Genomic DNA, 113492 nt, shown 5'->3' with positions numbered 1-113492 from the left:
GGCACGTTGTCGCGCAGCACGACGTTGAGGGCCGTCAGGTTGCTGACCTGGTTGCCATTGCCGAGCAATGTCGCGTTCTGCATCAACCCGCCCTGGGCGATGCGTTGCAGGGCACTGCCCTGGTTGTTGTTGGCCACCACGTCGAGCTGCACGCCGGTGCCGCTGGCCGATACGCTCAGCGAGCCGGCGCCGTTGCTGCCAACCAGTGTGGAGCCTGCTGCCAGTACCTGGCCCTGCTGTGGCGTATCGGGTGCCTGGTTGGCCTTGGTGACGTTGATATCGACGTTGTTGTAAGCGGTATTGTTGTCGCCGGCGGCGCGCACTACCTGGGTAACACCGTCGGTCGTGTTCAGGCCCGCGCCGCCCGTGACGCTGCCGGCGCCTTGCGCGTTGGCAGCGCCGGAGCCTTTCTTGTCGATCATCGACACGTAGAATTGCGGTTTGATGGTCGATTGCTGGACCTGCATCGAGGTCTTGGCGCCGATGACATCGCCACTGGCGTTTTGCCAGGTGCTGGTCATGACCACGCCGAAACTGATGATCCGCCCCGGCATTACATAGCGCCCGCGCAGGTTCGCCAGCTCCTGGTCTTTCAGTTCAATGGGCTTGAACGTTTCTGCCTGGAGGGGCAGGGCGGCTGCCAGACAGATCAGGGTGAGCCATGCTGGAGTCTTCATGGGATGCTCCCGGAGCGTCGTGCTTGATTGTCATTAGAAGAAGTCGCTGCGGATGAAGCCGAAGTCCATCAGGTCAGCGTCCTTGACCGGGGTAAAGTTGTTGATCCGGCCCTTGGCGCTCAGCGGCAGAGGAGGGTCGAGCAAGGCATTGGTCTTGTCGTAACCCTGGCCGATCACGGCGAAGATGATGCCGTTCCAGCCCTTGAGGAAGTCCTCGACCTTGTAGCGCTTGTGGCCCAGGACCGGATCGCCGATATAGACCCAGCCCTTGTCGACCCGTTGCATGACCACGAAGTGCTTGTAGCCACGGATGTCCATCAGCACCACCACGGGTATACGCACGCTGTTCAGGGTTTCGGCAGCGACCCGGTAGCCGCGCGCACGCATGCCCAGGCTTTCCACGTAGCGTTTCATGTCGAGCATGGAGAAGCCCTGCACCCGTACCAGGTCCTGGTCGGCGTGAGCCAGCATGCCTTCGATGATGTGTTGTTCGTCCACGTCCAGCCAGTAGGCCTGGCGCAGGATGGTTGCCAGCGCCGCGGCGCCGCAACTGAAATCGGTCTTCTGTTGCACCAGGTCGGCGAACTTGCGCTCACGGATGCTCTGGATGGGCTTGTAGATCACCGCGCCCCCCGGCAAAACCGAAAGCGGCATCTGCGCCGCTTCGCTGTAGCTTGCCATGCACAGCAAAAACGCCAAGGCGATCATCCGCATGGTCTTGCCCCCTGGTCCTGTTGAAGAAAGGCCCCCCGAAGGGGGCCTTACGGTTACAGCGCTCAGAACGAGGTGTTGGAGATGGCCAGCGAGTTGCTCTGCTGGTTGCCCACACCGGCTGCGACGTTGACGCCGAGGTTGCCGCTGCCACCGTTCACCGAGCCACTGAGGGTTGCGGTGTTGGTCACAGGGTTAGCCCAACCGGTAGGGGTCAGCACCTGGAACGACACGGTGTTGCTCAGGTCGTACGAGCTGGACTCGCTGAAGCTCTTCGAGCCGGACTTGGCAAATTCGGAAGCTTTGCTGCCCGATTTTTCGTACGAAGAGTCGTAGGCCTTTTCGAACGAAGAGTCGTAAGCCTTCTCGAACGAGGAGCTGGAGGACTTCTCGTGCGATTTGTCATACGAAGCGTCGATCGAAGCGTTCAGCGATGCATCGAACGAGTCGGTGCGGCTGCGCTCGTGGCGGCCGAAGTCCTGTGTCTGGGTCACACTGCCGCTTGCCGAGGCATCCAGCGAAGCGTTCAGAGAGCCGCTAGCCGAAGCACTCGATTCGTGGCTGCGCGAACCGCTGGCGTCGGAGCTCTTCGAGCCACTGGCGTTCCAGCTGTTGGCTCCGGCCGCCTCCCAGCTCGAAGACGAGCTGCCTTCCTTGCTGTAGCTGGAGTCCTTGTCGTACGAGGCACTACCACTTTTCGTGGTGGTGAAGGTCAGCGTATCGACCCGGTAGGTGCGGTCGGCGCTGTTGTTCACTACCAGGCCTGGGCCATTCTGGTCGGCAGAGGCGGTGGCGGTGGCATTACCCAGTGGCGCATTGGAGTTGGCAATGGCCATGGTGTTTTTCTGCTGGTTCAGGTCGCCACCGGCAATGTTGATGCCCATGTTGCCGCTGCCGTTGTTGCCCGAGCCGCTCATGATGCCGGAGTTGGTGGTGCCGTAATTGTTGACCTTGTTGTTGTTGCTGTACTGGCGTACGTCGGCGGTGGCCGAGGCGGAGCCGAACACGAAGCTGTTGTCCAGGCTCGAGTCGGCGCCGGCGTTGGCGATGGCGGCGGCGTTGTCCTGCTGGTTGCCGGCGCCGGCCGCGACGTTGACACCCACGTTGCCGCTGGTGCCGGAGGCCGAGCTGCTCATTTCGGCTTCGTTCACCGTGCCTTCATTGTTGATGCGGTTGTTGGTGCTGCTTTGCTTGTCCCAGGCATTGGCGGTTGCATATACCGGGATCTTGGTAGGAGGAGGGGTGTGATGACCGTTGTTGTGGCCATTGTTATGGCCATTGTTGTGGCCGCCACGTGGATCATTCTGCCCAGCTTGTACAGCCACAGCCATGATCGCAGCAATTGCGAAAACCAGAGGCTTGAGTGCCATCGAGGGTTTCATGGTGGTTCTCCGTACTTTGTTTTAGGTTAAGTGTTGTTGTTACCTGTTTGGGTCAATCTGCGACCCGGATGCTCAGGGTGTTGGCCGTTCGGTTTCCCACCCCTGCACTCTGATTCAACTGCACCACGCCACGGCTACCGGTGAATGCCTGGTCGCTGGTGCTGACCTGGCGATGGCCGGGTGTCTGGGCAGTTGAGTCCGAGCTGTTGATCAGCGCCACGTTCTGTTGCAGAAGGACGCTGTCGTCGATGCTTTGCGGTTGGGCACTGACGCTGATGCGCAGTGCGTTGGCTTGCTGGTTGCTGGCGCCGGCGCTCTGGTTCACGCCCAGTACGCCGTTGCCGTGGCTGAAGGCGTCGCCCTGGATGCTGGACCGAGCATCTATCGAGGGGTCGACAGGCGTGCGCAAGCGTTGGCGGATCTGGGTGCTGGCGTTGGCGTCATGGCCGATGGCGATAGCCCGGGCGTTGACCTGCTGTTGTTGGTCCCCGGCCGCCTGGTTGACGCCCAGGTTGCCTTGGTACTGTGCGCCTGAACTGTCGATGGTGGCGTTGTTGATCACGGGGGATTGGGCAAAGGCCGGTGCACTGCATAACGTGGCCAGGATCAGCAGCGTATGCTTCATGTCACTGACCCCCGCTGAGGATCTTCAGGGCGCCCAGACCTTGCTGGACGTTCGAATTGACCATGTTGGCAATGCCATTGCCAGAGCCTGAGGCTCGCCCACCGGCAATGTTCGGCAGTTGCGTCTGGGTGCCGATGTTGGCCCCGATGTTGTTGGTCTGTTGGGTGATCAGCGTATTGATGCCTGCGCCGCTGCTGATACTGGCGAAGTCGCCGTCGCTCAGTTCGTTGGTCTGCTTGAGTATGTGCGCGGACGGGTTGGTATTGACGGTGACAGGGTTGGGGTCGGGCACAAGCGGGGCACGGGTGGCGATGCGCGGTTGCACATCACGGGTAATGATGACGAGCCCGTTATCGGCCTGGGCTGGCAGACTGAAGCTGGAACCCAGTGCGCATCCGATCAGCAGGAGACGACAGACGTTGCCTTTATCAAGTTTCCCCACGATGGCAATTCCTTCTTCGGCGTGTTGGGCCTGGGCCGCGTTGCCAGAAGGAGAGCAGAAGCTGTGCCGGTTTTTGTTATTGCTTTCGAATCAGTCAGTTGTGGGGCTGGAGCTGGTGCGTCAATGGATTGGTGTATCAGTGCTGAGACAGAGAGTCGCCCCATGAGCCGTCGGGCCCATTGAAGTCGGGCGCTGACGGGTTTTCGTCGAGGGTGTTTCACGGGCGTGACACTACCCCCGGATCTGGCGCAATGCGCGCAAATCCGGGGGGCATGGCCCCACAGGGTGTATCAGCGGCTTAACATTCGGTGGGGCAGGTGGGGGACTTGCCGTCCAGCAGGCGCTGTACAACGCTCAACACCGTGGCGCTGCGTTGCGACCAGTCGCCGTCAATCACCTGCACGTTCTGCCGGTGGCGTTGCAACCAGGCCAGGCTGTCGTCGAAGAACACCTGGCGCTCTTCCAGCCGTGGCTGACAGCGCAGCCCGTCCCCGACCCATTCGACGCCCTCGGGGCGCAGCAGCAGGTGCAGGTCGTAATGGCGCGCCTGAATGGCCTGTTCCAGCCACTCAGGGCAATCACCGAACAGTGCCCGGCTCCACAGGATATTGCTCAGCAGGTGGGTGTCGAGGATCAGCAATTCCGGTGCCTGCGCCCGGCCCTGGTCTTCCCAGGCGAGTTGGCCACGGGCGATGGTGGGGATATCGGCGTAGCAGGTATCGCGCTGCTCGCGCTCCATGAAATGGCGGACATACTCTCCGACCAGCACGCCACCGAAATGCGCCTGGATCTCGCCGCTCAGCCAGCTCTTGCCACTGGACTCCGGGCCGCACAGCACCAGGACCTTCATGCGCTGGCCAGCGCCGGGTCGCGGCGCCACTCCAGCCAGCCGCGCACGGCGATCAAGGTGAACAGGGCATACAGCGCGGCGGTGAGGTAGAGGCCCTTGTAGAGGAACAGGCCGACGAAGACCACATCCACCACCACCCATAGCGCCCAGCACTGCAGGCGCTTCTGTGCCATCCACAGCTGGGCCACCAGGCTGAAACCGGTGAGTGCTGCGTCCAGCCAGGGCTGGGCAGCGTCCGTCCAGTGGGCCATGGCGGCGCCCAGCAGCAGGCTGGCCAGCAGGCCGATCGCCAGGCCCTTGAACATCGTCATCGGTGCCAGGCTGGTTACCTGGCGGGCGTCCTCGACCCGGTCCGGCCGGGTCCATTGCCACCAGCCGTACAGTTGCAGCACAGCGTAGACCAGTTGCAGGAGCATGTCCGAGTACAGCTTGACCTCGTAGAAGATCCAGCTGTACAGCACCACCATCACCAGCCCGATCGGCCAGCACCAGGGGTTCTGCTTGACGGTGAGCCAGACGGCGATGACGCCGAGCGCGGCGGCGAAGAGTTCGAGGCCGGACATCGGCGATCCTTGGGCGGAGAGAGGCCGCGATGCTAACCGCTTCGTGCGCCACCCTTCAAGCGGTGGGCAGCATCCGGGCTGCCCGTTGCCAGGCCCTGCTAGACCTTGAACTGGCGCAGCAACTGCTCCAGCTCCTCGCTCAAGCGGCCAAGCGCCGCGCCAGCGTCGCTGGACTGGCGGGCGGCCTCGGCGGTCTGTTGCGACAAGTCGGCGGTTTCGGTGACGTTGCGGTTGATTTCCTCGACCACATGCGACTGCTGCAGGGTGGCGCTGGCGATCGAGGCATTCAGCGCCCCCAGGTTGCCCAGCGCATGGTTGATGGCGTCCAGGCTGCTGCCAGCCTCGCGGGCCTGCTCGACGGTCTGGCGCGAGGCTTCGCTGCTGGTATCGATGGCCCGCACCGCGGCTTCGGACTGCCCCTGCAGGTGCTCGATCATGGTCTGGATCTCGGCGGTCGACTGGGCGGAGCGCTGGGCCAGCAGGCGCACCTCGTCGGCGACCACGGCGAAGCCGCGCCCCTGCTCACCGGCGCGGGCGGCCTCGATGGCGGCGTTGAGGGCAAGCAGGTTGGTCTGCTCGGCGATCGAGCGGATGACCTCGAGCACGCCGCCGATCTTCGTGCTGTGGCTGGCCAGTTCGCGGATCACCTGTACCGCCTGGTCGATGGTCGCCGAAAGCCGGTCGATCTGCTGCAGGCTACCGTGGATCGCCTGCTGGCCGTGGCCGACCTGGGCCTGGGCATTGCGCATTTCGCTGGAGGCCTGCTCGGCGTGCTTGGCCACGTCGTGCACCGCGTAGGTGACTTCGTTGACGGCGGTGGCGACCTGGTCCATCTGCAATGATTGCTGGGCGCTACGGGCCTGGGCGGAGCCTGCGTTGTCACCCACATGGCCGGCCGACTCGGCCAGGGCATGGGCCGCCCCCTGCAATTGACCGATCACGCCCTGCAACTTGCCATTGAAGCGGTTAAAGTGCTCACCCAGCTGGGTGATCTCGTCGTGGCCATGGGTGTCCAGGCGCCGGGTCAGGTCGCTTTCGCCGCTGGCGATGTTGCCCATGGCCTGCACGGCCTCCTGCAGTGGCCGGGCGATGCTGCGGGCGATCAGCATCACCAGCAGGGCCATCAGCAGGGCGATGCCCAGGCCCAGCAGCGAGGCGTCGCGCAACTGCCTGGCGAACTCGGCCTGCACGTCGTCGATGTAGACCCCCGAACCGATGATCCAGCCCCAGGGCTTGAACAGCTGTATATACGAGGTTTTCGCCACCGGCTCACTGGCGCCGGGCTTGGGCCAGCGATAGTCGACTGGCCCCGCGCCCTGGCTGCGGGCCAGGGCGACCATCTCGTTGAAGACGGCGAAACCGTCGGGGTCACGGATGGCGGAGAGGTCCTGGCCATCGAGCTTTGGGTTGGCCGGGTGCATGACCATCTTCGGTTGCAGGTCGTTGATCCAGAAATAGTCGTTCTGGTCATAGCGCAGCCCGCGCACCACTTGCAGGGCCTGCTGCTGTGCGGCCTCGCGGGTCAGTGTGCCGGCAGCCTCCAGGCCTTGGTAATGGGCCAGCACGCCGGCGGCGGTCTGTACCACGTGGCGGGTCTTCTCGGCCTTTGCCTGGTACAGGTCGCCATGGAGCTGGCGCAGCATCAGCAGGCCCAGCACCAGCAGCATGGCCACGGCCACCAGCAGGATCAGCCACAGGCGGCGGCTGATCGACATCGACCTCAGGGTCTTCATGATGCGTTACTCCAGTCTTTTTCTTTTTATCCAGGGCATCCAAGCATGCTTTGTCGCGGGCCCCCACTCGACCAACGGCTAATGCGTCGTTCTTGACATCCTCAGTTGCAGGTAACGCAAGCCTTGAAACATAGGCTCTGCTAGGATTTCGGCCGCGCCAGATGAAACCTTTAGGCGGCTGGGCATTTCAGCTGGCTTTGATAGCGCTTGCGCTGTAAAAAGCACGCGCCGCGTGCGGTCTCAATTGTGTCAATCAAAACAAGCGGCCTGCCACGCGCAGCGTCGCATTTGGGGGAAAGATGGATTTGTGGAGTGCCTTGCAGGCGATCATCCTGGGCGTGGTAGAGGGGCTGACGGAGTTCCTGCCCATTTCGAGCACCGGGCACCAGATCATCGTCGCCGACCTGATCAACTTCGGTGGCGAACGCGCCATGGCGTTCAACATCATCATCCAGTTGGGTGCCATCCTGGCGGTGGTGTGGGAGTTCCGGCGCAAGATCTTCGACGTGGTACTGGGCTTGCCCACGCAGGTGCCGGCGCGACGCTTCACCGCCAACCTGCTGATCGCTTTCATTCCCGCAGTGATCCTGGGCGTGTTGTTCGCCGACCTGATCCATGAGTACCTGTTCAACCCTATTACCGTTGCCGCCGCGCTGGTGGTGGGTGGGGTGATCATGCTGTGGGCCGAGCGTCGCCAGCACCGGGTGGAGGTCGACCATGTCGACGACATGCGCTGGACTCACGCGCTGAAGATCGGCCTGGTGCAGTGCCTGGCGATGATTCCGGGCACCTCGCGCTCGGGATCGACCATTATCGGTGGCTTGCTGTTCGGCCTCTCGCGCAAGGCGGCGACCGAGTTTTCGTTCTTCCTGGCCATGCCCACCATGGTCGGCGCGGCGGTGTATTCGGGGTACAAGTACCGTGATTTGTTCCAGCCGGGCGATTTTCCGGTGTTCGCCATCGGTTTCGTGGTGTCGTTCATCTTTGCCATGATCGCCGTGCGCGGGCTGCTCAAGTTCATCGCCAACCACAGCTATGCGGTGTTTGCCTGGTATCGCATCGCCTTTGGCCTGCTGATCCTGGCGACCTGGGAGTTTGGCTGGGTCGATTGGTCGACGGCGCATGGTTGAGAGGGCTCGTACGCAGCGTGCGCCCCGACGCGAGGAAGGCGTGCGCAATGCGCGCCTGAAGGGGCTGGTACTTGCGGTGCTGTGCCTGTTGCCGGTGCTCGGCGGCCTGCGGATGGGGTTGAGTGGCGGGAGTTGGTTGCCGTTGGCGATGTATCCGGTGGTGAGTCTGGTCAGCCTGTTGTTGTACTGGCAGGACAAGCAGCAGGCGCGGACTCAGGCCTGGCGTACGCCGGAAAAGGTGCTGCATGCCAGCGAGCTGCTGGGGGGCTGGCCGGGGGCTTTGCTGGCGCAGCAGGTGTTTCGGCACAAGACTCGGAAGGTTTCCTATCAGGTTGTGTGCTGGGGGATTGTTCTGGTGCATCAGGTGTTCTGGGTTGATTATTTGTTTTTGGCGGGGCGGTGGGGGGCTTTGATCTGAGGGCTGTAGTTGTAGTTGTAGTTGTAGTTGTAGTTGTAGTTGTAGTTGTAGTTGTGGTTGTAGTTATGGTTTTGAAAGTTGTATACGCATTCATTTGCGATGTCGACGCTTACTCACCTTTCCGCCCTTACGGCGGGTCCCTTTTTGAAGGATCAAAAAGGAACCAAAAAATCCTCGCGGTATGACTCACCCACATGGGTTACAAATCAGTTCACGCACATAGGTAACAGTCTTTAACTGGCAGGGTCGGTTTTCGAGGATCTGACCATGCCTTGGCGAGAGCTGAAACCTATGGACCTTAAAATGCTTTTCATCGCGGATTACCTGCAGGGGCCGCCCAGCTTCAGTGCCCTGTGCCAGGCCTACGAGATCAGCCGAAAGACCGGCTACAAATGGGTCGAGCGATATGAGAAAGAGGGGCCTTCGGGGCTGGAAGAACGCAGCCGCCGCCGGTTGAACCAAGATTGGGTCGTACCCGCCGCAGTTCGCGAAGCCATCATCGAATTGCGCAGTCGAGGCGAAACGGAACCGGGGCCGAAAAAGATCCAGGCTGCGCTGCAGGAGCGTTTCCCTGATCAGGCGCCGCCCTCGAAGACAGCGATCTACAACATCCTCAAGAAAGCCGAATTGGTCAAACCACGCCGCTTACGTCAGCGTGTAGCGGTCTATCCCAAGCCACTGGAGAAGGCCGAGTCGCCTAACCAGCTGTTCAGTGCGGACTACAAAGGTCAATTTCTGACAGGTGCAGGCGTCTGGTGCTATCCGCTGACGATCATGGATCACGCCAGTCGTTTCCTCCTCGCCTGTCACAGCATGCCCAATACCAACCTGCTGGAAACCCAGGCCGTTTTCACCCAAGTGTTCCGAGAGAATGGCTTGCCTGAGCGGATTCGTACCGATAACGGTGTGCCGTTTGCCAGTAAGGGGCGTGCGGGACTTTCTCAGCTGTCGATCTGGTGGCTGCGTCTAGGCATCATTCCCGAGCGCATTGCGCCTGGTCGGCCTGAACAGAATGGCCGCCACGAGCGCATGCATCGAACGCTCAAAAGCACGCTCCCATCGCCGCCGGCAGTGGCCTGGGAGGCTCAACAACGGCACTTTGATCGCTTTCGGCAGCACTACAATCACGAGCGCTTGCATGAAGCGCTGAAGCAGAAAACACCGGCGTCTTGCTACCAGCCATCTCCACGCCCATTCCCTGAAAAGCTCCCCGAAATGACCTATCCCAGTCATATCGAGAGCTTGCCGGCTGATAGCTCCGGCATCATCAATCGCCGGGGCTTGAGGATCTACGTAGGTTATGTGCTCAAGCACCAGACCATTGGACTGGAGCAGGTTGGGGATGGCGTCTGGGATGTTATTTTCGGTCCCATCATCCTTGGCAGAATCGATGTGCGGGATGCCACTGATGGTTATGTAACACTCAAGGTGTTGTCACCTATGTGAGTGAACTTTTGTGTAACCCATGTGGGTGATCCGTACATCGCTCCATTTATCCGGCCCTCCGCTTCGCTCCGGGTTCCCTCACTCCGGCCTTGCTCCCGGGAGGACCGCGCTGAACGCCCCATCCTGGGGCGCAGCGCTTGACGGGCATCCATGCCCGTCACCTCCCTCCGCAAGACCTGCGTTCGGCCTCCTGAAGTCGCGAAGTTACGGGCGGCGCCTGCACTAACGCAGCTAGTCGCTAGTTGCCATCGTGGGAACTCTAGATCAACATCTCGGGGCAAGCCCGCTCCCACGATAGTTTGACTACGTTATTCAACGTGGGAGCGGGATTGCCCCGCGATGGCGTAATGAAAAACAACATAACATCCACTGAAAAACCAAAAGCTCTGTTCTTGATCTGTTCTTGATCTGTTCTTGATCTGTTCTTGATCTGTTCTTGATCTGTTCTTGATCTGTTCTTGATCTGTTCTTGATCTGTTCTTGATCTGTTCTTGATCTGTTCTTGATCTGTTCTTGATCTGCTCTTGATCTTGCTTCTAAGCGCGCGGTAGTTCAGGCGCCACCAATTGCGACTTCAGGAGGCCGAGTGGAGTTCTTGCGTAGTGGGGCGACGGCCATGGATGGCCGTCGAGCGCTGCGCCCCAGGATGGGGCGTACAGCGCGGTACCCACGGGAGCAAGAACGGAGCGAGGGAACCCCGGAGCGAAGCGTAGGGGCCGTATGAACGGAGCCGAACGGTTTTGCCTACTTTTGTCAAGACAAAAGTAGGTCGCCGTAAAGGCGAAAGGGTGACTAAATGTCGGCATCTTCTACGAATGCGCCCACAAAAAACAAAACAATCGCCCCGAACCCGAACCCGAACCCAACCCAAGGAAAAAAAGGAACCGCAGCGCCAGGGGAGAACCAACGCCACGGTCCAAGGGGAAACCCCGTCACTGCTGGGTAACAGTCGCCATATTGGCATTCCCGAACTGCGTAACAGTGGCCGTCTGACTAGCCCCACTCTGGTCGACAAACGCCTGGTTCCCATTACCCCCCTGGGTCACGTAGGCGAGGTTGACCCCATCGGTCTGCTTGATGGTCGCCTCGTTGCCACTGCCATACAGCTGATAGGTGTAGCTCTGGTTGCCACTACCCGACTGCTCGAGGGTGATACTGCCGCCATTGCCCGCAGCCAGGCCCTCGGCGTAGTTGGCGGTGCCGCGCTGGTCGGCGATGAGCAGGTTGTCGCTGCCGTTCTGCTCGAAGTACAGCTCGTTGTTGCTGTCGGCCTGGCGGGTCTCCATCTGGTTGCGGTTGCCATCCTGATTCAGCCGGGCGATCTGGCTGTTGCCTTCCTGGGTGAGGTTGACCCCGTTGCCATTGCCCGCCTGGTTGATCTGCGCCTGCTGGCCGACACCGAATTGCCCGCCAGACTTCTCGCCCTTCCAGTTGCTGGCCATGATCTTGTTGGCGTTGCCCACCGTGCTGATGGTCAGGCTGTGGTTGTCGCCGGTCTGGTAGGTGAAGTGCAGGTTGTTGTTGCCCGTCTGGGAAATGCTGGTCACCGCCTGGTTGGTCTCGAACTGGTCCGACCAGCTGGCGTTGCCACGGCCGGTCTGGCTGAGACCTGCGCTGTTGGCCTGGCCGAAACTCTGGTCGATGTAGCCTTCGTTGCTCTGGCCGTTCTGGTAGACATTGGCTTGGCTGGCGGCCTGGTTGTCCTGCCACACCTCCACCGAGTTGCCGGTGCCGTACTGGTTGATGCCGATGGTGCCGCCCAGGCCGTCGCGCTGGTCACCGTAGGCCCAGTTCTGCCGGCCTTCCTGGTAGATGGCGATATCGCCGTCCTGGTGGGTCATGTGCTCGGCGGCGGCCTGGTTGTCGCTGCCACCCTGCATGATAACGCTCTTGTTGTTGCTGCCGCCGAACAGCTGCTCCACCGTGGCGTCGTTGCCATGGCCGGACTGCAAGGTGGTGGCCTGGCTGCCGTACTGGGTGTCCTGCCAGATGACCGAACGGTTGCCGCTGCCTTGCTGGACCTGCAGGGCTTCGTTGTTCTCGCCCACCGACTGGCTGGCGAAGGCGTCGTTGAGGCTGCCGCCGGACTGCTGGGTGATCTGGCTGCCGTTCTCGAACAACTGCTCGGCGTAGCCGGCGTTGAACGAGCCGGTGGCGCTCTGCTGGATATGGCTGGTGCTGCTGTCCTGCAGCGCCATGTGATTGTGGTCGTGGCCAGCCTGGTTCTGCGTGGCCGAGGCGAACGGTGCCTGGGTCTGCTTGACCTCGGCGATGTTCTGGTTGCCCTGTTGGGACTGGGTCGAAGTGCTGTCGTCGGCCATGGCCTGGCCGGCAAGGGCCAGGACGATGGCAGCGCTCAGAGGGGCGAGCTTGTGCATGGTATTGCCTCCAGATCTGTCGATGAGGGCCTAGCGGTACTGGGTGATGTGGACCTGCTGGCCGTTGCCGGCCTGGGTCACGGCGCTGTTGAGCCCCGTGCCGCGCTGGTCGATGGTGGCGCTGTTGTGGTTGCCGATCTGCTCGATGGCGGCGCTGTTGCCGCTGCCACTCTGGCGGATCGTGGCGTCGTTACCCTGGCCCTGCTGGCTGATCGCGGCCGTCAGGTCGCTGCCTTCCTGCAGGATGTAAGCCTCCTGCGCGCCCCCGGCCTGGACGATCCGGCCGAGCAGGGCCTGGCCGTTCTGGTCGAGGGCAGCGCGGTTGCCGGTGCCCAGTTGCTCGATCACCGCGACCTGGCCGGCGCCGCTTGGCAGCAGGCGCAGCACCAGTGGCTCGCCCAGGTCGCTGCCGGCGGCGAGGTCGGCGTTGTCCATCAGGTCGTCGGCTAGAGCCTGGCCGGTAAGGGCCAGGCACAGCAGCAGCGGGTACAGGGCGTTCATGGCATCCTCCCGGGGGTTACTGCACCACCACGTTGACCGTGCGCGTGCTGCCCTGGCTGCTGGTCACCGTGGCAGTCGGTGCGGCGGTGGGCACCAGCGTCGTGCTGTTGCTCACCGACAGGCGCCAGCGGCCGGTGACCGGTACGGTGGTGGTGCCCAGGGTCTGCACGCCGCTGGTGGTGGTCACCCGCACCGTGATGGTGTTACCGGTGGTCACCGAGGACGTTCCGCTGATGTCCCAGTTGAAGCGGTTGTTGGAGCGCGCCGTGACTGTCGCCGCGGTGACCGCGAAGGTCTCCTGGGCCGGTCGTGGCGATACCTGCACCGTGACTGTGCCGGGCGTCGAGGTGGCGCCGATCGCGTCACGGGCGACGTAGGTGAAGCTGGTGGTGAACGCCGCAGTGACCGTGGCCGGTGGCGTGTAGGTGATCACGTTGCCGTCGGTGCTCACCGTGCCGCGCCCGGTCGGGGTCGGCTGGGTGACGCTGGCGATGGTCAGTGGCAGGTTGCCTTCCGGGTCGGTGTCGTTGGCCAGGGCGTTGATGGTCAGTGGCACGCCGAGGGTGGCGGCGCTATCGGCCACTGCGGTTGGTGGACGGTTCGGCGCGACGTTGACGGTCACGATGGTGACCGGCGACTTCAGGCCCTTGGCGTCTTGCGCGCGGTAGCTGAAGGTCGCCACCAGCGGCGAGGTGGCCCCGGCCGGTGGGGTGTAGGTGACCGCCGTGGTGCCGTTCATCAGCACGCCGCCCAGGCCGGTGCCCGGCTGGGTGAGGTCGGTGATGCTCAGCGGCACGTTGCCGTCCGGGTCGCTGTCGTTGGCCAGCAGGTTGAGGGTGATCGGTATGCCGACACTGGTGCTACCGCTGTCGGCCTGGGCCACGGGGGCTTGGTTCTCGGCCTGCACCGGGGCGCTGCCGACCACCACCACCGGTTCCACGTCGACACCGCCATGTGCCGACTTGACCGTGATGCTGGCAGGCGGCTGGGCCAGGTCGTTGACCGTGAGGCTTTGCTGGACACCGGACTTGGACATCCGTCCGAAGCCCTGGACCAGCAAATCCGGCACCACGACTTCGTCGCTGGACCGGGCCTCGACCAGCAACCGCTTGGCGCTCCAGTCATAGCGTGCCGTACCCACCTTGACCACATCGCTGAGCTTGCTCGACAGCGATGTCGGGCGCGTGGTGCCGGCCGGGCTGCTGGCGGTGACCACCACCACCGACGGTGGCACTGCCTGGCTCAGTTGCTGGTTGAAGAACAACCCGTTGTTGTCGGCGAGCATGCTGAACTGGCAGGGCGAAGGCGGCGAGCCGACCAGCGCCAGGCCGTTGCGCAGGCACAGGCTGGCGCTGTTCGGCGCCTTGGCGAAGACTTCGACGCGGGTGCCCGCGGCGTTGCGCTGGTAGGTGGCGCGTTCCAGCGTCGCCGGGGTTTGCTGGCGTTGGTCGAGGACCTTGCCGGAAACGGTGAAGACGTTGGTCTGGATGGTGCCCGCCGGGCCCTGGATGCGCACGAAGTTGGTGTTGTTCGGGCTGCCGGTCACCGCCTCGGTGATGTTCGGGTCGCCGACGAAGGTCTCGGTGGCGCCGGTGTCCGGGTTGACCTCGGTGTAGGGGCCGCCGACACCGCGCAGGAACGGGCCGAGGTTGCCGTTCAGCGCACCGCTGAAGTTGCCGGGGGCACCGATGCCGATGTCGCGGGTGATGTTGATCGCCCGCCGGCCCGCCGTGGTCACGTTGACCGTCTCGACCCCATAGGGGTGGGTGATGGTGTAGGTGCCGGTGCTCGGCACCGAGGCGCGGATGCGGATGCGAGCGAAGCTCTGCTGGTCGCCATTGACCGGATTCTCGGCGGCGAAGGCTGCCTCAAGGCCGGCAACGTAGACCTCCAGCTCGTAGCCACTGTTGCCTACCTGGGGTATCTCGGTCTCGGCCAGGAACCAGAACATCTCCGGTGGCCAGTTGTCCGGGAACACCAGCGGCAGGGCATCGTCATAGATCCCGGGCTCGGGCAGCAGGGTGCACATGTAGGCCGGAGCGCCCGGGCCGCCCGGTGACCGGGTGCTGGTGGCGCGCGACTGGCACAGCTCCAGGGCGAGGTTGTTGGCGTCCTTGTACCACATGGGGTAACCCCCGGTGGCGAAGGTGTAGGGGCCGGGATCGACCTCCGACAGCGCGGCCCAGGCCGCGCTGCTGAGGGTGAGGGTGAAACCGGCGGCGCAGAGTGCGCGACGCGACCAAGTATTCATGCTGCCTCCTTGAAGGCGTGTCCTGTTCATGGCACCAGCACCACGTCTTCGCTGTCGCTGCCGCCATGGGCGCTGGTGACCTGCACCGTCGCTGGCGGGATCGGCGAGAGCCCGGTGGTCAGGGTCTTGACCGCGCCGTTGCCGCTCAGGCTGCCGATCAACGCACCGTTGCCGGTGCGGGCGGTGAGGGCCGGCGGGCTGGTCTCGTCGCTGCTGCTGGCCACCAGGGTCAGCTGGCCACTGCCCAGGCTGTATTCGGCGCGGCTGATGGTCACCAGGTCGGTCAGCGGCATCGGTGCGCTGGTCGGGGTGCTGGTGGCGATGGCCAGGCTGTTGTCGGCGGTCACCTGCAAGGTCAGCGGCAGGGTCGGGTTGAGTGGCGACTGGGCGTACCAGGCACCGGTGCCGTTGGCCTCGCCGAGGGCCAGGGTGGGGGTCTGGCTGGTCAGGGTGACCGTGGCGGGCGCCGGCGGCGCCATCACGAACACATCCTGCTGGGCGCGCAGGTCGCCATTCACGGTGTGCCGCGAATAGGTGCTGCGCAGCGGGATCAGCGGCGTTGGGCGGTTGACCGTGGACAGCTTGCCGGAGATGGCGAACAGCTCGGTACGCAGGTCGATACCGTTGGGCCCTTCGATGCGCACGTAGTTGGTGTTGAACGGGCTGCCGGTGACCGGCTCCTCCAGGTTCGGGTCGCCGATGAAGCGTTCGCTGGCACCGGTGCCTGGGTTGGTTTCGGTATAGGGGCCGTTGACGCTGCGCAGGAACGGCCCGATGTCGCCCCTGAGCGCGCCGCTGTAGTCGCCTGGCGAGCCGATGCCGATGTCGCGGGTCATGTTGATCGCCCGGCGCCCGCCGGCCGCCACCTCGAACACATCGACACCGTAAGGGTGAGTGATGGTGTAGGTACCGGCCACCGGCACATCGACGCGGATGCGCACCCGGGCGAAGCTGACCTGGTCGCCATCCACCGGCTCCTCGGCGCTGAAGGCGGCCTCGATCGCCGATACATAGGTCAGATCGATGCCGCGGGCGGCATCGACGATGGCGGCGTCGGCGGTGAACCAGAACGCTTCGTCGGGGAAGTTGCTGGGGAAGACGATCGGCTGGGTGTCGTCGAACACGCCGGGTGTGGGCAGCAGCGTGCACATGTACGAGGGCGCGCCGGGAGCACCGGCGACCCTGGAGCTCACTGCCTTGGTCAGGCACAGGTCGAGCACCCGGCCATGGCTGTCCTGGTACCAGGCGGGGAACTTACCGGTGGGCAGGGTATAGGGGCCGGTATCGACCGCATACAGCGCAGCCTGGGCCGGAAGCTGGAGCAGGCCGGCGAAGATCGCCACGGCCAGCGGGTGGGGTGTCGGTCGGTGCATGAGTTGCTTCCTCCTGCAAACGGGCCCATGGGTTGGGGCGTCTGGGGAGGGATCGGCAACTGTTGTGCCAGGTTTTGCAGAGGGGCGTCCAGGGCCTTTGCGACGAGGGTTTCAGCGTCCAGGCAAAGGTCTGGCGAGGTATCCATGGTGGGCGGGTGGCCCCAGCATTGGGGAATGGGGTGAGGCTCGGTCTCTGTTGTAGCTGATGACTGCCAACCAATTCTGACGCACACTGCCGAAAAATCCGATGCCCGTTGCCCCGCCTGAGCGGGGCACACCAGGAGCACGCAATGGCGCGACAACTTCCAACAACAACCGCCAACGACCCCTTGCAGCAGTCTCGCCTGGTCCGCCTGAAGCTTGCCAGCGAAGGCGAACTGCCCTGCGGCATGCTGCGCGACGAGATCGACGCCTCCTGGCGGCGCAGCCTCGGCCATGGCCTGGACTGTCTGCAGGGCGAGCAGGTCGGCCTTGGTATTCGCCACGGCCTGGACCTGGACACGCTGCTGGAACACAACCGCCTGCTGATCGACGCGGCCACCCCTGAGCTGGACTACCTGATCAAACGCCAGGGCAAGAGCGGCATCGTCATCCTCGGTGACTCCCAGGCCAACGTGCTGACGATTGACGGCCAGAAGCATGTGCTCGAGCGCGAGGGCCTGCGCGACCTGCACCCTGGTAGTTGCTGGAGCGAGGCCCTGCGCGGCACCAATGCCATCGGCACGGCGGTGGTCGAGGGCCAGCCGACCCTGATCAACTGCGGCGAGCATTACCTGGATCGGCTCAGCCCGTTCTCCTGCACCTCGGTGCCCCTGCGTGATCCGCGTGGCGACGTGATAGGCGTGCTCGACGTGACCCGTGAAGGCGTCATGGCCCAGCCCCAGGATAGCCTTTCCACGTTGCTGCTCGCCGCCGGCAATATCGAGAGCCGGCTGTTCGGGCTCTACCATCCCGAGCATCTGGTTCTGGCCTTCCATAGCCGCCCGCAATACCTGGCCAGCGCCTGGCAGGGCCTGCTGGCGCTGAGCCTGGAAGGCGAGGTGATGGCGGCCAACGACAATGCCTGCCAGTTGTTGCAGATGCCACGCCAGGCGCTGCTCGGGCGACGCTGCGGTGACCTGCTCGGCGAGCGTTCGCCGGCGTTTATCGCGCGCCTGTGGCAGAGCGGCGTCAGCAGCGTGCAGACGGCAGCGGGCGAGTTCTTTTTCCGGGCGCTGCAACTGCCGCGGCATGGTCGCGTCAGTGGCCCGTCCGCGATCGCCAAACCAGCACCGCCGAAGACCCAGGCACTGGAAGCGCTGGCCGGTGGCGATGCGCGTCTGGCGCGTGCCTTGCGCATGGCCCGCCAGGGCTTGGCAAACGGGTTGCCGGTCCTGCTGCTGGGTGAAACCGGCACTGGCAAGGAGGTGGTTGCCCGTGCCCTGCACCAGGCCGGTCCGCGTGCCGACAAGCCATTCGTGGCGGTCAACTGCGCGGCGATTCCCGAGGGGCTGATCGAGTCCGAGCTGTTCGGCTACCGCGACGGCGCCTTCACCGGCTCGCGCCGGGGCGGCATGGTCGGGCGGCTGATGCAGGCCCATGGCGGCACGCTGTTCCTCGACGAGATCGGTGACATGCCGCTGGCCCTGCAGGCGCGCCTGCTGCGTGTGCTGCAGGAGCGCCGCGTGGCGCCCCTTGGCGCCGGCGACGAGCAGGACATCGACGTGGCGCTGATCTGCGCCACCCATCGCGACCTCAAGCGCCGGGTTGCCGACCAGCACTTCCGCGAAGACCTCTACTACCGGGTCAACGGCGTGTCCCTGCGTCTGCCGGCACTGCGCGAGCGCGACGACCTGGCAACGATCATCCAAGGTTTGCTGGACAAGTCCGGAGCCGGCAGTGTGAGCCTCGACCCAGCGCTGGTGGCGCTGCTGGAGAACTTCGACTGGCCGGGCAACATCCGCCAGCTGGAAATGGTGGTGCGCACCGCCCTGGCAATGCGCGAGGAGGGCGAGCAGGTGCTGACCCTCGACCACCTCACCGACTGCCTGCTCGATGAACTGGCCAGCGGCGCGGCGCCGTCCGGCAGCCTGCGCGACAACGAACTGGAACTGATCCGCGCTGCCCTGGCCCGGCACCAGGGCAATGTCTCGGCCGCGGCCGAGGCCCTGGGTATCAGCCGGGCGACGCTGTATCGCAAGCTCAAGCAGTTGCGTGGTTGAGCCATGGGCGGACTGTTTTTCCGATTGATCGAATCCAGCGACCCGCAGTTGATGCGCCAGGCCCTGGCCTGGCTCTACGGCTTCGTGCGTCCACAGCGTGGCGCCATCGGCGTGCTCCTGGGGCTGTCCCTGGGCGCCTCGCTGCTGGCCCTGGCGCAACCCTGGCTGGTCAAGACCTTGATCGACGAAGGCCTGCTGGCCAAGGATTACCAGACCCTCTGGCACATGGCGGCGATCATGATCGTCGCCGGCCTGCTCGGCACGCTGCTGGCTGGGGTCAACCGCTACCTGCACACGCGCCTGTCCGGGCGCATCCTGTTCGCCCTGCGCGACGACTTGTACCGACACCTGCAACAACTTTCGCCGACCTTCTACGGGCGCCGGCGCACCGGTGACATCCTGTCGCGGCTCGATGGCGATGTCGCCGAGATCCAGCGTTTTGCCGTGGACTCGTTGTTCTCGGCGGTATCGGCACTGATCGGCCTGGTCGGTGCGGTGGCCTTGATGCTGATGCTGTCCTGGCAGCTGTCGCTGCTGCTGGTGTTGCTGATCCCGCTCGAAGTGCTGTGGCTGCGCTGGATGCGACGCAAGGTCGAGCGCGAAGTGCGCAGCCTGCGCGAACGCTCGGCGGACGTGTCGTCGTTCCTGGTCGAGACACTGCCGGCGATGAAGTTCATCCAGGCCGCCGGCCAGCAGCGGCGTGAGGCCGAGCGCCTCGATCAGTTGGGGCAGGGCTACATGGGGCAGCTGCTCAGGGTGCAGGTCACCGAGTTCTTTACCCAGGCGGTGCCCGGCACGCTGACGTCCTGGTGCCGGGCCTGCGCATTCCTGGTCGGCGGCTGGTGGGTGATCCAGGGCACCTGGCAACTGGGTGCGCTGATCGCCTTTTCCACCTACATGGGCATGGCCGTCGGTCCGGTGCAGAGCCTGCTGGGCCTGTACGTGGCGGTGCAGCGGATGGCCGTGAGCCTGGGGCGGGTGATGGAGCTCAAGCGGGAGGCGCTCGCGGTGCGCGAGGCGGACGATCCCCGGCCCATGCCACAAGGGGCCGGGGAGCTGCGACTGGACGGGGTATCTTTCGCCCACGACGGGCGCCAGGGTGGGGTGCTGGACCAGGTGCAGGCCAGTCTGCCCGGCGGCGCCAAGATCGCCATCAGCGGCGCTTCCGGCGTCGGCAAGTCGACCCTGATCGACCTGCTGCAGCGCTTCTACGACCCGGATGACGGGCGCATCCTGCTCGACGGCGTCGACCTGCGCGAGCTCGACCTGCAGGCCCTGCGGCGGCGCATCGCCGTGGTCAGCCAGGACATTGTGCTGTTTCGCGGCACCCTGGCGCAAAACCTGGCCTACAGCACGCCCCAGGCCAGCCGTGAGGAGCTCGAGCAGGTGGTGCGGCTGACCCGCCTGGACAGCCTGGTGCAGAGCCTGCCGCTGGGGCTCGATGGTCTGCTGGGCGAACGCGGCCAGCAGTTGTCCGGTGGCCAGAAACAACGTATCGCCATCGCCCGGGCGCTGCTCCAGCAACCGGCGATCCTGGTGCTCGATGAGGCCACCTCGGCGGTGGACGAAGCCACCGAGCGTGAAGTGATTGCCGCCATCGACCAGCTGTTCGCCGGGCGTACGCGGATCCTGATCAGCCATCGTGCCTCGACCCTCGCCGATGCCGACCTGCACCTGGAACTGCGTGACGGGCAATTGCGCAGCAAGGAGCCCGCCGACCATGGCCGCTGACCTGTGCATTGGCGTGATCGACAGTGGCTGCTCGGCGCAGCAGGCGGATAGCCTGCTCGGCGCGCGGCGCTTCTGGCTTGAGGACGGCGTACTGTGCGAGGGCGAGCCGCTGCCGGATGCCCTGGGCCACGGCAGCGCGGTGCTGGCGCGGCTGCGGGCCGAGTCCGGCGGCCAGCCGGTGCTGCTGGCCCAGGTATTCGCCGGGCAGGGCAGCACCAGCGCCTTGCAGGTGGCCGCTGGCTTGTTGTGGCTGGTGGAGGCGGGCGCGACCGTGGTCAACCTGAGCCTGGGCCTGCGCCAGGATCGCCCGGTGCTGCGCCTGGCCTGCGCCGAGGCCGTGGCCGCCGGTGTGCTGCTGTGCGCCTCCAGTCCGGCGCGGGGCGAGCCGGTGTATCCGGCCAGTTATCCCGGGGTCATTCGCGTCACTGGCGATGCCCGCTGCGCCGCTGGACAATGGTCGTGGCTGGGCACTCCCCAGGCCGACTTCGGCGCGGCGGTTGGCGCCGCTGGGGTGGCCGGGGCCAGTCTGGCCTGTGCCGCGTTCACTGGGCGGGTGGCGGCCCTGCTGCGCGAGGAGCCCGGCATGACCCGGCAGGCACTGTTGCACTGGCTGGAGCGGCACGCGGCGTTCGTCGGCCCTGAGCGCAAGGAGTCGACCGATGCCTGAACCGAGCATCCTGGTACTCGGTGCCGGACCTGCGGGGGCGACTACTGCCCTGGGGCTGCGGCGGATGGGCTACCCCGTCACCGTGGTGTCCGACTGGCGCCGTTTCGCCGCGGTGGAAGGTGTTTCGCAACGTGTGCTGGAGGGCTTGCGCCATGCGGGCCTGGGCGCTGCCCTGGCCGAGGCGACCACGCCGGCCACGCGGCAGGTGCACTGGAACGGTGAGCGGCTGCAACCGAATCAGGAGTGGCTGCTGGATCGCCAGCGCTTCGACCAGGCACTGCGTGATGACTTGAATCGTGCCGGTGTCGAGCTCGTCGAAGGGCGTGTGCACGAGGTGGTGCAAGGGGTGGGGCATCGGGTGTCTCTGGACGACGGGCGTACCTTGCACGGCGATTTCCTGGTCGAGGCCCGTGGTCGTCAGGCCCCGTTGAGCGAAGGTCGCCTGCGCGGGCCGGAGACGGTCAGCCTGCTCAACCTCTGGCAGGCCGAGCCCGGCACGCCGGCCTCGGCAGTAGAGAGCCTGGACGACGGCTGGGCCTGGATGGCGCGGCTGGCCGATGGCCGCTGCTACTGGCAGGTGACGCTGGACGTGACGGCGGCGCGGCTGCCGGGCAAGACGGCGTTGCCCGAATACTGTGCCGGGCGCCGCCGTGGTTCGACGCTGGTGGCGCAACTGTTCGGCGAGCAGGCCTTCGCACCTGCCCAGGTGCATGCACGCAGCAGCACAGCGATTCTTGTCGGCAACTGCGCGGGCCGTGATTGGCTCCGGGTTGGCGATGCGGCGATGGCGGTTGATCCGCTGTCGGGCAATGGCATCTTCCAGTCCTTGTCCTCGGCGCTGCAGGCGCCCGTGGTGATCAATACCCTGCTGCAACGGCCCGGGCAGGCGGACCTGGCACAGCGTTTCCATCAAACTCGGATCGAACAGTTGTTCCTGCGTTTCGCCCGGATCGGGCGCGACTTCTACGCCCAGGAAGCGCAACGTGGCACGCAGCCGTTCTGGGCTCGCCGCCGAGGCTGGCCGGATGCGCAACCGCTGCACGCGGCGGCGGACTGGCAGGCGGTGCGGGTGGAGCGCCGCCCGGTGCTGCGCGAGGGTTGGGTGGAGGAGGCCGAAGTGGTGGTGACGGCTGATCAGCCGCTGGGGGTGTGGCACCTGCAAGGTATCGAGCTGGCGCCGGTGGTACGCGGGGTGCAGGCTGGCATCGGCCTGGAGCGCCTGGTGACACAGACGCACCAGCCGATGATTGCGCGTTGGTTGCGCGAACAGGGTTTTTGCTGAGGACTCATCGCGGGGCAAGCCCGCTCCCACCGCTGCTGCATCAGCCAGCAAACCCTGCGTGGGAGCGGGCTTGCCCCGCGATAGGGCCGCTGGCTTAGAAGAATGTCCCCACCACCAGTTGCAGGTAGGCCCCGCTATCCCGGCCACCCAACTGCACGCCGCCATCCTGCGCGCTGCGCTGCGGGGTGTAGAACCCCACCAGCGGGCTGATCAGCCAATGCTCGTTGACCATCCACTCCACATACAGGTCCACCTCGCGCCCACCCAGGTTGCCCTGGTCGGTGCTGAGCGGGTCGAAGTCGAAGTACAGCGCGCCCACGGTCAGCCCCTCCCGTGGCGTGGCCTTGAGCGCCACATGGTGCACTTGGGTATTGCTGTTGAATGGCCCGGCGTAGTTGGCCGCCACCTCGCCCTGGAACCAGGTGCCATAGCCCCGGCTCAGGCCATAGAACAGCGGGTCGAAGTGCTCCGAGAAACGGCTGTAGCGGTAGGTGGCGGTGGGCGACCAGGGCAGTCCGGAGAAGGTCCAGTTGCCCTCCAGGTACCAGGCGTTCTCGCGCCCGTCGGTGCGGTCCTGGGTGACATACTCGGCGGCCAGTTCGAGGTCTTTCACTCCCAGGTTGCCACGCCCGCGCAGGCTCACCGTGTCCATGCCGTCGCGGTGTTCCAGGCCAAGGATCTCGGCGTAGCGGCGGTCGACATCCAGGCCACGGATCCAGCTCAGGCCCACGGTGCCCGCGTTGGCGACATGCTCGAGGTTGGCCACCGCCATGGAGGTGTCGGCCTGGAACGGGTTGTCGGACTTGAGCCACATCAGGTCGCCACGCCAGCCCTGCTTGCCGCCCAGACGTAACACGGCGGTGCGGTCGAACGCCTTGCGCGCCGCCAGGTAGTAGGCGCCGCCTCGGTCGAAATCGGCGCCCAGGTCGACGTTGCCGGCATTGACCGGGTCGCCCTGGATCAGGAAACCGTCGCCGAGGGTGATGACCTGGCGCCCGCCGGAGAGATCGATGCCGTCTTCGCCAAGCGCCGGAAACAGGGTGCCCGAGCGCCATCCAAGGTAAGCGTCCTCGACGCTGGTGCGACGTTCGTCACCGAGCGTGAAACCCGCGGCGTCGCCATCGCCCCAGGTGGCCGAACTGAGCAGGCTGAAGGCGCCGTAAAGCGTGCCGTTGCTGGCCAGCGCCTGGCTGGCGCTCAGGCCGTACTTGACGTAGCCCTCGCGCCAGTTGCTGCTGCCGGCCTGGCGGTTGCCGAATTGGTCGAAGCTTTCGTCGCTGTGGAATACGCCGAACAGCGCTTCGAGGTTGGCGTCCAGGGTGGTGCCGGCGTGGTTGTAGAGTTCGTGGGCCTGGGTGAGGGGAGAGGCCAGCAGCAGGGCCAACGTGCAGGCGAGCTTGTGCGTCATGGTGTGCTCCATGTTTTTGTTGTTTTCTGGTTTTTTCATTGCCTGGCCGGGCCACATCGCCGGCCAGGCGATGAGGCCAGCACAGGTTAAATCAGAGCTTGATCAGCACCGACTTCAGTTCGGTGTAGTGCTCGATCGCCGCCGCCCCCATCTCGCGGCCGACGCCGGAGAGCTTGTAGCCGCCGAACGGCAGCGCCGGGTCCAGCGCGCTGTGACAGTTCACCCACACCGACCCGGACTTGATCCGCGGGATCATCCGGTGCACCGCGGCCAGGTCGTTGGACCAGATGCTCGCGCCCAGCCCGTAGGGGTTGTCGTTGGCCAGGCCTACCACTTCGTCGAGGTCGTCGAATGGCATGGCCACCAGCACCGGGCCGAAGATTTCCTCCTGTACCAGGCGGTGGCGCTGGTCGACATCGACGATCACCGTCGGCTTGACGAAGTAGCCAGGCCCAAAGCCTTCGCCGCCGCAGGCGATGGTCGCGCCCAGCTCGCGGCCCAGGTCGATGTAGCCGGTGACCCGCTCCTGCTGCCTGGCCGAGATCAACGGGCCCATCTGTACGCTAGGGTCCAGGCCGTTGCCCAGTTTCATGGCATTGGCGATGCCGGCGATATCGGCCACCACGTTGTCGAAGTGCTTGCGGTGCACATACAGCCGGGAGCCGGCGCAGCACACCTGGCCCTGGTTGAAGAAGATCGCCGTGGCGGCGCCGGCGGCGGCCTCCTGCAGGTTGGCGTCGGGCAGGACGATGGTCGGCGACTTGCCGCCCAGTTCGAGGGTGACGCGGGTCATGTTGTCCATGGCCGCCTTGCCGATCAGCTTGCCGACTTCGGTGGAGCCGGTGAAGGTCAGCTTGTCCACGCCCGGGTGGCGGCTCAGTGCGGCACCGGCGTTCAGCCCGGTGCCGGTGATCACGTTGAACACGCCGTCCGGGTAGCCGGCCTCGCTTACCAGTTCGGCGAGCTTGAGCGCGGTCAGCGGGGTTTCATCGGCAGGCTTGAGCACCACCGTGCAGCCGGTGGCCAGGGCCGGGCCGAGCTTCCAGCAGGCCAGCAGCAGCGGGAAATTCCAGGCGACAATGGCGCCGACCACGCCCACCGCCTCGCGGCGCACGAACGCGTGGAAGTCGTCATTGGGCATCAGCGGCAGCGACGGCTCGACTGTGCTGCCTTCGAGCTTGGTCGCCCAACCGGCCATGTAACGCAGGAAGTCGATGGCCAGTTGCACGTCCATCACTTGGGCTACGGCGGCACTCTTGCCGTTGTTCAGGCATTCCAGCTCGGCCAGCTCCTGGGCATCGCGCTGCATCAGGTCGGCCAGGCGCCACAGCAGGTTCTGCCGCTCGCGCGGACGCATCCGGCTCCAGGCCGAGTGTTCGAACGCCTGGCGGGCGGCCTGCACGGCGCGGTCCACATCCTGTGCCTCGGCCGCGGGCACCTCGGCGAGGGCCTCGCCACTGGCCGGGTTGCGCAAGGTCATGGTGCGGCCGCTGGCAGCGTCCTGCCAGTCCGCGCCAATGCGCATCTTCAACTGGCGTGCGAGGAAGGCACGGGTGGCGGGCAGGATCGGCAGTTCGGAATGCATGGGGCGGTGCCTCTTGTCATGGTTGTGACCAGGGCAGGGCAATGGGCGTGCCAAGCCGGCCAGCGCGTTCACAGCCCTTGATACATGTGGTTTTCGCGTTACATGGCATGCAGTCAGGGAGGCTTGAGCTGTTGCACATTGAGACTGAGTGAGACGGAGATGAAACGGACCGCTGTGTGGGCCAATCGCCGGCCTGCGCAGCAGGCCCCGTGTCTCAAGGTGAAACACCCCGTCGCGAAATGGCACGTTCGGTCACAGCCTGCGCTGCTGGGGTTCGCCCCTGCTCTGCGCTCAAATCGTTGATGCGAAACATATTTGCCGCAATTGGCACACTTCCTGTATCGCTACTGTCAGATGCACACCGCAGCGTGCGAATAACGATAAGAACGATACCGTGGAGGTCTGACCTTGAAGACGACTCGACTCCGGCGGCAGGCGGGCACACTGGCGCTGGTCGCCACCGCACTGCTGTCCGCCCAGGCCATGGCGGCCGAGCAGGGCCCGAGCCTGTTGCAGAACAAGTGCATGGGGTGCCATATCCCCGAAGGCAACGACAGCTACAGCCGCATCAGCCACCAGCGCAAGACCCCCGAGGGCTGGCTGATGAGCATCGCCCGCATGCAGGTGATGCATGGCTTGCAGATCAGCGACGACGACCGCCGCACCCTGGTCAAGTACCTGGCCGACAAGCAGGGCCTGGCGCCCAGCGAGACCGACGGTGTGCGCTACGCCATGGAACGCCGGCTCAATACTGTCGAACACTTCGACGACCCGCTCAGCCAGATGTGCGGCCGCTGCCACTCCGGCGCCCGGGTCGCCCTGCAACGGCGCCCGGCCAAGGAGTGGGAGCACCTGGTCAACTTCCACCTCGGCCAATGGCCGTCCCTCGAATACCAGGCCCAGGCCCGCGACCGCGACTGGCTGGACATCGCCCTCAAGCAGATGGTGCCCGACCTGGCCAAGCGCTTCCCCCTCGACAACCCGGCCTGGGCTGCGTGGCTCAAGGCACGGCCCGAGTCCAAGGTCCTGGCCGGACAGTGGGCGTTCAGTGGCCATATGCTGGCCAAGGGTGACGTGCGTGGGGTGATGACGGTCAGCGCCGAGCAGGGCGATACCTTCAAGGTCGAGGTCAAGGGCGCCTACGCCGACGGCACGCCGTTCAACGGCAGCGGTTCGGCGATCCTCTACAACGGCTATGAATGGCGCGGCAACGTCAAGGTGGGCGAGGCCAACCTGCGCCAGGTGTTCGCCGCCATCGACGGGCAGATGAAGGGCCGCATGTTCGAGGCCGAGCACGACGAGCGCGGCCTGGACTTCAGTGCGGCGAAGGCCGGGCAGGGGCGCCTGCTGGCGGTCCAGCCGGCGTTCATCAAGGTTGGCAGCGACAGCGAGATCACCCTGGTGGGCAGCGACCTGTCCGGCAAGCCCGACCTGGGCGCGGGCGTGCAGGTGACCGAAGTGCTGGAGGCGACGCCGACGCTGATCCGGGTCAAGGCCCGCGCCGCCAAGGATGCCGCCGCCGGCCAGCGCGAGGTGGCGGTGGGCGCGCTCAAGGGCGTGCAACTGGCGGTGTACGACAAGGTCGATGAGGTCAAGGTGGTGCCGGCGTTCTCCATTGCCCGCATCGGCGAGAACGGCGCCTCGGTGCCGAAGGTGCAAGGGCGCTTCGAGGCTGAAGCCTGGGGCAAGGACGCCAGTGGTCAGCCGCTGCGCATCGGCTACCTGCCAGCCACCTGGAAAGTCGAGCCGTTCAACGAACGGGCGGTCGAGGACGAGGACGTCAGGTTCGCCGGGCAGATGCAGGCCGACGGCGTGTTCGTGCCGGGCGGGGCAGGGCCCAACCCCGAGCGCAAGATGATGACCAACAACGCCGGCAACCTGAAGGTGATCGCCACCCTCGCCGACGGTGGCCAGCAGGGCGAGGGCCACATGATCGTCACCGTGCAGCGCTGGAACAATCCGCCGCTGCCATAGGCATCAACCTGACCAATTGCTTATCGGGAGGTCGCCATGGGCGCACTACTGAACCTGGTCGAACGCAACCTGCACGAAGTGCAGGTCGATGCCGACCGCATGCTGTTCCATATCCCCAGCAGTTCGCTGTTCGCCACCGACGCGGTGACCGGCGGCATCATCGACACCCTGCGCCGCCAGGGCTGTTCCGCCGAGGAACTGCTGCTGCAGCTCGGCCAACAGTTCGACGGGCAGGACATCGAGGAAACCCTGCGCGAGCTGATCGCCCTGGAAGTGGTCAGCGACGGCTCGCCGCTGACCCCGGAAATCGCCCTGAAACAGGTCGAGCGCACCGCGCTGAACACCGTGGTGCTCAACGTCAACACCGGCTGCAACCTCAGCTGCACCTACTGCTACAAAGAGGACCTCGACAAGCCCTCCGCGGGCAAGAAGATGAACAGCACCACCGCAGAAGCCTCGGTGGAGATGCTGCTCAAGGAGTCGCCGAACGAGGAGCGCTACAGCGTGGTGTTCTTCGGTGGCGAGCCGCTGTCCAACCGGGCGTTGATCGAGCACATGGTGGCGTACTGCGAGCGACGCTTCGCCGAGGCGGGCAAGCAGGTCGAGTTCATCATGACCACCAATGCCACGCTGCTCACCGAAGAGATTGTCGACTGGCTCGATGCGCATCGTTTCGGCCTGTCGATCAGCATCGACGGGCCCAAGACCGTGCACGACCGCAACCGCATCACTGTGGGCGGGCAGGGCACGTACGACGTGGTGCGGCGCAAGGCCGACATGCTGCTGTCGCGTTACCGCAGCCGGCCGGTGGGGGCGCGGGTGACGCTGACCCGTGGCATCACCGATGTCGAGACCATCTGGAACCACCTGTTCAACGAGATGGGCTTCGCCGAGGTGGGGTTCGCCCCGGTGACCTCCGGTGACATGGCCGACTTCAACCTCACCGGCGACGAGCTGGTGCAGGTGTTCGCCAACATGAAGGCCCTGGGCCGGCGTTACCTGGAGGCGGCGCTGGCGCACCGCAACATCGGCTTCTCCAACCTGCACCAGCTGATCACCGACATTCACGAAGGCCACAAGAAGGCCCTGCCATGCGGTGCCGGGCTGAAGATGCTGGCGGTGGACCACGAGGGCGAGCTGAACCTGTGCCACCGCTTCACCGGCTCCAGCCTGCCGACCTTCGGCAATGTGCACCAGGGCGTGAAGCAGGCGCAGCTCAACGATTTTCTCTCGCAGCGCCTGGACCGCAGCGGCACCGGCTGCGACAGCTGCCGCATCCGCAACCTGTGTTCCGGCGGTTGCTACCACGAAAGCTACGCCCGCTACGGCGACCCGCAGCATCCGACCTACCACTATTGCGAGCTGATGCGCGACTGGGTCGACTTCGGCATCGAGGTCTACAGCCGCATCATGGCCGCCAACCCGGCTTTCATCGATCGCTACATCACACCCCGGAAGGCGCACTGACATGAAGCACCTCAAACCGCTGAACAACAAGGCGCGCATCCTCGAGCAGGCGGCCGCCGAAGACCGCGTCGAGGACGTGCTGGCGATGAGCGCCGTGGCCGGCTGCACCGCCACCACCGACCCGGGCTGGGAAGTGGACGCCTTCGGTGGCGTCAGCTCGCTGTGCCAGCCGATGGAGGCCGACCTGTACGGTTGCTCCGACCCTTGCTGGTGGCCAGCCCAGGTGCCGGACATGATGAGCACCTACCAGGACTGGAACGCCCAGGCGACCAACTCCGCCGAAGACTGGCGCAACCTCGGCACCGTATTCCCGAAAGACAAATAGAACGACAAGGGGAAACCGCATGAAACCTGGATTCTGCGCGCAACTCGCGCTCACCGTCGCCGCCATGGCCTGCGCCTGGGCGGCCCAGGCCGACGACGCAAGCAAGGCCCTGAAGGCCGGCCATGAATACCTGATCGCCACCAACTACCCGAACAACCTGCACGTGGTCGAGGTGGCCAGCGACACGCTGTACAAGACCTGCCGCATGCCCGATTCGTTCGGCCCCGGCACGGCGATGATGGCGCCGGACAACCGCACCGCCTACGTGCTCAACAATCATTTCGCCGATATCTATGGCATCGACCTGGACAGCTGCAAGACCACCTTCCACGCCAACCTGTCCAGCGTGCCGGGCGAGGTCGGCAAGGCCATGTACTCCTTCGCCATCAGCCCCGACGGCAAGGAGGTGTACGCCACGGTCAACCCCAGCCAGCGCCTGAACGACCACTATGTGGTCAAGCCGCCGCGCCTGGAGGTGTTCCGCACCGGCGACGGCCTGGATGCCAAGCCCGTGCGCACCTTCCCGATGCCGCGCCAGGTGTACCTGATGCGCACCGCCGACGACGGCAGTCTCTATGTGGCTGGGCCAGACATCTACAAGCTGGACGTCAACACCGGCAAATACACCGTCGCACTGCCGCTGCGCAGCTGGAACCGCCCGGGCTACAGCGCGCCGGACGTGCTGTATTTCTGGCCGCACCAGAGCTCGTTGCACGAGTTCTCGATGCTCTACACCATCGCCAGGTTCAAGGACGCCAAGCAGGACCCGGCCAGCGCCGAGCCGCTTTACGGCTACCTGAGCATCGACCTGAAGACCGGCAAGGCCCATACCCAGGAGTTCGCCGAGCTGACCGAGCTGTACTTCACCGGCCTGCGCTCGCCGAAGGACCCGAACCAGATGTACGGCGTGCTCAATCGCCTGGCCCGCTACGACATCGCGCAGAAGAAGCTGGTCAAGGCCGCCAACCTGGACCATACCTACTACTGCGTGACCTTCGACAAGGCCGGCGACAAGCTTTACCTGGGCGGGACGTTCAACGACCTGGCGGTGTTCGACCCCAATACGCTGGAGAAGGTGGGGAACATCAAACTGCCCGGTGGCGACATGTCGACCACCACGCCGCAGGTGTTCGTTCGCTAACGCCATCGCGGGGCAAGCCCGCCCCACGCCGACCACACTGGACCGGTGGGAGCGGGCTTGCCCCGCGATAGGGCCACGTCAGGCAAAACAAAGACAAGAGACAGCCCATGCCACAGCCCAGCCACACCCAAGGCTCTAATGTCACTCCATTGCTCACCCAGTGCATCGGTGACGCCTTCGACGCCACCGTCGCCCGCTTCCCCGACCGCGAGGCCCTGATCGTCCGCCACCAGCAGTTGCGCTACACCTGGCGGCAACTGGCCGATGCGGTCAACCAGCACGCCCGCGCGCTGATGGCCCTGGGCGTGCAGGTCGGCGACCGCTTAGGGATCTGGGCACCCAACTGCGCCGAATGGTGCATCACCCAGTTCGCCAGCGCCAAGATCGGCGCGATCCTGGTCAACATCAACCCGGCCTACCGCACCAGCGAACTGGAATACGCCCTGGGCCAGTCGGCCTGCCAGTGGGGGATCTGCGCCGACGCCTTCAAGACCTCCGACTATCACGCCATGCTGCTGGACCTGGTGCCCGAACTTCGCGCCTGCCGAGCGGGCGAGCTGCAAAGCGCGCGCCTGCCCGCGTTGCGCGGGGTCATCAGCCTGGCGGCCACGCCACCTGGTGGCTTCCTGGCCTGGTCGGCGTTGCAGGCCCGTGCCGGTGAAACCGCCCTCGGGCAACTGGCCACACGCCAGGCCAGCCTGCACCGGCACGCGCCGATCAACATCCAGTACACCTCCGGCACTACCGGGTTTCCCAAGGGCGCGACCCTCAGCCACCACAACATCCTCAACAACGGCTACATGGTCGGCGAAAGCCTCGGATTGACCGAGCACGACCGGCTGGTGGTGCCGGTGCCGCTGTACCACTGCTTTGGCATGGTCATGGCCAACCTCGGCTGCATGACCCACGGCAGCACCCTGATCTACCCCAATGACGCCTTCGATCCGCTGCTCACCCTGCAGGCCGTGGCCGAAGAACGCGCCACCGCCCTGTACGGCGTGCCGACCATGTTCATCGCCGAGCTCGATCACCCGCGTCGCCATGAGTTCGACCTGTCCAGCCTGCGCACCGGGATCATGGCTGGCGCCACCTGCCCGATCGAGGTGATGCGCCGGGTAATCGACGAGATGCACATGGGCGAGGTGCAGATCGCCTACGGCATGACCGAGACCAGCCCGGTGTCGTTGCAGACCGGCGCCGCCGACGACCTGGAGCGCCGGGTGACCAGCGTCGGCCGCACCCAGCCGTGGCTGCAGAGCAAGGTGATCGATAGCGCAGGCACTACCCTGGCACGCGGCGAGATCGGCGAGCTGTGCACCCGCGGCTACAGCGTGATGCTCGGCTACTGGGACAACCCCAAGGCCACCGCCGAGAGCATCGACGCCGAGGGCTGGATGCACACCGGCGACCTGGCGGTGATGGACGAACAGGGCTACGTGCGCATCGTCGGGCGCAGCAAGGACATGATCATCCGCGGTGGCGAGAACATCTATCCGCGGGAGTTGGAGGAGTTCTTCTTCACCCACCCGGCGGTGGCCGACGTGCAGGTGATCGGCATCCCCTGCAGCCGCTATGGCGAGGAGATCGTCGCCTGGATTCGCCTGCATCCGGGGCAGACCCTGGGCGAGGAAGAACTGCGTGAATGGGCGCGGGCGCGCATCGCGCATTTCAAGGTGCCGCGCCATTTCCGCTTCGTCGATGAATTCCCGATGACGGTGACCGGCAAGGTGCAGAAGTTCAGGATGCGCGAGATCAGCATCGAGGCGCTGGCGGGCGGGCAAGGGCGGTAGCCGCCCTCAGCTTCAGGCCTGGGCCCGCGCGCCGTTGAGAAACAACTGTTCCACGGTCTGCGCGGTGTTGGCGCTGGCCGCGCGGCCACGGCGTTCGGCATCGACCATGCCGTAGATCATGGTCATGAACATTTCGGTGAACACCGCCGCGCTGATGTCGATGCGCAGCACGCCCAGTTGCTGGGCGCGCAGGAAGAACGCGTCCATGGCCTGGGTGTAGGCCTGCCAGCGCAGATCCTCGGCGTTGTTGAGCAAGGTGTCGGGGCGGTACTGGAACATCAGGAACACCAGCATTTCGCGGTGCTTGAGGTGCTCGGCGATCAGGTGGCGAATGCCGACCAAGGGTTCGGTGCGTTCCAGGTCGGCTTCCTGGATGACCTGGTTGAGCACGTGCTCGCCGTGGTCCTCGAGCAGGTTCACCAGATTTTCGCGGGTACCGCAGAAGCGGTGCAGGGTGGCCTTGCTGACCCCGGCGGTTTCCGCCAGCTCTTTCAGGGTGGCGCGGGGATGGACGACAATGGCATGGGCCAGCGCCTTGAGCAGGCGTTCTTCTTGGAGGGATCTGCGCATAAGGACCTCAGTCGGGGTTCGGCTGTCGGGCAGGCGAAAAGAGACGAAAGATCCATTACTGTATCATATGAGACGAATAAATCTCATTGGTTGAACAATTCATCGCGGGTCAAGGCTGCTCCACCTTGGGAGCGGGCTTGACCCGCGATGGGTACGTCAGATCGGATAATGCTTCAGCTCACGGGCGATCAGCATCCGCTGGATCTCGCTGGAGCCCTCGTAGATCTGGGTGATCCGTGCATCCCGATAGTACTTCTCCACCGGATAGTCTTCCAGGTAGCCGTAGCCGCCATGCACCTGGATCGCCATCGAGCAGACCCGCTCGGCCATCTCGGAGGCAAACAGCTTGGCCTGGGAGGCCTCCGACAGGCAAGGCTTGCCCGCGCTGCGCAGACGCGCGGCGTGCAGGATCAGCAGGCGGCTGGCGTTGATCTGCACCTGCATGTCGGCCAGCAGGTTGGCGATGCTCTGGTGCTCGTTGATCGGCTTGCCGAACTGGATGCGCTCGCGGGAGTAGGTCAGTGCCGCCTCGAAGGCCGCGCGGGCGATGCCCAGGGCCTGGGCGGCGATACCGATGCGCCCGCCTTCGAGGTTGGACAGGGCAATGGCCAGGCCCTTGCCGCGCTCGCCGAGCAGGTTGGCGGCCGGGATGCGGCAGTTGTCCAGGGTCACCGCGCAGGTGTCGGAGGCGCGGATGCCCATCTTGTGTTCGCTGCGATCGACCTTGAACCCAGGGTTGTCGGTGGGCACCAGGAACGCCGAGAGGCCTTTCTTGCCCAGCTCCGGGTCGGTGACGGCGAAGACGATGGCCAGCTTGGCGCGGCGGGCATTGCTGACGAACTGCTTGGCACCATTGATCACCCACTGGCCATCGACCAGTTCGGCGCGGGTGCGCAGGTTGTGGGCCTCGGAGCCGGCCTGGGGCTCGGTCAGGCAGAAGCAGCCGATCACCTCGCCGCTGGCAAGTGGCGGCAGCCAGGCTTGCTGTTGTTCAGGCGTGCCGTAGGCCAGCAAGGGGCCACAGCCCACCGAGTTGTGGATGCTCATCAGCGCCCCGATGGCGCCGTCGCCGGCGGCGATCTCCTCGACCGCCAGGGCATAGGCGACGTAGTCGGTATAGCTGCCGCCGAAGTCCTCCGGCACCACCATGCCGAGCAGGCCCAGCTCGCCCATCTTGCGTACCACGTCGTCATCGATCCAGGCGGCCTTCTCCCAGGCCTGGGCATGGGGGGCGATCTCGCCGCGGGCGAAGTCGCGCGCCATGTCGCGGATCATGATCTGTTCTTCGCTCAGTTCCAGGTCTTGCATCTGTGTACTCCCGGGCTCACAGGCCTTCGAAGAATTGGTCGACGCGCTGCGCGGTGAGTTCGCCCAGGGTCGGCGGGTTCCAGCGCGGCTGCTTGTCCTTGTCGATGATCAGGGCGCGCACGCCCTCGATGATGTCGCCGTGGGCGAACCACTGGCGGTCGATGTGCAGTTCCATGGCGAAACAGTCTTCCAGGCTCAGGTGGCGGCCACGGCGCAGCAGCTCCAGGGTCACGGCCATGGCCAGCGGCGAGCGGGTTTCCAGCAGGGCGGCAGTCTCCAGCGCCCACGGGTGGCTGTCGCCGATGGTCACGGCGCGCAGCTGTTCGATGATGCTGGGCAGGTCGGGCAGGGCGAAGAAGTGGTCGATCACCGGGCGCAGGCGCGCCAGCGGGGCGTCCTCGAGCACCTGGGTGCCGAGCTTGGCCAGCAGGCCCTGCAGGTCCTTGAGCGGGTGCTCGCCGAACACCAGGCGGTCCAGGCCTTCATCCAGCGCGGCCAGCCTGGTGCTGTCCAGGTACCAGTCGGCGAGGCCGCAGTACAGGGCGTCGGCGGCCTTGACCTGGGTACCGCTGACGCCCAGGTAGATGCCCAGCTCGCCGGGCACGCGGGACAGGAAGTAGCTGCCGCCGACGTCCGGGAAGTAGCCGATACCCACCTCGGGCATTCCCAGGCGGCTGCGCTCGGTGACGATGCGCAGGTCGCAGCCCTGGGCCAGGCCCATGCCGCCGCCGAGGGTGAAGCCGTCCATCAATACCAGCACCGGCTTGCGGTAGCGGTGCAGGCACAGGTCCAGGGCATATTCCTCGACGAAGAAGTCCTCGTGCAGCTTTTCGCCGGCCTTGAAGCTGTCGTGCAGCGAGCGGATGTCGCCGCCGGCGCAGAAACCCTTGGGCCCCTCGCCACGCAGCATCACGGCCTGCACCTGTGGATCCTGCGCCCATTGGTCGAGGTGGTGCTGCAGGCTGCGCACCATGTCCAGGGTCAGGGCGTTGAGGCCGGCGGGGCGGTTGAGGGTGAGGTGGCCAATGTGGTTGCGGACCTCGGCCAGTACCTGATCCGTTGCCGAGGGTTGAGCGTGCGCGGTCATCGCGGTCTCCCTGCTTTGTTATTGATTTTCCAAGTGAAGTCCTGGAGTGCGCGAGCGGATCGGTCGATCCTGTCATGCAAATTTACCTTGCACAATTGGCAAATCTGCAGGGCTGCCCTGCATTTTTGTCGTGAGGGCTCATAGCGGGCGCTGTTGTCTGCGGTGAGCATGCACAATAACGGATTGCCACAGGAAAGGTCAGAAGGCACTCAGCGCACCCGGCTTGCCAACCATCCTTGGAACGCATCGACACGCGTTTCGTAGCCTCTTTCACAGGCGTCGTCCCCGCCAGAAGTTATTGCCACTTGTACGATACTGCTGTTTTCAATCAGGAACGCTGGGCCTCCGGAGTCTCCCTTGCAGGTGTTCTTTCCTTTCACGCTGAACGCTACGCGGCGATTTTCAATGTCGTTCACCCACCACGACGCTGCGCGTTTGATGCCTTCGCCAACTTTGTCGTTGTCCACCACGTCAAAGCCGAATCCTACAAAAGTCAGGGAAACACGTTGGTCGACAAGCTGTTCCCAGTTGGGATTTCCGCTATGCAGTATTACCGGCGTGACCGATAGGTCTTCCTGGGTGTAAAGCAAAGCGATGTCGTCTTCCAGCGTGATGGGGTTGAATGAGTAGCCCGTAGCACTATCTCTTGGCAAGTCGAAGTCGATGACCTTTACCCGCGCGAACGCTGGGTCGTGCAGATTCGAGCCGAGCTTGAACGTCATGTCGGTCAACTGTTCCTCATAACCGCTGATACAGTGTGCGGCCGTCAGTATGGTTCGCTTGCCAAGCACCGTCCCCGTACAGTGAAGAGATTCGCCCAGCATGATTGCGCCTACATTTTTATAGGCGTGTGTTTGGGCTGGACACCATTGCCCAGTGAAATCATCTTTTCACCTTTTGGGGCGTCCCGTACGACGTTGTCGAGTTTGATGCTCTGTGGCAGCTGGGCAGGGTCCAGATCCTTGACGGAGCCTGAGGGTGCACCAAATGCAACGACTTTTATGGCAATCGCCGCCACTGTATTGATGATCTTGATTCTATAATCGGCGACTTCGCTGCCCACTTCGTTCCAGAGGTCGGTATTGGGCAACTTGGTGATATTAAGGGTGGTGCGGGCGTAGAATGGATCATCACGAGTTACCGCCAGACGCTTGCTCAAAGATTCGACCGCTTGCGTTTGCAGAGTAAATCCCGTGAGAGTTCCTTTTGAGTCCTTCGTGGCGTCAATATCCACACGTGATGAGCGCAAGTAGAAGAAGCTGGCCTCTTTTCCAGTAACATCGGCGTTCGAAGTGATTGTCGAGTACTTTACGCTCGGTGCGACGGCGCAAGCTGATAATGACAGTGCAGCTAGGACGGCCGAGATCCTGACGTTGTTCATGATGGCTCCTTGCATGATCAATTCGAGTGATGGCAGATTGACAGTCTAGTTGTCTTTGTTAAAAGAGGAGGAAGAGAAAAACGATAGGTGCCGTTTCATCGATGAAACAGTTTCGCGCCCACTCCCACCTCCGCACGGTCCACGTTGCACTGACTCACCCCGAAGGGTGATAGCCGCCCCGCCCCCCCCATGAAACAATCCCGGCCAGCACTCACCCTGGCGGGGAAGACAATAATGAGCAATGCCCAGCTGAATTCGCCCGACTGGTATGCGCAGATGGCCCGCGTGGTCGACGCCATCGGCACCCCAGGCTTCGTCGAGGCACTGTTCGCCGCGCTTAACCAGCTGGCAGCGTGCCAGGCCATCACCGTGTTCCTGTATCCGCGCAAGGGCCTGCCGTCGGCGCTGTTCGCCAAGGACGACGAGGGGCCCTGGCTGCCCGAGGGCAACGTGCAGAAGTACCTCGAAGGCTACTACCTGCTGTGCCCGTTCTACCGCGCCTGCATGGACGGCGTGCCCGCCGGTTGCTATCGCCTGAGCGATGTCGCCCCCGACCACTTCAAGCGCAGCGAGTACTACACCTCGTTCTACCAGCACGCGCACCTGGAGGACGAACTCAACTACCTGGTGCCGCTGGACGCCCAGCTGACCATCGCGGTGGCCCTGGGTAGCACCCGGCGCCTGGGCAGTCGCCAGGTGGCCGAGCTCAAGTGCGTCGCCGCCTGGGTGGTGGCGGTGGTGCGCCGGCACTGGGGGCAGCTGGATGCAGAGGCCCTGGGCGGGCGTTTCGAAAGCGCGCTGGGGCGGCAGATCAACGCCGCGCTGAACAACTTCGGCTCGTCCTTGCTCACCGAGCGTGAGTGCCATGTTGCCCAGTACCTGCTGCGCGGCCATTCCACGCGTTCGCTGGCCGAGCGCCTGGGCATCAGCGAAGACACGGTCAAGACCCACCGCAAGAACCTCTACGCCAAGCTCGATATCGCCACCCAGGCCGAGCTGTTCTCGCTGTTCATCGCCTCGCTGGCCCAGGCCCAGGAAGGCTTGAGCAAGGACCCGCTGGAAAGCTACCTGCGACGGCGCTGACACACCGCTTCACCTCATCCAGACAACGACAATCACCGGCCCGGGTGTGGCCGGAGGGGAGACCTGCGTGCATACGAAAAGCGATTGGCTGCAGCGCGCCGCGCGGCAAAGCTTCATCACCACCGCGTTGATCGACGGACGCGCGGTGGTGGCCCGCGACGGCGCCACCTTCGCCGCCATCAACCCGGCGACCGAGCAATGCCTGGCCCAGGTCGCCGCCTGCGCCGACAGCGAGATCGACCAGGCGGTGCGCGCCGCCCGCCGTGCCTTCGAGCATGGACCCTGGGCACGCATGGCGCCGGCCGAGCGCAAGCGCGTACTGCTGCGCCTGGCCGAGCTGATGTTGGCCCACCGCGAGGAACTGGCGCTGCTCGATTCGCTGAACATGGGCAAGCCGGTGATGGATGCCTACACCATCGATGTGCCCGGCGCGGCCCAGGTGTTCGCCTGGTATGGCGAAGCGCTGGACAAGCTCTATGACCAGGTCGCCCCGACCGCCGCCAGCGCCGTGGCGATGATCAGCCGCGAGGCGTTGGGCGTGGTCGGCGCGGTGGTGCCGTGGAACTTCCCGCTGGACATGGCCGCCTGGAAGGTCGCCCCGGCGCTGGCCGCAGGCAACAGCGTGGTGCTCAAGCCCGCCGAGCAGTCGCCATTCTCGGCCCTGCGCCTGGCCGAGCTGGCCCTGGAGGCCGGGTTGCCGGAGGGCGTGCTCAACGTGGTACCGGGCCTGGGCGAAACCGCTGGCCGTGCCCTGGGCCTGCACCCGGACGTGGATTGCCTGGTGTTCACCGGCTCCACCCAGGTGGGCAAGTACTTCATGCAGTATTCGGCGCAGTCGAACCTCAAGCAGGTGTGGCTCGAATGCGGCGGCAAGAGCCCGAACCTGGTGTTCGACGATTGCCGCGACCTCGACCTGGCGGCGCAAAAGGCCGCGTTCGGCATCTTCTTCAACCAGGGCGAGGTGTGCTCGGCCAATTCGCGGCTGTACGTGCAGCGCTCGATCCACGACGAGTTCGTCGAGCGTCTGCTGCGCCAGGCCCGTGAATGGCTGCCGGGCGACCCGCTGGATCCGGTCAGCCGTGCCGGGGCCATCGTCGATGCCACGCAGACCGCGCGTATCGAAGCCGCCATCGGCCAGGCCCGGGAGCAGGGCGCACGACTACGCTGCGGCGGTGAGCGCCTGAGCGTGAACGGCTCGCGCAACTTCATCACGCCGACGATCTTCACCGACGTGCGCCAGGACATGGCCTTGGCCCGCGACGAAATCTTCGGCCCGGTGCTGGCGGTCAGCACCTTCGACGACGAGGAAGAGGCCATCGCCCTGGCCAACGACAGCGTTTATGGGCTGGCCGCGTCGGTGTGGAGCGACGATCTCAACCGTGCCCACCGCGTTGCCCGACGGCTCAGGGCCGGCACGGTGTCGGTCAACACCGTCGACGCCCTGGATGTGACCGTGCCCTTCGGGGGCGGGCGCCAGTCCGGTTTCGGCCGCGACCTCTCGCTGCATTCGTTCGACAAGTACACCCAGCTCAAGACCACCTGGATCCAGCTGCGCTGATATTCACCCGAGGAGAACAACAATGAACGCACCCATCACCCCGGCGACCGGCAAACGCGATACCCGCGACTACCAGGCTGGCGACGCCGCCCACCACATCCATGCCTTCCTCGACCAGAAGGCGCTCAACGCCGAGGGACCGCGGGTCATCACCCGCGGCGAGGGCCTGTACCTGTGGGACAACGACGGCCGCCGCTACCTGGACGGCATGTCCGGCCTGTGGTGCACCCAGCTCGGCTATGGCCGCAAGGACCTGACCGCCGCTGCGGCCGCACAGATGGACCAGCTGCCGTACTACAACATGTTCTTCCACACCACCCACCCGGCGGTGATCGAGCTGTCCGAGCTGCTGTTCAGCCTGCTGCCCGGCCACTACAGCCACGCTATCTACACCAACTCCGGCTCCGAGGCCAACGAGGTGCTGATCCGCACCGTGCGCCGTTACTGGCAGGTGGTCGGCCAGCCGCGCAAGAAGATCATGATCGGCCGCTGGAACGGCTACCACGGCTCGACCCTGGCGGCCACGGCGTTGGGTGGCATGAAGTTCATGCACGAGATGGGCGGGTTGATCCCGGATGTGGCGCATATCGACGAACCGTACTGGTTCGCCGCGGGTGGAGATCTGACCCCGGCGGAATTCGGCCGCCGTTGCGCCCTGCAACTGGAGGAAAAGATCCTCGAACTGGGCGCCGAGAATGTCGCAGGCTTCATCGCCGAGCCGTTCCAGGGCGCGGGCGGCATGATCTTCCCGCCCGAGAGCTACTGGCCCGAGATTCAGCGCATCTGCCGCCAGTACGACGTGCTGCTGTGCGCCGACGAGGTGATCGGTGGTTTCGGCCGCACCGGCGAATGGTTCGCCCACCAGCACTTCGGCTTCGAGCCGGACACCCTGTCCATCGCCAAGGGTCTGACCAGCGGCTACGTGCCCATGGGCGGCCTGGTGCTGAGCAAGCGTATCGCCGAGGCCTTGGTGGAGCGGGGCGGGGTGTTCGCCCACGGCCTGACCTATTCCGGCCACCCGGTGGCGGCGGCGGTAGCCATCGCCAACCTCAAGGCCTTGCGCGACGAGGGTATCGTGCGTCGGGTCAAGGACGACACCGGCCCGTACCTGCAGCGCATCCTGCGCGAAGTGTTTGCCGATCACCCGTTGATCGGTGAAGTACAGGGCACCGGCCTGGTGGCAGCCTTGCAGTTCGCCGAGGACAAGGCCTCGCGCAAGCGCTTCGCCAACGAGAACGACCTGGCCTGGCAGTGCCGCACCTTTGGTTTCGAGGAAGGCGTGATCATCCGCTCGACCCTGGGGCGGATGATCATGGCGCCGGCCCTGGTGGCCAGCCGTGGCGAGCTGGACGAACTGGTGGAGAAGACGCGTATCGCGGTGGACCGAGTAGCACGATCGGTGGGCCGAGGCTGAAACCCGGGGCGCGCAGGCGCCCCTTCGACGGTGAAGCGTCAGCGACCTTCGCGCTGGCGCAGCGCCGTCACCGTCTCACCCGCGATCCCCCAGTTGTCGGTGGGCACCTCCTCGATGACCACGAAAGTGCTCGCCGGTGGCTTGTTCAGCACCTGTTCGAGCAAACGCGTGGTGCCTTCGATCAGCTGGCGTTTGTGTTCGGCCGTGACGCCTTCTTCGGTGACGCGGATATGGACATAAGGCATGTGCGTGGCTCCCGTTTCAGTGCCAGGTGCCGGCGGTGCTGCCACCGTCGACGGGCAGCACGGCGCCGCTGACGAAGCGCGCGTCGGTCAGGTACAGCACGGCGTTCACCACGTCCTCGGGCTGGCCGGTGCGTCCGCTCGGCGACAGTGCGCCGAGGCCTTCGGTGTTGCCGCTATGCAGCGGGGTGTCGATGATCCCCGGGGCCACGGCGTTGACCTGTACGCCGCTGGCAGCCAGTTCAAGCGCCAGGCCCTTGACCGCCTGGTTCAGCCCGCCCTTGACCAGCACCGGCAACAGTGCCGGCACGCGGGTGTCCGGTTGCAGCGCCACCGAAGCGGTGATCGCGACGATATGCCCGTGCCCTTGGGCCTTCATCACCCGGGCGGCGGCCTGGGCGGGGTAGAAGAAGCCCTTGAGGTTGGTGCCCACCAGCGCGTCGACATCGGCCTCGGTGTAGTCGGTCACAGGTTTCGGGATGAAGATGCCGGCGTTGTTGACCATGATATCGACCCGGCCAAAAGCTTCCTGGGCGGCGGCGAACAACCGCTCGGCGGTGGCTTTCTCGGCGATGTCGCCGGCCACGCCGATAAAGCCACGCGGGTTGCCCAGGCGGGCGGCGGCCTGGTCCAGGCGAACCTGGGTGCGGGCGTTGCCGACCACGTTGTCGCCACGCTCGAGGAAGGCCTGGGCCAGGGCGAAGCCCAGGCCGCTGGAGGCGCCGGTGATGATGACGGTTCTTGCGGTGCTCATGGGGAAAATCTCCGGTGGGTCGAGCCAGTGCTCGGGTGTGCAGCCACTCTAGGCTGTAACGCTGACTTGAAAAATGAGGCCTGTGGTATTTCAATCGATACATCATGTAATCAATCGAGCCGCCCATGACCCGCCACTTCGATGATCTGCAACTGGGCAGCCTGGAGCTGTTCTGCCTTGCCGCCGATGCCGGCAGCTTTACCGAAGCCGCGACCCTCGCCAGTGTCACCCCCGCGGCGGTGAGCCGTTCGGTGGCGCGCCTGGAGGAACGCCTGGGCGTGCGCCTGTTCGTGCGTACAACCCGGCAGATGCGCTTGAGCGAGGCCGGCCAGGCCTACTACCAGCATTGCCGCCAGGCGCTGGGCCAACTGGTCGAGGCCGAGCGCCAGGTCACCGGTGGCCAGCTCGAGCCGGCAGGCTGCCTGCGCATCAGCGCGCCGACGCCTTATGCTCATCACCGCCTGTTGCCACTGTTGCCGCGCTTTCGCCAACGCTATCCGCGGGTGCAGGTGGATGTGCACGTGAGCAACCGCAACGTCGATTTCGCCGAAGAACATTTCGACCTGGCGATTCGCGGCCGCGCACCGGCCGACTCGCGGCTGGTGGCCCGGCGCCTGGAGGATGCCGAGCTGGTGGTGGTCGCCACCCCGGGCTACCTGGCCCAGGCCGGTGTGCCACAGACCCTTGAGGACTTGGCCGGGCACCAGTGCATCCAGTTCGAACTGCCCAGCAATGGCCGGCGTCCCCCCTGGAGTTTTCGTCGCCAGGGGCAGTGGGTCGAGCTGGAAACCCAGGGCGCCTTCACCTGCCTGGGCGACTTTCTCGCCACCACCACCCTGGTGCGTCACGGCGGCGGCCTGATGCAGGCCTACCGGTTCACCGTGCAGGACGCCCTGGACAGCGGCGAGCTGGTGGAGGTGCTGGCCGGATATGGCGGCACGTCGCGGCCGTTCATGCTGGTCTATCCCCAGGCCCGGCACATGCCACTGAAGGTCCGCGTGCTCATCGACTTCCTGGTGGCCGAGGTGGGTCTGCCGTTGGGCTGAAGCCCTGTGGCGCCGACCTTGGCGGACTATGCTCTGAGCAGCTCCGGCAATCGGTCGGTTGGGCCTCTCGCGGGCTCTGGTGTAAGCTCTCCCGGTCCTTCTCACGAGACCGCCGCATGACCTCGCCCAGCCCGCGCCTGGACAGCCTGCTCACCGGCAGCGCCCGGCCATTCACCCGCCCAGGTTCCCTCAGCGCCATCGACAAGCAACCCCGCCAAGGCCCCTTGCGGGTGACCTTGCTCGGTATCGCCGGCGACGAACAGGGCGATCTGCGCGTGCACGGCGGCGTCGACAAGGCCATCCATCATTACCCCCGCGATCACTACCCCGACTGGGTCGCTGAACTCGGCGAACACCCCTTGCTGACCCGGCCCGGTGCCTTCGGCGAAAACTTCAGCAGCAGCGGCTGGCGCGAGACCGATGTGTGTCTGGGCGACCGTATCCGCGTCGGCACGGCGTTGCTGGAGATCTCCCAGGGGCGCATGCCGTGCTGGAAGCTCAACGACCGTTTCGACGTGGCGCAGATGGCGCTGCGGGTGCAGCAGAGCGGACGCACCGGCTGGTACTACCGGGTGCTGGAGGAGGGCGAGGTACAGGTGGGCGATGCCCTGCAACTGGTCGAGCGGCCCTATGGCCAGTGGTCGGTGGCGCGGCTTTCGGCGGTGCTGTTCGACAAACAGCTGGAGCCCGGCCTGTTGCGTGAATGCCTGGAACTGCCGCTGGTGCCGAACTGGCGTCGCACCCTGGAAAAGCGCCTGGAGCAACGCCAGGTCGAGGACTGGACTTCGCGCCTGCAAGGTCGCAGCGAAAGCTGAACGGCATCGCGCACAACATTTACCCACACAAGGAATGCCCCATGGCCTTCGAACTGGATGATCGCCTGGTCATCGGTGTCGCTTCCAGCGCCGTGTTCGACCTGAGCGAGTCGGACGCCGTGTTCCGCCGCGACGGCGAGGCGCAATACCGCAAGTACCAGGAGCAGCACCTGGACGTGCCGCTGGGCAAGGGCATTGCCTATCCCTTCATCAAGCGCCTGCTGGCGCTCAATGACCTGCGCGGTGATCCGGAGGATCCGCTGGTGGAGGTGGTGTTGCTGTCGCAGAACGACCCGGACACCGGCATGCGAGTGATGAAGACCATCGGTCACTACGGCCTGAACATGACCCGGGCGATCTTCACCCAAGGCCGCTCGCCGTATGAGTACATTCCGGCGTTGAACATCGCGCTGTTCCTGTCCGCCGACAAGCAGCACGTGGACGCCGCGATCAAGGCCGGCTACCCGGCGGGGCAGGTGCTGGATTCGAAGTTCGACGACGATGAAAGCGACGACAACCTGCGCATCGCCTTCGACTTCGATGGCGTGCTGGCCGGCGATGAGTCGGAAGCGGTGATGCAGTCGGGCGGCCTGGGCAGCTTCCACGCCCATGAAGTGATCAATGTCACCCAGCCGCACAACCCCGGCCCGCTCAAGGAGTTCTTCGTGCGCATTGCCCGCATCCAGGCGGCCGAGGAGCAGCACAAGCTGGCCAATCCCACTTACGAGAACCGCCTGCGGGTGTCGATCGTCACGGCGCGCAACGCACCTTCACACGAGCGGGCGCTCAATACCCTGAAAAGCTGGGGGGTTATGGCCAACGACGCGTTTTTCCTGGGCGGTATCGAGAAGCGCAGGGTATTGCAGGTGCTCAAGCCGCACATCTTCTTCGATGACCAGTCCGGGCACCTGAAGAGCACCAGCACGGTGGTGCCGTCGGTGCATATCCCGTTCGGTGTGACCAACCGCCCGGGCTGACTGGCGCCGCGCAAGCGGCGCCAGGTCGCCCTCGTCCATCAGTGATCCGCCAACCTGTCATCCTGCGACAGCAGCGCCTGGGCCAGCTCTTCGTCACTGGCCTGCAGCCCCGGATTAGCCTGGCGCACCTGGGCCAGCGCCGCTTCCAGATAGGCCCCGCGTATGGCACCGCCGCTGGCGACGAAGGCCGACAGCTCGTCGCGGGCCGGGATGATCCGTTTGTCATCCTTGAAGGTCGAGTAAAGCGAGGCGGAGACCCCCGCCGAGGTGGCGACGTCCCCGGCATCGACGCGGGCCAGGGCGGCACCGGCAGGGAGCAGGAGCAGCAGCGAGGGAACGAGCAGTAAGTGGCGCATGGCGAGTCCTCCGGAAAGGTGATGCCCAGGGGTGTTACTGCATGATGTTAAGAACCCTGCTGTGGGATGAGAGTTCAATCGGTGGGCTCGGATATGACAATGAGAGGCAATCTAAAGCCACCACGAGTCGTCCTGGGCTCACCCTTGAAGTAGGTAGTTAGGTCGTCGCTGTCAGCAGCCTGGCGCATGAGCTCCGCTCCTCTTGCGAGGTAGGTCTCATTAATGTTCTCAAGATGCTTGATATGGCTTTCTACTGTGGGGATGTCGACACGCATTTTTGATGAAAGCGCTAATTTCAAGGATGCAATCTGCTGCATGTTTCTGTCAAAATTAAGCCTGTCGATGCTCTTTACATACCTTGGCGCTTCTAGATTCGTGACTGTTGATTGCAGTTCGATAGCCTCATGGCTGAATGTGCTTTTTGGCTGCCATGTCTGGAGTTTGAACTTGTTTTTCCCAACAGGTACTACGGTGGCTTGTGGTTGGCGTTTTATTATTTTGAACCGTTCTATTAGAAGGGTCCTTGAGTGCCCGGTCTTGTCTGAAGCGTTTACGGGGTCGGCCTCGCAATATCCATAGGCGTTGATTCCCCCCCTGGAGAATGGGCTGAGGTCATCGGGTGAAACAAAACGCATCAGGAGGGTGCTGTAGAATCGGTATCCATTGCCGAGCGAGTACAAGCCATTAGGCTCACGTGCTTGCCCATTGAAGCCTAGCTGCGAGAAGGGCAAGTTGGCAATTGGATCATAGCCATAAACTGAGTACGCCAACCTGTGGATATCCTGCACGGTCTGATGGTACAAGATCGAACCTAGCGCATCAGTAGCGAGCATTGCGCGCCTGACTCGGATGGTTTCTGGTTTTTTCATCAGCGCGCCTAAAGGGAACGTGTCGATATGACCTTGCCTTCGTCGCGGCTGATTGGCAACTAGCAGAATTGACAGGTAAGAAATTCAGGTTGCGTGTGTGAAAGAATGCGGATGGCCAGCTGTTTCGATGGATGGAAAAAAAGCGGTAGGCTGCCACTCTCATCGAGGGGTAATTACTTGCCCAATGAGTGTTACTTGAAGCTGACTAGCCCTTTTATCGCCGTACCTTCTTAGCCTGCGTCAGCCACCACCAAAGGAATCTAGGAGTACTCCATGGCCGAATATACGCTCCACTGCTTTGCCGAGTCGGGAAACGCCTACAAGGTCGCGCTGATGCTGGAACTCACCGGCCAGGACTGGGCGCCGGTGTTCGTCGACTTCTTCCACGGGCAGACCCGTGGGCAGGACTGGCGTGACGCGGTCAACGAGCAAGGGGAGGTGCCGGTGCTGGAACATGCCGGCGAGAAGCTTACCCAGTCGGCGCTGATCCTCGACTACCTGGCCGAGCACACCGGCCAGTTCGGCCCGCGTGACGATCACGAGAGGCGCGAAATCTGGCGCTGGATGCTGTTCGACAACCACAAATTCACCAGCTACTACGCGGCGTTGCGCTTCATCTACTGCCTCAAGCAAATGGGCGAGTCGGATGTCACCCGCTTCCTGCGCGAGCGTGCCAGGGCGGCCTACCAGATCGTCGATGCGCACCTGGCGAAGACGCCGTTCATGGTGGGTGGGCGGCTGACCATCGCCGATCTTTCGCTGGCGGGCTATGTATACATGCCCGAGGACACCGGCCTGGCGGTTGCCGAGTTCGGGCATATCGAAGCCTGGAAGCAGCGGATCCAGGACATGCCAGGGTGGAAACACCCCTATGACCTGATGCCGAAAGCCGCAGGTTGAGGCAACGCGACCCTAGTGTCCTGTCTCGGAAATACGTTCTCTTTTGGCGAGTGGCTTGGGTGTTCGGCCAAGGCGCCGCGACGAGTCATAGCAGGGCTATGGCGAGGAGTGGCAACGCGGGCCGGGCGCCCAAGACGCCGCCAAAAGTGAACAGCTTATTTCCGCGACAGGACACTAGCTGTGCGGGATGTTCCTGGGCTGCTGCACTCCGGCATACCGCTCTTTCAAATGCCCCTGCTCATCCAGCAGGTAGGCATCCATCACCTCCCGCACCACCGGCCCCGCCACGCGACCACCGGCTTCACCGTTCTCGATCATCACCGCCACCACCAGCGCCGGGTGATCGGCCGGGGCAAAACCGACGAACAGGGCATTGTCGCGGTGGCGCTCGAGGGTCTTGTTGCGGTTGTAGCGCTCACCCTGCTTGATCGCCACCACCTGCGCGGTGCCGCTCTTGCCGGCGATGCGGTACTGGGCGCCGGCGGCGGATGCGCGGGCAATGCCGCGCGGGTCGTGCATGACCATCTGCATGCCCTGGCTGACCTGGTCCCAGGCATGCTTGTCATGCAGCACGATATCGGCCATCGGGTGCGGGTCGACCGGCGCCTGGCCGCCGATCGTCAGGGCCAGGTGCGGACGGTGCCACACGCCCTTGCTGGCCAGCAGGCTGGTGGCCTGGGCCAGCTGCAGCGGGGTCACCTGCATGTAGCCCTGGCCAATGCCGAGAATCAGCGTTTCGCCGGGGAACCAGGCCTGGCGCCGGGTGGCGCGTTTCCACGCTTGGGAAGGCATCAGCCCCGGGGCTTCCTCGAACATGTCCAGCGAGACCTTCTGGCCGAGGCCGAACTCGGCCATGTAGTCGTGCAGGCGGTCGATGCCCAGCTTGTGCGCCAGGTCGTAGAAGTAGGTGTCGTTGGAGCGCATGATCGCGCTGTACAAGTCCACCCAGCCATCGCCCGTGCGGTTCCAGTTGCGGTACTTGTGCTCGTAGTTGGGCAGCTCGTAGTAGCCAGGGTCGAACACCCGGCTGCCGGGGGTGATCACGCCGCTGTCGAGGCCGGCGATGGCCACCTCGGGCTTGACCGTCGAACCTGGGGCGTACAGCCCGCGCAGCACGCGGTTGAACAGCGGCCGGTCGATGGAATCGCGCAGGGCAGCGTATTGCTTGAAGCTGATGCCCTTGACGAACAGGTTGGGGTCGAACGCCGGGTTGCTGACCATCGCCAGCACGTCGCCGTTGGCCGGGTCGAGCACCACCACCGCGCCGCGCCGATCGCCCAGGGCCTTCTCGGCGGCTTGCTGCAGGTGGGCGTCGAGGCTCAGCACGATGTCCTTGCCCGGCACCGGGTCGTGATGATTGAGCACGCGCATCACCCGGCCCTGGGCGTTGGTCTCGACTTCCTCGTAGCCCACCTGGCCGTGCAACTGGTCCTCGTAGAAACGCTCGATACCGGTCTTGCCGATCGACTGGGTGCCGCGGTAGGCGGTGCTGTCGAGGCTCTTGGCTTCTTTCTCGTTGATGCGTCCGACGTAGCCGACCGAATGGGCGAAATGTTCGGCCAAGGGATACTCGCGAATGAATTGCGGCTCCACCTCCAGCCCCGGCAGGCGGAACTGGTTGACCGCGATCAGGGCGATCTGCTCCTCGCTCAGGCCGACCAGCAGGGTCACCGGCTCGAACGGCTTGCGGCCGCGGCGCAGGTCCTTGTCGAACTGCTGGCGGTCGTCCTCGGACAGTCCCAGGACTTGCGCCAGGTTGTCGAGCACCTTCTTCGAATCGCCGGCCCGCTCGCGGGTCATGGTCAGGTTGAAGCTGGGCTTGTTGTCGGCCAGCACCACGCCGTTGCGATCATAGATCAGGCCGCGTTCGGGCGGGATAGGCAGCACGTGCACGCGGTTGTTTTCCGACACCGCCGACTGCTGGTCGTGCTGCAACACCTGCAGCACGTAGAGCCGACCTACCAGCACCGCCACCAGGTCGAGCACCAGCAGGGCGCAGGCCAGCAGCCGGCGGTTGACCAGGTGCTTTTCCTTTTCGTGGTCCTTGAGGGGAATGGGTTGCGGCATGAGCACAGGAGAGCGGCGGGTGGGGCGGCGATGCTACGCGGGCAGGCGGTGGGGCTCAAGACGGGAGCACCGCCCTGCGCAGCCCAGGCATGGGCCTGGCCCGCAGGCAAGGGTGCTGCGGCGATCATGAAGTTTCCTTCATGTGAGCTGCGGGAAACACCTGACGCCACAACTAGGCAATGAATTCAGTTTCTCCGGTGACCTCAGCACCTTCACCTTCATCCTGGCGAACGCTGAGCACCACGGCACCTGCGCACAAGCCCAGCAGCCCGACGCTGGCCACCACGATATCCCCCATTCCCATGCCGGCGAGCATTAGCACCAGGCTGATACGAAACAGAGCGGTCATGGCGATCTCCAGGGCAGGGCGAGCGAAGTCCGAAGTATCACCATACCGCTCTGAAGGCCGAGGTACAGGGCAGGAGGGAGGGTTTGGCAGTGTATGCGCCTGCTTTGGCACAAAGCCCGCCACTTGACGGCATGGGCCATCCCTGATTTCATTGAAACCGGTTTCATCAACCCTGCACAAACACCTACAAGAAGGGCTCAGGGGTGGATAAAGACGCAGTTCCCGTCCGCGGGCGGGTCACTATCAGCGAGGTCGCGAAGGCGGCCGGCGTCTCCAAGGCAACCGTCTCGCGCTATATGGGCGAGGATCGGCAACTGCTCGCCGAGGCGACCGCGCAGCGGATCGAAGCCGTCGTCGAGCGCCTGGGCTATCGCCCCAACCGCATGGCCAGTGCCCTCAAGCGCGGCCGCACCGGGCTGGTCGGCATGCTCCTGGCGGATATCCGCAACCCCTATTCCGTGGCAGTGATGCACGCTGTCGAGACGGCCTGTCGGCAGCACGGCTACAGCCTGGTGGTGTGCAACACCGACTGTGACGACGCCCAGGAGCGCAGCCAGCTGCAGGCCCTGCAGTCGTATAACGTCGACGGCCTGATCGTGAACACCCTGGGCCACCGCGCCGGGGAGCTGGCCAGCCTGGCCCGCGACCTGCCCATGGTGCTGGTCGACCGGCAACTGGCGGGCCTGCCGGTCGATCTGGTGGGCCTGGACAACAGCGACGCCGTCGAGCAGGCGCTCGATCACCTTGAACACAACGGTTATCGCGACATCCTCGCCGTCACCGAGCCACTCGATGGTACCAGCTCGCGACAGGAGCGCGTGGATGCCTTCCAGGCCTCCATCGCCCGGCGTCGTGGGTTGCGCGGGCAGGTGCTGGAGGTGGGGGCGGGCCTCGCCGAGCAGCTGGGCGCGTTCATCGCCGGGGCAGGGCACGGCCCGCAGGCGCTGTTCAGTTGCAACGGAGTCGCCACCCTGGAGCTGGTGCGGGTGCTGCACGCCAGGGGCGGGCCGCTGTTCCAGGACTTGGGCCTGCTGGCGCTGGACGACCTGGACTGGTACCCGCTGGTGGGCGACGGCATCAGCGCATTGGCGCAACCCACCGGGCGCATCGGCGCTGCGGCGTTCCAGTGCCTGCTGGAGCGCTTGCAAGGCAGCCCTCTGCCGGCCCGGCGCCTGGATTTGCGCGCGCAGCTCATTGCGCGGGGCTCTACCCGATCACACCAATGACGGCGCCCCGGACGCCGTTGTTGCCGGGAAAAAATGAAACCGGTTTCATCTACAAGAACAAGGACTACCACGATGCGCACGCACACTGTTTCCATCAGCTTGTCGAGTTTCGGTGCCGATGCCGTGAGGCGGTTCGGTCAGGCCAGTTACCTGCCGTTGCTCGCCGCGGCCGGGGCGCGGCGGGTGGAGTGGCGCGAGGAGCTGTTCGACGCCGCGCCTGATGCCGCTACCTTGGCCAACCTGGCCGCCGAGCATGGCCTGCAGAGTCTCTACTCCACGCCACTGGAACTGTGGCGCGAGGACGGCAGCCTGGAGCCCGCGATTGCCCAGCGCCTGCAGTTGGCGGGTGAGATCGGTGCGGTGGCGCTCAAGGTGTCGCTGGGTCATTTCCAGGCTGGCTGCGATTTGCAGGCGCTGGCGCCACTGTTGCAGCACAAGACGGCGCTGTACGTGGAAAACGACCAGACGCCCTACGGCGGGCGGCTGCAGACCTTGGTGAAGTTTTTTCGCGAGGCCCAGGCCCAGGGCGTGGCGCCGGGCATGACCTTCGACATCGGCAACTGGTACTGGCACGACGAGTCGCCGCTGCTGGCCGCGCAATTGCTGGGGCATTGGGTGCGCTACGTGCACTGCAAGGCGGTGGCGCGCCGCGCCGACGGGCGCCTGGTGGCCGTGGTGCCCGAGGACCTCGACCTGGCCCAGTGGCGCGAATTGATGACGCATTTCGCCCCGGGCCTGCCGCGTGCCATCGAGTACCCCCTGGCCGGCGAGGACCTGCTGGCACTGACGGCGCGCCAGGTCGCGCAACTGGCCGAGCTGGAAGGGCAGGTGTGCCATGGCTGAGCATGACGTGCTGTGCTTCGGTGAAACCATGGCCATGTTCGTGGCGGCGCAGCCGGGCGACCTGGCCCAGGTCGAGGGCTTCGGCAAACGCATCGCCGGTGCCGACAGCAATGTGGCCATCGGCCTGTCACGCCTGGGCCTGCGGGTGCAATGGCTGAGCCGGGTCGGTGACGACTCGCTCGGTGCCTTCGTGCTCGACAGCCTGCGCCGCGAAGGCCTGGACTGTTCCAGCGTCGAGATCGATGCCGGGCACCCCACGGGGTTCCAGCTCAAGGAGCGCTGCGACGATGGCAGCGATCCGAAAGTCGAGTATTTCCGCCGTGGCTCGGCGGCCAGCCGGCTGTCGCCCGCGCTGGTGCGGCCGGCGTTGTTGCAGGCCCGGCACCTGCATGCCACGGGCATTCCGGCGGCGCTTTCAGGCAGTTGCCGCGAACTGTGTCACCAGTTGCTGGACGGCATGCGAGCCAATGGCCGCAGCATCTCCTTCGACCCCAACCTGCGTCCCTCGCTGTGGCCCGACCGCCAGACCATGGTGCGCGAGGTCAACGCCCTGGCGGCCAAGGCCGACTGGGTGCTGCCAGGGCTGGAGGAGGGGCGCCTGCTCACCGGCCGGCAGTCGCCGCAGGCCATCGCCGAGTTCTACCTTGAACAGGGCGCGCAGTACGTGGCCATCAAGCTGGGGGCCGAAGGCGCCTACTGGCGCGATGCCCAGGGTGCCCATGGCGTGGTGCCCGGCCAGCCGGTCGCCCGGGTAGTGGACACCGTGGGCGCGGGCGATGCCTTCGCCGTCGGGGTGATCAGCGCCTTGCTCGAAGGCTTCCCGCTGCGCCGCGCCGTGGCCCGCGGCAACTGGTGCGGCAGCCGCGCGGTGCAGAGCCGCGGCGACATGGAAGGCCTGCCGCAACGTCATGAACTGGACCACCACGAAAACCCTGCGCGCGAAGCACGCTGAAGCGCCGACCTGTGCGCAACCTGATGTGACAAGAACAACAAGACCAGGAGAACACCCATGCAGATCGATCGACTCGCACCCAGACGCTGGTGGTACATCATGCCCATCGTCTTCATCACCTACAGCCTGGCCTACCTCGACCGGGCCAACTACGGCTTCGCCGCGGCCTCGGGCATGGCCGACGACCTGAAGATCACCCCGGCGCTGTCGTCGCTGCTCGGCGCGCTGTTCTTCCTCGGCTACTTCTTTTTCCAGGTGCCGGGCGCCCTGTACGCGCAGAAGCGCAGCGTGAAGAAGCTGATCTTCGCCAGCCTGATCCTCTGGGGCGGGCTGGCCACGCTGACCGGGATCGTCCACGACGTCTATTGGCTGATCGCCATCCGCTTTCTCCTGGGCGTGGTCGAGGCGGCGGTGATGCCGGCCATGCTCATCTACCTCTGCCACTGGTTCACCCGCGCCGAGCGCTCGCGGGCCAACACCTTCCTGATCCTCGGCAACCCGGTGACCATCCTGTGGATGTCGGTGGTCTCGGGCTACCTGGTGCAGCAGTTCGACTGGCGCTGGATGTTCATCATCGAAGGCGCGCCGGCCATTCTCTGGGCGTTCATCTGGTGGCGCCTGGTCGATGACCGACCGGAGCAGGCCAAGTGGCTCGATGCCCGGGAGAAGGCCGCGCTGCGCGAAGCGCTGGAGGCCGAGCAGCAGGGCATCAAGCCGGTGAAGAACTATGCCGAGGCATTCCGTTCGCCCACGGTGATCATCCTGTCGCTGCAGTACTTCTGCTGGAGCATCGGCGTGTATGGCTTCGTCCTGTGGCTACCGTCGATCCTCAAACAGGCCGCCGCGCTGGACATCGTCACCGCCGGCTGGCTGTCGGCGGTGCCCTACCTGGGCGCGGTGCTGGCGATGCTCGGGGTGTCGTGGGCCTCGGACCGCCTGCAGAAGCGCAAGCGCTTCGTCTGGCCGCCGCTGCTGATCGCCGCGCTGGCGTTCTACGGCTCCTATGCCCTGGGTACCGAGCACTTCTGGTGGTCATACGCCTTGCTGGTGATCGCCGGCGCCTGCATGTACGCGCCCTACGGGCCGTTTTTCGCGATCGTTCCCGAACTGTTGCCGGCCAACGTCGCCGGGGGCGCCATGGCGCTGATCAACAGCATGGGTGCGCTGGGCTCGTTCTCGGGCTCGTACCTGGTCGGCTACCTCAATGGTGTCACCGGCGGCCCCGGCGCCTCGTACCTGTTCATGTGCGGTGCACTGCTGCTGGCCGTGGCCCTGACCGCCGTCCTCAACCCCTTGCAACAGGCGCGCCGGCACAACCTGGCGCCGAGCCGATAGGAGCCTCAGCATGAAAAAGCGCATCGTCGCCTACAAACGCCTCTCCGATGAACTGATGGCGCGCCTGCACGCGCAGGCCGAGGTGACCCTGGTGGAAGCGCCGGCCGCCGATGGCCTGGCGCGCTTGCGCGCGGCGCTGCCGGGCGCCCATGGCCTGCTGGGCGCCAGCCTGCGCCTGGACCGCGCGCTGCTCGACCTGGCGCCGCAGCTGGAGGTGATCTCCAGCGTGTCGGTGGGCGTGGACAACTACGATATCGAGGCGCTGGATCAGCGCGGGGTGCTGCTGACCAACACCCCCGACGTGCTCACCGAAACCACCGCCGACACCGGTTTCGCGCTGATCCTGGCCTGTGCCCGGCGCGTGGTCGAGCTCGATGGCTGGATTCGCGCCGGCCACTGGCGGGCCGGGATCGGGCCGGCGCAGTTCGGCTGCGACGTGCAGGGCAAGACCCTGGGCATCGTCGGCATGGGCCGTATCGGCGAAGCCCTGGCCCGACGCGCGCATGCCGGTTTCGGCATGCGCGTGCTGTACCACACCCGTCAGCCGCGGCCCGAAGTGGAGGCGCGGTTCGGCGCCGGCTATCGCAGCCTGGAGGCATTGCTGGCCGAGTCCGATTTCGTCTGCCTGTGCCTGCCGTTGACCGCCGCGACCGAGAACCTGATCGGCGCGCCACAGCTGGCGCTGATGAAGCCATCGGCGATCCTGGTGAACATCTCCCGTGGCCGAGTGCTGGACGAGGCGGCTTTGCTCCAGGCCCTGGCCGAGCGGCGCATTCGTGGCGCCGGGCTGGACGTGTTCGTGCAGGAGCCGCTGGCGGCCGATTCGCCGCTGCTGCAACTGGACAACCTGGTGGTCACCCCGCATATCGGCTCGGCCACGCTGGAGACCCGCGAAGCCATGGCCCGCTGCGCAGTGGACAACCTGCTGGCCGCGCTGGCTGGCGAGCGGCCGACGAACCTGGTCAACCCTGTGGCCTGGGAGCGGCGAAACAACTGAACCTGGTGAGCGTCGTGCTTGCCTCATGCCTACCAAAACAACAGCCTTTGTCTGGTTCGAGATCCCGGGGCGCTCTGCGACCCCTTGGCAATTCAAGGCCGGCCGCGCAAGACAGCGCTGTCTTGCACGGCCGGCGCCGGGATCTTCATTGGCGAAAAGGGCGACGATTCCCGTATGACCTGATCAACAGAGAGACATCCTCATGTCCAAGGACCAACCCGCCTCCGTGCAACCGGCGCGCCGGGCGTTCCTGCGCCAATCCCTGACCCTGATCCCGGTGGCGACCCTCGCCAGCACGGGACTGGGCGGTGCAGTGCTCGCCGACAGCGCCACCCCGGCAGCCGCCGAACCGGCCCGGCCGGTTACCGCGCGCGCCTACCAGCCGACCTTCTTCACCCAGGAGGAGTGGGCCTTCGTCAGCGCCGCCGTGGCCGTGCTCATACCCACTGATGCCCTGGGCGCGGGCGCGGCCGATGCCGGCGTGCCCGAGTTCATCGACCGCCAGCTCAACACCCGCTACGGCAGTGGCGGGCTGTGGTACATGCAGGGGCCATTCCACCCCGACGCCCCCAGCGAGCTGGGCTACCAGCTCAAGCTCAACCCCCAGGAGATCTACCGGCTGGGCATCGCCGAGACCGACGCCTGGTGCAAGGCGCAGTTCGGCAAGGCGTTCGCCCAGCTCGGTCTTGCGCACCAGCAGCAGGTACTGGAAGCCCTGGACGGCGGCACGGCGACGTTTGCCTCGTTGCCGGCGGCCACCTTCTTCAACATGCTCTGGCTCAACACCCGCGAAGGCTTTTTCAGCGACCCGCTGCACGGCGGCAACCAGGGGTTGGTCGGCTGGAAGCTGGTGGGCTTCCCCGGCGCCCGCGCCGATTTCATGGACTGGGTGGAGCGCGACGAGCGTTATCCGTTCCCGCCGGTCTCCATCAGCGGCGAGCGGGGTTGAAGCATGAGCCAGATGAAAAAAGTCGATGTAGTCATCGTCGGGTTCGGCTGGGCCGGGGCAATCATGGCCAAGGAGCTGACAGAGGCCGGCCTGCAGGTGCTCGCCCTGGAGCGAGGCCCGGCCCGGGACACCTACCCGGACGGCGTCTACCCGCAGACCATGGACGAGCTGACCTACAACTCGCGCAAGAAGCTGTTCATGGACATCTCCCGCGAGACCGTGACCCTGCGCCACAGCGTCAACGACGTGGCCGTGCCGTATCGCCAGTTCGGCGCCTTCCTGCCCGGCACCGGCACGGGTGGGGCGGGGCTGCACTGGTCCGGCGTGCATTTTCGCGTCGACCCGGTTGAGCTGCGCCTGCGCAGCCACTATGAGGAGCGCTACGGCAAGGCCTTCATCCCCGACGGCATGACCATCCAGGACTTCGGCGTGAGCTACGAAGAGCTGGAGCCGTACTTCGATTTCGCCGAGAAGGTGTTCGGCACCTCCGGCACGGCCTGGTCGATCAAGGGCCAGGTGGTGGGCCGCGACAAGGGCGGCAACCCGTTCGCCGCCGACCGCTCCAGCGACTTCCCGCTGGTGGCGCAGAAGAACACCGTGTCGGCGCAACTGTTCGAGAAGGCCGCCCGTGACGTCGGTTATCACCCCTACAACCTGCCGTCGGCCAACACCTCCGGGCCGTACACCAACCCCTACGGCGCGCAGATGGGGCCGTGCAACTTCTGCGGTTATTGCAGCGGCTATGCCTGCTACATGTACTCCAAGGCCTCGCCCAACGTGAACATCCTGCCGGCCCTGCGCCAGGTGCCCAACTTCGAGTTGCGCAACAACGCCCATGTGCTGCGGGTCAACCTGACCCAGGACAAACGCCTGGCCACCGGCGTGACCTATGTCGACAGCCAGGGGCGCGAGGTCGAGCAAGCGGCCGACCTGGTGATCCTCGGTGCCTTCCAGTACAACAATGTGCGCCTGATGCTGCTCTCGGGCATTGGCAAGCCTTACGATCCGGTCAGTAACCAAGGCGTGGTGGGGCGCAACTTCGCCTACCAGAACATCTCCACCGTGACCGCGTTCTTCGACCGCGACAGCCACCATACCAACCCCTTTATCGGTGCCGGCGGCAACGGTGTGGCGGTGGACGATTTCAACGCCGACAACTTCGACCATGGCCCCCACGGTTTCGTCGGCGGCTCGCCGTTCTGGGTCAACCAGGCGGGCGCCAAGCCGATCTCCGGCACCAAGGTGCCGCCGGGCACGCCGAAATGGGGCAGCGCCTGGAAGGCCGCGGTGGCCGACAGCTACCGGCACATGCTGTCGATGGACGCCCACGGCGCGCACCAGTCCTACCGCGACAACTACCTCGACCTGGACCCGGTGTACAAGGACGCCTACGGTCAGCCGCTGCTGCGCATGACCTTCGACTGGAAGGACAACGACGTGAAGATGAACCGCTTCATGGTCGAGCGCATGGGCAAGATCGCCGAAGCCATGGGGCCCAAGGCAATCAGCGCGGGGAAAAAGGCCTTCGGCCAGCACTTCGATGCCTCCACCTACCAGACCACCCACCTCAATGGCGGCGCAATCATGGGCACCGACCCGAAGACCAGCGCGCTCAATCGCTACCTGCAATGCTGGGACGTGCACAACGTGTTCGTGCCTGGCGCCTCGGCCTTCCCCCAGGGCCTGGGCTACAACCCCACCGGGCTGGTGGCGGCGTTGACCTACTGGTCGGCGCGGGCGATCCGCGAACGCTACCTGAAGAACCCCGGCCCACTGGTGCAGGCATGAGGAGGCCGGTCATGAAACTCAAGACACTGTTCATCGCCATGCTCGGCCTGGGTGCGAGCACCTTGCTGCATGCCGCCGACGGCGTCGATCCAGCCTTGGTCAAGCAGGGCGAGTACCTGGCCCGTGCCGGCGACTGCGTGGCCTGCCACACCGCCAAGGGCGGCAAGCCCTTCGCCGGCGGGCTGCCGATGGAGACGCCGATCGGCACCCTCTTTTCGACCAACATCACCCCGCACGCCAGCGGCATCGGCCAGTACCGCTACGAAGACTTCGAGCGCGCCGTGCGCCAGGGCATCGGCAAGGATGGCAGTACGCTGTATCCGGCCATGCCATACCCGTCCTATGCCCGGGTCAGCGATCAGGACATGCAGGCGCTGTATGCCTACTTCATGCACGGCGTGCAGCCGGTGGCGCAGCAGAACAAGGCCAGCGACATCCCTTGGCCATTGAGCATGCGCTGGCCGCTGGCGTTCTGGCGTGGATTGTTCGCGCCCGAGGTCAAGCCGGTCGAAGCCGCAGGGCGTGATCCGGTGGTGGCGCGGGGTGCCTACCTGGTCGAAGGGCTGGGCCATTGCGGCGCCTGTCATACGCCACGGGCGATCACCCTGCAGGAAAAGGCATTGGATACCACCGATGGCGACGCTTTCCTGGCCGGCAGCGCACCGCTCGAGGGCTGGATCGCCAAGAGCCTGCGCGGCGACCACAAGGACGGCCTGGGCAGTTGGAACGAGGCGCAGATCGTCGCCTTCCTCAAGACCGGCCGCAACGAGCGCACGGCGGTGTTCGGCGGCATGAGCGACGTGGTCGAGCACAGCATGCAGTACATGAGCGATGCCGACCTGACGGCCATTGCCCGCTACCTGAAGACCTTGCCGCCGACCAACCCGGACGACCAGCCGTTCCAGGCGGACCCCAGCGTGGCCCGGGCGCTGTGGCAAGGCAATGACGGCAAGACGGGCGCGGCGTTGTACGTGGACAACTGCGGGGCTTGCCACCGTACCGACGGCCAGGGCTATGCCCGGGTGTTCCCGGCGCTGGCAGGCAATCCGGTGGTGCAGGGGCAGGATGCCACCTCGCTGATCCACATCGTGCTGGAAGGCGCGACCCTCCCGGCCACGGCGAGCGCGCCGTCGACGTTCAGCATGCCCGGCTTCGGCTGGCGGCTGTCGGACCAGCAGGTGGCCGATGTGGTCAACTTCATTCGCAGCAGCTGGGGCAACCAGGCCGCGGCGGTGACTGCGGGGCAGGTGGCGGCGCTGCGCAAGGCGGCACCGCTGCCGCTCAAGGCGCAGACACTGATCGGCGATACCACGGGGATTGCGGAGCCTTGATCGACAGGCCTGATTGACAGGGAGGTGTTGTGGGAGGGGGCTTGTCCCGCGATGGCAGCTTGGCCAGATCGTTGGGCAAGCCCGCTCCCTCGGCTGCCGACTACGCCGCCGAATACCTCGAAACCACTTCAATATATGCTAATAAATTACATTTCATATAGCTCATAACCATATGAATTATATGAACTATTTTTTAGCAACTGCATGCTGGGCACATTGCTCGTAGTACGTCTGCTTGATCGCCGCCGGCTTAAGCCGCGAGCGGCTGTTGTACGTCTGCTCGGTGATCCCGAACGCCGTCATGCGCATCCATGGCTTGGCGAACTTGCGTACCTGCAACTTCTTGCGCGTGGCATACAGGGTCACCCCGGAAAGCTTGGCCTGTTGCGCCTCGGCGGCGATCTGCGCGCCCCAGCCGCATACCTGGCGATCGTTCTGGCTCAGGGCCCGGGCTTGGGCGCCGAAGGCGGTTGTGGCCAGCAGGCAGCCAGCCACGGTTGCTAGAATTACGCGCATGTTGCTGTCCTAAGCATCTGAAGGAAAACAAAGTTTGCCCGCGCTTTCGACGCCTGGGGGCCAGCAGTTTGCCGTCAGGCGATGGCCATTTGCAGTCCATCGCGGGAACGCCAGCGCAACGATTGCAGGGCCAGGGCGGCAACCCACAACACGCTGATGCCGTAGTTGAGGCGCTGGTACAGGCCGAACAGTTCACCGCCTTGCGCGGCTTTGGCCATCAGCACCACGGTGATCATCGCCAGCACCGAGCACAGCAGTGACCACCTTCCCAGCCACGGAGAGCCTGCCACACGTTTGCCCAGCCAGATCCACAACACGCTGGCCAGGGTCAGCGAGAGGAACATCAGCAGGCCGCTGAGGTTGTGCATCTGTTGCGAGAACGACGGCTCCAGCGGCGCGCAGCCCTGGTCGCAGGGGAACCAGCCGGTACCCAGGCTGCCGACAGCGTGCAACAGCACCAGCCCCGCGCTCAACCGAGCCAGCCCCGAGTACCGCCAGCGCCGCGCCAGGCCCCAGGCGAACAGGCCGAAGAGCAACGCCAGGGGGAAGTTGTTGACCCAGGGCGAGAAGCCATGGGTCGGCGCGCCGACCGCGCCGAGCTGGCTCATGGCCTGCTGCAGATGGTCGTAGCCGGGATAGGCCAGGGCGGTCAGGCCAACGCCCGACAGCAGCCAGAGCGGGATGAGCAGGCCAGTGGCGAGCAGCAGGCGATCGAACCTCTTCATGCGGTTTCCTTCCTTGGAGAGAGCAGGTCGCAGCCTACAGCGCGGGCATGTCCGATGGCCAGGCTCAATCGCCAACGAGCAGCATCACCCACAGTACGCAGGCCAGCAGCGCCAGGTAGGCCCGGGCATGCACGTGGTCGGGGATGCGCCCCAGCAACGGCGCGGCCAGGTGCATGCCCAACCAGGCGCCAGCTGTCATCACCAGCGCGGCGCGCAGGTCGATCAGCCCGAGCAGGCCGGCGTCCAGGTCAGACTGACTGCTCGGCACCAGGGCATAGACCAGCGTGGCCGCCAGGGCCATGGGCAGCGACAGCGGATTGGCCATGGCGGTGGCGGTGCGCATGCTGGCGCCGCGGCGGCGCATCAGCGGCACGGTCATCACGCTGCCACCGACGCCAAGCAGCGCCGCCAGCGCGCCGATGGGCAGGCCGGCCAGGGTTGCGCCGGTACGGCTCATTTCAGCCAGTGCCTGCCCGCCTGTGCGGACGAAGCCCGGGCGCAGCCAGGCATCGAGCAGGCTGAGCAGGAGATAGCCGATGAACAACCCGCGCAGCCAGGCGCTGGTCACGTACAGGGCGGCCCAGGCGCCGAGCAGGGCGCCGACGGCAATGGCCGGCGCCAGGGGCCGCACCAGGTCCCAACGCAGGCTGCCGGCGCGGTGGTGGCGCCAGGTGGCCAGGGCGCTGCTGAAGATCATCACCGTGGCCGAGGTGGCCACGGCGATCTGCATGGCATGCTCCGCCACGGCCGTGCCGGCGCCGTGGCTGGTGAGCAGCAGGGCATAGAGCAGCGGCACGGCGAAGAACCCGCCGCCGAAGCCGAACAGCAAGGTGGTGACGCCGGCACACAGGCCGAACAGGCCAAGCAGGGGGTAGAGCATGGGAGCAGCCTCAAGGCCAGGACAGGGGCTCCCAGCGTAGGCGCCTGCCCCTTGGCCGGCTTGCGCCAGTTGGCCAATAATCATCGAATCACGGCCAGAGCCTGTTGTCATGCGCAATGTTCCCCTGTCCCAGGTCGATGCCACCCCCCGTGCGGTACTGGCCATCGCCACCGATTACCCGCCCGACACCCTGTTGCCCAGGCATGTCCATCGCCGGGCGCAATTTCTGTATGGGATGAGCGGGCTGATGGAGGTGCTTACCGACGATGGCGCCTGGGTCATTCCTCCCGGCAGCGGCGTGTGGATTCCTCCCGGCAAGCCGCACCAGGTGCGCATGCGCGGCGTGAGTACCCGCAGCCTCTACATCGAGCCGACAGCACTGCCTCGCCCGGGCCCGCTATGCGAGGCATTGCGTGTCGAACCGCTGCTGCACCAGCTGTTGCTGGCCAGCGCCGAAGTGCCGGCCCTGCATGACGAGGCGGGGCGCGACGGCCTGCTGCTGGGGCTGCTGCTGCACGAGCTGGGCCAGGCCGAGCGCCTGCCGCTGTTCGCGCCGATGCCAACGGAGCCACGTTTGGCGGCCCTGTGCCAGGCGTTCCTGGCGCAGCCGTTGATCCATGCCCGCGCCGAGGCCTGGGCGCGTCAACTCAACTGCAGCCCGCGCACCTTCAGCCGGCGTTTTCGCGAGCAGACCGGGCTGTCGTTCGGCCAATGGCGCCAGCAGGCCTGCCTGATGGCGGCGGTGACACGCCTGGCGGCGGGCGAGGCGGTGACGGCCATCGCCCTGGACCTGGGCTACGAGAGCCCCAGCGCATTTTCCAGCCTGTACCGCAAGGTCATGGGCCACACGCCCTCGACGGCGCGGCAGGGCGCATGAAAACCCGCCCGGACGTATGTGATCGTACAACTGCTTGCGCTATCATCGCGCCTGTCTTCCACAACCAGACAGACAGGGCATGACAGAGCAGCAGGTACAGGCACGGACCCGGCGCAAGCCACGCAGTCTGGCCCAGGAACTGGTCACGGTGCTGACCGAGCGCATTCGCAGCGGCCAGCTCAAGCGCGGCGACAAGTTGCCCACCGAATCGCAGATCATGGCCGAGGAAGGGGTCAGCCGCACCGTGGTGCGTGAGGCCATCTCGCGGCTGCAGGCCGCGGGCCAGGTCGAGACCCGCCACGGTATCGGCACCTTTGTGCTGGACGCCCCAAGCACCGGGGGTTTTCGTATCGACCCGGCGACCATCGTCACCCTGCGCGAGGTGCTGGCGGTGCTGGAGTTGCGCATTGCCCTGGAGATCGAGTCGGCGGGCCTCGCGGCCGAGCGTCGCAGCGACGAGCAACTGGCCGGTATGCGCGCCGCGCTGGACGAGCTCAACGAGGGCGCGGCCCATGCCTCGGATGCGGTGTCGGCGGACTTCCAGTTCCACCTGCGCATCGCCCAGGCCAGCGGCAATCACTACTTCGCCGACATCATCAATCACCTGGGCACCAGCATCATCCCGCGTACCCGGCTCAACTCGGCGCGCCTGGCCCATGACGACCAGGCGCATTACATGAGCCGGTTGATGCACGAGCACGAAGCGATCTACGAGGCTATCGCCCGGCGCGACAGCGAAGGCGCCAAGATGGCCATGCGCATGCACCTGAGCAACAGCCGCGAACGCCTGCGCCAGGCCCATGAAGAGGCCGAGGCGCAAAGGGACTGATCACCTTGGTAGGGGCTGCGTAGCAGCCCCAAGTGACGCTTTCAGGGCGCTCAAATCGCCTGATCGGACCACTGCCCATTCACCAGGCGCCGCACGCCCAGCGGGTTGCCGTCACGCAACGCCTCCGGCAGCAAAGCCTGCGGGTAGTTCTGGTAGCACACCGGCCGCAGGAAGCGATCGATTGCCAGCGTTCCCACCGAAGTACCACGAGCATCCGAGGTCGCCGGGTAAGGCCCGCCATGGACCATGGCGTCGCACACCTCGACCCCGGTCGGGTAGCCATTGACCAGGATGCGCCCGACTTTCTCTTCGAGCAGAGGCACCAGCCAGGCAAAGGCTTCGAGATCCTCCGGCTCGCCGATCAACGTGGCGGTGAGCTGGCCGCGCAGGCCGAGCAGGGCGGCGCGCAACTGTGCCTCGTCGGCAACCTCCACGGCCACCGTGGCCGGGCCGAACACCTCCTCCTGCAGCAGCGGGTCGGCCTCTGCCAGCAGGCGGGCATCGGCCTTGAACAGCTGGGCGCGAGCCTGATCGCCTTGCTGCGGCTGCCCCGCCAGATGCTGGATGCCGGCGTGGGCCTGCAGATGTTCCAGGCCGCCGACATAACTGCGCAGGCCACCGGCATTGAGCAACGTCTGCCCGGCCTGCTGATCCAGGTGTCGGCCCAACTCGCCCAGCAGTTGGCTGAAGCCTGGGGACTGCAAGCCGATCACCATCCCGGGATTGGTGCAAAACTGGCCGGCGCCCAGGCACACCGATCCTGCCAGTTCGCGGGCGATGGCCTCGCCGCGCTTGGCCAGGGCGCCGGGCAGGACGATCACCGGGTTGATGCTGGACATCTCGGCGAACACCGGAATCGGTTGCGGCCGCTCGGCGGCCATGCGGCACAGCGCGTCGCCGCCTTTCAGCGAGCCGGTGAAGCCGACGGCCTGGATGGCTGGGTGCTTGACCAGCCATTCGCCGACACCACCGCCGAACACCATGTTGAACACGCCCTTGGGCATGCCGGTGCGGTCGGCGGCGCGCAGGATGGCGCAGGCCACCAGGTCGGCGGTGGCCATATGGCCGCTGTGGGCCTTGAACACCACCGGGCAGCCGGCGGCCAGGGCCGCGGCGGTGTCGCCGCCGGCGGTGGAGAAGGCCAGCGGGAAGTTGCTGGCACCGAACACCGCCACCGGGCCGACCCCGATGCGCATCTGGCGGATGTCCACCCGTGGCAGCGGCTGACGCTCGGGTAGCGCCAGGTCGATGCGCGCACCGAGGTAGTCACCGCGACGCAGCACCTGGGCGAACAGGCGCATCTGGCTGCTGGTGCGGCCGCGCTCGCCCTGGATGCGCGCGGCGGGCAGGGCGGTTTCACGGCAGACGATGGCGACGAAGTGGTCGTCGAGTTCGTCCAGTTCGGCGGTGATGGCTTCGAGGAACTCGGCGCGGCGGGCCGGGGGCAGTTGGCGGAACGCGCTGAAGGCGTCGGCGGCGGCGCGGGCGGCACGGTCGACTTCGCCCTCGGTGGCCTGGACGAAGCTGTAGGGCAGGGCTTCGCCGCTGGTGGCGTCGAGGCTGTGCAGGCGTTGCGGGCCAAGGGCGCTGCGCTGGCCGGCGATGAAGTTGTGGCCGAGGATTTCGGGCATGGAATGCTCCTGTAGATGAATGGCTGGGTTCAGGGCCTGGGCGAGTGCTACGCACTCGTTTCGCCAGCAAGCCGGCTCCCACAGGGGGCGTGTTGTCGGCGAAGGGCCCAGGCACGCTTCGTCAGGTGATGGGGGCCGGATTGAACAGGGTGATGTCGTTGTGCAGCCGGTGCTGTTCGGCCCAGGTCTGCCTGCGGCCGCTGGCCACGTCCAGGTAGTAATGGAACAGCTCCCAGCCCAGCTCCTCGATGCTCACCCGGCCGCTGGCGATGCGCCCGGCGTCGATGTCGATGAGGTCCGGCCAGCGCTGGGCCAGCTCGCTGCGGGTGCACACCTTGACCACCGGCGCCATGGCCAGGCCATAGGGCGTGCCGCGACCAGTGGTGAACACATGCAGGTTCATCCCGGCCGCCAGCTGCAAGGTGCCGCAGACGAAGTCGCTGGCCGGGGTGGCGCAGAAGATCAGGCCCTTGCGCGTTACCCGCTCGCCGGGCCCGAGCACGCCCTGGATCGCGCCGCTGCCGGACTTGACGATCGAGCCCAGGGCTTTTTCGACGATATTGGACAAGCCGCCTTTCTTGTTGCCCGGCGTGGTGTTGGCGCTGCGATCGGCGGCGCCCTGCTGCAGGTAGCGGTCGTACCAGTCCATCTCGCGCACCAATGCTTCGGCGACCTCCGGCGTTTCGGCGCGGGAGGTGAGCATGTAGATGGCGTCGCGCACCTCGGTAACTTCCGAGAACAGCACCGTCGCGCCAGCGCGCACCAGCAGGTCGGCGGCATAGCCCAGCGCCGGGTTGGCGGTGATGCCGGAGAAGGCGTCGCTGCCGCCGCACTGCATGCCGAGGATCAGTTCGCTGGCCGGCACGCTCTCGCGGCGGCGCTGGTCGAGCTTTTTCAGGCGGGTCTCGGCCAGGGCCATGATCTGCTCGATCATCTCGCCGAAGCCCAGCATCGCATCCTGCAGGCGGTACAGCCACGGCTCGCTGAGGTCCACAGACGGATCGCCGTCGTGCATCACCTGGCCGGCCTGGAGCTTTTCGCAGCCCAGGCTGATGACCAGCGCCTCGCCGCCTAGGTTGGGGTTGCGCGCCAGGTTGCGCACGGTGCGGATCGGGATGTAGGCGTCGCGGGCGTTGATCGCCACGCCGCAGCCGTAGCTGTGGGTGAGGGCGACCACATCGTCGACATTGGGGTAGCGGGGCAGCAGTTCGGCGCGGATACGCTTGACCGCGTGGTCGAGCACGCCGGTCACGCACTGCACGGTGGTGGTGATGCCGAGGATGTTGCGGGTGCCGACGCTGCCGTCGGCGTTGCGGTAGCCCTCGAAGGTGAAGCCGTCGAGTGGCGGCAGGGCGGCAGGCACGGCGTCGCAGCGTGGCAGGCTGGCAAGCTCGGGCGCGGCCGGCATCGCCAGTTGATCTTCCTTGACCCAACTGCCCTGGCGCAGGTCTGCCAGGGCATGGCCGATGACCTGGCCATAGCGGCGCACCGCCTCGCCCTTGCGGATGTCCACGGTGGCGACCTTGTGGCTCTGCGGTATGCCCTCGACCAGGGTCAGGCCATCGGCAAAGCGCGCGCCTTCGCCCAGGCCGCCGTCGTTGACCACCACCACGACGTTGTCGTCGGGGTGCAGGCGTACGTAGCGGGGCGACTCGGAATGTTCGATCAACTGCATGGTCAGGCCCTTCTTGTCTTGTCTCTCAGGCGTGGTGCTGTCGCCGGCGCCGTTGGGCGCCGACGTGTCCTGTTTACTGGCGGGCCAGTTCGGCGTCGGGCGCAGGTTCGCGCTTGGGCGGCTCCTTGAGCTCGATGCGCTTGATCGGGCCGACGATCACCAAGTAGCTGAACACTGCCACCAGGGCGTTGGCGCCCACATACACCAGGGCCCATTTGAACGAACCGGTGGCGCTGATGATGTAGCCGATGACGATCGGCGTGGTGATCGAGGCGATGTTGCCGAAGGTGTTGAACAGCCCGCCCGACAGGCCGGCGATCTGCTTGGGCGAGGTGTCGGCGACCACCGCCCAGCCAAGGACGCCGATGCCCTTGCCGAAGAACGCCAGGGTCATGAAGCCGACCACCATCCACTCGGCCTCGACGTAGTTGCAGAAGACCATGGTGGTAGACAGCAGCAGGCCGCAGACGATCGGCAGCTTGCGCGAGAAGGTCAACGAGTTACCGCGGCGAAGCAGCCAGTCCGACAGCACCCCGCCGAGCACCCCGCCGATGAAGCCGCATACCGCCGGCAACGAAGCGATGAAGCCGGCCTTGAGGATGGTCATGCCGCGCTCCTGCACCAGGTACACCGGGAACCAGGTGAGGAAGAAGTAGGTGATGGCGTTGATGCAGTACTGGCCGAGGTAAACGCCCAGCAGCATGCGGCTGGTCAGCAGCTGCTTGATGTAGCCCCATTTCGGGCCGTCGCCGCCGCGCTTCTGGTCCATGTCCACCAGGCCGCCGTTCTGTTCGATGTGCTCGAGCTCACTGCTGCTGATGCGTGGGTGCTGGCGCGGGTTGTAGAGGGTCTTCATCCACACCGCCGAGAACACGATACCCAGTACGCCCATGACCACGAACACATGTTCCCAGCCGAAGGTGAAGACGATCCAGCCCATGATCGGGGCGAACAGCGCGGTGGCGAAGTACTGCGCCGAGTTGAAGATCGCCGAGGCGGTGCCGCGCTCCTGGGTGGGGAACCAGGCCGCGACGATCCGCGCGTTGCCGGGGAACGACGGCGCTTCGGCGAAGCCCACCAGGAAGCGCAGGGTGAACAGCGTGACCACCGCCCAGGCCACCGGCAGCCCGCCGACGAAGCCCTGCAGCAGGGTGAACAGCGACCAGGTGAAGATGCTGAAGGCGTAGACGTTCTTCGAGCCGAAGCGGTCGAGCAGCCAGCCGCCGGGGATCTGCCCGGCCACATAGGCCCAGCCGAAGGCGGAGAAGATGTAGCCGAGGGTAACCGCGTCGATGCCCAGGTCTTTCTGCAGGCTGGAGCCGGCGATGGCGATGGTGGCGCGGTCGGCGTAGTTGATGGTGGTCACCAGGAACAGCATCAACAGGATCAGGTAGCGTACATGCGTCTTTTGCGTCGCTTGCATGCTGGTTACTCCCACTCGTTATTTTTATACGGGGATCGGTTGTCGGCCGGAGCGAGTCGAACCTGCTCCGGCGGCGGCATTGGCAGGCCGCGGGGCGCTCGCTTATTGCGGGCCCATCTTGTCCATCAGCGCGGCGAGCATCTCGTACTCCTGCGCGGTGAGGTCGGTCAGCGGCGTGCGCACGGGGCCTGCGTCGTAACCGGCGAGCTTCGCCCCGGCCTTGACGATGCTCACGGCGTAACCGGCCTTGCGGTTGCGGATGTCCAGGTACGGCAGGAAGAAGTCGTCGATCAGCTTGGCCACGGTGGCGTGATCGTCGCGGGCGATGGCGTGGTAGAAGTCCATCGCGGTCTTGGGCACGAAGTTGAACACCGCCGACGAGTACACCGGCACGCCGAGCGCCTTGTACGCCGCAGCATACACCTCGGCGGTGGGCAGGCCACCCAGGTAGCTGAAACGATCGCCCAGGCGGCGACGAATCGACACCATCAGCTCGATGTCGCCCAGGCCGTCCTTGTAGCCGATCAGGTTCGGGCAACGCTCGGCCAGACGTTCCAGCAGGTCGGCGTTCAGCCGGCAGACGTTGCGGTTGTAGACCACCACGCCGATGTTCACCGCCTTGCACACCGCCTCGACATGGGCGGCGACGCCGTCCTGGCTGGCTTCGGTGAGGTAGTGGGGCAGCAGCAGCAGGCCCTTGGCGCCCAGGCGTTCAGCCTCTTTGGCGTATTCGATGGCCTGGCGGGTCGAGCCGCCGACGCCAGCGAGGATCGGTACCGAGGTGGCGCAGGTGTCGACGGCAGTCTTGATCACCTGGCTGTACTCGCTGGCGGCCAGGGAGAAGAACTCGCCGGTGCCACCGGCGGCGAACAGCGCGCTGGCGCCGTACGGGGCGAGCCATTCCAGGCGTTTGACATAGCCTGCGGGGTTGAAGTCGCCGGCCGCGTCGAAGTCGGTGACGGGGAACGACAGCAGGCCTTGGGAGAGGATGGATTGCAGTTCTTGTGGGGTCATTGTTGTAGGCATCCTGTGGCGCTTGGAAGGAGGAGGTACCAAGGTGAGAGGTAAGTTATCGTACAACTTATTCGATGGCTAGCCCTGTCCATGGATTTTCTGAGGGGGAGTGATCAGATCTGGCCTCAGCGCTTGGCCTGACCGCGCCTATAGTCATGGCGTGACAGCTCTGCCGGACTGGGGGAGCGGGCTTGCGCTGCAAAACGACACGAGACCTTATGGGTCATCGTATCTCTATGAGGGGGAGAGGAAAAAAGATCGCGGAGACAGGCACAAGCCCGCCGCCCGCTTCCACGGGAGGTGTTCTGGGACCAGCAGAGGGTGACCGTGGGAAACGGGGGCGACCTTGCGCCGCCCCGCGATCAAAGCTAACGAAGCTTCAGAGGGTCAGGCGGCCTGGTTGCGCTTGACCTGGGACTTGCGGACCTGGGCGCGGCAGGCGTCGCCGAAGGCCTGGAACATCTTGATCGAGTCGGGGTTCTTCGCCGCCTGCCACTCCGGGTGCCACTGCACGGCGAACAGGAAGGGCGAGATGCTCGGGGCGTGGATCGCCTCGACCAGGCCATCCTCGGCATGGGCGATCGGCTCGATGCCGGCACCCAGGTTGCGCAGGCCCTGGCCGTGCAGCGAGTTGACGCGAATTTCGTCGCTACCCAGGGTGTCGCGCAGCCAGCTGCCCGGCTTGATCTTGACGCCGTGCACCTGGGCGTACTGGACCTCGACCGGATCTTCCGGGTTTTCCCGGTGGTCGTTGAAGCCTGGCTCGGCGTAGACCTTCTGGTAGATGTCGCCACCGAGGGCCACGTTGATTTCCTGCATGCCGCGGCAGATGCCGAAGATCGGCAGGCCACGCTTGATCGCCGCCTTGACCAGCGGGATATCGAACAGGTCGCGGTCCTTGTCCTGGCCCTTGCCGGGGGTCTGGTTGTCCTGGCCGTAGAGGGCCGGGTCGATGTTGCTGCCGGCACCGGTCAGGTACACGCCGTCGGCCATGTCCAGGTAGGTCTCGAGGTCTTCGACGCCGCAGCAGGTGGGCACCAGGACCGGGACACAACCGGAGAACTCGACCAGCGGGGAAATATATTTGTGGGTCATGACCTGATAGTCATGGCCTTTGCGCTCTTGGCTGCCCATGGTCATCAGGACGACGGGTTTGCGCAGGGAAGGTTGCTTGTTGCCAATGTTGCTGTTGGACATATGTCACCTTGAGACAGGTCATGCCTGTCGTTGTTGTGCAGGCGCACGGCCGGGGCCTTGAGTGCTGCCTGAAGCCCCGAGCACTGCCGGCTCGCCCTGCAGGCGATGTCGGTCGGGGCCTGACTCATAGCTTGCCAGAGCCGTTCGATATGTCAAACGAGTGACGAACCCCCAAGCCGCCATTTTCCGGGGGCTGTAGGCCGTCGGAGCCTTGAGTGACAAGGGTTTGGCGCAAGCGAGGTCAATAATATTTAACGACGCAGTCGGCTCTTTGCACCAATGCAATGTCATGCGGGCATGCTCCGCAAGATCATTACGCCCAGCCCAGCCCAGCCCAGCCCAGCGCTTGCCCTTGCTCTTGCTTCTAAGCGCGCGATAGTCCAGGCGACACAAATTGCGACTTCAGGAGGCCGTATGAACGGAGCCGAACGGTTTTGCCTCCTTTTCCCAAGATGTATGGACTTGAGACATCGCTGACACATGTGCGTCGACATGGCGAATGAATGCGCATATAACTTTCAAAACACACGCTGTCAAAGTCAAAGTCAAATGCTATCTGTGTGAGTTTTTACAGTTGTAAGCGCATTCATTTGCTATAATGACGCATATTCACCCTTTCGCCACCCGGCGAGTCACTTTTTGTCAAACGCGACAAAAAGTAACCAAAAAACGCTGCGCTCCATTCATCCGGCCCTCCGCTTCGCTCCGGGTTCCCTCACTCCGGCCTTGCTCCCGGGAGGACCGCGCTGAACGCCCCATCCTGGGGCGCAGCGCTTGACGGGCATCCATGCCCGTCACCTCCCTCCGCAAGACCTCCGTTCGGCCTCCTGAAGTCGCGAAGTTACGGGCGGCGCCTGCACTAACGCAGCTAGGCTAGTCGCTAGTTGCCATCGTGGGAACTCTAGATCAACATCTCGGGGCAAGCCCGCTCCCACGATAGTTTGACTACGTTATTCAACGTGGGAGCGGGATTGCCCCGCGATGGTGTAATGAAAAACAACATAACATCCACTGAAAAACCAAAAGTTCTGTTCTTGATCTGTTCTTGATCTGTTCTTGATCTGTTCTTGATCTTGCTTCTAAGCGCGCGGTAGTTCAGGCGCCACCAATTGCGACTTCAGGAGGCCGAGTGGAGTTCTTGCGTAGTGGGGCGACGGCCATGGATGGCCGTCGAGCGCTGCGCCCCAGGATGGGGCGTACAGCGCGGTACCCACGGGAGCAAGAACGGAGCGAGGGAACCCCGGAGCGAAGCGTAGGGGCCGTATGAACGGAGCCGAACGGTTTTGCCTACTTTTGTCAAGACAAAAGTAGGTCGCCGTAAAGGCGAAATGGTGACTAAATGTCGACATCTTCTCCGAATGCGCCCACAAAAAACAAAACAATCGCCCCGAACCCGAACCCGAACCCGAACCCGAACCCGAACCCGAACCCGAACCCGAACCCGAACCCGAACCCGACCCCGAACCCGACCCCACCCCTCGAAACCACCCCCTCTGATGAACCTTTCATGACAAAACTTCGGTAGCAATCCGCCACCCCCGTCAAAGCCATGGACACCAACAAGGCACCTGGCCATCAGGCCGATGAAGCCTTGAGAACCGGCCTGGGAGCGGGGCAATGGGCACTATGGAACGCTACACGAAAGTGGGAATGCAGGAGCTCGACCAGCGTCTGGCCAAGATCGTCGAGGCCGCCCGCAAGCAGCCCGTCTCGGTCTACCGCTACGGCGCCCCCTGGGTATGGATCGTCTCCCAGGACGACTGGCAGGGCGCCCTGCGCGAGGTGGCCAGCTGCGTGCCGCCCGGCCATTCGCTGGCGCTGCTCAAGCCGCGCATAGAGGCATTGCTGGACGCGCACCAGCCCGCGCTGGCGCTGCTGGCCGAACAACAGGGCATGATCATCGCCCCGCGCACGCTGATGCATGTGCTGCTCCTGCAGCTGCTGTATTCGGTGCCCAGCGAGAAGCAACTCTACGAGCAGCTCAACTACAACCTGCTGTTCCGCTGGTTCACCGGCCTGGAGCTGAAATCGCGGGTGTGGAACTTCAGCCTGTTCAGCCATGACCTCGGCGTGCTGCTGGGCAGCGCCATGGCCGTTTCGCTGCTGCAGCGCATGGTCGACGAAGTGCTCGGCGCGAGCCTGCAGGCCATGCCCGAGTTCAGCCTCAACCTGGCCCTGTTGCACAGCTGGCTGGCCCGCCACCAAGGCCAGGCCGCACCCAGCGACAACCACTAGCAAACCAACGAATTCCTGGCGCTCAAGGGGGCGGTGTGGAGCATTTTTTCTTTAAGCGATGCGGCATGGGCGCAGGGGCGCTGCTGTGCCTGCTGGCGGTCGAGGTGACCGCGGACGAGGCGCAGCGCCGGGTCGAGATCAACGAATACGTGGTGCGCGGCAACACCGTGCTCGACGCCCAGGCCATCGAAGAGGCGGTCTATCCCTACCTGGGGCCGGACAAGACCCTGGCCGACCTCGAAGGCGCCCGCGAGGCGTTGCAGAAAAGCTATCAGGCCCGGGGCTACCAGTCGGTGTTCGTCGAGCTGCCCGAGCAGAAGGTCGAAGGCGGCGTGGTCTACCTGCAGGTGAGCGAAACCAAGGTCGGCCGCGTGCGGGTGGTGGGCGCCAAGCATTACTCGCCGCTGGAGATCCGTGAACAGGTGCCGGCGTTGGAGGAGGGCAAGGTCCCCGATTTCGCCCAGGTACAGAACGAGCTGGCCACGCTCAATCGTGCCCCGGGGCGGCAGGTCATGCCACTGGTGCGCGAAGGCCAGCGCCCGGGCACCATGGACGTCGACCTGCAGGTCGAGGACAAGCAACCCTGGAACCTGAGCCTGGGCCTGAACAACGACCACAGCGCCGATACCGAGAAGCTGCGCAGTGTCGTCAGCCTGGGCTACAACAACCTCTGGCAGGCCGGCCACAGCGTCTCGCTGACCTGGTTCACCGCGCCCCAGGACCGTGACAACGCCGAGGTCTGGTCCGGGTCCTACGCCGCGCCGCTGAACGAGCGCTGGACCGTGCAGTTCTCCGGCTACCACTCCGACAGCAACGTCGCCACGGTGGGCGGTACCAATGTGTTGGGCAAGGGCCATTCCTACGGCGTTTCGGCGATCTATAACCTGCCGGGCGTCGGCGCCTGGGCCAACGCCCTGTCAATCGGCGTGGACTTCAAGGACTTCGACGAACAGGTCGGCCTGGGCGGCAGCAGCGACAAGGTCCCGCTCAAGTACGCCCCGATCACCCTGGGCTATACCGGCTACCGCTTCACCGAACAGGACCAGCTGAGCCTCGGCCTGAGCCTGGTGGCCGGGACGCGAAGCCTGCTGGGCTATGGCAGCGACGATTCCGAGTTCGATTACAAGCGCTACCGCGCCGACTCCAGCTTCGCCGCGCTCAAGGGCGACGGCAGCTACACCTTCGACTTCGCCGGCGCCTGGCAGAGCGCCTCCAAGCTGGCCTTCCAGCTGGCCTCGGGGCCGTTGGTGTCGAACGAACAGTTTGCCGCCGGTGGCGCCACCTCGGTGCGCGGCTATCTCGCCGCCGAACGCACCGGGGATGACGGCCTGCTGTTCTCCCAGGAACTGCGCACCCCCTCCATTGGCCGCTACGTCGGCAGCTACATCAGCGACTGGCGCTTCTACCTGTTCGCCGAGGGCGCCCAGTTGCGCCTGCAGGACGCACTGCCCGAGCAGGACGACAGCTACAGCCTGGCCAGCGTCGGCGTCGGCACCCGCGCCACGCTCAACGACTGGTTGTCCGGCAGCCTCGACTGGGCCGTGCCGCTCAAGGACGGCCCCAACACCGACAAGAACGCTTCCCGCGTGCACTTCAGCGTGCAAGCGACTTTTTGAACGATTGACCTACTGACCGGCATCGGCCTGGAGACCTCTCATGCAACGCCTGATATTGACCTTGCTGCTGTGCCTGGGCTTCGCCCTGCCGGGCAGCGCCAGCGCCTGGTGGCAGGACGACTGGATGTACCGCAAGCAGATCGCCGTGGACACCACGCCTCAGGGCGCCGGCCTGACCCAGGCGCTGGGCCGCACCGCGCTGCTGGTGCGCCTGCACACCGGCAACTTCAGCTTCGACGGCGTCAGCGAAACCGGCGCGGACATTCGCTTCGTCTCTGCCGACGACAAGACCGTGCTCAACCACCATGTCGAGCAGTTCGATCCGCTGATGGGCATGGCGCTGATCTGGGTCGACGTACCCCGTATAGACGCGGGCCAGCGCCAGGACCTGTGGATGTACTACGGCAACCCCAAGGCCCAGGCACCCGCCGGCCAGCCGAGCTTCGACGCCGACTACACCGCGCTCTACCACTTCGACGGTGCCGCCGCCCGTGACGCCAGCCCTTATGGTAACCAGCTGCAAGGGCCGACGGTCAGCGTCGATGGTGTGATTGGCCGGGCCATCCAGCTCGGTGGCCAAGCCTTGCAACTGCCCGCCAGCGCCTCGCTGCAACTGCCGGCGGGAGCGGCGTTCAGCTTCAGCACCTGGCTGCGCCAGGACCAGGCGGTGGGTGAGCAACTGCTGCTGGCGCGCCGCGAGGCCGGCCACAGCCTGCTGCTCGGCCTGGCCGAAGGCGTGCCCTTCATCGAGGTGGACGGCCAGCGTGCCGCCGCCAATCAGGCGCTCGGCGCCGGCCAATGGCAGCATCTGGCGCTGGTGGGCGAGGGCGGCAACCTCACGCTGCTGCTCGAAGGCCAGCCGGTCGCGCGACTGGCCGCGAGCCTGGCGGCCTTCAGCGGCGCCATCGGCATCGGTGGCGACCTGCCAGCGGCCGAGGGCGAGGCCGCCGGCCACTACGCGACCTTTGTTGGCGCCCTGGACGAGCTGCGTGTTTCCCGCGTCGCCCGCAGCCAGGCCAGCCTGCAGGCCGACGTGCTGGCCCAGGGTGCCGAGTCGCGCCTGGTGGTCTATGGCGTTGACGAAGAACAATCCGGCTTCGGCTTCGGCGGCCTGGGCTTCCTGCTCAAGGCGGTGCCGGTGGACGCCTGGGTGATCATCGCTGTCCTGGTGCTGATGATGGTGCAGTCGTGGGTGATCATGCTGCGCAAGCAGCGCACGCTCAATCGCGTCACCGCCGCCAATACGCGCTTTCGCGAGCGTTTCGCCACGGTCGGCACGCGCCTCGAGCAGTTTGCCGACGATCAGGACCTGCATAAGCAACTGACTGACTCCTCGCTATGGCGCCTGTACCTGGTGGCGGTGCAGGAAATTCGCACCCGCCGCGCCCAGGGCGCCGACACCCGTGAAGTGTCCGCGGCCACCATCGAGGCCATCCGCTGCTCCATGGACGGCGTGCGCACCCGCGAGAACCAGGCGCTGTCGGCGAAACTGTCGACCCTGTCCAACGCCATCGCCGGCGGCCCTTACATCGGCCTGCTGGGCACGGTGCTGGGGATCATGGTGGTGTTCCTCGGCACCGCCATGGCCGGCGACGTCAACATCAACGCCATCGCCCCGGGCATGGCCGCGGCGCTGCTGGCCACCGCCATGGGCCTGTTCGTCGCCATCCCCGCGCTGTTCGGCTACAACCGCCTGACCACGCGCAACCGCGAAGTCAGCGCCGACATGCGGGTGTTCGTCGACGAGTTCATCACCCGTCTGGCCGAGCTGCACGGCGAGGGCCAGGCCGGTGACGCGGCGCTGCGTCCGGCCGGGCGCAGCGTCAACCCGTCGATCCCGGCGTGAGGAGGCAGCCATGGCATCCGTGAACAACGCCCAAGACGACGACGCCGACGCCGCGGTCGACAGCATCAACATCACCCCGCTGGTGGATGTGCTGATGGTGGTGCTGGTGATGTTCATCCTCACCGCAACCGCGCAGGTCTCCGGGATCCAGGTGCAACTGCCCAAGGCCAGTGCCACGGTGTCGCTGGCCCAGCCCAAGACCAAGGCGATCTCGATCAACGATGCCGGCCAGGTGTTCCTCGACGCCTACCCGGTGACGCTGCAGGAGCTGGAGGACCGCCTGCGCAGCGAAAAGGCGCGCAGCCCGGATTTTCCGTTGATCGTGCGCGGTGACGCGGGTGTGCAGTACCAGAAAGTGGTCGAGGTGCTCGACCTGCTGCGCCGTCTCGAACTGGCCCAGGTCGGGCTGGTCACCGGCAAGCCGAACCAGGGGTGAGGGCAGGCATGGAACCTAAAGCCAACTTCCGCCGCCTGCTGACCTGGGCCGTGCTCGCCGTCGCTGGCGCGGGCCTGGCCTGGCTGCTGTGGCAGTGGGCCAACGACATGGCCGGGGTGCGCCGCGAGGCGCCCAAGGTGCCGGCGATCATCCCGCTGCCGCCGCCTCCACCGCCGCCCCCGCCCGAGCCGCCCAAGGAGCCTGAACCGCCGGTCGAGGAAAAGATCGTCGAGCCGCAGCCGGTGCCTGAGGCCGAGGAGGTCAAGCCCGCCGAGGACGCGCCGGACCCGGCCCAGGACCTGGCCGACCCCATGCAGATGGACGGCGACGCCCAAGCGGGCGGCGACAGCTTCAACGTCGGTGCTGGCAAGGGCGGCGGCATGGCCGGTGGCGGCGGTGGCGGCCTGGGCAGCGGCACCTATAGCCAGTACCTGGCCTATGCCTTCCAGCGCCTGCTGCGCGACAACCCCGAGCTGCGCAACCTGGTGTTCAACCTGCAGGCCGAGATCTGGCTCAGCGCCGCCGGCGAGATCACCCGGGTCGAGCTGCTGCGCGGCAGCGGCGAGCCGGAGGTGGACGCCCAGGTGCTCGCCGCCCTGCGCGGCGCCCGCGCCCTCGACCAGCGCCCGCCGGCCAACCTGACTTTGCCGGTGAAGATCGCCCTGCAGGGGCGCCGGCCATGAACAACGAAGCACGACTGACCCACAGGAGCTGCAAACCCATGAAGTGCCCAGTCAACCGATTGACCCTGGCGCTCGGCCTGCTGGCCGCCGCCACCGCGGTCGGTCCGGCCGTCGCCCACGCCGCGCCGTCGGAGAACGCGACCGTCAACCTGATCCGCCTGCTGGTGGAGCAGGGCGTGCTCAAGCAGGACAAGGCCGATGCGCTGATCGCCCAGGCCGAGCGCGAGGCCCAACAGGCGCGGGCTGTCAGCGCCGCGCCGATCGTCGCCCAGGCCCCCGCGGCCAACGGCGAAGTGCGCGTGCAGTATGTGCCGGCCATCGTCCGCCAGCAGATCCGCGACGAGATCAAGGCCGAGGTGATGAACACCGCCAAGCAGGAAAACTGGGCCGCGCCCAACACTTTCCCCGACTGGGCCTCGCGCATCAGCTTCGACGGCGACCTGCGCCTGCGCTACGAGTCGCGCGGCTACGCCGATGGCAACAGCAACGAGATCGTCGACTTCGCCAAGCTCAATGACAAGGGCCCGTACGATGTCAACGCCAACAGCGGCTCGACCCTGCCGCCGCTGCTTAACACCCGCGAGGACCGCGACAGCCTCCTGCGCCTGCGCGCGCGCTTCGGCCTCAAGGCCCAGCTGGCGGACAACTGGGTGGCCGGCATCCGCGTTGCCACCGGCTCCAACAACAACCCGGTGTCGACCACCCAGAACCTCGGTGGCGGCTTCGGCAAGAAGGACATCTGGCTCGACCAGGGCTATGTCACCTGGACGCCCAGCGAGCGACTGACGTTGACCGGCGGGCGCATCGCCAATCCGTTCATGTCCACCGACATCCTCTATTCCCACGACCTCAACTTCGATGGCGTGGCGGCGATCTTCGACCAGCCGCTGAACCGCGACCTCAGCCTGTTCGGCACCGTCGGCGCGTTCCCTGTGCAGTACAGCGACGACAGCGCCAGCAGCAACGGCCTGGACAAGGAGGACAGCGACAACAAGTGGCTGTACGGCGCGCAGCTGGGCGCGAAATGGGCGCTCAACGACCATCACCGCCTCAAGGGCGCGATGGCCTACTACCGCTTCGACGACATCGCCGGCGAGCGCTCCAGCCCCTGCGCGCCCTGGGATGGCCAGCCGGCCTGCGACAGCGACGAAACCCGCCCGACCTTCATGCAGAAGGGCAACACGGTGTTCCTGCTGCGCGACATCACGCCCAATCCGGCCAACCCGGCGGCCACGCCGCAGCCGCAGTTCGTCGGCATCGCCTCGGAGTTCGAACTGCTCGACCTGAACCTGGTGTGGGATGCCGACCTGCCTCATGACTTCAAGCTGCGCAGCCAGGCCGACTACATCCACAACCTGGCCTACGACGAGGGCGACATGCGCAAGCGTTCGGCCGGCCAGTTGGCCAACAACATCGACGAGAACGGCAACATCAAGAGCGGCGGCGACGCCTGGATGTTGCAGTTCACCCTGGGCAACGCCCTGGACATGCGCAAGGCCGGCGACTGGAACCTGTTCGCCGGTTACAAGCGCATCGAGCCTGACGCGCTGCCGGACGGGTTCAACGACTCGAGCTTCCACCTCGGCGGCACCAACGCCAAGGGCTATTTCCTCGGTGGCAACTACGGCCTGGCCGACAACGTCTACGCTACAGCCCGTTGGTTGAGTAGCGAGGCAGTCTACGGCGCGCCGTTTGACATCGATGTGCTACAACTTGAAGTCAACACGCGGTTCTAGGGAAGGAGCACGGGCATGAACAAGGGAGTCTATCGCCATCGTTGCGCCTGGTTGATGCTGGCGCTGGGCGCAAGCCTGGCCGCCTCGGCGTCGGCCGAAACCCTCGAAGAGCGCCTGCGCACCCAGCTGCGCAGCACCACGCAACAGCTGCAGGCCCTGCAGAGCGAGCAGGCCCAGGCCAGCGCCGCCCGCCAGGCGGCGGAACAGCAACGCGACGCGGCCCTGGGCCAGGTGCGCGAGCTGACCGCGCAACTGGCCAAGGCGCGCGGCCAGAGCGAACAGCTCGCCGGCCAGCAGCAGGCCGTGCACAGCCAGGCCCAGGCGCTGGTGGCCAGCAGCACCGAACAACTGCACAAGTACAAGCAGGCCTATGACGAACTGCTGGGCATGGCGCGCGCCAAGGAAAGCGAGCGTGCCGGCCTGCAGGCACAACTGGCCGAGCGCGATGGCCAGGTGCAGCAGTGCCAGGCGCGCAACCAGCAGATGTACGGGGTGGCCAAGGAGATGCTGGCCGCCTTTGAGAAGGTCGATATCGCCGATGTGATGAAGATGCGCCAGCCCTTTGCCGGCTCGGCCCGGGTCCGCTTCGAGGAGCTGGCCCAGGCCTATGGCGACAGACTCTACGAAAGCCAGTTCGACGCCCCCACGGGCGTGACCCAGTGACGTTTTCTCAACGCAAGGAAGTAAGCACATGACCGAAGTCACCCTGATCGAAACCGTTAGCGCCGACTCCCTGACCAAGCTGCTGCAGGATGCCGGCTGCCGGGTCAATCGCACCGAGCAGAATGCCGTGGTGCAGTTGCTCAGCGCCAGCCAGGGCGTGGGTTACGCCGTACGTTTCGGCAACCGGGCGCTGAACCAGGAAGGCGAGTTCCTCGATTTCACCTTCAGTTGCGCGCTGCGTATCCAGGGCGAGCTGCCCGCGGGCCTGGCCGAGCGCTGGAACGCCACCCGGCGTTTCGCCCGCCTGTCGGTACAGGGCGAGTTCCTGGTAATGGAGAAGGACGTGGTGGTTGCCGACGGCGTCAGCGAGAAGCACCTGCTTGGCAGCCTGTTGCTGTGGGATCGCCTGCTGCAGGAGTTCATCGTCTACCTGCGTGACTACAGCCGCAATGTCGCCGAAACGGCGCCCGAGCAGGTGGCCAGCGATGCGGTGAGCGCTTCGTGACGGCGCGAACCCTGTGGGCCGGCGCTGGCGCGCTGGCCGTTGTCGCGGTGGCAGTCGCCCTGGCCTTGCGCCCGGGCGACGAGCCGGTGGCAGCGGCGCGCCCGGCTTCGCCCGCCACCCTGGTGGCCACCGACAACGGCCCGGTGCTGGCGCGCCTTGGCGAGCAACAGGTGGGCAGCGGCGAGCTCAAGGCGCTGTTCGCCCAGTTGCCCGAAGAGGCCCGCGTCAGCCTGCGCGGCGACCGACCGGCACTGGAGGCCTGGATCCGCGCCCGCTTGGCGGAAAAGGCCCTGTACCAGCAGGCCGAGGCCCAAGGCTGGCTGCAGCGTCCGGAGATCCAGGTGCAGACCCGCGCGGCCACCGAGCAGATCGTCTTGCGCGACTATCTCGACTCGGTGAGCAAGGTGTCCGATGACTACCCCACCGAGGCGGAGCTCAAGCAGGCCTACGAGGCAGGCAAGGCTGGTTTGCAACTGCCGGCACGCTATCGCCTGAGCCAGATCTTCCTGCGGGTGGAAAACCCCAAGGATGACGAGGCCGTGCGCAAGCAGGCCCAGGCCCTTGCCAAGCAGGCCCAGGCCGCGGATGCGGACTTTGGCGCATTGGCCCGCGAGCATTCGCAGGATGCCGGCACCGCCGCCAACGGCGGGGATACCGGCCTGCAGGCCTTGGCGCAACTGTTGCCGGAGGTGCGCGGGGTGGTGCCGAAACTCAAGGTGGGCAGCGTCAGCGAACCGGTGCAGAGCGCGGCGGGCTATCACATCATCAAGCTGGTGGAACAGCAGCCGGCCCGGGCGGCGACCTTCGACGAGGTGGCCCCGCGCCTGCGCCAGGTGCTGCGTGCCCAGCGCCAGGAGCAGGTGGCCAAGGCCTATGTGGAGGGCATGTTCGACACTGCCACCCTCAGCATCGACGGCGCGGCGCTCAACCAGGTGCTGGAAAGCAGCCGCTAGTCGCCAACAACCATGGAAGAAGCGGGCCTGCCCAGGCGAGCCCGCAGGAGGCGAGGGATGCCTATCGATCTGTCCCGGGGGCGAGCCCCGGATACCAGCGTGCCCGTCGTTCGCCCCCAGGTGCCGCTGGCCCTGGACGAGCAGACGCTGAACTGTTTTCTGGTCACCGCGCGCTGCGGTTGTTTCATGCAGGCGGCACGGCGGCTCAACCTCAAACCGGTGGCCCTGCGCAAGCGCCTGGCGGCGCTGGAGGCACGCCTGGGCTACAGCCTGTTCGTCAACCGCAACAACAACCCGGTGCTCAGCCAGCAGGGCGAGCGCCTGCAGCAAGTGCTCCAGGCCCGCGAACCGGTGGTGCCACCGCCGCGGGAAGCCAGCGCCAGTGTGCGCCTGGCCGTGGCCGAACCACTGCTGCAGGACCTGCTGGGCCGCAACCTGATCAACTTCGTGCGCCAGCATGCCGGCATGCGCCTGGAGGTGGCCACGCTCGATGGCCGCCAGGTACCCGAGCAGGCCGCGGATGTGGCGCTATGGCTGGGCGACCTTGACCAGGGCGCCCGCAGCGGTTGCTTTGCCGACACCACCGCCGAAGCCCTGGCCACCCTCGAGTACCTGCCGCATATCGCCAAGCGTTATGCCCGCGAGGCCAACCGCCCGACCAGCCTGGCGCACCTGCAGGACTACATGCTGGTGCAATGGCAAGGCGAGGTCGGCGTGCAGGCGTTGACGCCCTGGCAGACGCTGTTGAGCACCCGCTCGGCCGGCGTGACGCAGATCCAGGACTACGAGATGTACTGCCAGCTGATCAAGTGCAGCGCCAGTGTCGGTTTGCTGCCGCACTACGCGGCGCATCTGGATCGTGGCCTGTTGGCCTTGCCGGGGTTGTTCCGCGAGCCGATGCGCCGGCGCGTGTGGCTGGCGGTCGATGAGCGCACCGAAGCCGACCCGTTGGTGCAGGTGATGGTCGGGGCGATCCGCGCCGCGTTCGAGGAACGCCGGGAATGGTTTGCCGGCCGTTAGGGTCAGCCGGCCTTGCGCAGCGTCAGATTGATCCGCCGTTCGCCCATGCGCGGATGCACGCCAGGCTTGATCGGCAGCACGCCATGAAAGCGCAGGCGGTCCTCGCCGCCCCACACCAGCACGTCGCCGTGGTTCAGCGGGATGCGCCGGGTACGGTCCGAGCGCTGCAGCCCGCCGAACAGGAACACTGCGGGCAGGCCCAGCGAGATCGAGACGATCGGATGGGCGTAGTCCTGCTCGTCGCGGTCCTGATGCAGGCTCAGGCGGGTACCCGGCAGGTAGTGGTTGATCAAGCAGGCATCCGCCACGAAACCCTCGAACCCGGCCTGGGCGGCAGCGCGCGAGGCCAGCTCGACCAGCACCCGGGGCAGGGCAGGCCAGGGCTTGCCACTGACCGGGTCGGTGGCGGAGTAACGATAGCCGCTTGCGTCGCTGACCCAACCCAGCGCGCCGCAATTGCTCAGCGCCACGGCCATGCGCAGGCCGCCGGGGGTCTGCATGTGGCGAAACGGCGCCGCGCGCAGCACCGGGCGCAAGGCATCGAGCAGGGGCTCGAGCTCCGCCAGGGCGAAACCTGGCAGCAGCGTGGTGTGCGCGGCCAGCTGCTGGGGGTGTGCGTCGAACAGATCGAGATCGGACTGGATCATGCCAGGGGCTGCTTGGGTGGTGTCCGCACAGTGTATCGCGATGCCCCGGTGCGTGGGGCATCACGAGCCACTGCGCCGGCCTCAGAGGCTGAGCGTCAGGCTGACACTGACATTGCGCGGCTCGCCCGGCAGCACCCATGAACTGTTGTACGAGCGCTCGTAGTACTTGCGATCGAACAGGTTGTTGAGGTTCAGACCCACAGTGACCTGCTCGCTGGCCTTGTAGTGCGCCAGCAGGTCGACCGTGCTGTACGAGGGCAGGGTGAAGGCGCTGCCGGCCTGACCGGAGCGCTCGCCAACATAGTTGAACGCCGCGCCCAGGTCCGAACCGCGCAGGGCGCCATTCTGGAACTCATACACGCCCATCACGCTGCCGCTGTTACGGGCAATGCCCAGCAGGTCGCTGCCCTTGGGCAGGCTGGCATCGCCCTTGGTGACCTCGGCATCGATGTAGGCATAGGCGCCGATCACCCGCACCGCCTCGCTGAGCTGGCCGCTGAACTGCAGGTCCAGGCCCTGGCTGCGCGCCTTGCCGGCCGCGATGCTCTCGCCCAGGGCATCGGTGGTGATGACGTTCTCCTTGTCGATATGGAACAGCGCCACCGTGGCGCCCAGGCGGCTGTCGAACAGGTCGAGCTTCAGGCCGGTCTCGTAGCCGAGGCCTTTCTCGGGCTTGTACACCTGCCCTTGGGTGCCGATGGTGTTGGGCTTGAACGACGTCGATGCGTTGGCAAACACGCCGACCTGCGGCGTCAGCTGGTACAGCAGACCGACGCGGGGCGTGGCGACATCCTTGGCCTGGCTGTTGCTGATACCGCTGCTGCGGTTCTGCGAGGTCTGCTCGATGCGCTCCAGGCGTACCCCGACCAGCCCGCGCAGGCGCTCGCTGAAGGCGATCTGGTCCTGCAGGTTGAGGGCATGGCTTTCGGTGCGTTCGAAGAAGTCATTGGCGCGGGTGAGGGCCGGCTTGGGCTTGCCGTACACCGGGTTGCGGATGTCCAGGCCGTAGCTGGCCAGGGTCGCGCTCTGCGGGTACTTCTGGCTGTTGCGGTAGTTCTCGTACTCCAGGCCGATCAGGCTCTGGTGCTGCCAGCCGAGCAGCTCGAACTGGCCGTGCAGCTCGGCTTGGGTGATGGTGTCGTTCCACTCGAAGTCGCGCTCGCGGTAGAAGCGCGTGAGCGTGTTGCCGACCAGGGCCTGGGGCTCGGAGCTGTTGCCCTTCAGTGTGCCCTGGGTGTAGTGGTTGGCCAGGCGCAGTTTCCAGTTGTCGTCGAGGAAGTGCTCCAGGGCCAGGTCGACGGTCTGGTTGTCGTTGCGGATCTTGCCGTCGTTGGGCTCGCCCATGAACGCCGAGCGCTGCACCGAGCCCACCTGGCCATTGACCGCCGGGATGCCGCGGTCGAACACTGATTCGGTGCGGGAAAACTCGGTGTCCAGCAGCAGGCGGGTGTCGGGCGACAGTTGCCAGCTCAGCGACGGGCTGACGATCCGTCGCTCGCTGTTGACGTGATCGCGGAAGCTGCCGTTGTCCTCCACCGCCAGGTTGACCCGGCCCAGCAGGTTGCCTTGGCTGTCCAGCGGCGCGTTGGCGTCCAGCGTGCCGCGGTAACGGTCCCAGCTGCCGGCGCTCAGGTTCACGGTGCTGAACGTCTCGGCCTGGGGCCGCTTGCTGACGATGTTGACCAGCCCGCCGGGGTCGCCACGGCCATAGAGGCTCGCGGCCGGGCCCTTGAGCACCTCGATGCGCTCGATGCCGGAGGTGTCGGGCGCGCTGTAGCTGCCGCGGTTGACGGCGAAGCCGTTCTTGTACAGCTCCCCTGTGGTGAAGCCGCGCACGCTGTAGTTGAGAAAGGTCAGGCCACCGAAGTTGTTCTGCCGCGACACGCCGCCGGCAAAGTCCAGGGCGCGGTCGATGCGGGTGGTGTTGAGGTCCTTGAGTACCTGGGCCGGCACCACTTCGATGCTCTGCGGGGTGTCGCGGATATCGGTGTCGGTGCGCGTGGCGGTGGCCGAGCGGGTGGCCCGATAACCCTGGACCGGGCCATCGGCGCGTTCTTCGAGGTAGGCGTCGGTGATCGAGGTTTCGTCCAGCACCAGGGGTTGGGCCGCAGCGAGCGGTTGACCGAACAGGCCCAGGGTCAGGCCGGCCAGAAGGGGAGCGCGAGGGTTCAAGGGGGATCTCCGTTAAATATGTAATAACATTACATTATAGTTCCAGTCATCGCTAGAAGAAGGTGTGACAGGGCGGTTGCGCGATGAGAATGATTTGCGTTAATGTTATGTTATTACGTATCCGGAGGTTCTCATGCAAGTACTGTCCTCACTCAAGCAGGCCAAGCGCCGTCATCGTGACTGCCAGGTGGTCAAGCGCCGTGGTCGGATCTATGTGATCTGCAAGTCCAATCCGCGGTTCAAGGCCAGGCAGGGCGGGGTAAAGAAAAAGCGCGGGTAACCGGTCAATGGCAGTCAGGCGAAAGGGGCTGCTCAGCAGCCCCAATGACGCTACCGAAGCGTCCTGCGCAGGCGTCGCCAGGCCAGTACCACACCACTGAGGGCTATCACCAGGCCGCCGCTACTCAGGCCGATGATCAACCCTTCGCGCAACAGCGGCCGCGCCAGCAGCGGTTGCCAATCCCAGCTGTGCAATAGGTTGAACAACCAGCGCCCAGCACGTTGCGCCCGGTCGTGGCTGGCCACCAGCGTGCCGCTGGCAGGGTCCAGGTAGGCCCAGGTGTCCGCCGCGTCGGCGAAGCGCAGGCGCAGCACGGGCAGTGGACGCGCCTGGGAGCCGTACATGCTCTGTGGCTCGCGGGCGAAGTAGTGGAAGTCGTAGGCGCTCTGCCAGTCATCCGCCACCGTCACCCCGGGAGCCATCGCTTGCGCGGCCGCCCGCAGCCTTTCCCGGCTGAAGGTACGCGCCGGCGGGGCGTGTGCTTCAAGGATGCGGCTGTCGCCGTCGGCGCTGCGGGCCACTGCATAGGTGACGTCGGCCAGGCGTTGCCATTGCAACTCCACTGCGGCGAACCCGGTTTCGTCGCGCAAGCGGGCCAGTGCCGTGGCAATCGGCAGTTGCAGGTCGGTGGCACGCAGCGGCGCTTGTTGCAAGGCGATCTGCGAGCGGCTGTCGGTCACGCCCCAGGGGCGCATCGACATCAACCCGCTGAACACCCACAGCACCAGCACCCCACCGAACAGCAGCCCGCCGATGTGGTGCCAGCGCAACCAGCCGCCGGGGTAGGGGCTGCATGATCCGCTGCGGTAGCGTTTGCGCAGCCGCAGGCGCAGGATGCCCACCGCGATGCCCATGAGCGCCATCAGCGTGCCGAGCAGTGAAAGGCCGATCACCAGGGTGCGCCAGCCATTGTCGAAGCCCAGGCCGCCACGCAACGGATAGAGCCAGTGCAACCAGGCACCGACCCAATTCCAGGCGCGCTCGCGGCCGCTCGCATCGCGCACCACCTCGCCGGTGCGTCCGGACAGGTACAGCCAGGTGCCGGCCGCATCGTCCACTTGCACCCGGTGCAAGGGGCGATCGCTGTCCAGGGCCCGGGAGTGGGTCCACATGTCCTCGTCCAGCGTGCCCTGGTAAGCCAATGCCGCGCTGCCGGCGTACTGCCGGGCATTGGCCAGGGCCCAGGCCGCGTCGGCGTTGGCCAGGGGCTCGCCGTTGGCTGCATCGAGGGTGACGCGGCGACCGTCCGCCAGCTCCAGCAAATAGTACGGTTGCCCGCCCAGGCTGGTCAGGCGCAACGCCTTCAACGGCTGCTCAGCCCATTGCGCCGGCAACTCGGCGCAGCATCCCGCCGGCAAGGCCGGCAGGTGGGCCAGGCGCTCGGCCGTGGTCAGCTTGGGGTAGCCGACATACAGCATGACCACTCCGGAGACGAACCACAGCGCCATGAACAGGCACGCGACGATGCCCAGCCAGCGATGCCACAGGTACAGCTGGCGTTTCAGGCCCATCAGTAGCGCCACTGCACAGCGACTTCCAAGCTGCGCGGCTCACCCAGGTAGTACTGGGTGTTGGTCTGGTGGATGAAGCGGGCGTAGACCTCGTCGGTGAGGTTGCGCAGGCGGGCGCTGAGTTGCACGTGCTGGTCCAGGTCGTGGGTCATCGACAGTCCGTAGACGGTGTACGAAGGCACCCACTGGGTGTTGGCGGTGTTGGCGTAGACCGCCGAGACGTAGCGGGCGTCGGCGCCGACCTGCCAGCCCGGCGCCAGGTCGTAGGTCAGCCAGAGGTTGGCCACCCGGTCGGGGATGTTCACCGGGTTCTTGCCCTTGCGCGAGTACACCACGCCGCCGATGGTCTCGTTGAACTCGTCGTATTCGGCGTTGACCCAGCTGAAGTTGCCCGCCGCCAGCAGTTTGGGCGTGACCTTGAACGACGCCGCCAACTCGATGCCGGTGGAGGTTTGCTGGCCGGCCTGCTCGGTGGTGTTGGGCACGGTCGAGGAGGGCACCGAGATGTTCTTGCGCACGATGCGGTAGGCCGCCGCGGTGGCCGAGCCGCGCCCGTCGAGGAAGTCGAACTTGCTGCCCACTTCCACCTGCCTGCCGGTGCTCAGGTCGAAGTCGCCGACCTGGCTGAGCGAGGCGCCGGTAAGCGAGCCCCCTGGCGGCTCGGCCGAGGTGCTGTACTGGGTGTAAAGGCTGACATTGGAGGTCAGGTCATAGACCAGCCCCAGGCGCCCGGTGAAGGCATCCCAGCGCCGATTCAGCTTGGCCCGGGTCACGTGGTCGACCACGTCGAAGTCGATATGGTCGTAGCGCAGCGCGGTGACCAGCGACAGCTGGTTGGTCAGGCGGGTACGGTTTTCGACGAAGCCCGCAGTGGTGTCGGTGGTGGTGCTGCGCCCCTTGGCGCGTGGAGCGTCCATGCCAGGGATGTCGAGGAAGTGGTCGGGCTGGAAACCGTTGGGATCGATGCTGTCGAACGCGCCCTTGGACAACGGGTAGGCGGTCTGCTGGTTGCGGTTGTAGTCCATACCGAACGCCCAGTCGCTGGCCAGGCCGAACAGCTGGCCCTGGTGGGTCAGCTCGACGCGGTTACCGTTGACCTCCTGGTCGTGGCGCTGGCGGTAGCCGCCGGAGCGGGCGATGGCGGTGTTGCCGGGGTTGTAGCGGTACACCTCGAGGTTGCGGTAATCGCGCTGGCCGTTGTAGTGGTAGAAGGTGTTGCGCAACTGGTTGCTGTCGTCGATGCGGTAGTCGGTGATCGAGCGCAGCCAGCGGGTGCGCTGCTCGTAGCGGCCGTCCTCGACGTTGTAGTTGTCGAAACGGTGATGCTTGTCGATGTGCAGGGTGCCGCTGGCCGGTTGCAGCACCGGCGCGCCCCAGTAGGGGCTGTCTTCCTTCTCTTCGAGGTACTCGATGGCCAGGGTGTGCGACAGCTGGTCGTTGATGTCGCTGAGCAGCGAGAAGGCCAGGTTGCCTGCCCCGTTCTCCTGGCGGTCGATATAGCCATTGGTGCTGGTGCGGCTGTAGTCGAGCCGCGCGTAGTGGCGTGGGCCGTCACCGCTGTTGAGCGCCTTGTTGAAGCCGACCGAGGTTTCCATCGTGTCGTAGCGCCCGTAGCTGACGCGGCCCTCGAAGGTGTCCTCGTCGCGGTTGGCCAGTTTGGTGATCATGTTCAGGCTGCCGCCCACGGCGCCGCTGCCGTTGAGGAACGACGACGGCCCGCCGAGCAGTTCGACACGGTCGTAGATCCATGCCCCGACCGGGCGCCCGGCGGCGCCGTACTGCAGGTTGATGCCGTTGAACAGCTGGCTGACCTGGGCGCCGTTGAAGCCGCGATACGACACGTAGCCGCCCCAGCCGGGCGGTGCCGAGGCGTTGACTCCGGGCAGCGCATTGGCGGCGTCCTGGAAGTTGCGCGCGCCGATGCGCTGCATGGTCTTGCGGTCGGCGACGCTGACCGAGGCGGGGTTCTCGCGGGCGCTGAGGTTCAGGCGTGAGCCGCTTTCGATGGGCCGGTCGAGGTCGAGGCTGGTCGCCTCCTTGGCTTGGTCGGCCGTGGCCGTGACGTTGCTGGCGGGCAGGGTGAGGGTGTCGTCCTGCGCCCAGGCGCAGGTTGCGCTGCCAACGAGCAGCGCCAGAGTGGTCATGCGGAACATGCAAGGCTTCCTGGCTGAAATCGGTGAGCGCACGCCCGCTGCCGATCAGGCAGTTCGAGGGCGTGGCGATGTCAGAACGCGAGAAGCGAAGCGGGGGAGGCGCGGGGGTTGACCAGTGGCCAGCGCTGCTTGGGCAGCCGTGGCGCGGGTTGTCTGGGTAAGGGTTTGCTCGACTCCCCGGCGAGCAGGGCCAGCAAGCCGAAGAACACCGCCAGCAGGATGGCGCTGAACAGGCTGGCGATCACGCAGTCGCCGCCGGCAGGCAGCACCGGGTCGGTGATGTCCTGGTCGCCCTTGAACACGCCGCTGCTGTCGGCCGCGCACCAGGCGGCGTCATCCAGGCCGGCCAGGCGCAAGCCTGCCATCTGTCCATGGCCCATGGCGCACAGCAACGAGCCGAACAGGATGCTGAAATACAGCACCCAGGCGACTTGCGATCGTGTGTGGCGGGCCAGCTTCATCGGCAAAGCTCGAAGGGAATGGGAATAGATTGGGCGTGCGGATTCTACAACTTTTGACACATCTGCCTAGAGTGATTGGCAGATAAAAAACACGCGAAACGATTCACCGGCCTTTGCTTGACGCCCCTTGCCCCAAGGTGTTCAGATGCCGACCGATTTCAGGTGTCCCATGCCGCCGCGCATGGGGTGAAACGGGAAACCGGTACGCGCTTCGCGCCAGTCCGGTGCTGCCCCCGCAACGGTATGCAAGTGATGCCTTCGACAGACCACTGTGGCCCGCGCGTCATGGGAAGGTGAAGACATCTTGTCTTGCGAGCCCGGAGACCGGCCTGGAATGTTGTAGGCAAACTCCTGCGGTGGGCGGGCATGGGCCGGTATTGGCGTGTGCGCGATCCGTGCTCCTGCGTGCTTCTGCGAAAGTCACTTTCGAGAAGAGCATGATTGCTGTGATTCACTCCCGACGTCGTTTCCCCAAGGCCCGGACTTTGTTCCTGGGCTGCCTGGCCAGCCCCCTGGCACTGGCCGAAAACACCCCCCTGATCCTCGACCAGCAGATCGTCGCCGCGCCGTCGGTGGAGTCGACCACGGTCGCCGCCATGGCCCAGTACGGCAGCAAGGTCGAGATCGTCAGCCGCGAGCAGATCGAGCGCGCCGGCCCCGGCGCCGACATCACCCGGGTGATGCAGATGTTCATCCCCGGCTTCTACGTCGCGCCGAAGAACGGCCCGTTCGACTACGGCACCTACTCGCTGCTCGGCGGGCGCAATGACGACACCCTGATCCTGCTCGACGGTGTACGCCTGAACAACCGCCTGTACGGCGGCCTGTACCTGGACACCCTGCCGGCCAACGCGGTGGAGCGCATCGAGGTGCTCAAGGGCGGCCAGAGCCTGTTGTTCGGCACCCAGGCCGTGGCGGGAGTGATCAACATCGTCACCCGCAGCCCGCAACGCCGTCAGGCTTCAGGTGAGGTCAACCTGGGCCTGGACAGCTTCGCCGGCAGCAGCAAGGACGCCCGCGTCGAGCGGATCTTCAGCAATGGCTTCGGCGACCTGGGCCTGCTGGCCTATGTCAGTCACAACGTCTCCGACGGTTACCAGCCGTTTCGCAACCGCGACTACAGCGGCAACGTCAGCGACAAGAAGCGCGGCTACGAGGTGACCACCTTCGGCGGCAAGGCGATCCAGGCCTTCGGTGACGATGCGCGGCTGGAGCTGTTCTACCAGTACACCGACGCCAACCTCGATTTCGCCCGACCGGTGAACAATTACAAGACCACCAATGACCGCGTGCAGCAGATCGCCACGGCTACCTTCGAACAGCGCATCAGCGAGCGCCTGAGCTACTTCGTCAAGGGCCACGTCAATGACTGGGACACCCGCTACACCCGCATCAACAACCGCGCCGACGGCTCCCGCGACGTGGTCAACCACAACGACTACTGGGGCTTCACCGATTGGGGCGTGCAGGCCGAGGGCAAGGCCGAACTCGACGGCGGCCACGTGCTGGTGTTCGGTTCCGACAACCAGTGGTTCAAGGGCCAGGACGACGTGCTGGTGATCGACGACGACAAGGCCCAGGCCAATGCGTTGTACGCCCAACTGCGGCCCAGGATCGAGGCCTTGCCCAACTGGCACCCTAGCCTCGGCCTGCGCCACGAGGCCATGAGCGGCGGCGACAGCGCCACCGTCGGCATGCTCACCTCGCTGTACGACCTGAACGACAACTGGCAACTGCGCGGCCAGTATGGCAGCGCCTACAAGCTGCCCAATGCCGAGCAGTTGTTCGTCAACGAGCCTGGCGACGAGGTCGGCAACCGTGACCTCAAGCCCGAGAAGAGCCGCAATGCCGAGCTTGGCCTGGATTACCACGGCCTGCTGCTGGAACGTGAATTCAGCGCCAGCGTCACCGTGTTCCGCCGCAAGATCACCGACTTGATCACCCTGGACGGCAGCCAGTGGGTCAACGGCCAGGGGCAGGTACAGATGCGTGGCTTCGAGGCCGATGCGCGTATCCAGCTTGACGATCAATGGAGCCTGCAGGCCGACATGACCCGCAACCTCACCGAGTCGCGCACCGGGGCAACGATCAACGACGTGCCGAGTTTCTTCGCCCGTTCGCGGCTCGGTTACGAATCGGCGGATCGCAGGTGGGGGGCCGGGGGCGCCATTCGCTATATCCGCGACGTGGTCAGCTCCAAAGGCGTCGACTACGGCCATTACTCGGTGGTCGACGCCGATGCTTATCGCTACCTGGACGGCGCCCGCCAGCACCGGCTGAGCCTGCTGGTGGAGAACCTGTTCGACCGCGACTATGTCACCAGTCGGGCGAGTAACGTTGACAATCTCGGGCGGCCGTTCACCAGCGAACTGCGCTACACCTACACCTTCTGAGGGGCGTGAGCATGGACTACCAGCGCGTGTTGTTCGTCGGCCCCGGCCTGGGTGGCGGCTCGGCGGCGGAAGCTTTTGGCGCCGAGATCCGTGACCTGCGTGGCCACGAGGCGGGCCGGGATATCGTCGACACCCTGGAGGGGTTCGACGGGCTCTGGGCGGTGATCCGCGAGGCCCTCGACCAGGGCGTGGAACGCCTGCTGGTGGTGGACCTGGAGCCCACCTCGGACAGCGCCTACCTGGACTGGCTGCGCGATGAGCTGGGGCGCGTGGCGCAAGGTCGGGCCGGCGTCTGGGTCACGGCCCAGGCCCTGGGGCGGCGCGGCCTGGATGCGCGAGTGGCCTGTGCCAGCATCGGCGAACCTGTCCGCCACCTGGCGTGCGACCAGGTCAACGCGGTGGCCAGCGACCCGGACTGGTCACGGGTGCCCGAGCATGCCCGCCAGGTGTTCCTCTGCACCGGCCCCCGCTGCGTGCGGCGCGGCGCCTTGCCGCTATGGAAACGCCTGCGCCGGCTGCTGCTGGAGCGTGCCCTGATCGAGACTCCGGGCGGCGTGCTGCTGACCCGCACCGGTTGCCAGTTTCCCTGCAACCTGGGGCCAGTGTTGACGGTGCATCCGGACGGCTGCTGGTATCGGGTACGTGATGATCGGGAGGTGGAGGAATTGGTGGAAACGCATCTAGAGGGCGCAAGGATCGCCGAAGGACTGTTGATCAAGGGAGGGGCGTGCGATGCGTAAAGCCTGGCTGCTGTCGCTGGCCTTGTGCTGTGGCACACCGGCCCTGGCCGACAGCTATCGCAACTGCGGGCAGGACTGGCAACGGCCCGCTGCGGCGCCTGCGCGTATCGTCGCCCTCAACCAGCACGCGGCCGACCTGCTGCTCGCCCTCGGCGCGGGGCCGTCGATGGTCGGGGTGGCCTACCTGGACGACAACGGCGCCGCCTACAAGCAGGGCCGCTACCAGGGTGTGCCGGTGATCGCCCGGGAGTATCCGGCCAGCGAAGTGTTGTACGCGCAAAGGCCGGATCTGGTGGTCGGCGGATTCGCCACGGCCTTTGGCGATGGGATCACCTCGCGCAGCAGATTGGCCGGCAACGGGATTGCCACCTACCTGCTCGAGTCGGCCTGTCACGGCCACTCGCTGGACTACTACGGCCATGTCCGGCGTGACCTGACTGTGCTTGGCGAGCTGTTGGGCAGACAGGCGAGGGCGCAGGCATTGATCGACGCGATGGAGACCGACCTGGCGCAGGCCAGGGCGATCGCACCCAGCGGCAAGCCACTGTCGGTGTTCTACCTCGACAGCGAGGTGCGGGGGCTGGACAGCGAGGGCGGACGTGGGTTTGTCACGCCGTTGCTGGCCGCCGCCGGGGCGCGCAATGTGCTTGCCGGGATAGACCAGTACCGCGTGACGATCAACCGCGAGGCGCTGCTGAGCAGCGACCCCGACGTGATCCTGCTGGCCGACGCCCTGTGGTCGCCGGCCAGCCGCAAGCGTCAGTTGCTGACCCGCGACCCGGTGCTCTCGAGCCTGCGGGCGGTGCGCGAGAATCGCATGATCGATATCCCGTTCACCCAACTGATGCCCACGCCGGCCAGCGGGCGGGTGGCCCTGGAACTGGCGCAGCGGCTCAGGGGGATGGCTGTTCCATAGCAGGCCCTTGAGCTGATCGCGAAGCCTGGCGCGGGAGCGGCTGTGCTACTCGCCGCTGACCAGCTGCCGCGCCAGCTGGTTGTGACGCTCCAATACCCGCGGCAAGTCGACGGTGGCGATGCGCCCGTCCTGAACCACCACGCGCCCGTTGATCACGCTGGTGTCAACATGGGTCGGGGTGCAGAACACCAGCGCCGCCAGCGGGTCGTGGAGGGCGCCGGCATAGGCCACATGGCCGAGGTCGAAGGCGACGAAGTCGGCGACCATGCCCGGTGCCAGGGCACCGATATCGTCACGGTTGAGCACCTTGGCACCACCCAGGGTGGCGATTTCCAGCGCTTCGCGGGCGGTCATCGCATCCGGGCCAAAGCCGACCCGTTGCAGCAGCAAGGCCTGGCGTACCTCGCCGATCATGCTGGCGCCGTCGTTGGATGCCGAACCATCGACCCCCAGCCCCACCGGCACGCCGTGGTCGCGCATCTTGCGGATCGGCGCTATGCCTGAGGCCAGGCGCATGTTCGAGCACGGGCAGTGGGCGACCCCGGTGCCGGTGCGGGCGAACAGCTCGATGCCGTGCTGGTCGAGCTGCACGCAGTGGGCATGCCAGACATCGTGGCCGACCCAACCCAGGTCCTCGGCGTACTCGGCCGGGGTCATGCCGAACTTCTCGCGGCTGTAGGCGATGTCGTTGACGTTCTCGGCCAGGTGGGTATGCAGCGACACGCCGTACTCCCGGGCCAGGACCGCCGCTTCGCGCATCAGGTCGCGGCTGACAGAGAACGGCGAGCAGGGCGCCACCACCACGCGCCGCATCGAGCCATGGCTGGCGTCGTGGTAATCCTCGATCAGACGCTGGGATTCCTTGAGGATGTCGCTTTCCTTTTCCACCACCGAGTCCGGCGGCAGGCCGCCCTGGCTGCGGCCGACGCTCATGCTGCCGCGAGCGGCGTGGAAGCGCATGCCGATTTCCTCGGCGGCGTGGATGCTGTCGTCGAGCTTGCAGCCGTTGGGGTAGATGTACAGGTGGTCGCTGGAGGTGGTGCAGCCCGAGAGGATCAGTTCGGCCATGGCCGTCTGGGTCGAGACCGCGATCATCTCCGGGGTCAGTCGCGCCCAGATCGGATAGAGGTTGGTCAGCCAGTTGAACAGCTCGCCGTCCTGGGCCGCCGGCACCACGCGGGTAAGGCTCTGGTACATGTGGTGGTGGGTGTTGACCAGGCCCGGGATGACCACCTTGCCGGTCATGTCGAGGATCACGTCGGCGTTTTGCGGCAGCGTTTCGCTGGGGCCGACCTGGCGGATCACGTTGTCTTCGATGTACAGGCCACCGCGTTTGATTTCACGGCGTTCGCCGTCCATGGTCACCAGCAGTTCGGCGTTCTTGACCAGTAGGGTCTTGGGCATGTGTGTCCCCTCCCGTTTGGGATGTGTTTTCTGATTGTAGAGAGGCGCCTGGTGCATGGGCCGGGCGCACCAGGGCCGTCAGGCGCCGCGGCGTGGCCGGGCGTCGATGACAGGGGCGAACGGTTCACCGCGCACGTGCGAAGGCTGCGCCATGGCGGGCGCATCGGGCAGGTGGGCAGACGGTGACAGGACGAATGCGGCAAGTGGCATTCGGGAAGGATGCCCGGTGAAGGCGGGCGGCAGTGGATGTCGCATGGCTTGAGCCTGTCGCAATACGCAACGGCGATGACCGTTGTCGTAGGCGCGAGGCAGTGTAAACAGAATTCGCTTGTTTTGTATACGATGGATTGTTTCATCTAACCGCGCCCTGCAATCGCTCCGGAAAAGTGCATGCAGTCTTGCATGGCATCATGCCACTATCTGGCTGTCTCGCGGCCAGCGGATATCTCGGGCCGGCACGTTCGCATGGGCTGATTACACTGTGGAAATCGCCACACGGGAGTACCTGGGATGGGCTGCACGTTGATGAGGCAGATGGCTGGACGGGTGTCTGCTCGAAGTAGACGGCCATGAACAACCGTGGCCGGAGCATTTCCCTGCAGTGGCTGGTGGCATTGGCGATCATGCTGGGCATGCTGGCGCTGGGTGCGGCCCTCGCCTGGCAAGGCTACCTGGGCGTGCGCCAGGCCCTGGTGGCCGCCGCCGGCGATGCCGCCCAGCAGGTCGGCCGGACCATCGACGAGCGCGCCCGGCGCCTGGTCGACCCGGTGCAGAGCAGCATTCGCCTGCTGGCCTTCAGCCCGGCGTCAAGCACGTTGGCCCAGCGCCTCGAGCAACTGCCGCAACTGGTCGAGAGCCTGCGTGCCAACCGCATGCTCAGCGCCGCCTACGTCGGTTACCCAAACGGTGAATTCCTGCTGGTCCGGCGCTTGCGTGACCCGCAACTGTTGCAGCGCTTCGCGGCACCGGCGGACACGGCGTTCCTGGTGCAGACCGTCACCCAGGGCGCCGATGGCGCGATGCAAGGCGAGTGGCGCTTCTATGACCCGGCACTGACCCTGTTGCAGCGCCAGAGCAAGCCCGACTACCAATACGATCCACGCCAACGCCCCTGGTTCATCGAAGCCAGCGCGCAGCCCGAGACCGTACTCACTCGTCCCTACGTATTCTTTACCACCCGCGAGATCGGCCTGACCATGGCCCAGCGCAGCGCCGAGGGCACGGCGGTGATCGGCATGGATGTCTCGGTCAATGACCTGGCCAGCGAGAGCCGCGACCTGCGCATCACCGCCGGCACCGAGATCGCCGTGGTCGACGATCAGGGCAACGTAGTGGCCTACCCGGACTTGCAACGGGTGGTCGTGCGCGAGGGTGAGAGCGTGCGCCTGTCGCGCGTTGGCGAGCTGGGCATCGGCAGCCTTGCGCATATCTACGCCGACATGCCCCAGGGCGCGAGCCCGCAGCCGTACCAGGTCGAGGGGCAGACCTGGTATGGCATGCGCGTGCCACTTACCTCCATGGCCGGACAGCACCTGCAGGTGCTGATCGCCGTGCCGGCCCACGAACTGCTGGCCGGCGCGCGCAAGGTGCTGCTCGAGCAATTGCTCTGGGCGGTGACACTGGCCGCCGTGTTGCTGTTGCTCGGCGGGTTGCTGGGCCGGCGCATCGGCCGTCCGTTGCGCCGGCTGACCGAGCAGGTACAGGGCCTGGCCAGTTTCGATTTCAGCCGTGAGGTGGGCGTTGTCTCGCGGGTCTCCGAAGTGCGTGAGCTGAGCCGGGTGCTGAGCCGCATGTCCGGCACCATCCGCAACTTTCAGGCGATCACCCTTACGTTGAGCCGCGAGACCCAACTCGAAGGCATGCTCGACGGCGTGCTCAATCACCTGGTGGCGGCAGCGGGCGTCAGCGCCGGTGCGGTGTATCTGTACGACGACAACAGCCGGTTGCGCCTGGCCGCCGCCAGTCGCGGCCATGACTACCCCGAGGAACTGGCGGTGCCTGAAGGCGAGCGGCATGACCTGGCCAGCGCGGTGACCCAGGCCCTCGCATGGCAAGGGCGCAGCCTGGCGGTGGTGCTCAATGACCGCGGCCAGGCGCTGCTCGGCATCCTGGTGCTGCAACTCGCCGATGCGAACGCGGCCGTGGGCCAACCGTTCCAGCGCTTTGTCGAGGAACTGTCCGGTGCAGCCGCCGTGGCCATCGAGACCCGTCAGCTGGTCGAGGCCCAGCAACGCCTGCTGGACGCCATGATCAAGTTGCTGGCCGACGCCATCGACGCCAAGAGCCCCTATACCGGCGGCCATTGCGAACGGGTGCCGCAACTGGCGCAGATGCTCCTGGACCAGGCCGTGCAGGCTGACAGCGGCCCCTATGCCGACTTCAGCATGAGCGAGGCCGAGCGCTACGAATTCCGCGTGGCCGCCTGGCTGCACGACTGCGGCAAGATCACCAGCCCCGAATACGTGGTGGACAAGGCGACCAAGCTCGAGACCTTGTACAACCGCATCCACGAGGTGCGCATGCGCTTCGAGGTGCTCTGGCGCGATGCCGAGGTCGCCTACTGGCAAGGCGTGACCAACGGCGATGATGAGCCGGCACTGCGGCGCACGCTGGAGGCATGCCGGGCAACCTTGCAGGAGGACTTCGCCTTCGTCGCCAACGCCAACATCGGTGGCGAGTTCATGCAGGAGGCCGACATCGAGCGCCTGCGCACTATCGGCCAGCGCCGCTGGCGGCGGCACTTCGACAACCGCCTGGGCATCTCCCGCGACGAGGCAGCGCGGTTCACCGACACCTCGGCGGCAACCTTGCCAGTGGACGAGCCACTGCTTGCCGACCGCGATGAGCACCGGGTGCCCTGGGGCGCTCGTACGCCGCCGGTGGCCAAGGACGACCTGCGCAACCACTGGGGTTTCGACATGCGCCTGCCGGCCCATGCCAGCAACCACGGCGAGCTGTACAACCTGTCGATCCGCCGCGGCACGCTCAACGACGAAGAGCGCTTCAAGATCAACGAGCACATCGTGCAGACCATCATCATGCTCAGCGCGCTGCCGTTCCCGCGCCAGCTCAGGCGCGTGCCGTCAATCGCCGGCAACCATCACGAGAAGCTGGACGGCAGCGGCTACCCGCGCAGGCTTGGCCAGGAGGCGCTGAGCATCCCCGAGCGGGTGATGGCGATCGCCGACATCTTTGAGGCACTGACCGCGGCGGACCGGCCCTACAAGGCGCCGAAGACCCTGTCCGAGTCGGTGAAGATCCTGGTGTTCATGGCGCGGGACAAGCATGTCGACGGGCAGTTGCTGCGCTTGTTCCTGAGTAGCGGGGTGTACCGGCAATATGCCGAGCGCTTCCTGCGCCCCGAGCAGATCGACGAACTGGACGTGGCGTACTGGCTGGAGCAGTTGCAGGGTTTCACGCCTGAGCAATCCACCTACACTCCTTGAGACCTGTTCGGCGGGATCTCTGGAGACATCCGATGGAAGCATTCTGGCAAGCCTTTTTGGCGACGTTGCACACCGAATTCGCCGATGTCGCCGACGCGCGCGAGGTCTCGCGGATCCTCATCCGCCTGCTGATGGCGGCCTTGCTGGGGGCGGTGCTGGGCTTCGAGCGCGAGAGCAAGGGCAAGTCGGCCGGCGTGCGCACGCACATGCTGGTGTCCATGGGCGCGGCCTTGTTCGTCCTGGCGCCGAGCATGGCCGGGGCGGACGAGCAGGCGTTGAGCCGGGTGATCCAGGGCATCGTCGCCGGTATCGGCTTTCTCGGCGCGGGCACGATTCTCAAGGGCAACGGCCGCGACACCAGTCACGTCAAGGGCCTGACCACCGCCGCCGGGCTATGGATGACCGCCGCCATCGGCACGGCTGCAGGGATGGGGCGCGAGGCCACGGCACTGATCAGCACGGTGCTGGCGCTGTTGGTGCTGGCGAGCATGCCGTTGCTGGTGGAAAAGGTCGAAGGTGAGCATGAGGACAAGCGCGAGGAGGAGGAGCGCAGGAAGCACTGAGGGGAGCCGAAGCTCCCCTCATAAGCGTTGTTGCCTGCTCTTTTCTTATTATTGGAGACTGGCCTGTTGTTGTTTTTGTCGGCTGTCGTCTCTGCACTGCGGGGCCCCCAACCGGGGCCAAGAGCAAACGTATTTTTTTGAGCGCTGACCTGCGTTCATCCAACGTGATCCAACCTTGACTGCCGCTACCTCGGAGGTAGTTTTATTGTTCTTGCCAGGTTGCGGGGCCGGAACCCCTGGAATGCACGTCGACTCCAAAAAAATCTGCTTGCTACGCCTCTGCCGTGTTGTTCTTGTTATGTCAGAGCCGTTTACTGTTGTTTTTATTGGGTATCGCGTTTTTTGTTCTTGTTATGCCAAAAGATATAGCAGGTGGCGTGCCAACTTTTACAATCCCTTTAAAATCAATGGTTTGATGATTTTTCAGAGTGGGTTGGCACGTGAAAATTTGTCGAATTGTTTCCCTGTTACCCGATTTTCTTCTGCACAGCGTGTAGGCGGTAACACTCCACCCACACCTGTGTGACAACCGTGTGACTCAGCGAATGCCGCGGGCCTTCGCCACCCGCGATCCGGTGACGCGCCCGAGCACTTCGCTGATACGCAGGCCCGCGGCGATGAGTCGGTCCAGGTCGATGCCCGTGTCGATGCCCAGCCCTTGCAGCAGGTACACCACATCCTCGCTGGCGACGTTACCGGTGGCGCCCTTGGCGTATGGGCAGCCGCCCAGGCCGGCCACCGAGCTGTCGAACACGCTGATGCCCTCGAGCAGGCTGGCATAGACGTTGGCCAGCGCCTGGCCATAGGTGTCGTGGAAGTGCCCGGCCAGTTGCGCGCGGGGCACCTGGGCCGAGACCACCTCGAACAGGCGGCGGGTGTCACCGGCGGTGCCGGTGCCGATGGTGTCGCCCAGCGATACTTCATAGCAGCCCATGTCATGCAGGGCCTTGGCCACTGGTGCCACCTGCTCGGCGCTGATGCGTCCCTCGGAGGGGCAGCCGAGCACGCAGGAGACATAACCGCGCACCCGCACACCCTGGCTGCGGGCGGCCTCCATGATCGGCTCGAAACGCTTGAGGCTGTCACTGATCGAGCAATTGATGTTGCGCTGGGAAAACGCTTCGGACGCCGCCGCGAACACCGCCACTTCCTTCACCCCGGCGGCCAGGGCATCCTCGAAACCGCGCAGGTTGGGTGCCAGCGCCGCATAGGTGACCCCCTCGCGCTGACGGATACCGGCGAACACTTCGCCGGAGCCGGCCATCTGCGGGACCCATTTGGGCGAGACGAAGCTGCCCACTTCTATGTAGGCGAGCCCGGCGTCGGTGAGGTCGTCCACCAGGCGCACCTTGTCGGCGACGCTGATGGGCTGGGCTTCGTTCTGCAGGCCGTCGCGCGGGCCGACTTCGACCAGGCGGACATTCTTGGGCAATGACATGGCGGGCTTCCTGTGGCGGATCAACGATGGGTGTGCGGCGGGTTCAGGGTGGCGGCCAGGGCCTGCTCGCAACGCTCCTGGGCGGTGTCCAGCTCCAGGTGCATCTGCTGGATGTCGAGCATCTGCTGTTCGAGCTGGGCGCGGCGTTCGGCGATCTTCGCCAGCATGCTGGTGAGCTGTTTCTGGTTGCCGCCGGAGGGGTCATAGAGTTCGATCAGTTCACGGCATTCGGCCAGCGAGAAACCGATGCGCTTGCCGCGCAGGATCAGTTTGAGCGTGACCTTGTCGCGGGCCGAGTAGATGCGTTCCAGGCCGCGTCGTTCAGGGCTGAGCAGACCCTGCTCCTCATAGAAGCGGATGGCGCGGGTGGTGATGTCCAGTTCGCGGGACAGGTCGGAGATGCTGTAGGTCTGGCTGCTCATGCTTGCGCTCGGGGGAGGGAATGCGAGTAACCTAATGCCAGGTTGACGTATACGTCAAGCAAGGGCTGCGCTCGCCGTCCCGTTCAGGCATTCACGGACTTGCGGTAGGCCTTGGGCGTCTGCCCGTCGAGCCGTTTGAAGAACCGCGCAAAGTAGGTCGGGTCGCTGAACCCCAGGCTGTCGGACAACTGGCCGATGCTCATGCGCGTGTAGGCAAGATTGCGCCGTGCTTCGAGCAGCAGGCGCTGGTGGATCACCTGCAACGCCGATTGCCCGGCCAGCGCCCGGCACAGCTGGTTCAACAGCAGGCTGGTGATGCCCAGGCGCGCGGCGAAATCGTCCACGGCAAGGTGTTCGCGGTAATGCGCCTCGACCAGGCGCAGGTAACGGCCGAGCAACTGCTGGTCCCGTTCGTCCTGGCTGCGCGCTGGCAAGGCGGCTTGCTGGCGGTTGATCCACACCATCAGCGCGGTGACCAGTGCCTGCAGCATGGGGCCGCGGGCCGGGGCGCAGCCCTGGTACTCCTGCTGCAGCGTGTCGATCAGGCCGTGCAGGCGCACGCGGTCCTTGCCCAGCGGGTAGCACCGCGCCGCCGCCAGCACGCTCAGGGGGGCGCCGAGGCGCTTTTCCAGGTCGACCACCAAGGCCGTGCCGAACGTCAGCACATGCCCCTGGATATCGGCGCTGAAGCGAAAGCCATGGACAGTCAGCGGCGGCACCACCTGGATCGCCGCCTCGCGAATCACCCGGCGTTCGCCCTCGATCTCCACCTGCGCCTCGCCGCGCTGCACATAGAGCAGCTGGAACAGTTCTGCGTGTCGGTGCGGCTTGATCTCCCAGTGGTGCAGACGGCTGCGTGCCGGGATCGACTCGCAGTGCAGCAGGTCGGTATCCGGCCACGCACGGTGCTCGCCATACAGCTGGAACAACGGGATGCCAGGAAGGGGGCTGTGCATGGGGTGGGACCTGTCCGTTAATCGAACGAATTTCAGGAAAGTGCAGTTTTCAAAACGGATTTCGCACGTTCTGCACGTTTTTCAGCAGTAAAAATACAGGTGCAAACCCTAACAGCAGATGCGCGGCCATTGCCAGTGCAAAGCCGGCATCGTCATCGTGAGACAACAACAATGAAAACTCAGGTTGCAATCATCGGCGCCGGCCCGTCCGGCCTGCTGCTCGGCCAGCTGCTGCACAACGCCGGCATCGATACGCTGATCGTCGAGCGCCAGACCCCGGACTATGTGCTGGGGCGCATCCGTGCCGGCGTGCTCGAACAGGGCACGGTCGAGTTGCTGCGCGAAGCCGGTGTGGCCCAGCGCATGGATCGCGAAGGGTTGGTCCATGAAGGGGTCGAGTTGCTGGTCGATGGTCATCGCCAGCGTCTTGACCTCAAGGCACTGACCGGTGGCAAGACGGTGATGGTCTACGGCCAGACCGAGGTCACCCGCGACCTGATGCAGGCTCGCGAGCAGAATGGGGCGCCGATCATCTATGCGGCCAACAATGTCCAGCCCCATGACATCGAGGGGCCGCGGCCCTACCTGACGTTCGACAAGGATGGTCGCCAGCATCGGGTGGAGTGCGATTACATCGCCGGCTGCGATGGCTTCCATGGCGTGGCCAGGCAGAGCATCCCGGCCAGCGTGCTGAAGGTGTACGAGCGGGTCTATCCGTTCGGCTGGCTGGGACTGCTGGCCGATACCCCGCCGGTCAACCATGAGCTGATCTACGCCCATCACGAACGCGGTTTCGTGCTGTGCAGCCAGCGCTCGCAGACGCGCAGCCGCTACTACCTGCAGGTGCCGCTGCAAGAGCGGGTGGAGGACTGGTCCGATGAACGCTTCTGGACCGAGCTCAAGGCGCGGCTGCCACAGGCGGTGGCCGAGCAACTGGTGACCGGGCCTGCGCTGGAGAAAAGCATCGCGCCGCTGCGCAGCCTGGTGGTCGAGCCGATGCAGCATGGCCGCCTGTTCCTGGTCGGCGACGCCGCCCACATCGTGCCGCCCACCGGCGCCAAGGGCCTGAACCTTGCGGCCTCGGACGTCAACTACCTGTACCGGATCCTGGTCAAGGTCTACCGCGAGGGGCGCACCGACCTGCTGGCGCAGTATTCGCCCATGGCGTTGCGGCGGGTATGGAAGGGCGAGCGCTTCAGTTGGTTCATGACCCAACTGCTGCATGACTTCGGCGAGCACCAGGATGATTGGGACCGCAAGATGCAGGCGGCCGACCGCGAGTACTACCTGGGGTCGGCGGCGGGGCTGGCGAATATCGCCGAGAACTATGTGGGGCTGCCGTTCGAGGCTGTGGAATAGCGGGCGCGTCAGCGGCGCCTGGGGCTTTCCAGCAAGGCGACCATCTCGCGATAACCGCGTAGGCGCGCATGCTCCAACGCGGTCACGCCGTCCTTGTCGGCAATGAGCGGGTCCGCCCCGGCCGCCAGCAACTGGCGCACGATCTCCACATGTCGCGGGCCGCCATCGCCGAGGATCACCGCCTCGAGAAGCGCGGTCCAGTGCAAGCGGTTGAGGTGGTTCACATCGACACCGGCCGCGATCAGCAACTGCACGGTGCTGACATGCCCGCGTTCGGCGGCCGGGATCAGCGCGGTACCACCGTAGCGGTTGGTGCTCTTCAGGTCGGCGCCATGGGCCAGGGTCAGGCGCAGGATGTCGTCCAGCCCCCGTGCGCCCGCGTACAGGTAGGGGCTGTCGCTGATGTTGTCCTTGGCGTTGACGTCGGCGCCGGCCTCGATCAGTACCTTGGCGGCTTCCACTTCATTGGCGTGGGTGGCCACCAGCAACGCGGTCTGGCCCTGGTCGTTGCGGGTATCGGCCTGCGCGCCCCGGTCGAGCAGTTGGCGCACGGCAGGGGCATCGCCGCGGCGGGCGGCATCGAGCAACGCTGTGTTCATGGCGGGGGTCTCGGCGTGGCTGGCAAGGCTGGTGAACAGGGTCAGCAGCAAGGCGGTGAGCGGCAGGCGCATGGTGGTCGGCTCCTGATAGGACGAGGGTCCATGCTAGGGGGCCTGTGTTTGTAGCAGAAGTGAATAATCTGGATGGAGCCCAGTGTATTTGCGCATGTTGCCGGGTATCGGTGCCCGTGGTAGAAGTCAGGCCTGTCATTCAGAAGTCGAATATCAAGATGTCTGCCAGCGTAAAACCAAATAGGGCCTTGTTCGACCTCGACCTGTTGCGCGCCATTGTCGTGGTGGCTGACTGCGGCAGTTTCACCACCGCCGCGGCGCGCCTGCATTCCACGCAGTCGACCATCAGCCAGAAGGTCCGTCGCCTCGAGGACATGGTCGGCCACCGCCTGCTGGTGCGTGGCAACCGCGATGTGCTGCCCACCGATGCCGGGCAGACCCTGCTCGGTTATGCCCGGCACATGCTGGCCCTCAACGACCAGATGCTCGAGGCGTTGGCCGGGGCCATGGTCGGGGTAACCGTGCGCCTGGGCGTGCCGGAGGATTTCGTCGGCGGGCGCACCACCAATGCGTTGTCCGCGTTCAGCCGGCAGCATCCCCAGGTCAAGCTGGAAGTCACCAGCGGGCTGTGCCGCGATCTCAGCCAGGCCTATGACAACGGCGAGCTCGACCTGGTGCTGCTCAAGCAGCGGCGCAACAGCCGCGAGGGCGTGGCCTGCTGGCCGGAGCGCCTGCAATGGATCGACAGTGCGCGCATGCCGTCCTTCGATCTCGACCCTATTCCCTTGGTGACCTTTCCGCCACGCGGGCTGTACCGCGATGACATGATCAGCGCGATCGAAGGCATGGGCCGGCGCTGGCGCATCAGTTTCACCAGCTCGAGCCTCAGCGGTATCCAGGCGGCGGTGGCCGACGGCATGGGCATCAGCCTGCTGCCGCCGCGGGCAGCGCTGCTCGAGCACCGGGTGCTGGGCATCGAGCAGGGGCTGCCGGAGGTGGACAGCTACGAAATCGTCATCGTGCACCGGCCCACGGCGGATGTGATGGTCAAGGCACTGGCCGAGGTGTTGACGGAGTTGCTGGCGGTGCAGGCGATCTGATCCCGCCGGAAACTCACTCCTTGCAGCAATGCGGCTTGTCACTGGCACTTTCATAGCGATCATGATGGCGCACCCAGTCCATCGTCCCGTCCTCGTTGCGCCCAAGTGGCGCCAGGTCGAGGAAGTTGTACGCGTTGACCAGGATGTCCAGCCCGCGGGCATAGGTGGAATAGGTGTGGTACAGGCTGCCGTCGCTATCGCGGTAGAACGCGCTGAGCCCGGGCAGCTCCGTTTCGTCGCCGGTGTAGGGTTCGTAGTTGTACTGGGCGCTGCCATCGGTGGCGACAGTGACGCCGAAATCCTGGTTGAAGCGGCTGTCATGCGAGGAAAACCATGGGAAGTGCCAGCCCATGCGCCGGCGGAACGCCTGGAACTCGGCAAAGGGCGCCCGCGAAACCGCCACCAGGGAAACATCGTGGTGGGCCAGGTGCAGGTTGGCGCCGTCGAAGTGGTCGGCCAGGAACGAGCAGCCCGGGCAGCCTTCGTGCCAGCCGTCGGCGAACATGAAGTGATAGACCAGCAACTGGCTGCGTCCGGCGAACAGCTCGCCCAGGCTTAGCTCGCCGTCCGGGCCCTGGAAACGGTAGTCCTGCTCCACCGCTACCCAGGGCAGGGCGCGGCGGGCGGCGGCAAGCTCGTCGCGTTGATGGGTGAAGGCTTTCTCGTGCAGCCAGAGCTGGTGGCGGGCGGCGAGCCACTGGCTGCGGGTTGCCACGGTGTGTTTGGGAGTGGGATGGCTCATGGGCGTGACTCCACGCTTTGGGGGTTCATCCCGTAGTCGGGTGGCCTTTGGGTAATTCGACAGGTTTTATCCGTTATCGACGAATGGTTGATCCACTGTTTGCTATTGCTCTGCTTTTGCTTCTAAGCGCGCGATAGTTCAGGCGACACAAATTGCGACTTCAGGAGGCCGAACGGAGGTCTTGCGGAGGGAGGTGACGGGCATGGATGCCCGTCAAGCGCTGCGCCCCAGGATGGGGCGTTCAGCGCGGTCCTCCCGGGAGCAAGGCCGGAGTGAGGGGACCCGGAGCGAAGCGGAGGGCCGGATGAATGGAGCGAGCGGTTTTTGCCTTCTTTTGCCCGCGTGCAAAAGAAGGGCGCCGTAAAGGCGAAAAGGTGAGTATGCGTCGACATCGCAAATGAATGCGTTTACAACAATAAAAACCGATGCCGATTGACTTTGATTTTGATTTTGGATTTTGGATTTTGGATTTTCACAGCGTATGTTTTGAAAGTTATATACGCATTCATTAACCATGTCGACGTACAGTCACCTTTTCGCCTTTACGGCGACCTCCTTTTCTCTTGGGAAAAGGAGGCAAAACCGTTCGGCTCCGTTCATACGGCCCCTACGCTTCGCTCCGGGGTCCCCTCACTCCGGGCTTGCTCCGGGAGGACGCGCCGACGGGCCATCCATGGCCTGATCGGCGCTTGACGGGCATCCATGCCCGTCACCTCCCTGCGCAAGCCCTCCGTTCGGCCTCCTGAAGTCGCAATTTGTGTCGCCTGAACTATCGCGCACTTAGAAGCAAAAGCAGAGCAAGAACCGATCAAGATCAAGATCAAGATCAAGATCAAGATCAAATCTTTATATATTGCATCGCTGTTTTGCGGGAGGCGGACTGGGTTGCTTATATCTGCGCAGGACCACGAACCACTAATGCAGGATCTGCTTCAAAAACGCCTGTGCCCGCGCCGTCCTGGGCTGCCCGAAGAAGACTTCCGGTGAAGAGTCCTCGATGATCTGCCCACCTTCGAGAAACAACACCCGCTCTGCCACCTGTCGGGCAAAGCCCATCTCGTGGGTCACGCAGAGCATGGTCATGCCGGTGCCGGCCAGTTGCACCAGCACGTCCAGTACCTCGGCCACCATCTCCGGGTCGAGCGCCGAGGTCGGCTCGTCGAACAGCATGATCCTCGGCTTCATGCACAACGCCCGGGCGATCGCCACCCGCTGCTGCTGGCCGCCGGAGAGCTGGCTGGGGTACTTGTGCGCCTGGCTTTCGATACCGACCTTGCTCAGGTACGAGCGCGCCCGTTCCTCGGCGTCCCGCCGCGACAGGCCGCGCACGCTCATCGGTGCCAGCAGGCAGTTGTCGAGCACGCTCATGTGCGGGAACAGGTTGAAGTGCTGGAACACCATGCCGATTTCGTTGCGCACCTGGCTGGCTTGGCGGCCAGTGCTGGCAAGGTCGGTGCCAGCCACGCGGATGCTGCCCTGCTGGGCGATCTCCAGGCGGTTGATGCAGCGGATCAGCGTCGACTTGCCCGAGCCCGACGGGCCACAGAGCACGATTCGTTCGCCCTCGCGCACCGACAGGTCGATATCGTGCAGCACATGGAACGCGCCGTAATGCTTGTTCAGGCCCTCGATACGGATCAGCTCCGGGCGCGGGTCGGGGGCAGGGTGCAGGCTGGCAAGGCTCAAGGGTGCGGTCATCTTGTTGTTCTCCCGCTCAAGGTTCAGGCGAAGCGTGCGGCGCTGTAGGGCGCAGGGTCGGTGAAGGGGCGCTCGCCGGTCATCAGCTCCGCCAGCAGGCGGCCACTGACCGGGCCCAGCGTCAGGCCATGATGGGCATGGCCGAAGTTGAACCACAGGTGCTTGTGCAGCGGCGCCGGGCCGATCACCGGGCGCATGTCTGGCAGGCAGGGGCGACGGCCCAGCCAGGGCTTGTCGTCCAGGCGCTCGCCCAGGGCCGGGAACAGCTTGCGCGCCAGGGCCTCGCAGCGGCGCAGCTGGATCTCGTTGGCCGGGGCTTCGCTGGCGGCGAACTCGATGCCGGTGGTCAGGCGCACCCCCCGGGCCATCGGCGCCAGGACATAGCCGCCCTGGGTGTCGCAGATCGAGTGACCCAGTTCGACGCCGTCGCGGGTCGCGTAGTGCATGTGATAGCCGCGCTTGATCCCCAGCGGAAAGTGGTAGCCCAGCCGTTCATAGAGGTCGGCCGACTGCGGGCCGAGGCAGGCCACCACCTCGTCGGCGGTCAGCGTGCCGCGGCGGCTGTCCACCTGCCAGCCGTCCTCGACCTGGCGCAGGCTGCGCGCATCGCCGTGGAGGAACTGCCCGCCACGCTGGACGAACAGCGCGGCGTAACCACGGGTCAAGCCGCCGGGGTTGCTCACGGTCTTCGGGTCGAGCCAGTGGATGCCACCGATCACCCCACCGTCCAGTTGCTGCTCGCGGGCCTGCAGTTGCTCGCGTTCGAGGATCTCGTAGCGCAGGCCGTAGCGGGCCAGGCCTTGAAGGTCGTGCTTGGCCTGGGCGAACAGCGCGGCGTCGCGGTACACCTCGATCCAACCCTTGGCTTGCACCAGCCCTTGCAGGCCGGCGGCTTCGATCAGCACATCGTGTTCCTCGACGCTGCGCTGCACCAGCGGCAGCATGTCGGCGGCGGCCTTGGCCAGGCGTCCGGGGGCGGACTGGCGCCAGTAGCTGAGCAGCCACGGTGCGGCCTTGGGCAGGTGGGCGAGGCTGTAGCGCACGTCGGGCTGGCGGTTCAGGCCATAGCGCAGCAGGGCGCTGTACTGGCGCGGGAAGGCATAGGGGATCACGCTGGAACGCTCGATCAGCCCGGCGTTGCCATGGCTGGTGCCGCTGCCTGGCTCGTCGCGGTCGATGAGGATCACCTGGCGTCCGCGGGCCTGCAGGTGCAGGGCGGTGCTGACGCCGACGATGCCGGCGCCCAGGACGATGGTCTGGCAATGCATGGAAAATTTCCTTCAGTCAGTTCAGGTGGCGGCCCAGGCGGGCTTCCAGGTGTTTCAAGGTGCGCCGGACCACCTCGACGATCAGCAGGTAGAGCACTGCCGCCCACAGGTAGATCTGGAAGTCGAAGCTGCGCGAGAAGGCCAGCTTGGTCACCCCCATCAAGTCGTAGATCGTCACCAGCGAGGCAATGGCGCTGGCCTTGATCATCATGATCAGCTCGTTGCCCAGCGGGCCTATGGCTACCAGCAGCGACTGTGGCAGGACCACCTTGAAGAAGGTGGTCGAGCGCTTGAGGTTGAGTGCCTTGGCCGCTTCGTACTGGCCCGGCGCGACCGCCATCAGGCTGGCGCGGAAGATCTCGGCCTGGTAGGCCGCCGTGTTGAGGGTGAAGGCGAGCAGGGCGCAATACCAGGCCTCGCGGAAGAACCACCAGAGGCCCAGCTCCTGCCAGAAACCCTTGAGCGAACCCAGCCCGTAGTACAGCAGGAACAGCTGGGCCAGCAGCGGTGAACCGCGGAAGAAGTACACGTAGCCAGCCGCCAGGCGTCGCAGCACGCGGCTGGGTGACATGCGCGCCAGCGCCAGGAGCATGCCCAGCAGCGCGCCGAGGGTGAACGAGATCGCCACCAGCTTGGCGGTGACCAGCAGGCCATCGACGAAACGTGCGCCGTAACGGTCCAGCAAGTCCGGGTCGAGCACGTAGGCCAGCAGTTGCTCCAGGCTCATGGGCGGGCTCCTTGCAGGTGGCGGTTGCTGCGCCGCTCGAGCAGGGCGAAGACCCTGCCCGATAGCGCCGAGAACAGCAGGTAGACCAGGCAGGCGACGCCGTAGAACAGCATCGGCTCCTTGGTCACGCTGACCGCGAGATTGGTCTGGCGCATCAGGTCGATCAGCGAGATGGTCGAGACCAGCGAGGTGTCCTTGAGCAGGCTCAGCCAGTTGTTCGACAGGCCCGGCAGGGCGATGCGCGTCAGTTGCGGCAGCACCACCTTGAAGAACCCGGTGCGCTTGCCCAGGCCCAGGGCCGCGCAGGCCTCCAGCTGGCCCTTGGGCAGGGTCTTGAAGGCCATCAGCCAGATCTCGCTGGAGAACGCGGCGAACACCAGGCTGAAGGCGGCCATGGCGGCGAGGAAGGTGTTGATCAGCACCTCGCCTTCATAGCCCAGCGCGGCGAGGAGCTTCTGCGCGGCGATCTGGCAGCCGTAGTAGATGATCAGCAGGGTGAGCAGTTCGGGCAGGCCGCGAAACACCGTGGAGAAGAGGGTGGCCCAGGCCCGCGGCAGGCGTTTGCGCGAGCGCGCGGCGAGCGCCACCAGCAAGCCCAGTGGCAGGCCGATGGGCAGGCAGGCCAGGGCCAGCGACACGGTCACCAGCGCGCCGGCCAGCAACGCCTGGCCCCAACCGCCGCTGGCAAAGGAAAGCAGGGAGAGTTGATCGAGCATGGCTAACCCCCAGGAAACAGGTGCCCTGGTGGGAGCGGGCTTGCCCCGCGATGGCGTGGTTCACTGATCAGGCGCCATCGCGCGGCAGGCCGGCCTCCACGAGATTACTGGTAGATGTCGAAGGCGAAGTACTTGCTCGCGATCTTCTGGTAGGTGCCATTGGCCACGATCGCCGCCAGCGCCTCGTTCAGCCGCGTGCGCAGGGCCTGGTCGTCCTTGCGCACGGCAATTGCCGCGTCGGCCTTGGTGCCGTCGACATCGCCGAGGATCTTGCAGCAGTCCTTGCCATTCTTGTTCAGCCATTCGTGCAGCGGGAACTTGTCGGCGATCACCCCGTCCAGGCGCCCGGCGGCAAGGTCGGCGTTGGCTTCGTCAAGGGTCGGGTACAGCTTCACGTCCGCGCCGGCCTTGCCGTATACGTCCTCGGCGTAGATCGCCTGGGTCGAGGCGGATTGCGCGCCGACCGTGTAGCCCTTGAAGTCGGTCTGCGCATCGCTGATCGGGCTGTCCTTGGCGACGGCCACGGTCAGTGGGGTGCGGTAGTAGTGGTCGGTGAAGGCGATCTTCCGGCGCCGTTCCTCGGTGTCGATCATCGAGGCCACCACCGCATCGTACTTGCGCGCCATCAACGCCGGAATGATGCCTTCCCAGTCCTGGGCCACCAGGGTGCACTCGACCTTCATCTGTTCGCACAGGGCATGGGTGATGTCGATGTCGAAGCCGTGCAGCTTGTTGTCGGCATCGACGTAATTGAAGGGCGGATATGCCCCTTCAGTGGCAAAACGCAGGGTCTCGGCACTGGCGTGGCCCGCCAGCAGCAGGGCGCACGCACCCACCACAGCCATGGTTCCTTTCATCTCGCACCTCGGTCATCGCACTCTTGCTATTGTTGTTTGCCCGCCGGCCACGAGGTGTAGCCGACGAACTCGTTATGTAGAGCGGCAGTTGCTTCCAAGCGTTTTTCAACATCCGGTCCGAGCTGCTTGCAGACCTCGTTGACCATCAGGTGCACCCACGACAGCATGGTCGCGGTGGATTCCCAGAACAGGTTGAATTCGGTGGGGATGCGGAACACCTCGTCGGCTTCGGCATCAGCCCAGTCACAGAAGGTGTCGGTGACCAGGGTCACCGGAATGCCCAGCGCACGCGCCTTGTGGCACAGCTGCTGGGCGTGGCGCGAATAGCGGCGCGCCTCGAACACCACTAGCGCGCAGTCCTGCGGGCGCCCCAGCAGTACCTCGCCGAAATGCCCGGCGCTGCCATCGACCAGTTGCACGCCGTCGCGCAGGTACTGCAGCAGGTGGCTCATGCACATGGCCACGCCACGCTCGGTCTGAAAGCCGGCGACGAATACCCGGGGTTTGTCGGCCAGGCGCCGAGCGACCTGTTGCCAGGTTTCGCCGCGGCTGTACTCGTGCACGCGCACCAGCGCGGCCATCTCCAGCTCCAGGCTGCCTGAGCGCTGGTCGTCCTCGGGTTGCTGGCGAAACGCCTGCAGGCGGTCGCCGGCCAGCCACGGGCCGTCGCCCAGGTCGTTCTGCAGGTCCTGCTTGAGGGCCTTGAGGTGGGCATAGCCCAGGGCGCGGCAGAAGCGGCCGACGCTCGATTCGCTCACGCCCAGCTTGGCGGCGATGCTGGCCGAGGTCTGGAACGGCAGCTCATGGAGGTTGGCGAGCATGTAGCTGGCGATCTGGCGGCCCGAGGCGGCAGCGGTGTGCAGGCTGCTTTCCAGGCGTTGCTTGATCGATTGGCTCATGGTCGTTTCCGGCTGATTTCTGGCGTGGAAGCCAAAATGGCTGTTTTCTGTCATCAAGTCAATATTTGACAGATAGCTGTCATTGGCGGGAAAGTCTGTGCAGTTGCGCTGTAGCGATTCCAATTCCAAGAAAGGAGCTCCAGATGTCTTCACCTTCCACCGGCCCTGTCGTGCGCGTGCCTTTTACCGAACTGCGGGCGTTATTGCAGTCGATCTTCGCGCGGCATGGCTGCAGCGCGGCGGTAGCTGCCGTGCTCGCCCACAACTGCGCCAGCGCCCAGCGTGACGGTGCCCACAGCCACGGGGTGTTCCGTATTCCCGGTTATGTCTCGACCCTCGCCAGCGGTTGGGTCGATGGCCACGCCGAGCCGCAGGTAACCGACCTGGCGCCAGCTTATGTGCAGGTCGATGCCAAGGGTGGGTTTGCCCAGCCGGCCCTGGCCGCCGCCCGCGCGCTGTTGGTGGAGAAGGCGCGCACGGCCGGCATCGCGGTGCTGGCGATCCATAATTCGCACCATTTCGCCGCGCTGTGGCCGGATGTCGAGCCATTCGCCGATGAAGGCCTGGTGGCCCTGAGCGTGGTCAACAGCATGACCTGCGTGGTGCCCCATGGTGCGCGCAAGCCGTTGTTCGGCACCAACCCCATCGCCTTCGCCGCGCCTTGCGCGGGGCACGACCCGATCGTCTTCGACATGGCCACCAGTGCCATGGCCCATGGCGACGTGCAGATTGCCGCCCGGGCCGCCGAACAGCTGCCGCCGGGCATGGGCGTGGATGCCGCCGGCCAGCCGACCAACGACCCCAAGGCGATTCTCGAAGGGGGGGCCTTGCTGCCGTTCGGCGGCCACAAAGGCTCGGCGCTGTCGATGATGGTCGAACTGCTGGCGGCAGCGCTGACGGGGGGCCATTTTTCCTGGGAGTTCGACTGGTCCGGGCATCCGGGGGCAAAGACCCCATGGACCGGGCAGTTGCTGATCGTGATCGACCCCACCAAGGCGCAAGGTGAGCGTTTTGCCCAGCGCAGCCGCGAACTGGTGGAGCAGATGCAGGAAGCGGGGCTGACGCGCATGCCGGGGGAACGGCGCTACCGTGAGCGTGAAGTGGCACTGCGCGAGGGCGTGGGTTTGACCGAAGGGGAGTTGGCCGAGTTGCAAGCGCTGGCTGGCTGAACCCGCTCTTTTGTCAGTCGGGGAGTCAGGCGCCTGAGCGGCCTGGCTCCCTCGTGTGGTGTTTTGCAAATACGACCAATAAATCGCGAGCGATTTTTGCGCTCAGGCAAGGCGTCGCGACGAGTCGTAGCCCAGCTACGGCGAGGAGCGACAACGCCGCATGAGCGCAAAAAGCGCCGCGAGCTATGGTCGTTATTTGTGAAACACCACACTAGCGTTGAACCCTTCTGCTCCTGCCGTTGTCCCCCCTTCCCATGTCAGCCCGCCCCCCCGCGATCCATTAGCGTTCCGAGCATTTCCGACTGGCAAAAGCAGGATGCTTACCAATGCTCTTCAGCGAACTCATGGCAGCGCTTTCCACCCGTGCGATCCGACTCCAGCGCGAGGAGGCCGACCTGATCGTCGAGGGCGATGACGACACCCTCGATGACGCGCTGTGGGACGCATTGGCGGCGCACAAGCCAGCGCTGCTGGAGATGCTCGCGGGCCTGGAGCATGGCTGGCTGAGCCCGGCGCTGCGCATCACCCCCGACATGCTGCCCCTGGCCGGGCTCGACCAGGCCGCCATCGACCGCATCGTCGCCACGCTGCCCGGGGGCGCGGCGAATCTGCAGGACATCTACCCGCTGGCGCCGCTGCAGGAAGGCATGCTCTACCACCACCTCACGGCCGCCGAGGGTGATCCCTATGTGCTGCAGGCCCAGCTGCGTTTTGCCAGCCCGGCGCACCTGCAGGCGTTCGCCGAGGCGCTCGACTGGGTGATCCAGCGCCATGACATCCTGCGCACGGCACTGGCCTGGGAATACCTGGACCAGCCGCTGCAGGTGGTGTGGCGCAAGGCGCCCCTGGCTTGTGAGGCAGTCGGGAGCCTGGACGGTGACGAGCCGCTGGAGCAATTGCGCGCCCGTTTCGACACGCGTCATTACCGCATGGGCCTGGCCCAGGCCCCCTTGCTGCGGCTGGTGCATGGCCAGGATCGCGACGGCCGGGTGCTGGGCTTGCTGCTGTTCCACCACACGGTCATGGACCACACCGGCCTGGACATCGTCCGCCGCGAGATCCAAGCCTATCTCGCAGGTGATGGCGAGCGGCTGCCAGCGCCAGTGCCGTTCCGTGACCTGTTGGCCAGAGGCCGCCAGGCCCAGGACGAACAGGCCCATGAAGCATTCTTTGGCGCCATGCTGGCCGATATCGATGCGCCGACCCTGGCCTTCGGCGTCCAGGAGGTGGCCGGCCAGCCCATGGAGGAAGCACGGATCACCCTGGCGCCCGGCCTCAGCCAACGTCTGCGTGCCCAGGCCCGGTTGCTCGGGGTCAGCCCGGCCAGCATCATGCACCTGGGGCTGGCGCGCCTGCTGGGGGCGTGGTCCGGGCGCGAGTCGGTGGTGTTCGGCAGCGTGCTGCTGGGGCGCATGGCGGCGGGCGAGGGCGGCGAACACGCCCTCGGGATGTTCATCAATACCTTGCCGCTGCGGGTCGACCTGCAGGGGCAGGGTGTGCGCGATGCACTGTTGTTGACCCACCGCCAGCTGACGGCATTGCTCGGCCACGAACAGGCGCCGCTGGCCCTGGCCCAGCGTTGCAGCGGTGTGGTGGCGCCGATGCCGTTGTTCAACAGCATGCTCAACTATCGCCATAGCGCGGCGGGCGACGCCGCCGCGGTGATCGCAGTGGCGCCGGGCATCGATGTGGTCGGCACCGAAGAGCGTACCAACTACCCCTTGAACCTGGCGGTCGACGATCTGGGTGTCGACCTGCGCCTGACGGTCCAGGCCCTCGCCGAATGGGGCGCCGAGCGGCTGTGCGGGCAACTGCGGCAGGTGTTCGAGGGGCTGGTGGAAGCGCTCGAGCGCGCCCCCGACCTGCCCGTGCTGGCGCTGCCGGTGCTGACGCCCGAGGAGCGCCATCAACTGCTGACCGGCTGCAACACCACGGTCGCCGAACACGACCTCGACCTGCCGTTGCACGCGTTGTTCGAGCGCCAGGCGCTGCTGCATCCACAGGTGGTGGCCATCGAGGCGGAAGGTGAACAGCTGACCTATCGGCAGCTCAACGAACAGGCCAACCGCCTGGCCCACCATTTGATCGCCCTGGGCGTGCGCCCCGACGACCGGGTGGCGATCTGCGTCGAGCGTG

Annotated in this window: 98 protein-coding genes, 2 pseudogenes and 1 riboswitch (2 of these 101 running past the window's edge); of the genes and pseudogenes, 49 read left to right on the top strand and 51 right to left on the bottom strand. The window is 65.6% G+C overall.

Annotated elements, in window-relative coordinates; genetic code table 11:
* The 9 genes and pseudogenes from fapE to KHO27_RS26555 form a co-directional block, all read right to left on the bottom strand.
* Positions 1-677, bottom strand: the 5' portion of a protein-coding gene (gene fapE, locus KHO27_RS10840; RefSeq protein ID WP_110702163.1) for a fibril amyloid subunit FapE. 61 nt of this gene lie to the left of the window's left edge; only the first 677 of its 738 coding nucleotides appear in the window; the start codon lies at positions 675-677; the stop codon falls past the left edge of the window.
* A 33-nt stretch (positions 678-710) separates the two neighbouring features.
* Entirely contained in the window at positions 711-1391 is a 681-nt protein-coding gene (gene fapD, locus KHO27_RS10835) for a fibril amyloid maturation endopeptidase FapD (protein WP_094012022.1), read from the bottom strand.
* 62 nt (positions 1392-1453) lie between these two features.
* Complete coding sequence (fapC, locus tag KHO27_RS10830; protein ID WP_110702161.1) at positions 1454-2770, bottom strand: amyloid-like fimbrin subunit FapC; 1317 nt, start codon at positions 2768-2770, stop codon at positions 1454-1456.
* Positions 2771-2822: 52 nt separating this feature from the next.
* Positions 2823-3395, bottom strand: a complete 573-nt coding sequence (fapB, locus tag KHO27_RS10825; RefSeq protein ID WP_110702159.1) for a fibril amyloid subunit FapB — start codon at positions 3393-3395, stop codon at positions 2823-2825.
* 1 nt (position 3396) lies between these two features.
* Positions 3397-3837 (bottom strand): functional amyloid chaperone FapA, encoded by a 441-nt coding sequence (fapA, locus tag KHO27_RS10820; RefSeq protein WP_110702157.1) that lies wholly within the window; start codon positions 3835-3837, stop codon positions 3397-3399.
* A gap of 298 nt (positions 3838-4135) precedes the next feature.
* Positions 4136-4687 (bottom strand): AAA family ATPase, encoded by a 552-nt coding sequence (locus KHO27_RS10815; RefSeq protein ID WP_110702156.1) that lies wholly within the window; start codon positions 4685-4687, stop codon positions 4136-4138.
* Positions 4684-5250 (bottom strand): nicotinamide riboside transporter PnuC, encoded by a 567-nt coding sequence (gene pnuC, locus KHO27_RS10810; protein WP_102682457.1) that lies wholly within the window; start codon positions 5248-5250, stop codon positions 4684-4686. The genes KHO27_RS10815 and pnuC overlap by 4 nt, the downstream gene beginning before the upstream one ends.
* Before the next feature lie 98 nt (positions 5251-5348).
* On the bottom strand, positions 5349-6083 hold the full coding sequence (locus tag KHO27_RS26560; protein ID WP_371918114.1) for a methyl-accepting chemotaxis protein: 735 nt from the start codon (positions 6081-6083) through the stop codon (positions 5349-5351).
* A 138-nt stretch (positions 6084-6221) separates the two neighbouring features.
* Positions 6222-6893: pseudogene (locus tag KHO27_RS26555) on the bottom strand (cache domain-containing protein); the annotation flags it as partial.
* Positions 6894-7282: 389 nt separating this feature from the next.
* On the opposite strand from KHO27_RS26555, the gene KHO27_RS10800 reads away from it, so the two are divergent.
* The 3 genes from KHO27_RS10800 to KHO27_RS10790 all read left to right on the top strand — a co-directional run bounded on the left by KHO27_RS10800 (position 7283) and on the right by KHO27_RS10790 (position 9977).
* The gene (locus tag KHO27_RS10800) at positions 7283-8113 is read left to right on the top strand and encodes an undecaprenyl-diphosphate phosphatase (protein ID WP_102682459.1); all 831 of its coding nucleotides are present in this window, start codon (positions 7283-7285) and stop codon (positions 8111-8113) included.
* Entirely contained in the window at positions 8106-8531 is a 426-nt protein-coding gene (locus tag KHO27_RS10795) for a DUF1294 domain-containing protein (protein WP_110702152.1), read from the top strand. The genes KHO27_RS10800 and KHO27_RS10795 overlap by 8 nt, the downstream gene beginning before the upstream one ends.
* A gap of 267 nt (positions 8532-8798) precedes the next feature.
* Complete coding sequence (locus tag KHO27_RS10790) at positions 8799-9977, top strand: integrase core domain-containing protein (RefSeq protein ID WP_165678491.1); 1179 nt, start codon at positions 8799-8801, stop codon at positions 9975-9977.
* A gap of 932 nt (positions 9978-10909) precedes the next feature.
* Here KHO27_RS10790 and KHO27_RS10785 read toward each other — a convergent pair.
* From KHO27_RS10785 to KHO27_RS10770, 4 genes are read right to left on the bottom strand one after another with little or no spacing between them, the layout of a single operon-like run.
* A complete protein-coding gene (locus KHO27_RS10785) occupies positions 10910-12355 on the bottom strand; it encodes a curlin (RefSeq protein ID WP_111533228.1) in 1446 nt (481 codons plus the stop codon).
* A 30-nt stretch (positions 12356-12385) separates the two neighbouring features.
* Complete coding sequence (locus KHO27_RS10780; RefSeq protein ID WP_110703969.1) at positions 12386-12856, bottom strand: curlin; 471 nt, start codon at positions 12854-12856, stop codon at positions 12386-12388.
* A 16-nt stretch (positions 12857-12872) separates the two neighbouring features.
* Positions 12873-15107, bottom strand: coding sequence for an Ig-like domain-containing protein (locus KHO27_RS10775; RefSeq protein WP_214501782.1), 2235 nt, complete (start codon positions 15105-15107; stop codon positions 12873-12875).
* 26 nt (positions 15108-15133) lie between these two features.
* Positions 15134-16480 carry a hypothetical protein gene (locus KHO27_RS10770; RefSeq protein WP_111533229.1) on the bottom strand — a complete coding sequence of 449 codons (1347 nt, stop codon included), beginning with the start codon at positions 16478-16480 and terminating at the stop codon, positions 15134-15136.
* Between the two features lie 290 nt (positions 16481-16770).
* On the opposite strand from KHO27_RS10770, the gene KHO27_RS10765 reads away from it, so the two are divergent.
* From KHO27_RS10765 to qhpG, 4 genes are read left to right on the top strand one after another with little or no spacing between them, the layout of a single operon-like run.
* The gene (locus KHO27_RS10765; RefSeq protein ID WP_214501781.1) at positions 16771-18681 is read left to right on the top strand and encodes a sigma-54-dependent Fis family transcriptional regulator; all 1911 of its coding nucleotides are present in this window, start codon (positions 16771-16773) and stop codon (positions 18679-18681) included.
* Between the two features lie 3 nt (positions 18682-18684).
* Positions 18685-20412, top strand: a complete 1728-nt coding sequence (locus KHO27_RS10760) for an ABC transporter ATP-binding protein (protein WP_111533231.1) — start codon at positions 18685-18687, stop codon at positions 20410-20412.
* On the top strand, positions 20402-21079 hold the full coding sequence (qhpE, locus tag KHO27_RS10755; protein WP_111533232.1) for a subtilisin-like serine protease QhpE: 678 nt from the start codon (positions 20402-20404) through the stop codon (positions 21077-21079). Before KHO27_RS10760 ends, qhpE begins: the two co-directional genes overlap by 11 nt.
* Entirely contained in the window at positions 21072-22361 is a 1290-nt protein-coding gene (gene qhpG, locus KHO27_RS10750; protein ID WP_111533233.1) for a flavin-dependent monooxygenase QhpG, read from the top strand. The genes qhpE and qhpG overlap by 8 nt, the downstream gene beginning before the upstream one ends.
* 94 nt (positions 22362-22455) lie before the next feature.
* Here qhpG and KHO27_RS10745 read toward each other — a convergent pair whose 3' ends face one another.
* Together KHO27_RS10745 and KHO27_RS10740 are read right to left on the bottom strand one after the other, a co-directional pair.
* Entirely contained in the window at positions 22456-23769 is a 1314-nt protein-coding gene (locus KHO27_RS10745; protein WP_214501780.1) for an alginate export family protein, read from the bottom strand.
* A gap of 91 nt (positions 23770-23860) precedes the next feature.
* Positions 23861-25354, bottom strand: a complete 1494-nt coding sequence (locus KHO27_RS10740; protein WP_214501779.1) for an aldehyde dehydrogenase family protein — start codon at positions 25352-25354, stop codon at positions 23861-23863.
* A 408-nt stretch (positions 25355-25762) separates the two neighbouring features.
* Between KHO27_RS10740 and peaA the strand changes: the two genes are divergently transcribed.
* The 5 genes from peaA (at position 25763) to KHO27_RS10715 (ending at position 32051) form a co-directional block, all read left to right on the top strand.
* Positions 25763-27328: a quinohemoprotein amine dehydrogenase subunit alpha gene (gene peaA, locus KHO27_RS10735; RefSeq protein WP_214501778.1), complete on the top strand. Its 1566-nt coding sequence runs from the start codon at positions 25763-25765 to the stop codon at positions 27326-27328.
* Between the two features lie 36 nt (positions 27329-27364).
* The gene (gene peaB, locus KHO27_RS10730) at positions 27365-28795 is read left to right on the top strand and encodes a quinohemoprotein amine dehydrogenase maturation protein (protein WP_214501777.1); all 1431 of its coding nucleotides are present in this window, start codon (positions 27365-27367) and stop codon (positions 28793-28795) included.
* Position 28796: 1 nt separating this feature from the next.
* Positions 28797-29120, top strand: a complete 324-nt coding sequence (gene qhpC, locus KHO27_RS10725) for a quinohemoprotein amine dehydrogenase subunit gamma (RefSeq protein ID WP_094012540.1) — start codon at positions 28797-28799, stop codon at positions 29118-29120.
* A gap of 19 nt (positions 29121-29139) precedes the next feature.
* On the top strand, positions 29140-30261 hold the full coding sequence (gene peaD / locus KHO27_RS10720) for a quinohemoprotein amine dehydrogenase subunit beta (RefSeq protein ID WP_214501776.1): 1122 nt from the start codon (positions 29140-29142) through the stop codon (positions 30259-30261).
* A 107-nt stretch (positions 30262-30368) separates the two neighbouring features.
* Complete coding sequence (locus KHO27_RS10715) at positions 30369-32051, top strand: AMP-binding protein (RefSeq protein ID WP_214501775.1); 1683 nt, start codon at positions 30369-30371, stop codon at positions 32049-32051.
* A 12-nt stretch (positions 32052-32063) separates the two neighbouring features.
* Here the strand turns inward: KHO27_RS10715 and KHO27_RS10710 are convergent, their stop codons facing one another.
* From KHO27_RS10710 to KHO27_RS10690, 5 genes are all read right to left on the bottom strand, one after another.
* Positions 32064-32621 carry a TetR/AcrR family transcriptional regulator gene (locus tag KHO27_RS10710; RefSeq protein ID WP_110703995.1) on the bottom strand — a complete coding sequence of 186 codons (558 nt, stop codon included), beginning with the start codon at positions 32619-32621 and terminating at the stop codon, positions 32064-32066.
* 156 nt (positions 32622-32777) lie between these two features.
* Positions 32778-33929, bottom strand: coding sequence for an acyl-CoA dehydrogenase family protein (locus KHO27_RS10705; protein WP_038706259.1), 1152 nt, complete (start codon positions 33927-33929; stop codon positions 32778-32780).
* A 16-nt stretch (positions 33930-33945) separates the two neighbouring features.
* Entirely contained in the window at positions 33946-35016 is a 1071-nt protein-coding gene (locus tag KHO27_RS10700) for an enoyl-CoA hydratase/isomerase family protein (protein WP_214501774.1), read from the bottom strand.
* A 209-nt stretch (positions 35017-35225) separates the two neighbouring features.
* Complete coding sequence (locus KHO27_RS10695; protein WP_214501773.1) at positions 35226-35840, bottom strand: S1 family peptidase; 615 nt, start codon at positions 35838-35840, stop codon at positions 35226-35228.
* Between the two features lie 8 nt (positions 35841-35848).
* A complete protein-coding gene (locus KHO27_RS10690) occupies positions 35849-36397 on the bottom strand; it encodes a hypothetical protein (RefSeq protein WP_214501772.1) in 549 nt (182 codons plus the stop codon).
* 234 nt (positions 36398-36631) lie between these two features.
* Between KHO27_RS10690 and KHO27_RS10685 the strand changes: the two genes are divergently transcribed.
* From KHO27_RS10685 to KHO27_RS10675, 3 genes are all read left to right on the top strand, one after another.
* A complete protein-coding gene (locus KHO27_RS10685; protein ID WP_214501771.1) occupies positions 36632-37480 on the top strand; it encodes a helix-turn-helix transcriptional regulator in 849 nt (282 codons plus the stop codon).
* A 67-nt stretch (positions 37481-37547) separates the two neighbouring features.
* Entirely contained in the window at positions 37548-39038 is a 1491-nt protein-coding gene (locus KHO27_RS10680) for an aldehyde dehydrogenase (RefSeq protein ID WP_214501770.1), read from the top strand.
* A gap of 22 nt (positions 39039-39060) precedes the next feature.
* On the top strand, positions 39061-40452 hold the full coding sequence (locus KHO27_RS10675) for an aspartate aminotransferase family protein (protein ID WP_214501769.1): 1392 nt from the start codon (positions 39061-39063) through the stop codon (positions 40450-40452).
* A gap of 38 nt (positions 40453-40490) precedes the next feature.
* Here KHO27_RS10675 and KHO27_RS10670 read toward each other — a convergent pair whose 3' ends face one another.
* Positions 40491-40697: a tautomerase family protein gene (locus tag KHO27_RS10670; protein WP_214501768.1), complete on the bottom strand. Its 207-nt coding sequence runs from the start codon at positions 40695-40697 to the stop codon at positions 40491-40493.
* Between the two features lie 16 nt (positions 40698-40713).
* Entirely contained in the window at positions 40714-41448 is a 735-nt protein-coding gene (locus KHO27_RS10665; protein ID WP_214501767.1) for an SDR family NAD(P)-dependent oxidoreductase, read from the bottom strand.
* A gap of 125 nt (positions 41449-41573) precedes the next feature.
* Here KHO27_RS10665 and KHO27_RS10660 point away from each other — a divergent pair, with 125 nt between their 5' ends.
* The 3 genes from KHO27_RS10660 (at position 41574) to KHO27_RS10650 (ending at position 44286) form a co-directional block, all read left to right on the top strand.
* Entirely contained in the window at positions 41574-42494 is a 921-nt protein-coding gene (locus tag KHO27_RS10660) for a LysR family transcriptional regulator (protein ID WP_214501766.1), read from the top strand.
* Positions 42495-42610: 116 nt separating this feature from the next.
* Positions 42611-43309 carry an MOSC domain-containing protein gene (locus KHO27_RS10655; RefSeq protein ID WP_214501765.1) on the top strand — a complete coding sequence of 233 codons (699 nt, stop codon included), beginning with the start codon at positions 42611-42613 and terminating at the stop codon, positions 43307-43309.
* A gap of 41 nt (positions 43310-43350) precedes the next feature.
* The gene (locus KHO27_RS10650) at positions 43351-44286 is read left to right on the top strand and encodes a 5'-nucleotidase (protein ID WP_046855369.1); all 936 of its coding nucleotides are present in this window, start codon (positions 43351-43353) and stop codon (positions 44284-44286) included.
* A gap of 38 nt (positions 44287-44324) precedes the next feature.
* Here the strand turns inward: KHO27_RS10650 and KHO27_RS10645 are convergent, their stop codons facing one another.
* Positions 44325-44642 (bottom strand): DUF2388 domain-containing protein, encoded by a 318-nt coding sequence (locus KHO27_RS10645; protein WP_111533246.1) that lies wholly within the window; start codon positions 44640-44642, stop codon positions 44325-44327.
* 74 nt (positions 44643-44716) lie between these two features.
* Positions 44717-45511, bottom strand: a complete 795-nt coding sequence (locus KHO27_RS10640; protein ID WP_214501764.1) for an RHS repeat-associated core domain-containing protein — start codon at positions 45509-45511, stop codon at positions 44717-44719.
* A 273-nt stretch (positions 45512-45784) separates the two neighbouring features.
* On the opposite strand from KHO27_RS10640, the gene KHO27_RS10635 reads away from it, so the two are divergent.
* Positions 45785-46411: a glutathione S-transferase family protein gene (locus KHO27_RS10635; protein ID WP_111533247.1), complete on the top strand. Its 627-nt coding sequence runs from the start codon at positions 45785-45787 to the stop codon at positions 46409-46411.
* A 174-nt stretch (positions 46412-46585) separates the two neighbouring features.
* Here KHO27_RS10635 and mrdA read toward each other — a convergent pair whose 3' ends face one another.
* Positions 46586-48478 (bottom strand): penicillin-binding protein 2, encoded by a 1893-nt coding sequence (gene mrdA / locus KHO27_RS10630; RefSeq protein ID WP_214501763.1) that lies wholly within the window; start codon positions 48476-48478, stop codon positions 46586-46588.
* Between the two features lie 172 nt (positions 48479-48650).
* Positions 48651-48827, bottom strand: a complete 177-nt coding sequence (locus KHO27_RS10625) for a hypothetical protein (protein WP_214501762.1) — start codon at positions 48825-48827, stop codon at positions 48651-48653.
* Between the two features lie 203 nt (positions 48828-49030).
* Between KHO27_RS10625 and KHO27_RS10620 the strand changes: the two genes are divergently transcribed.
* The 8 genes from KHO27_RS10620 (at position 49031) to KHO27_RS10585 (ending at position 58248) form a co-directional block, all read left to right on the top strand.
* Positions 49031-50053, top strand: coding sequence for a LacI family DNA-binding transcriptional regulator (locus KHO27_RS10620; RefSeq protein ID WP_214501761.1), 1023 nt, complete (start codon positions 49031-49033; stop codon positions 50051-50053).
* Positions 50054-50125: 72 nt separating this feature from the next.
* The gene (locus tag KHO27_RS10615; RefSeq protein WP_110704022.1) at positions 50126-50896 is read left to right on the top strand and encodes a sugar phosphate isomerase/epimerase family protein; all 771 of its coding nucleotides are present in this window, start codon (positions 50126-50128) and stop codon (positions 50894-50896) included.
* The gene (locus tag KHO27_RS10610) at positions 50889-51848 is read left to right on the top strand and encodes a sugar kinase (RefSeq protein ID WP_214501760.1); all 960 of its coding nucleotides are present in this window, start codon (positions 50889-50891) and stop codon (positions 51846-51848) included. Before KHO27_RS10615 ends, KHO27_RS10610 begins: the two co-directional genes overlap by 8 nt.
* A gap of 57 nt (positions 51849-51905) precedes the next feature.
* On the top strand, positions 51906-53183 hold the full coding sequence (locus tag KHO27_RS10605; RefSeq protein ID WP_214501759.1) for an MFS transporter: 1278 nt from the start codon (positions 51906-51908) through the stop codon (positions 53181-53183).
* Positions 53184-53193: 10 nt separating this feature from the next.
* Complete coding sequence (locus KHO27_RS10600; protein ID WP_214501758.1) at positions 53194-54180, top strand: 2-hydroxyacid dehydrogenase; 987 nt, start codon at positions 53194-53196, stop codon at positions 54178-54180.
* Positions 54181-54382: 202 nt separating this feature from the next.
* Entirely contained in the window at positions 54383-55129 is a 747-nt protein-coding gene (locus KHO27_RS10595) for a gluconate 2-dehydrogenase subunit 3 family protein (protein WP_102685241.1), read from the top strand.
* Positions 55130-55141: 12 nt separating this feature from the next.
* Complete coding sequence (locus KHO27_RS10590; protein WP_502937651.1) at positions 55142-56917, top strand: GMC family oxidoreductase; 1776 nt, start codon at positions 55142-55144, stop codon at positions 56915-56917.
* Between the two features lie 11 nt (positions 56918-56928).
* Positions 56929-58248 (top strand): cytochrome c, encoded by a 1320-nt coding sequence (locus tag KHO27_RS10585; RefSeq protein ID WP_110704032.1) that lies wholly within the window; start codon positions 56929-56931, stop codon positions 58246-58248.
* A gap of 186 nt (positions 58249-58434) precedes the next feature.
* Here the strand turns inward: KHO27_RS10585 and KHO27_RS10580 are convergent, their stop codons facing one another.
* The 3 genes from KHO27_RS10580 to KHO27_RS10570 form a co-directional block, all read right to left on the bottom strand.
* Complete coding sequence (locus KHO27_RS10580) at positions 58435-58764, bottom strand: hypothetical protein (RefSeq protein WP_102685238.1); 330 nt, start codon at positions 58762-58764, stop codon at positions 58435-58437.
* 74 nt (positions 58765-58838) lie between these two features.
* A complete protein-coding gene (locus KHO27_RS10575; RefSeq protein ID WP_214501756.1) occupies positions 58839-59489 on the bottom strand; it encodes a DUF998 domain-containing protein in 651 nt (216 codons plus the stop codon).
* A 64-nt stretch (positions 59490-59553) separates the two neighbouring features.
* A complete protein-coding gene (locus KHO27_RS10570; RefSeq protein WP_214501755.1) occupies positions 59554-60369 on the bottom strand; it encodes a sulfite exporter TauE/SafE family protein in 816 nt (271 codons plus the stop codon).
* 109 nt (positions 60370-60478) lie between these two features.
* Between KHO27_RS10570 and KHO27_RS10565 the strand changes: the two genes are divergently transcribed.
* A complete protein-coding gene (locus tag KHO27_RS10565; protein WP_214501754.1) occupies positions 60479-61246 on the top strand; it encodes an AraC family transcriptional regulator in 768 nt (255 codons plus the stop codon).
* 79 nt (positions 61247-61325) lie between these two features.
* Entirely contained in the window at positions 61326-62075 is a 750-nt protein-coding gene (locus KHO27_RS10560) for a FadR/GntR family transcriptional regulator (RefSeq protein WP_110704040.1), read from the top strand.
* Positions 62076-62125: 50 nt separating this feature from the next.
* On the opposite strand, the gene KHO27_RS10555 is transcribed toward KHO27_RS10560, so the two are convergent.
* The 5 genes from KHO27_RS10555 to KHO27_RS10535 all read right to left on the bottom strand — a co-directional run bounded on the left by KHO27_RS10555 (position 62126) and on the right by KHO27_RS10535 (position 69015).
* Complete coding sequence (locus tag KHO27_RS10555; RefSeq protein ID WP_214501753.1) at positions 62126-63706, bottom strand: aldehyde dehydrogenase (NADP(+)); 1581 nt, start codon at positions 63704-63706, stop codon at positions 62126-62128.
* Positions 63707-63827: 121 nt separating this feature from the next.
* Positions 63828-65381 carry a galactarate dehydratase gene (gene garD, locus KHO27_RS10550; protein ID WP_214501752.1) on the bottom strand — a complete coding sequence of 518 codons (1554 nt, stop codon included), beginning with the start codon at positions 65379-65381 and terminating at the stop codon, positions 63828-63830.
* A 73-nt stretch (positions 65382-65454) separates the two neighbouring features.
* Positions 65455-66804: an MFS transporter gene (locus KHO27_RS10545; RefSeq protein WP_214501751.1), complete on the bottom strand. Its 1350-nt coding sequence runs from the start codon at positions 66802-66804 to the stop codon at positions 65455-65457.
* A gap of 102 nt (positions 66805-66906) precedes the next feature.
* Entirely contained in the window at positions 66907-67818 is a 912-nt protein-coding gene (gene kdgD / locus KHO27_RS10540) for a 5-dehydro-4-deoxyglucarate dehydratase (protein ID WP_214501750.1), read from the bottom strand.
* Between the two features lie 387 nt (positions 67819-68205).
* Positions 68206-69015 carry a gamma-glutamyl-gamma-aminobutyrate hydrolase family protein gene (locus tag KHO27_RS10535; protein ID WP_046855389.1) on the bottom strand — a complete coding sequence of 270 codons (810 nt, stop codon included), beginning with the start codon at positions 69013-69015 and terminating at the stop codon, positions 68206-68208.
* 1617 nt (positions 69016-70632) lie between these two features.
* Here KHO27_RS10535 and KHO27_RS10530 point away from each other — a divergent pair.
* The 10 genes and pseudogenes from KHO27_RS10530 to KHO27_RS10485 form a co-directional block, all read left to right on the top strand.
* Positions 70633-71035 (top strand): annotated as a pseudogene (locus tag KHO27_RS10530) (transposase); the annotation flags it as partial.
* 280 nt (positions 71036-71315) lie between these two features.
* Entirely contained in the window at positions 71316-72866 is a 1551-nt protein-coding gene (locus tag KHO27_RS10525) for a ShlB/FhaC/HecB family hemolysin secretion/activation protein (RefSeq protein ID WP_250888439.1), read from the top strand.
* Between the two features lie 40 nt (positions 72867-72906).
* Positions 72907-74712 (top strand): DUF2341 domain-containing protein, encoded by a 1806-nt coding sequence (locus tag KHO27_RS10520; RefSeq protein WP_110704634.1) that lies wholly within the window; start codon positions 72907-72909, stop codon positions 74710-74712.
* 10 nt (positions 74713-74722) lie between these two features.
* Complete coding sequence (locus KHO27_RS10515) at positions 74723-75148, top strand: ExbD/TolR family protein (protein WP_046855393.1); 426 nt, start codon at positions 74723-74725, stop codon at positions 75146-75148.
* Positions 75149-75156: 8 nt separating this feature from the next.
* Positions 75157-75831, top strand: a complete 675-nt coding sequence (locus KHO27_RS10510) for an energy transducer TonB family protein (protein ID WP_046855394.1) — start codon at positions 75157-75159, stop codon at positions 75829-75831.
* A gap of 38 nt (positions 75832-75869) precedes the next feature.
* Positions 75870-77567, top strand: a complete 1698-nt coding sequence (locus KHO27_RS10505; RefSeq protein ID WP_214501748.1) for a putative porin — start codon at positions 75870-75872, stop codon at positions 77565-77567.
* A gap of 15 nt (positions 77568-77582) precedes the next feature.
* The gene (locus KHO27_RS10500; RefSeq protein ID WP_102685009.1) at positions 77583-78230 is read left to right on the top strand and encodes a DNA repair protein; all 648 of its coding nucleotides are present in this window, start codon (positions 77583-77585) and stop codon (positions 78228-78230) included.
* Between the two features lie 28 nt (positions 78231-78258).
* On the top strand, positions 78259-78735 hold the full coding sequence (locus KHO27_RS10495) for a YbjN domain-containing protein (RefSeq protein WP_038706233.1): 477 nt from the start codon (positions 78259-78261) through the stop codon (positions 78733-78735).
* Positions 78732-79688 (top strand): peptidylprolyl isomerase, encoded by a 957-nt coding sequence (locus KHO27_RS10490; RefSeq protein ID WP_214501747.1) that lies wholly within the window; start codon positions 78732-78734, stop codon positions 79686-79688. The genes KHO27_RS10495 and KHO27_RS10490 overlap by 4 nt, the downstream gene beginning before the upstream one ends.
* A gap of 57 nt (positions 79689-79745) precedes the next feature.
* On the top strand, positions 79746-80708 hold the full coding sequence (locus tag KHO27_RS10485) for a LysR substrate-binding domain-containing protein (RefSeq protein WP_110701453.1): 963 nt from the start codon (positions 79746-79748) through the stop codon (positions 80706-80708).
* A 2-nt stretch (positions 80709-80710) separates the two neighbouring features.
* On the opposite strand, the gene alkB is transcribed toward KHO27_RS10485, so the two are convergent.
* Positions 80711-81355: a DNA oxidative demethylase AlkB gene (gene alkB, locus KHO27_RS10480; RefSeq protein WP_198755586.1), complete on the bottom strand. Its 645-nt coding sequence runs from the start codon at positions 81353-81355 to the stop codon at positions 80711-80713.
* An 81-nt stretch (positions 81356-81436) separates the two neighbouring features.
* A complete protein-coding gene (locus KHO27_RS10475; RefSeq protein ID WP_214501746.1) occupies positions 81437-83527 on the bottom strand; it encodes a TonB-dependent siderophore receptor in 2091 nt (696 codons plus the stop codon).
* A 133-nt stretch (positions 83528-83660) separates the two neighbouring features.
* Between KHO27_RS10475 and ykgO the strand changes: the two genes are divergently transcribed.
* Complete coding sequence (gene ykgO / locus KHO27_RS10470) at positions 83661-83807, top strand: type B 50S ribosomal protein L36 (protein WP_023632134.1); 147 nt, start codon at positions 83661-83663, stop codon at positions 83805-83807.
* Between the two features lie 50 nt (positions 83808-83857).
* Here ykgO and KHO27_RS10465 read toward each other — a convergent pair whose 3' ends face one another.
* The 3 genes from KHO27_RS10465 to KHO27_RS10455 all read right to left on the bottom strand — a co-directional run bounded on the left by KHO27_RS10465 (position 83858) and on the right by KHO27_RS10455 (position 87932).
* Complete coding sequence (locus KHO27_RS10465) at positions 83858-85312, bottom strand: PepSY domain-containing protein (RefSeq protein ID WP_250888462.1); 1455 nt, start codon at positions 85310-85312, stop codon at positions 83858-83860.
* Between the two features lie 5 nt (positions 85313-85317).
* Entirely contained in the window at positions 85318-87471 is a 2154-nt protein-coding gene (locus KHO27_RS10460; RefSeq protein WP_214501745.1) for a TonB-dependent receptor, read from the bottom strand.
* 71 nt (positions 87472-87542) lie between these two features.
* Positions 87543-87932: a DUF2946 family protein gene (locus tag KHO27_RS10455; RefSeq protein WP_038706229.1), complete on the bottom strand. Its 390-nt coding sequence runs from the start codon at positions 87930-87932 to the stop codon at positions 87543-87545.
* A 143-nt stretch (positions 87933-88075) separates the two neighbouring features.
* Positions 88076-88279: riboswitch (cobalamin riboswitch) on the top strand.
* A 90-nt stretch (positions 88280-88369) separates the two neighbouring features.
* Between KHO27_RS10455 and KHO27_RS10450 the strand changes: the two genes are divergently transcribed.
* From KHO27_RS10450 to KHO27_RS10440, 3 genes are read left to right on the top strand one after another with little or no spacing between them, the layout of a single operon-like run.
* Positions 88370-90325: a TonB-dependent receptor plug domain-containing protein gene (locus KHO27_RS10450; protein WP_214501744.1), complete on the top strand. Its 1956-nt coding sequence runs from the start codon at positions 88370-88372 to the stop codon at positions 90323-90325.
* 11 nt (positions 90326-90336) lie between these two features.
* The gene (locus KHO27_RS10445; RefSeq protein WP_502937621.1) at positions 90337-91065 is read left to right on the top strand and encodes a (2Fe-2S) ferredoxin domain-containing protein; all 729 of its coding nucleotides are present in this window, start codon (positions 90337-90339) and stop codon (positions 91063-91065) included.
* A complete protein-coding gene (locus tag KHO27_RS10440; protein ID WP_214501742.1) occupies positions 91058-91981 on the top strand; it encodes an ABC transporter substrate-binding protein in 924 nt (307 codons plus the stop codon). Before KHO27_RS10445 ends, KHO27_RS10440 begins: the two co-directional genes overlap by 8 nt.
* Positions 91982-92026: 45 nt before the next feature.
* Here the strand turns inward: KHO27_RS10440 and KHO27_RS10435 are convergent, their stop codons facing one another.
* Positions 92027-93385, bottom strand: a complete 1359-nt coding sequence (locus KHO27_RS10435) for an 8-oxoguanine deaminase (RefSeq protein WP_102684998.1) — start codon at positions 93383-93385, stop codon at positions 92027-92029.
* A 569-nt stretch (positions 93386-93954) separates the two neighbouring features.
* Between KHO27_RS10435 and KHO27_RS10430 the strand changes: the two genes are divergently transcribed.
* A complete protein-coding gene (locus tag KHO27_RS10430; RefSeq protein WP_214501741.1) occupies positions 93955-96831 on the top strand; it encodes an HD domain-containing phosphohydrolase in 2877 nt (958 codons plus the stop codon).
* Between the two features lie 32 nt (positions 96832-96863).
* Positions 96864-97394: an MgtC/SapB family protein gene (locus KHO27_RS10425; protein WP_214501740.1), complete on the top strand. Its 531-nt coding sequence runs from the start codon at positions 96864-96866 to the stop codon at positions 97392-97394.
* A gap of 538 nt (positions 97395-97932) precedes the next feature.
* Here the strand turns inward: KHO27_RS10425 and KHO27_RS10420 are convergent.
* The 3 genes from KHO27_RS10420 to KHO27_RS10410 form a co-directional block, all read right to left on the bottom strand.
* Positions 97933-98832, bottom strand: a complete 900-nt coding sequence (locus tag KHO27_RS10420; protein ID WP_214501739.1) for a hydroxymethylglutaryl-CoA lyase — start codon at positions 98830-98832, stop codon at positions 97933-97935.
* A gap of 20 nt (positions 98833-98852) precedes the next feature.
* On the bottom strand, positions 98853-99254 hold the full coding sequence (locus tag KHO27_RS10415) for a MerR family transcriptional regulator (RefSeq protein WP_023631568.1): 402 nt from the start codon (positions 99252-99254) through the stop codon (positions 98853-98855).
* Positions 99255-99337: 83 nt separating this feature from the next.
* Positions 99338-100210: a helix-turn-helix domain-containing protein gene (locus KHO27_RS10410; protein ID WP_214501738.1), complete on the bottom strand. Its 873-nt coding sequence runs from the start codon at positions 100208-100210 to the stop codon at positions 99338-99340.
* Between the two features lie 171 nt (positions 100211-100381).
* Here KHO27_RS10410 and pobA point away from each other — a divergent pair, with 171 nt between their 5' ends.
* Entirely contained in the window at positions 100382-101569 is a 1188-nt protein-coding gene (gene pobA, locus KHO27_RS10405; RefSeq protein WP_111533268.1) for a 4-hydroxybenzoate 3-monooxygenase, read from the top strand.
* Between the two features lie 8 nt (positions 101570-101577).
* Here pobA and KHO27_RS10400 read toward each other — a convergent pair whose 3' ends face one another.
* A complete protein-coding gene (locus KHO27_RS10400; RefSeq protein WP_111533269.1) occupies positions 101578-102240 on the bottom strand; it encodes an ankyrin repeat domain-containing protein in 663 nt (220 codons plus the stop codon).
* A gap of 158 nt (positions 102241-102398) precedes the next feature.
* Here KHO27_RS10400 and KHO27_RS10395 point away from each other — a divergent pair, with 158 nt between their 5' ends.
* Positions 102399-103280, top strand: a complete 882-nt coding sequence (locus KHO27_RS10395; RefSeq protein ID WP_023631572.1) for a LysR substrate-binding domain-containing protein — start codon at positions 102399-102401, stop codon at positions 103278-103280.
* 13 nt (positions 103281-103293) lie between these two features.
* Here the strand turns inward: KHO27_RS10395 and KHO27_RS10390 are convergent, their stop codons facing one another.
* From KHO27_RS10390 to KHO27_RS10360, 7 genes are all read right to left on the bottom strand, one after another.
* Positions 103294-104022: a DUF899 domain-containing protein gene (locus KHO27_RS10390; RefSeq protein ID WP_214501737.1), complete on the bottom strand. Its 729-nt coding sequence runs from the start codon at positions 104020-104022 to the stop codon at positions 103294-103296.
* A gap of 915 nt (positions 104023-104937) precedes the next feature.
* Complete coding sequence (locus KHO27_RS10385) at positions 104938-105720, bottom strand: amino acid ABC transporter ATP-binding protein (protein WP_284731303.1); 783 nt, start codon at positions 105718-105720, stop codon at positions 104938-104940.
* Between the two features lie 23 nt (positions 105721-105743).
* Complete coding sequence (locus KHO27_RS10380) at positions 105744-106988, bottom strand: NAD(P)/FAD-dependent oxidoreductase (RefSeq protein ID WP_214501736.1); 1245 nt, start codon at positions 106986-106988, stop codon at positions 105744-105746.
* Between the two features lie 16 nt (positions 106989-107004).
* Positions 107005-107715: an ABC transporter permease gene (locus KHO27_RS10375; protein ID WP_102685465.1), complete on the bottom strand. Its 711-nt coding sequence runs from the start codon at positions 107713-107715 to the stop codon at positions 107005-107007.
* Positions 107712-108431, bottom strand: coding sequence for an ABC transporter permease (locus tag KHO27_RS10370; RefSeq protein WP_046855416.1), 720 nt, complete (start codon positions 108429-108431; stop codon positions 107712-107714). The genes KHO27_RS10375 and KHO27_RS10370 overlap by 4 nt, the downstream gene beginning before the upstream one ends.
* Before the next feature lie 104 nt (positions 108432-108535).
* Positions 108536-109288, bottom strand: a complete 753-nt coding sequence (locus KHO27_RS10365) for a transporter substrate-binding domain-containing protein (protein ID WP_023632571.1) — start codon at positions 109286-109288, stop codon at positions 108536-108538.
* A 26-nt stretch (positions 109289-109314) separates the two neighbouring features.
* The gene (locus tag KHO27_RS10360) at positions 109315-110187 is read right to left on the bottom strand and encodes a MurR/RpiR family transcriptional regulator (protein WP_110701413.1); all 873 of its coding nucleotides are present in this window, start codon (positions 110185-110187) and stop codon (positions 109315-109317) included.
* 143 nt (positions 110188-110330) lie between these two features.
* Here KHO27_RS10360 and KHO27_RS10355 point away from each other — a divergent pair, with 143 nt between their 5' ends.
* Complete coding sequence (locus tag KHO27_RS10355; protein ID WP_110701411.1) at positions 110331-111356, top strand: Ldh family oxidoreductase; 1026 nt, start codon at positions 110331-110333, stop codon at positions 111354-111356.
* 326 nt (positions 111357-111682) lie between these two features.
* On the top strand, positions 111683-113492 hold the beginning of the coding sequence (locus KHO27_RS26335; protein ID WP_214501735.1) for a non-ribosomal peptide synthase/polyketide synthase. 23636 nt of this gene lie beyond the right edge of the window; only the first 1810 of its 25446 coding nucleotides appear in the window; its start codon is at positions 111683-111685; its stop codon lies beyond the right edge, outside the window.

It is taken from the genome of Pseudomonas sp. RC3H12 (genome assembly GCF_018596375.1).
Classification (GTDB): Bacteria; Pseudomonadota; Gammaproteobacteria; order Pseudomonadales; family Pseudomonadaceae; genus Aquipseudomonas.
The sequence above is the reverse complement of the archived record's forward strand: the minus strand, read 5'-3'. Positions and strand labels throughout refer to the sequence as shown.

Excerpts from the sequence above, each read along its gene's own strand:
- KHO27_RS10740 (WP_214501779.1), bottom strand. The coding sequence starts at position 25,354 with ATGCATTCCGAACTGCCGATCCTGCCCGCCACCCGTGCCTTCCTCGCA.
- KHO27_RS10590 (WP_502937651.1), top strand. The coding sequence starts at position 55,142 with ATGAAAAAAGTCGATGTAGTCATCGTCGGGTTCGGCTGGGCCGGGGCA.
- KHO27_RS10360 (WP_110701413.1), bottom strand. The coding sequence starts at position 110,187 with ATGAGCCAATCGATCAAGCAACGCCTGGAAAGCAGCCTGCACACCGCT.
- qhpE (WP_111533232.1), top strand. The coding sequence starts at position 20,402 with ATGGCCGCTGACCTGTGCATTGGCGTGATCGACAGTGGCTGCTCGGCG.
- KHO27_RS10520 (WP_110704634.1), top strand. The coding sequence starts at position 72,907 with ATGCAACGCCTGATATTGACCTTGCTGCTGTGCCTGGGCTTCGCCCTG.
- KHO27_RS10515 (WP_046855393.1), top strand. The coding sequence starts at position 74,723 with ATGGCATCCGTGAACAACGCCCAAGACGACGACGCCGACGCCGCGGTC.
- KHO27_RS10410 (WP_214501738.1), bottom strand. The coding sequence starts at position 100,210 with ATGCACAGCCCCCTTCCTGGCATCCCGTTGTTCCAGCTGTATGGCGAG.
- KHO27_RS10415 (WP_023631568.1), bottom strand. The coding sequence starts at position 99,254 with ATGAGCAGCCAGACCTACAGCATCTCCGACCTGTCCCGCGAACTGGAC.
- KHO27_RS10595 (WP_102685241.1), top strand. The coding sequence starts at position 54,383 with ATGTCCAAGGACCAACCCGCCTCCGTGCAACCGGCGCGCCGGGCGTTC.
- KHO27_RS10625 (WP_214501762.1), bottom strand. The coding sequence starts at position 48,827 with ATGACCGCTCTGTTTCGTATCAGCCTGGTGCTAATGCTCGCCGGCATG.
- KHO27_RS10565 (WP_214501754.1), top strand. The coding sequence starts at position 60,479 with ATGCGCAATGTTCCCCTGTCCCAGGTCGATGCCACCCCCCGTGCGGTA.
- KHO27_RS10580 (WP_102685238.1), bottom strand. The coding sequence starts at position 58,764 with ATGCGCGTAATTCTAGCAACCGTGGCTGGCTGCCTGCTGGCCACAACC.
- KHO27_RS10775 (WP_214501782.1), bottom strand. The coding sequence starts at position 15,107 with ATGAATACTTGGTCGCGTCGCGCACTCTGCGCCGCCGGTTTCACCCTC.
- fapB (WP_110702159.1), bottom strand. The coding sequence starts at position 3,395 with ATGAAGCATACGCTGCTGATCCTGGCCACGTTATGCAGTGCACCGGCC.
- KHO27_RS10695 (WP_214501773.1), bottom strand. The coding sequence starts at position 35,840 with ATGCTGGGCGAATCTCTTCACTGTACGGGGACGGTGCTTGGCAAGCGA.
- peaB (WP_214501777.1), top strand. The coding sequence starts at position 27,365 with ATGGGCGCACTACTGAACCTGGTCGAACGCAACCTGCACGAAGTGCAG.
- KHO27_RS10585 (WP_110704032.1), top strand. The coding sequence starts at position 56,929 with ATGAAACTCAAGACACTGTTCATCGCCATGCTCGGCCTGGGTGCGAGC.
- pobA (WP_111533268.1), top strand. The coding sequence starts at position 100,382 with ATGAAAACTCAGGTTGCAATCATCGGCGCCGGCCCGTCCGGCCTGCTG.
- KHO27_RS10555 (WP_214501753.1), bottom strand. The coding sequence starts at position 63,706 with ATGCCCGAAATCCTCGGCCACAACTTCATCGCCGGCCAGCGCAGCGCC.
- KHO27_RS10535 (WP_046855389.1), bottom strand. The coding sequence starts at position 69,015 with ATGTCCAACAGCAACATTGGCAACAAGCAACCTTCCCTGCGCAAACCC.
- KHO27_RS10715 (WP_214501775.1), top strand. The coding sequence starts at position 30,369 with ATGCCACAGCCCAGCCACACCCAAGGCTCTAATGTCACTCCATTGCTC.
- KHO27_RS10505 (WP_214501748.1), top strand. The coding sequence starts at position 75,870 with ATGAAGTGCCCAGTCAACCGATTGACCCTGGCGCTCGGCCTGCTGGCC.
- KHO27_RS10600 (WP_214501758.1), top strand. The coding sequence starts at position 53,194 with ATGAAAAAGCGCATCGTCGCCTACAAACGCCTCTCCGATGAACTGATG.
- KHO27_RS10370 (WP_046855416.1), bottom strand. The coding sequence starts at position 108,431 with ATGCTCGATCAACTCTCCCTGCTTTCCTTTGCCAGCGGCGGTTGGGGC.
- KHO27_RS10495 (WP_038706233.1), top strand. The coding sequence starts at position 78,259 with ATGACCGAAGTCACCCTGATCGAAACCGTTAGCGCCGACTCCCTGACC.
- KHO27_RS10690 (WP_214501772.1), bottom strand. The coding sequence starts at position 36,397 with ATGAACAACGTCAGGATCTCGGCCGTCCTAGCTGCACTGTCATTATCA.
- kdgD (WP_214501750.1), bottom strand. The coding sequence starts at position 67,818 with ATGACCCCACAAGAACTGCAATCCATCCTCTCCCAAGGCCTGCTGTCG.
- KHO27_RS10815 (WP_110702156.1), bottom strand. The coding sequence starts at position 4,687 with ATGAAGGTCCTGGTGCTGTGCGGCCCGGAGTCCAGTGGCAAGAGCTGG.
- KHO27_RS10420 (WP_214501739.1), bottom strand. The coding sequence starts at position 98,832 with ATGTCATTGCCCAAGAATGTCCGCCTGGTCGAAGTCGGCCCGCGCGAC.
- garD (WP_214501752.1), bottom strand. The coding sequence starts at position 65,381 with ATGCAGTTGATCGAACATTCCGAGTCGCCCCGCTACGTACGCCTGCAC.
- KHO27_RS10545 (WP_214501751.1), bottom strand. The coding sequence starts at position 66,804 with ATGCAAGCGACGCAAAAGACGCATGTACGCTACCTGATCCTGTTGATG.
- KHO27_RS10560 (WP_110704040.1), top strand. The coding sequence starts at position 61,326 with ATGACAGAGCAGCAGGTACAGGCACGGACCCGGCGCAAGCCACGCAGT.
- KHO27_RS10770 (WP_111533229.1), bottom strand. The coding sequence starts at position 16,480 with ATGCACCGACCGACACCCCACCCGCTGGCCGTGGCGATCTTCGCCGGC.
- KHO27_RS10800 (WP_102682459.1), top strand. The coding sequence starts at position 7,283 with ATGGATTTGTGGAGTGCCTTGCAGGCGATCATCCTGGGCGTGGTAGAG.
- KHO27_RS10780 (WP_110703969.1), bottom strand. The coding sequence starts at position 12,856 with ATGAACGCCCTGTACCCGCTGCTGCTGTGCCTGGCCCTTACCGGCCAG.
- KHO27_RS10355 (WP_110701411.1), top strand. The coding sequence starts at position 110,331 with ATGTCTTCACCTTCCACCGGCCCTGTCGTGCGCGTGCCTTTTACCGAA.
- KHO27_RS10645 (WP_111533246.1), bottom strand. The coding sequence starts at position 44,642 with ATGCGCCACTTACTGCTCGTTCCCTCGCTGCTGCTCCTGCTCCCTGCC.
- KHO27_RS10380 (WP_214501736.1), bottom strand. The coding sequence starts at position 106,988 with ATGCATTGCCAGACCATCGTCCTGGGCGCCGGCATCGTCGGCGTCAGC.
- KHO27_RS10745 (WP_214501780.1), bottom strand. The coding sequence starts at position 23,769 with ATGACGCACAAGCTCGCCTGCACGTTGGCCCTGCTGCTGGCCTCTCCC.
- KHO27_RS10760 (WP_111533231.1), top strand. The coding sequence starts at position 18,685 with ATGGGCGGACTGTTTTTCCGATTGATCGAATCCAGCGACCCGCAGTTG.
- KHO27_RS10640 (WP_214501764.1), bottom strand. The coding sequence starts at position 45,511 with ATGAAAAAACCAGAAACCATCCGAGTCAGGCGCGCAATGCTCGCTACT.
- KHO27_RS10390 (WP_214501737.1), bottom strand. The coding sequence starts at position 104,022 with ATGAGCCATCCCACTCCCAAACACACCGTGGCAACCCGCAGCCAGTGG.
- mrdA (WP_214501763.1), bottom strand. The coding sequence starts at position 48,478 with ATGCCGCAACCCATTCCCCTCAAGGACCACGAAAAGGAAAAGCACCTG.
- KHO27_RS10665 (WP_214501767.1), bottom strand. The coding sequence starts at position 41,448 with ATGAGCACCGCAAGAACCGTCATCATCACCGGCGCCTCCAGCGGCCTG.
- KHO27_RS10670 (WP_214501768.1), bottom strand. The coding sequence starts at position 40,697 with ATGCCTTATGTCCATATCCGCGTCACCGAAGAAGGCGTCACGGCCGAA.
- KHO27_RS10685 (WP_214501771.1), top strand. The coding sequence starts at position 36,632 with ATGAGCAATGCCCAGCTGAATTCGCCCGACTGGTATGCGCAGATGGCC.
- KHO27_RS10575 (WP_214501756.1), bottom strand. The coding sequence starts at position 59,489 with ATGAAGAGGTTCGATCGCCTGCTGCTCGCCACTGGCCTGCTCATCCCG.
- KHO27_RS10700 (WP_214501774.1), bottom strand. The coding sequence starts at position 35,016 with ATGACCGCGCACGCTCAACCCTCGGCAACGGATCAGGTACTGGCCGAG.
- KHO27_RS10375 (WP_102685465.1), bottom strand. The coding sequence starts at position 107,715 with ATGAGCCTGGAGCAACTGCTGGCCTACGTGCTCGACCCGGACTTGCTG.
- KHO27_RS10435 (WP_102684998.1), bottom strand. The coding sequence starts at position 93,385 with ATGCCCAAGACCCTACTGGTCAAGAACGCCGAACTGCTGGTGACCATG.
- KHO27_RS10635 (WP_111533247.1), top strand. The coding sequence starts at position 45,785 with ATGGCCGAATATACGCTCCACTGCTTTGCCGAGTCGGGAAACGCCTAC.
- KHO27_RS10430 (WP_214501741.1), top strand. The coding sequence starts at position 93,955 with ATGAACAACCGTGGCCGGAGCATTTCCCTGCAGTGGCTGGTGGCATTG.
- KHO27_RS10650 (WP_046855369.1), top strand. The coding sequence starts at position 43,351 with ATGGCCTTCGAACTGGATGATCGCCTGGTCATCGGTGTCGCTTCCAGC.
- KHO27_RS10425 (WP_214501740.1), top strand. The coding sequence starts at position 96,864 with ATGGAAGCATTCTGGCAAGCCTTTTTGGCGACGTTGCACACCGAATTC.
- KHO27_RS10765 (WP_214501781.1), top strand. The coding sequence starts at position 16,771 with ATGGCGCGACAACTTCCAACAACAACCGCCAACGACCCCTTGCAGCAG.
- KHO27_RS10570 (WP_214501755.1), bottom strand. The coding sequence starts at position 60,369 with ATGCTCTACCCCCTGCTTGGCCTGTTCGGCCTGTGTGCCGGCGTCACC.
- KHO27_RS10655 (WP_214501765.1), top strand. The coding sequence starts at position 42,611 with ATGACCTCGCCCAGCCCGCGCCTGGACAGCCTGCTCACCGGCAGCGCC.
- KHO27_RS10440 (WP_214501742.1), top strand. The coding sequence starts at position 91,058 with ATGCGTAAAGCCTGGCTGCTGTCGCTGGCCTTGTGCTGTGGCACACCG.
- pnuC (WP_102682457.1), bottom strand. The coding sequence starts at position 5,250 with ATGTCCGGCCTCGAACTCTTCGCCGCCGCGCTCGGCGTCATCGCCGTC.
- KHO27_RS10710 (WP_110703995.1), bottom strand. The coding sequence starts at position 32,621 with ATGCGCAGATCCCTCCAAGAAGAACGCCTGCTCAAGGCGCTGGCCCAT.
- KHO27_RS10365 (WP_023632571.1), bottom strand. The coding sequence starts at position 109,288 with ATGAAAGGAACCATGGCTGTGGTGGGTGCGTGCGCCCTGCTGCTGGCG.
- KHO27_RS10795 (WP_110702152.1), top strand. The coding sequence starts at position 8,106 with ATGGTTGAGAGGGCTCGTACGCAGCGTGCGCCCCGACGCGAGGAAGGC.
- ykgO (WP_023632134.1), top strand. The coding sequence starts at position 83,661 with ATGCAAGTACTGTCCTCACTCAAGCAGGCCAAGCGCCGTCATCGTGAC.
- KHO27_RS10605 (WP_214501759.1), top strand. The coding sequence starts at position 51,906 with ATGCAGATCGATCGACTCGCACCCAGACGCTGGTGGTACATCATGCCC.
- alkB (WP_198755586.1), bottom strand. The coding sequence starts at position 81,355 with ATGATCCAGTCCGATCTCGATCTGTTCGACGCACACCCCCAGCAGCTG.
- KHO27_RS10400 (WP_111533269.1), bottom strand. The coding sequence starts at position 102,240 with ATGCGCCTGCCGCTCACCGCCTTGCTGCTGACCCTGTTCACCAGCCTT.
- KHO27_RS10510 (WP_046855394.1), top strand. The coding sequence starts at position 75,157 with ATGGAACCTAAAGCCAACTTCCGCCGCCTGCTGACCTGGGCCGTGCTC.
- fapC (WP_110702161.1), bottom strand. The coding sequence starts at position 2,770 with ATGAAACCCTCGATGGCACTCAAGCCTCTGGTTTTCGCAATTGCTGCG.
- KHO27_RS10450 (WP_214501744.1), top strand. The coding sequence starts at position 88,370 with ATGATTGCTGTGATTCACTCCCGACGTCGTTTCCCCAAGGCCCGGACT.
- KHO27_RS10460 (WP_214501745.1), bottom strand. The coding sequence starts at position 87,471 with ATGTTCCGCATGACCACTCTGGCGCTGCTCGTTGGCAGCGCAACCTGC.
- KHO27_RS10610 (WP_214501760.1), top strand. The coding sequence starts at position 50,889 with ATGGCTGAGCATGACGTGCTGTGCTTCGGTGAAACCATGGCCATGTTC.
- KHO27_RS10485 (WP_110701453.1), top strand. The coding sequence starts at position 79,746 with ATGCCTATCGATCTGTCCCGGGGGCGAGCCCCGGATACCAGCGTGCCC.
- KHO27_RS10675 (WP_214501769.1), top strand. The coding sequence starts at position 39,061 with ATGAACGCACCCATCACCCCGGCGACCGGCAAACGCGATACCCGCGAC.
- KHO27_RS10615 (WP_110704022.1), top strand. The coding sequence starts at position 50,126 with ATGCGCACGCACACTGTTTCCATCAGCTTGTCGAGTTTCGGTGCCGAT.
- KHO27_RS10660 (WP_214501766.1), top strand. The coding sequence starts at position 41,574 with ATGACCCGCCACTTCGATGATCTGCAACTGGGCAGCCTGGAGCTGTTC.
- KHO27_RS10705 (WP_038706259.1), bottom strand. The coding sequence starts at position 33,929 with ATGCAAGACCTGGAACTGAGCGAAGAACAGATCATGATCCGCGACATG.
- KHO27_RS10790 (WP_165678491.1), top strand. The coding sequence starts at position 8,799 with ATGCCTTGGCGAGAGCTGAAACCTATGGACCTTAAAATGCTTTTCATC.
- qhpC (WP_094012540.1), top strand. The coding sequence starts at position 28,797 with ATGAAGCACCTCAAACCGCTGAACAACAAGGCGCGCATCCTCGAGCAG.
- fapD (WP_094012022.1), bottom strand. The coding sequence starts at position 1,391 with ATGCGGATGATCGCCTTGGCGTTTTTGCTGTGCATGGCAAGCTACAGC.
- KHO27_RS10525 (WP_250888439.1), top strand. The coding sequence starts at position 71,316 with ATGGGCGCAGGGGCGCTGCTGTGCCTGCTGGCGGTCGAGGTGACCGCG.
- KHO27_RS10455 (WP_038706229.1), bottom strand. The coding sequence starts at position 87,932 with ATGAAGCTGGCCCGCCACACACGATCGCAAGTCGCCTGGGTGCTGTAT.
- KHO27_RS10500 (WP_102685009.1), top strand. The coding sequence starts at position 77,583 with ATGAACAAGGGAGTCTATCGCCATCGTTGCGCCTGGTTGATGCTGGCG.
- KHO27_RS10395 (WP_023631572.1), top strand. The coding sequence starts at position 102,399 with ATGTCTGCCAGCGTAAAACCAAATAGGGCCTTGTTCGACCTCGACCTG.
- KHO27_RS10385 (WP_284731303.1), bottom strand. The coding sequence starts at position 105,720 with ATGACCGCACCCTTGAGCCTTGCCAGCCTGCACCCTGCCCCCGACCCG.
- KHO27_RS26560 (WP_371918114.1), bottom strand. The coding sequence starts at position 6,083 with ATGGACCAGGTCGCCACCGCCGTCAACGAAGTCACCTACGCGGTGCAC.
- qhpG (WP_111533233.1), top strand. The coding sequence starts at position 21,072 with ATGCCTGAACCGAGCATCCTGGTACTCGGTGCCGGACCTGCGGGGGCG.
- peaD (WP_214501776.1), top strand. The coding sequence starts at position 29,140 with ATGAAACCTGGATTCTGCGCGCAACTCGCGCTCACCGTCGCCGCCATG.
- KHO27_RS10445 (WP_502937621.1), top strand. The coding sequence starts at position 90,337 with ATGGACTACCAGCGCGTGTTGTTCGTCGGCCCCGGCCTGGGTGGCGGC.
- KHO27_RS10785 (WP_111533228.1), bottom strand. The coding sequence starts at position 12,355 with ATGCACAAGCTCGCCCCTCTGAGCGCTGCCATCGTCCTGGCCCTTGCC.